Below are 115,343 nucleotides of genomic sequence, written 5' to 3' on the forward strand. Positions count from 1 at the left end.
TCCTTGCCGGTGCCCTCCGGTTTGTAGAGCCAGTTGCGCAGGTCGCGCTCCTGGGCGCGGGCGAGGCGCCGGACCTCGCTCGCGTTCTCCGCGTTGCGCTGTATCAGGGTGAGGGTGTGCAGTACCGAGTCGTGGACGTGCGCGGCGACCTCGGCCCGCTCCTGGGCGCGGATGCGCATCAGGCGCTCCTCGGAGAGGTCCTGGGTCATGCGCACGAGGTACGGGCCCGCCAGCAGCGCTATCCCGACGAGGACGGCGAGCGCGGCCTGCAGGACCGAGCCGAGGTGGGCGGCGGAGCCCTGCAGAACGAATATCCCGGAGACCCCCGCGGCGACGAGCAGGACACCGGCCGCGGAGCGGAGCAGGCTGATCGTGCGCTTGCGGCGGCCCACCTCCATCCAGCGGGCCCGGCGGGCGTTGTCCGCCTGGCGCCAGACCAGGGCGACGCCCGCGCCGACGAGGACGGTGGGCCAGAGGTAGGCCTTGGCGCCGCCGCTCAGGTCCACGTTCCCCACGAAGACCAGGGCCACCACGACCATCGCGAGCAGCGCGACGATCTGGCCCTTGTCGGGCTTGCGGGCCACGAGCCTGCGGCGGCCGTCGGGGGAGGTCTCGGTGGCGAGGGCGGGGGGCCTCTCGGCGTCCACGCCGCCGACGCCGAGGGGGACGAAGAACCAGAACGCCGCGTACAGCAAGGCTCCGAGGCCGTCCGCCATGAACAGGCCCGCGAAGACGAGCCGGACCCAGATCACGGGCAGGCCGAGATGCCCGGCGAGCCCCCGCGCCACGCCCCCGAGCCAGCGTCCGTCGCTGCTGCGGTAGAGCTTGCGCGGAGGCCGCGGGTCCTCGATGGTCAGAGCTGCGGCGTCCGGCATGCCATCGATGTTCACACGCCGGGGGCCACCGGGCATCAGGGTCGACCCCCGAGACTCCCCTGATCTTCGAATCCGGCCCCGACGGGCGGCTGTGGGACCGCTGCGCCGGGGCTGCGGCGCCTGGGCCGCCGTGCCTGGGCCGCCGTGCCTGGCCCGCGGTGCCTGGGCCGCGGTGCTCCGGCGCCGATGCTGTGCGAGCGTGGCTCGGACCACCACGCCCCGTCGCTCCGCACCCCCGGCGCAGCCCCGCCCAGCCCCCCGCCGCGAGGCTGTCCAAGCACCGGCACCCCACCGCTCCCCCGCCCGACGCCCCACCCCTCCCCGCCCGGCGTCGCACGGGTCTGGGGGGTGTCTCGGGGGACGAATTCAGGGTTCGGCCAGGGTTGTTTCGACTGCCGTTGCGGCGTCGCGGCCGTCACCATGGACGTATGAGCGATCAGCAGCACGCCGCGGAGCGTCCGGGGCCCGGGCCGGGCCCCGGACCCGGCGCGAGTGCGGCCACGGGTCCGAACAGCGGGCCGCAGGACTCCCCGCCGGCGGCGGACGCCCGGGCGGACACAGCCGCACCCACCGCACCCACCGCCGGTGAGGAGCCGCGTGCGCCCGAGGTTCCGCGCGGGTTCCGGCGCGACCGGCGGCACCGGATGCTGGGCGGTGTGTGCGCGGGGCTGGGGCGGCAGTGCGACATGGACCCGGTGATCTTCCGGGTCGTGCTCGCGGTGCTCTCCGCGACCGGCGGGCTCGGCCTCATCTTCTACGGCTTCGCCTGGCTCTTCGTCCCGTACGACGACGAGGAGGAGAACGAGGTGCGCAAGCTCCTCACCGGCCGCGTCGAAGGCCAGGCGCTGGCGGGCGTGCTGTTCGCCCTGGTCGGCTGCGGTGTCTTCCTCTCCATGCTGAACAACGCGAGCGTGCTCACCTTCGCGACGACGCTCTCGCTGCTCCTCGCGGGCGCCGGCTACTGGTCGCGGCAGCGCGGCACCGACGTCCCCGATCCGTCCCCCAGCTCCCGGGTGCGCTCGGGCAGGGGCGGGCCCATAGCCGCGCAGGCCGTCGCCGACGCTCCGCCCGAGGCGCAGGCACCGCCCGTGCCCGCCGCCTTCCCCTCCTGGTGGCGGGAGCCCATCGTCAAGGACGGGACGTACGAGGGCGGCACGGGCTATCTGTGGGGGCCCAAGGGCACATGGGACCGGGACATCGCGGCGGCGGTCACCATCGCGCACGGCGGCGGCTCCGACCGGGACATACGGACACGGAACGCCAAGCCGCGCGGCCCCCGCGGGATCGGCGGCCGGGTGTTCCTGCTCGCCCTGATCGCGGGCGCGCTCGGTACGCGTCTCACCTGGGACGACCACACACTCGGCACCAGCCTGCAGACCGGCCTGGCCTGTGCGCTCGCCGTGTTCGGCCTGGGCATCGCGGTCAGCTCGTTCCGCGGGCGTACGGGAGCGGGGTCGATCTTCCTCGCGATCGTCACGGCGGGGCTGCTGGCCTGCTCGGCGGCGCTGCCTGCGGACATCACGACCCACTGGGAGCGGGTGGACTGGACACCGGCGACGGCGGCGGCCGTACAGGAGCAGTACGACCTCGGCACGGGCGTCGGCACGCTCGACCTCAGCCGGATCGACCTCGGCAAGGGCCGCACCGTGACGACGAACGCCGAGGTGGGCATGGGGCAGCTCAAGGTCGTCGTACCGAAGGACGTGACGGTGAGGCTGAACATCGAAGTGGGCGTCGGGGACATCCAGTTGCCGGGTGAGGACAGACAGGACGTGGACGTGGCTCCCGGCAAGCACAAGGAACTGACGCTCACGCCCGCGGAGGGGAGCAAGGACGGCGGCACGCTCGACCTCACTCTCGAAGTCGGCCTGGGACAGGCGGAGGTGGCCCGTGCGACGTCATGAGTTCAAGCCGGGCAGGCTCATAGCGGGTCTCTTCCTGACCCTCACGGGTGTCGTCTACGCCGGCGACGCGGGCGGCCTCTGGGAGACCCCGTGGTTCGCGGTGATCCCGCTCGTCACGGGAGGCCTGTGCCTGGCCGCTGTGACGGGCAGCGTGTCCCACGGGATACGGCGTCGTCACCGCCGTGCGATGCCCGCGCCCGACACCACGCACGCCCCGGGCTGACCCCGGCCCCGGGCCCACACGCGGCGCACCCCGGGTCCCGGGCCGTGACCCGGCAGCCCGGCGCATCGGGCCGGTGCGTCGTCGGGCCGATCGGTGCCCCGCCCAGCACCCGGTAGGGCTACCGGTGCCTGCCTAGTAGGCGCCCGCCCTGCGCCGTCGGCGGGAGCGCAGGGACGCGTCCACCGAGTACACGCCCGCTCCGGCCAGTACCAGGGGCAGCCAGGCCATCAGATAGGGGAGGTCGTTGCCGTAGTAGTACGGGTCAGCCGCCCAGCTCATCGTCAGCCAGAGGCTGAGCGAGATCAGTGCCCCGCCGACCGCGGCGAGGCGGGCCAGCAGGCCGATCAGGGTGCCGATGCCCACCGCGAGCTCGCCGAGAGCGATGGCGTAGCCGAAGCCGACGGGGTTCTTGAGAGAGAGGTCGATCAGGGCGGGGATCGCCGAGGAGTCACGGACCGCGCGCATCATGTCGCCGATGGAGCCGGCGCCGGAGTCGGACATGAAGGCGCTGTCGGTGAGTTTGTCGAGCCCCGCGTAGATGAAGGTGACGCCGAGGAAGACGCGCAGGGGCAGCAGCGCGTACCGCGTCGCGGTGTCCCGCCAGTCCCCGCCGCCGCCGTCGTCCGAGTATCCGGAGTGCGTGTCCATGCGCATGCCGTGAGCCATAGCCCTCCGCCACCTCTCAACCGCCGAACGGTTCACCCCTCAACAAGACAATACGTACGGGGACGAGTCCTCGCTCAGGGGCGGACACATAAATTTTCACCACGTCCACCCGATCGTCCCCATTGATCCTGATCCCCATTGATCCTGGTCTCCGGAAGGGAGGGAGTCCCGCAGTGGCCCGAGCGCTCTCAGTCCGTCACGTCGATCTCCACGCGGTTCGTCTCCACGCCCGCCGCGGTGACGACCTGTACCTCCACCCGCCCCGGTTCCACGTCCGCGGGTACGGGGACGGTGAGGACCGCGTCGGAGGGGTTGCGGAAGCCGCCCGGCACCGGGACCAGCGGGACGTGGACGTGCACCGCGCCGATCCGTACCACCATCCGCGACAGCCGGTCGGCGCTCTGCGCGCCGGGCGGTACGAACCCGGCGCCCCGGATCTCGATGTCGTCGCCGGTCCTGATCGGCGCGTCCAGGTCCCCGGCCTCGCGCGAACGCACGACCGAGAGGATCACCGGCCGGCCGCCCTCGGCGTACTTCGCGGCGACGTACGTGGCGGCCGAGACCAGCACCATGACCGCGAGGCCCCACGGCAGGTCCGGCAGCTGTTCGGGACGCCGGGCCAGCCGTACCGCCGCGAAGACCAGCGCGACGGCGCCCAGCACCGCGTACTGCGTGTCCGCGAAGCTGCCGCGTCCGGAGTCGTCGGTCAGCAGGTCGGCGGCCCGGGGCCGGTCGGCCCGTACCTTCTGCAGCCGCTGTCCGAGGACGCGCAGCCCCACCACCCGCCGTACCAGCACGGCGATCGCGCACACGACGGCGAGGACGGTCACGATGCCCGCGCCCCGGGCGAGTTCGAGCCCCTCGATCAGGGAGTCCCGTTCGGTGTGCGAGGACGCCCCGGCCAGCCGCCCGGCCAGTACGAGCACGGCGTAGACGACGAACAGCACCCAGCCGGCGGCCACCACGCGGGAGGTGGAGAGCCGGTTGTCCTCACCGATGACCGGCGCCAGCACCCCGCCGCGCGCCCGGTGGAACCACGAGGCGGCGGTCAGCGCCACGGCCACGACGACCGCCGCGAGCAGCCCCGCGGTGCGCGCCGACGTCCAGCCCGCCCCGATCGCGGTGAGCGCCTGCACCAGCAGCAGGACGGCCACAAGGCCCCACACGGCCGCGACCGTTCGCCGCCAGACGAGTCCGAGCCAGACCTCCCCCTCGGCCCGGCCGCGCTCGGCGACGAGGTCGGCGGACTGGGTCAGCGCGTCCGACACCCACTGCCGCGAGGCGCCGGCCGAGTGCGCGACCGCGGCCGGCAGCCCGTGTCCCGACGCGAGTTCGTCCCGCTTGGAGAGGAACGCGGCGACGGCCCGCCGATGGCCCTCGCGCGCCCCGTGCGGGCAGTCCCCGCAGGCACAGCCGCCCTCGTGCCCGCCCCGACCGGGACCCCGGCCGGGGTCACGCCCCGTGCCCTGTCCCGTCTCCTGCACCGCCACGCCCGTTGCCGCCTTCCGTCCCGCTCCGTCGAACATTCCCCGGCCGCGCGCCCACCCACCGCGCACGCCCACCCACCGCACATCCGCCCACCGCACACCTGCGTGGCCGCACAACTGCCGTGTGACGAGAGCGCATTGTGCCGTACCGCACACACCCCGCGTCCGCCAGGTCCGGTCAGCGCGGGTGAACCGGCCACCCCCGTGTTGACCCGGCTGCGAGAATTTGCGTATGGCCGAGATCATCCAGCGCGACGGGACCTGGGCCTTCGACGGCAGCACGGTCCGGATCACCCCGGGACTGCACCGTTCCGTGCCGCTGTTCCGGCAGACGTACGGAGAGATCGCCGTGCCCCTCGAAGCGGTCGCGGGCGTCGTCTACGAGCCCGAACGCAAGCGTGGCCGGCTGCGGCTGAGGCTTCGCGAGGGCGCCGACCCGCTCCTCCAGGCGACCGGGGGCAGGCTGCCCGACGCGGCGGATCCGTACCGGCTGTCGGTGGACATCGACCGTTCGGGGGTCGCCGAGTACGTCGCGGAGGAGATCCGGCACGCCCTGCTCATCGAACAGATCCCCAAGGAACCGGCCGGGGCGTATCTCCTGCCGGGCCCGCCGGTGCCCGTCTCGGTCCGCTCCAGCGACGGCACGGTCTCCTTCGACGGCGCCAGGGTCCGTATCGACTGGAGCGACACCTCGGACCGGGTGAAGCGCGCGACGGGCCCGCGCATCATCGGCCTGCCGGATCTGGTGCAGGTGGAGTGGCTGCCCAACTCCGGTTACGAGGACGGCTTCCTGCGGTTCGTGACGGACGACTCGGTGTTCTCCAAACTGCCGCCGGAGAAGGACCCGTTCGCGCTCGACCTGTGGGGCAGCGCGCGCCGCGATCTGCTCACGGCACTCGTCGCCACCGCGGTCATGGCCCGTCTCCCGCACCCGTCCGCCCGGACGGCCGGCCGACACGGTCGGGGCGAGCTCGTACGGGGAGATCCGTCCCTGCTGCTCGCTGCCGCGCCCGGCGACTCCGTACCGCCCCAGGTGCCCCGGACTCCCCGCGCGCAGCAAGGACCCCAGGCGCGTCCATCGACGCCGGAGGGTATTCACGACGTACTCCTGCGCCGGCTGCGGGAGTTGGGCGAGTTGCATCGGGACGGCGTGCTCACCGACGAGGAGTTCGCGACGACGAAAGCGGCCGTGCTGCGCGACTTCCGGTGAGCCGCGGCATCCCCGGCGAGGCGGGTCCCATGGCGAGGCGCGTCCTCCCGCGCGGCATGTCCTGAGGCACGTCAGGACAGCAGGTCCGGCTCGCTGCGGCTGATGTCCTGCCACAGCGGCTGGTAGTTGATCCACGCCACCAGGTCCCCGCCGGTCTGTTCCCGTGTCGCGACCGCCTGCTTGTGGTCGATCAGCACCGGCCGTCCGGCCGCGCGGGCGGTGAGCTGCACCTGGCTGGAGCGTTCCATGGACAGGAACCACCAGGCCGCCGCGTCCACCGAGTCGCCGACCGTCAGCAGCCCGTGGTTGCGCAGCACGAGCGCCTTGAACGAGCCGAGCGCGGTGGCGATGCGCCGCCCCTCCTCGGCGTCCACGGCGACCCCCGAGTAGGCGTCGTACAGCGCGTGGTCCTCGTAGAACGCGCAGCTCTCCTGGGTGATCGGGTCGAGGAGATCGCCGAGCGCGGACAGGGCGCGGCCGTGCACCGAGTGGCAGTGGGCGACCGCGACGACGTCGGGCCGGGCCGCGTGCACCTGGGCGTGCACGGTGAACGCGGCCTGGTTCACGTGATAGCGGCCCTCCAGCACCTGCCCGTCCGCGTTGGCCATCACCAGGTCCCCGACGGTGACATGCTTGAAGGGCATTCCGAACGGGTTCACCCAGAAGCAGTCGCTGTACTCCGGGTCGCGCGCGGTGATGTGGCCGGAGACCCCGTCCTCGAAGCCGAGCCGTCCGAAGAGCCGCAGCGCGCCCGCGAGGCGTTCCTTGCGGTGCCGGCGCTCGTCGTCGAGCGACTCGTGCATGGGCGGCATCGCGAACCGCAGTCTGTCGGTGGGAAGGGGCAGGGGCGGTGTGGGCCCGTGCATATGTCCTCCAGCCCTGAGGGGCGGACTCCGTACGTGTTTACGGGCGGGAAGTTACCGGCGGTCTGCGCAGGAGAACAGAGATGTCGAAGAAGAGAGTGCACAACCGTTGTACGAGATCGCTGGTCTGCCTGACCGGAGCCATCACGCCCGTCGGGCACCCGAGCCGACGCCCCCTGGAGGGACCCCCCGTGCACAGCCTTCCCCACACGCTGTGCGGCCCGCGCCCCGCGACCGCATCCCCGTCCCGCCCATGACGAACATGAGGAACATCAAGAGCGCCAAGCGAACGCAGAGGACCAGGAACACCAAGAGACCCACGAGGGCCGATCGCCTGGTCACGGACATGCTCAGACAGGTCGCCACGCGTGACGTGGTCGTCCTGGACGACCGGGGCGGCTCCCCCCGCCGTCTCGCCGCACTGACGTACATCGCCGTGCAGTACGGCTTCCGGTACGAGCGGGCGAGCCGCGTCGGCCAGACGCTTCAGGTCCGGCTGGTGCGCGACTCCCGGCCCGAGGCCCGCGAGCGCAGTACGGCGGCTCTCGGCAGGCTGGCCGCGGGCCGCGCGCCCGGTATGCGTCCCGGCACGCTGAAACCCCTGCCGGACGTGGCGCCCACGGTGAACCTGCTGAAGACCCGTATCGAGTTCGACGCCCTGGACGACGACCTCGACTGGCGCCGCAAGGCCGTGTTCATGAGCGCCAGCGCGGCCTTCATGGCGCTGCTGCTGATCCCCGCGGGCTGGACGGCCTCGCTCGCCGCGGGCTTCATGATGGCCGCGGTGTTCGCGCTCCTCCTGCGCCTGGAGGTGGTACGCAAGGACCGGCTCGGTCGCCGTCTGCGGTCGGCGGGCCGCAACTCCCGCAGGACCGACCTGCGCAACTCGCTGCCGAAAAGGCGACACTAGATGTCGGGTATCGGCGCCACACTCGTCGTATGACTCACATGACCCGGACGGCCCGGTGACCCGGATGACTCGTACGACGTCGAACTGGGCGGCCTTCACCGCCGCGGAGCAGGATCTCGCCAGGACCGTCGAGGAACGGTTCGCGGCCTTCACGCACCACGTCCTGGCGACCCTCCGCAAGGACGGGTCGCCCCGCACGTCCGGTCTGGAGGTCCGCTTCCTGAACGGGGAGCTGTGGCTCGGCATGATGCCGGACTCGCGCAAGGCGCTGGACCTGCGCCGGGACCCGCGGTTCGCCCTGCAGGCGAACCCGGGGCCGGGCACGGACGCGGGCGGCGGAGACGTACGGATCGCGGGCCGCGCGATCGAGGTCGAGGATCCACGGGAGAAGGCCGGGTACGGCGAAGAGGTGAAACCGCCGGAGCCGTTCCACCTCTTCCGCACCGAACTGACGGAGGTCGTACGGACCTACGTCGAGAACGACACGTATCTGGTCGTCCAGATCTGGCAGCCCGGAGTGCCGGTGCGCACCCTCAGGCGGACCTGAGCCCCGAAGGGCCCGGGGCCGCTACTCCCACTCGATGGTGCCCGGCGGCTTCGACGTCACGTCGAGGACGACGCGGTTGACGTCCGCGACCTCGTTCGTGATGCGGGTCGAGATCTTCGCGAGGACGTCGTACGGAAGACGCGACCAGTCGGCGGTCATCGCGTCCTCGGAGGAGACGGGCCGCAGCACGATCGGATGGCCGTACGTGCGGCCGTCGCCCTGGACCCCGACGGAGCGGACGTCGGCGAGCAGCACGACCGGACACTGCCAGATGTCGCGGTCGAGACCGGCCGCCGTCAGCTCCTCACGGGCGATGGCGTCGGCCTCGCGGAGCAGGTCGAGCCGCTCCTTGTCGACCGCGCCGACGATGCGGATGCCGAGGCCGGGGCCGGGGAACGGCTGGCGCTGGACGATCTCGTCCGGCAGGCCGAGCTCCTGGCCGACCATCCGGACCTCGTCCTTGAAGAGCTGGCGCAGCGGTTCGATCAGCTGGAACTCAAGGTCTTCGGGGAGCCCGCCCACGTTGTGGTGGGACTTGATGTTGGCGGTGCCCGTACCGCCACCGGACTCGACCACGTCGGGGTAGAGCGTGCCCTGGACCAGGAAGGCCACCTCCGGGCCCTCGTCCGCGATGATCTCCGCCTGGGCCTGCTCGAAGACCCGGATGAACTCGCGGCCGATGATCTTCCGCTTCTCCTCGGGGTCCGAGACGCCCTTGAGGGCGGTGAGGAAGCGCTCCTCCGCGTCCACGACCTTCAGCTGTACGCCGGTCGCCGCCACGAAGTCCTTCTCGACCTGCTCGGTCTCGCCCTTGCGCATCAGACCGTGGTCGACGTACACGCAGGTCAGCTGGGTGCCGATGGCCTTCTGCACGAGGGCCGCGGCGACCGCGGAGTCCACGCCGCCGGAGAGGCCGCAGATGGCGCGCTTGTCGCCGACCTGCTCGCGGATCAGCGCGATCTGCTCCTCGATGACGTTGCCGGTGGTCCAGTCCGGGCTCAGGCCCGCGCCCCGGTACAGGAAGTGTTCGAGCACCTGCTGGCCGTGCGTGGAGTGCATGACCTCGGGGTGGTACTGGACCCCGTACAGCTTCTTCTCGTCGTTCTCGAAGGCCGCGACCGGGACGACGTCCGTGGAGCCGGTGACGGTGAAGCCCTCGGGGGCGGCGGAGCAGGCGTCGCCGTGCGACATCCACACCGACTGCTCGTCCGGGGTGCCCTCGAAGAGCGTCGAGCCGGACTTGCTGACGTGCAGCTGGGTACGGCCGTACTCGCGGGCGCCCGTGTTGTCGACCGTGCCGCCGAGGGTGGTCGCCATCAGCTGGAAGCCGTAGCACATGCCGAAGACGGGGACGCCGGCCTCGAAGAGCGCGCGGTCCAGGCGGGGGGCGCCTTCCGCGTACACCGACGAGGGGCCGCCGGAGAGGATGATCGCCGCGGGGTTCTTGGCGAGGATCTCGTCGACCGGCATGGTGCTCGGGACGATCTCGCTGTAGACCCGGGCCTCACGGACTCGGCGGGCGATGAGCTGGGCGTACTGCGCGCCGAAGTCGACGACCAGGACGGTGTCGGGGGTGGCGGCGGGGGACGCTTCTGGCACGGTTTGCCTTCCGGCGGTTTAGCGGGGCTGTGCGGTTGATTCTAACGGGGGTCCGGGGGCGGGGGGTCACGCCGGGTTTTTCCTCGCCCCCGCCGCCCCTTCCCTTCCCGTCCACGCATGGGGGCTGCGCCCCCTCGCCCCCCTTGTCCTCAAACGCCGGACGGGCTGAATGTGTCCGCCGGTCCGGCACCACTTCAGCCCGTCCGGCGTTTGAGGACCGGGGGTTCGGGGGCAGCGCCCCCGAGACAGGGACGGGAACGGGTAGGGACGTCTCAGGATGCGAACCGGGTTGGACCCAGCGGAGCGCGCAGGCATACTGCTCTCATGCTCACGCACCAGACCTTCGTCTTTACCTATGGCAACCGGCCCACCGGCTGCCATGGTCGTGCTGCTTGAGCAACTGACAAGCGACTTCCCAGGCGCCCCGGGCCGACAAGGCCCGGGGCGCCTGGCGTTTTCCGGACCTTGCCGCTCCGGGGCACCCCACTCCACGAGGAGCCCCAGACATGAGCGCAGCCACCCCCGCCGCAGCCCCCACGGACAAGACCGGCGCCCGCACCGAAGAGGCCGCCGACGTCATCACCGGCGCCCGCGACCGCATCGACGCCCTCGACGACCGCATCATCGGCCTGGTCCAGGAACGCATGGCCGTCTCGGCGGTCATCCAGGAGGCCCGGATCACCTCCGGTGGCCGCCGGGTGAACCTGTCGCGCGAGATGGAGGTCCTCGGCCACTACAGGGAGGCCCTGGGCAAGCCCGGCACCGCGCTCGCGATGACGCTCCTAGAACTGTGCCGGGGCCGCATCTGAGGGCCGGCGTCCGCGCCGACCGGAGCCCGCGGAACCGCGTACGCGCATCCCGTACGACATGCGCGTACGACGGACGTCCGGTGCACGCACGTACGCATGCCCTCTCACCCGTACGGCGCGTGACCGTCCCCCGGCGGGCTTCGTTCTCCCGATGTCCGTGCCAGCCAGGGGCGGGCCCGAAGAACCACGCGTGGCTCCGCTGGAACGGGAGGCGTACGGACGTGCGCCGTGGGACCCCGTTCCAGAGAAGTGACCGGACGGCAGGGGACAGCAGCCCGGTCACCCAAGAGAGGTCGGCTCCGGGGACGCCCGGAGCCGGCCGGCGGAATCTGCGCAAGGCCGGTCGAAACGGTTGCGTAGGCCGCGGCCCATCGAGCACGATGCCTAGAACACCCCGAGTCCTCAAGCGACATCCGTATTGCATCGCTCTACCGCCATTGGTCGAGACCACGCGCACTCCCCGAGTGCGCCGGGCGCAGACCGGTGGACAAGCCAATGAGCGGCGCTACCCCCCGGCGCCGCCTCCCCAGGCACCGGCGCTGCCCTGACGTCGGTGCTGACCACGAAGGGCCCCGCGGATCGTCCCGCGGGGCCCTTCGCCAGTCCCGGCCACCGGCTAGCGGGCTTTCTTCGCGGGTTTCGCGAGTTTCGCCAGCTGCGCCTCGACCAGCTCGGCCGGGACCTCGATCTTGTCCGCGTCCAGCATGTTCATGGAGCTGAAGGCCACCAGCGTCGTACCGTCGCGGACGACCGTGTACGCGGCGGGCACCTGCGCCCCCTCGATCGAGGCGACCAGCCTGAACGCGACGGACTCGTCACCCAGGTCCGGGTCGGCCGCCGGCTTGACGTTCTTGTAGTCGTAGTCGGCGTGCCGGTACGCCGTGCACTTCTCGGTCGCCGACCGCAGGCCGTCCATCACCTCGTCCGCCTCGCCGGACCGGTAGGAGAGAAGGGCGAACGTGATCACCGAGGCGTTCATCTCGTCCTTCGGCACGGCGCCGCGGCTGACTCCCGCCCGCGAGGCCGGGTCGGTGGAGAACAGGAACATGTCGGCGATCGGCTGGCACTTCGACGGGGTCGCCGGGACGGTCTGGCCCAGGAGGTCCGCCCCTTCCGACTCCTCGACCTCGAAGCCCTTGACGTCCCCCGTCGCGAGCGCGGCCTTCTTCAACTGCGCCTCGGTCAGGGGACCGTCGCCCTTCCGCGCGCCGCCGCCCGAGGAGTCCTGCGGGTCGCGTGTGCCCTGCGGGGCCCCGGTGCCCTGCGGGTCCTCGGCGTCCTGACTTCCCCCGGCGGGCGCCTTCGTCTCCTCGCCGCCCGTCGTCCGTCCGCTCGCCTTCGACGACGACTTCCCGTCCCGACCGTCGCCGCCTCCGCCCCCGCCGCAGGCCGCGACACAGCCGAGGACGGCGACGGCCGACGCGGCCACCAGAGGGCGCGCGATCTTCATCCTCGTCCTTGTCCTTGTCCTCACGTGCGCGGTCGTCATGCGGGCGGTCATCATGTGCGCGACACCGACCCGCACGACCCCTCACCGGAGTCGCCGTCACCTGCGCCACCGTCGTCGTCCCCGATGTCCCGGCTGCGGTCGTACGGGTCGACCGCGGGCCCGCTCGGGGGCGCGCCCGTCGGTCCGCCGGAGGCCAGCCGCGGGTGCAGGAAGCCGTCGTACACGCCGCACGCGGAGTTGGCGATGTCGTCGTCGTACCTGATGACCGCCAGCCTGCCCGGTGTGGCCTCGTACTTCGCGGGGTCGAGGAGCCGCAGGTCGATGACGCGGCGCACGATGGTGCGGGCCACCTCGCCGGAGTCCGGGTCGGCGGGGGCCAGCGCGTAGACGAAGGTGTAGTCGACGTGGATGTCCAGCGCCCCGTCCTTCCCGCCCTCGAACGTCGTACGGCCACGGGTCTTGACCACGTCACCGACGAGCCGTACCTCGTCCTGGTCGAAGCGGCTGAAGAAACGCAGCGGGTCGTGGCCCCTGCCGGGCTTGCGCAGCCAGGACCTCAGGTCGTCGACGAACTCGGGCTGCTTGGGGTCGAGCACCTCGCCGAGGACGGTCTCGGGGGTGTCGCCGAGCAGCGTCCCGCGGTCGACGTTCGCCCCGACGAGCAGGGTCCTGCTCTGTTCCAGGGCCCCGGCGACCTGCTCCTTCGAGAACGCGCCGACCGCTTTCGCCTCCGGCAGTACGATCCCGGCGGCGCCGTCGGCGTACCGCGCGGCCGGGGATCCGGCGAAGGGCTCGTCCAGGGTGGGCGATCCGGGCGCGGAACCCGGAGCCGCGGTCTCGGGCGCGGTCTCCGCGGGCAGCGGGGAGACCGCCGGACCCGAACCCGAGCCCATGACCGCGGCCGAGTCCGTGCCGAAGGGGTCGCCCGGCAGCAGGGACGGCTTCATGGCCACCACGGCGACCGCGAGGGCGAGCGGGATGCCGATGACCGTCCACACCCTGCGGCGCCGGGCCCTGCGCCCGTTCGCCCCCTGACCGACGGGGTCCGCGCGCCAGGCCGGGGGCAGTTCACCGCGGGCGTCCTGCTGGCGCAGCCGCTCGGTCACCATGCGGGCGCGCGCGGACGGCTCCTTGGGCGCCTGCGAGATCCGGATGTCCCGCTCGCTGTCCTGGACGAACCGTTCCCACACGTCGTCGGGTATGGACTCCCCGGACCCAGCGGACCCACCGGACCCGCCTGGCTCGCCGGACCCGCCTGGCTCGCCCGGCTCCTCCGGCGCCTTCCCGGACGGCTTCTCACTCACGACGCTCGCGCCTCTCCCCCATGGCCGACGTGCTGGTCGACGTACCGGTCGACGTGCTCGAACAGTCGACCGAGGGTCAGTTCTAAGGTGTGGGCACGGGAGTTCACAAGTCGAGCCCGCGTGTGACCCAGCCCACATAAGAATTCTGTGAGTTTGAGGACAACCCTTCACAGGAGTCACAGGTCTCACTTACGGAACCAACGGCCATACCCGTGTCCGCCACGCGGAGGCCTCCCGAATCTCGTGCCGTGACATCGCGGCGCACCGGACTTTCCGAGGTCTTCATGAAGCTTCGCCGTGTCATGGTCGCTGCGGCCACGACGGCTGTCATAGCCCCGCTCGCGCTGCTGTCGGCCCCGGCCGCTTATGCGACCGACCCCGCGCCCACCGGCACCGAGACCACCACGGCTCCCGTGACGCCGGGCGCGACGGAGACCGAGACCACCGAGACGACGACGCCTCCCGCGTCGCCCGAGACGACGCCGCCGGCCTCCACGCCCCCCGCGGACACGCCGACCTCGACCCCGCCGGCGACCAGCCCGGCGCCGAGCACCACCCCGCCCGGGGAGTCCGAGACCCCGGACCCCGAGCCGTCGGTGTGCGAGGACACCAAGGTCGACGTCAGCATCACCGGCCTGCCCGGCAAGATCGCCGTGGGCAGCGGCTGGCACGTGTTCTCGCTGAGCGTCCTCAACTCCTCCGACTCGACGCTCCAGGACCTGGACTTCCTCGCCGGCGCCTCCTCCGACGTGGACGGCACGGACCTCTTCAAGAGCAAGCAGGTCCAGCTCCAGGCCTGGAACCCGGACGACAAGGTCTGGGAGGACCTCGACGAAGAGGGTTACGCGGTCGGCTTCGTCGGCTACACCGACGAGCTCAAGCCCGACTACGAGGTGCTCGTCCCACTGCGTATCAACGTGAAGTCCACCGCTCCCGTCGGCGCGGGCTTCTCGCTCGGCGCGACGATCTACGGCGACGACGACGCGGAGTGCACCGGCTTCGGTGAGGTCGCGTACAAGTTCCAGATCGTCGCCGCGGGTACGGACACCGGTGGCACGAAGCCGCAGGAAGGCGGCAAGGCGCCGGTCAGCGACCAGAAGCCGGACAAGGCCGACACTCCGCAGGTGACCGGGAATCTCGCCGAGACCGGGTCCAGCTCCGCGCTGCCGACGATCGGGCTCGTCGGTGGGGTTGCGCTCGCCGCTGGGGTGGGGGCCGTTGTCGTTGCGCGGCGTCGCAAGGCTGGCTCCGACGCGTAGCGCTGCCGCTGGGCGTGGGGGATTTGACTGCGGGCCGGTGGGGGCCGGGCGCGCAGTTCCCCGCGCCCCTAGGGGCTGCGCCCCTTGAGGGCAACGCCCCGCGCGAGTCGCTGACGCGTCACGCATGACCGACTCGACTTGCTGTATGTGCGACCAGACGTAAGGACCTGCGCTCGGAGGGGGGCGCAGGTCCTTCGTCTTTGTCGGTTGCTTTTCTCTACTTCTTCGGTGGGATCGTCGGCATGCCGAGGAACGGGAGTTTCAGGGCGCCGAAGGCGTCCGCCGGGACCGCGGGGGTGAGCGGCTCGACCGCTTCGAGGCGCTCGTAGGCCGCGCCGGGCGCCGGACGCGGGTCCGTCTCACCCTTGTTGGGCCAGTACGACATCGCGCGCTCGGCCTGGGCGGTGATCGTCAGCGACGGGTTCACGCCCAGGTTCGCCGAGACCGCGGCGCCGTCGACGACGGAGATGCCCGGGTGCCCGTACAGCCGGTGGTAGGGGTCGATGACGCCCTCGTCGGCGGACGCGCCGATCGGGCAGCCGCCCAGGAAGTGGGCGGTCAGCGGGGTGCCCATCAGCTCGCCGACGTTGGAGCCGGGGAAACCGTTGATCTCGGCGGCTATCGCGGAGGCGCCCTCCGAAGCGGTCCTGATCTGCTTCGGGTTCGGGGCCCCGTGCCCCTGGCGGGCGGTCAGCAGGCCCTTGCCCGCGCCCTTCGGCTTGAGGTACGTGGTCAGGGAGTTGTCGAGGGACTGCATCACCAGGCCGATGATGGTCCGCTCCGACCAGCGGCGGTTGGAGAGGGAGCGCGCCACGAGAGTGGGGTGCTTCACCGCGTTGACGAGCCAGGCGAGCACCCTCGACGAGCCCTCCGTGTACGGAACCTGGAGGATCGACAGGCTGCCCATCGAGTTGGAGCCCTTGCCGTAGCGGACGGGCTCGATGTGCGTGTTGGCGTCCGGGTGGATCGAGGACGTGATGGCGACCCCGCGGGTGAAGTCGGCCCTCGCCTCGCCGGTGGCCTTGCGGTAGCGGCGGTCGCTGGTCTGCGCGCCGACCAGCGCCTCGGAGTTCGTACGGGTCAGCTCGCCCAGCCGCTTCGACAGGTACGGCAGCTGTCCGCCGTCCTTCATCCGGTGCAGCAGGGTCTGCGTACCGTACGTGCCGGCCGCGAGGACGACCCGGCGGGCCTTGAAGACCCGGCCCTCGCGCCCTGCGCCCTTGCGCCCGCGGTCCGTGGGGAGCGTCGAGACGGCGAAACCGCCCTGCGAGTCGTCCGTGACGGACACGACGGTCGTCAGGGGGTGGACGACCGCGCCCGCCTTCTCCGCGAGGTACAGGTAGTTCTCGTTGAGGGTGTTCTTCGCGCCGTGCCGGCAGCCCGTCATGCACTCGCCGCACTCGGCGCACGCGGTGCGGGCGGGGCCGGCGCCGCCGAAGTACGGGTCGTCGACCTGCTCCCCCGGCCGTGCCTTCACGGTCTTGTCGGCGTCCTCGCCGTCACCGAAGAAGACACCGACCGGCGCCATGTGGAAGGTGTCGCCCACGCCCATCCGCCCGGCCGCCGCCTTGAGATGGACGTCGGAGGGCGTCATGGTCGGGTTGAGCCGTACGCCGAGCATGCGCTGGGCCTGGTCGTAGTACGGCTTCAACTCCTCCTGCCAGTCGGTGATGTCCTTCCACTGCGGATCCTCGAAGAACGGCTTCGGCGGTACGTAGAGGGTGTTGGCGTAGTTGAGGGAGCCGCCGCCCACGCCCGCGCCCGCGAGCACCATGACGTTGCCGAGGAGGTGGATGCGCTGGAGGCCGTACATGCCGAGCTTCGGCGCCCAGAGGTAGTTCTTCAGGTCCCAGGAGTTCTTGGGCAGGGTGGCCCGGGTGAAGCGGCGGCCCGCTTCCAGGACACCTACGCGGTAGCCCTTCTCCGTCAGGCGGAGGGCGGTGACGGATCCGCCGAAGCCGGAGCCCACGACGATGACGTCGTAGTCGTACGTTTCCTGAGGCACGTGCTGTCTCCCCTTTGAGTGTGCCGTGCGGGTGCGTCGTGGCTGGGCGCGCGGTTCCCCGCGCCCCGGACGGGGCGCTCCTGGCGAGGCGCTCCTCACGAGGCGCTCCTAGCGGAACCGGAATGCCTTCATCAGTTTCAGGCTGCGGCTCATGAAAGCTGCGTACTTCTCGTCGTCCATGCCCAGGGACGGGGCCATCGGCAGCAGGCGCTGCTGGGCGACCGTCTGGGCCTCCGTGTACTTGAGGATGCCCTCGGAGCCGTGGCGGCGGCCGAGGCCGGAGTCCTTCATGCCGCCCATCGGCGACTGGACACTGCCGTACGCGGGCCCGTAGCCCTCGTTGATGTTGACCGTTCCGGTGCGCAGCCGGGCCGCGACCTTGGCGCCGCGACGGCCGTCCTTCGTCCAGACCGACGAGTTGAGGCCGTACGCCGTCGCGTTGGCGGAGGCGATCACCTCGTCCTCGTCCTCGAAGCGGTAGATCGAGACGACCGGGCCGAAGGTCTCCTCGCCGCAGACCGCCATCGGCGACTCGACGCCGTCGAGGATGGTCGGCTCGAAGAAGTACGGGCCGATGTCCGGGCGCGCGACACCGCCCGCGACGACGGTCGCGCCCTTGGCGACGGCCTCCTCGACGTGCCGGGTCACGGTCTCCAGCTGGCGTTCGCCGACCAGCGAGCCCATCTCGGCGCCGTACGCGAGGGACGTGCCGAGCCGCATCGCCCTGGTGCGGGCGGCGAACCGCTCCAGGAACGTGTCCGCGATCGACTCGTGGACGTACAGCCGCTCGATGCTGATGCACAGCTGCCCGGCCGACGAGAAGCAGGCGCGGACCGCGCCGGCCGCCGCCCGGTCGATGTCGGCGTCCTCCAGGACCAGCATGGCGTTCTTGCCGCCGAGTTCCAGGGACACGCCGACCAGCCGGGCCGCCGCGCCCTGGGCGACCTCGCGGCCGGTGCGGGTGGAGCCGGTGAAGGAGACGTAGTCGGCGTGCTTGACGACCTCCGGGCCGATGACCGGGCCCTCGCCGAGGACGACCTGGAAGACGTCGGCCGGCAGGCCCGCCTCGATCAGCAGGTCACGGGCCCACAGGGCGGTGAGGCAGGTCTCGGTGTCGGGCTTCATCACCACGGCGTTGCCCGCGACGAAGGCGGGCAGCGCGTCGCCGACGGAGAGTTCCAGCGGGTAGTTCCAGGGGGCGATCTGGCCGACCACGCCTCGCGGGTGGCGCAGCTCGGTGACCTTGGTGAGGGTCGGCATGGCGCCCGCGTGCCGCTTGGGGCGCAGGTAGAAGGGGGCGCGGCGGCCGTAGTGGCGGGCCGCGACGGCGACCGCCTGGACCTCCTCGTGGGCGTGCAGCCGGGCCTTGCCGGTCTCCAGCTGGATCAGGTCCAGCACCTCGGCCTGGCGGGCGAGCACGAGGTCGTGGAAGCGCAGGAGGACGGCCGCGCGCTCCTTGACGGGGATCTGGCCCCAGAGGAACTGGGCGGCGCGCGCCCGCTCGTAGGCCAGTTCCACGTCCTGCGGGGTGGACTCCGGCAGGTCGGCCAGCTTCTCGCCGGTGAACGGCGTGTGGTTGGCGGTGCGGCCCGAGCCGACCACGCCACGGGTGAGCTGGGCGATCAGCTCGGGCGTGACCACGTCAGCAGCCGTACGGGCGCCTTCGGGGGCGGGCGCGAGAGGGTTGGTACCGGTCTTTTCCGGGGCCTGTGCCGGGGCCTGCGAGTCCGTCATGAGCCGCAGGGTATGCCCGCCCGCGCTCTTTGGGTACCCGTCGGTAACAGGGTTTCACCGAGTACACACAAGGCGCCAGTGATCACTGGCAGTAAATGCCCTGATCAGGGTGTTGTCCGGTCCTCGATCTCAAGACGCTCCCGCGCCCCCTTGAACACCGCGGTGCCCCTCTTCTCGTCCGCCGTCCCCTTGGGCATGTCCACCCGAAGCTCGTACAGAAGGCTGTCGTCGGTGAGGATCATCAGCTCCATGACACGGGTCAGATCGCCCTCGGTGTCGTAGGTGGTGTCGGCGAGCACGGCCTCGAACCCGTGGAAGGACGTCCGCGTGTACTGCGTCCGCGACTCGCCGTAGCCCGCCCAGGTGTCGCCCTGGTGCCGCGCCCGGGCCATCGGCGAGCTCGGCGCCCTGTCCCACAGGGTGAGCCGGACCTGCACGACCTCGTCGTTGTCGAAGATCGCCATGCGCGGCTGGTCGTCGGCGCCGCCCTGCTCGTGGAAGCGCACGAACTGGCGGGGGAGGTGGAGGACCGCCTTCAGGTCCTTCTCGGGACGGGCGGTCCACACCTCGTCGGCCGTGGGCCCGGCCGCGGTCTCGGGGGAGGTCACCGACGAGTTCACCGGGGCCCTGTCCCCCGCGGCCCTGCCGCCGCCACCGCCGTCGCCGGTGAGCGAGGTACCGAGCCAGACGCCGCCCGCCAGGAGCAGGGCGCCGACGAGGGTGCCGCCGACGAGGCGGGGGGCGTGGCGGCGCCTCGGTGGCGGTTCCGGTTCCGGTTCCGGTTCCGGTGACGGTTTCGGTGATGGTTTCGGTTCCGGTCGTACGGCGTCGGGGTGGGCGGTGTCCGAGGCGGGGACCGGGACCGGGTCGTCACCTGGTTCTGCCGACGCCGCGGGCGCGTGTCCGAGCCGGACCGTTCCCGAGTCGTCCGCGAACTCGCGTAACGAGGAGACGTCCTGCGGGGCCGTCAGGTCGCCCCGCGGTACCGGCCAGCCCTCCGCCACCGCCTCCAGCGAGGCGGCGACCTCGTCGGCGTCCGGCCGCTGGTCCGGGTCCTTCGCCAGGAGCCGGACGATCAGCGGCCCGAGCGGTCCCGCGTGCTCGGGTTCCGGCGGCTCGGCGGACAGGATCGCGGCGAGGGTGGACTCCAGCGTCGTACGCCGGAACGGGGACCAGCCCTCGACGGCCGCGTACAGGCAGACGCCCAGGGACCACATGTCCGCGGCAGGGCCCGCGCCCCGGCCGGACATCCGCTCCGGCGCGATGAATTCGAGGGAGCCCACGAACTCCCCGCTCATGGTGAGGGATTCCTCGCCCTGGATGTGCGCGATGCCGAAGTCGGTGAGCACGACGCGGCCGTGCTGTCCGAGCAGGACGTTCACGGGTTTCACGTCGCGGTGCACGATGCCCTTGGCGTGCGCGGCCTTCAGGGCGCCCACCACGGACAGCCCGATCCGCGCCGACTCGGTGGGCGGGAGCGCGCCGCGCTGCAGCACCTCGTGGAGGGACTCGCCGCGGATCAGCTCCATCACGATCCAGGGCAGTCCGTCCTCCACGACCACGTCGTGGATCGCCACGGCGCCGGGATGCTCCACACGCGCCGCCGCCCGCGCCTCGCGCTGCAGCCGGTGGTACGCGCGCTGGTGGGCGGCGTCCCGCGGATCGCCGGGCAGCCGGGGCTCCTTGACCGCGACGTCCCGCCCCACGAGTTCGTCCGTGGCCCGCCACACGGTGCCCATGCCGCCCGAGCCGATGCGCTCGGTCAGCCGGTAACGGCCGCCGACCAGACGCCCCCCGTCATCGCTCATGTCCCATCAGTACCGCGCTGGGACGGAGCTTGTCGATGTTCGGCCCGTGTACGCGGTGGATCAACGGTGGGTCGACGACGGGGCACCGGTGGGTCAGGCCGTGGGAGGTGTCCGGTTCACGGGCAGGGGCTCCTCCCGGGGCAGGGCCCGGTGCTTGGGAAGCGCCGTACGCCCCACCGCCGCCGCGAGTTTGCGCAGCCGGCGCCAGTCCATGGGCGGCTTGGTCTCCGGTACGCCCGGCCGGTTCCCGGGGACGCGTACACGCAGGGCACCGGGCTCGATCCGGCACCGTACCGGCGTGGGCAGCATGAGGGCCTCGCCGTCCACGCCGACCTCGATCTCGGGGCGGTCGGCGTCCACCACCACCTCGCGGGCGGTCAGTACCGTGAGCCCGGTGGAGTGCCTGCCCAGCAGCAGCCCGGCAGCCTCGGCGGCGTTCTCGACCCGCACGCCGAGGACACCCAGCACACCGGACTCCAGCCGTTCGCGGTAGCCGAGGCCCGCCGGATCGTCCATGCGGTAGGGGTTGTTGCTCACCAGGAGGGCCTGGGGTCCGTCGACGACGGTCGCCGCCGTGGCGCCCGCCGCCCGAGGACCGGTGGCCCCGTCCGTCTCCTCCACACGGGCGGTCAGCCGCGGCCCCCGCTGGTGCGTGAGCAGTTCGGGCAGCAGCTCCAGCGTCGTACGGACCTTGTCATCGCGGTACTCGGGGCTCTGCACGACGACCGCGTACGCCCCGAACGAGGCGTTGTTGACGAAGGGGTACGTGTCCGCGAAGCCGAGGTCGACGTGGAGTTCGACGCCGTCTTCCGTGAGGGCGTCGAGGCTCGCCGCCGGGTCGTTGCGGTCGAGCCCGAGGTCCATGGCGAAGTGGTTGCGGGTTCCGGCGCACACGACGAGGAACGGTATGCCGTGCTCCGCGGCGACGGCGGCGACCAGCGCCTGCGTACCGTCGCCGCCCGCGACGCCGAGCAGGTCGGCGCCGTCCGCGACGGCCCCTTGGGCGAGTTCGGTCACGTCCTCGTGCCGTTCGGGGTCGAGGAGGTGGACCCGGGCGCCGAGTTTTTCGGCCTTCTCCTTCAGGCCGAACCGCTCGACCTTTCCGCCCCCTGAGCGCGGGTTCATGATGAGGAAGGGGCTGGTGGGGGCGGGAGTCCGGTGCTCCCGGACGCTCACCGTGTGGGACTTGGTGCTGCTGAGCGCGAACTTCCCGGCCCAGACGGCGAATCCCCACAGGGCCAGGGACACGATGACGACCCAGAGCAGGTTCTCCGCGGCGAAGAACCAGACGACCGCGGCGGGGGTCGTGACGGCCAGCGCCACGGCTGCCGCGCGGGACGGGCCCCGGAGGGTCAGCACCCACCACAGGGCGGCCACGGTGACGGCCGTGCCCAGCGCTCCCACCGCGACGAGGAGCAGGCTGGTGACTCCGCCGTAGCCGAGCGGCAGCAGGACCGCGAGGGCGGCGCCGGTCAGGGCGGCGCGGGCCGCCCAGCGCTGCCGGGCATGTGCCCGCCCGTCAAGATCCAGGCCCACGCCTGCCGCCTCTCTTCCACAACCCTGCGCAGTTCCCCGCGCCCCTGAAAACCAAAAAGACTGCGCAGTTCCCCGCGCCCCTGGGGGGCGAAAGACCGCGCCGTTCCCCGCGCCCCTCGGTGGGACGGGGCGAAGCCCCTCCCCGAGGGGCGCGGGGAACTGCGCGGGCAACCCCCACCGGCCTGCGGACGAACGTCGTCTTCAGGGGCGCGGGGAACTGCGCGAGCAACCCCCACCGACCCGCACCCGACGATCCACGATCCGCGATCGGCGATCCGCGATCGACGACCCGAGGCAGCAGTATGCCGCTACCGACGCCCCCTCGACGCCTCAACAGGGCATCCCCAGAGGTTCACAACCTGTCGACGTCCAGGTTCGCGATGGCCGTCGAGGCGACCGCCCGCCCCCGCTCGGTGAAATCACCCTTGCCCGGGTAACCGATCATGAGCTTGTACATGTCACCGGACGTCGTCTTGTAGTACAGGACCTGAAGCTCCCGCGGCCGCGGATTCTCCGTGTCCGTGCTGCGGTAGACCACCGTGTTCCGCGCGGCCTTGCGGTCCTTGTACTTGACGTCGTTGGGATCGCTCGTCGGCGCCGGGTCGGAGTCCATCCCGAGCCCGTACGCGCCGCTCTGCTTGTACGTGGCGTCGTCCTCGTACATCTCCGCCGACGCCGTCCCCGCGATCTCCCCCGAGGTGTCCTCGGCCTTCTTGTCCAGCGACAGGCTGATCCACAGCGTGCCGCTCAGGTCGGTGAACTGCACCCAGTGCTCGTCCTTGGGCGCGTCGGGCTTGGGCACGGTCTTCTGGTAGCCCTTCGGCACCGCCATCGTGACGCCCAGCGCCTTCACGTCGGTCTTCTTCCAGCCGTCCGGCAACGGCCCCGCGAACGGGTCCGCGACCACCAGGTACGCCGCCACCGCCGCCGCGACGACCACGGCCCCGAGGCCGATCCATCCCTTGCGGCCGACGCGCAGCGGCCTGCCACCGGGGGGCGCCCCCTCACCGGCGTGCGCCCCGTCGGGCCCCGGCCGCTGGACGATCTGGGTGGGCGCGAGCTGGGGCGGTCGCGCGGCCTCCTCCAGCAGGGCACGTACCCGCGCGGCGTCCGGGCGGCGGTTCGGGTCCTTGTCGAGGAGGCCGTTGATGACCTCGGCGAGCGGTCCCGTGGCCGCGTTGGGCGGGGCGGGCGTGGCGTTGAGGACGGACTGGAGCGTCGCGGGCGTGTTGCTGCGGCGGAACGGCGACACGCCCTCCGTGGCCGCGTACAGGACCACGCCCAGCGACCAGAGGTCGGAGGCCGGGCCCGGGCGCTGCCCCAGCACCCTCTCGGGCGCGATGAACTCGGGCGAGCCGACGAAGCCGCCCGTGTCGGTCAGATTCGTCTCGCCCTCTATCTGGGCGATGCCGAAGTCGGTGAGGACGACGCGGTCGCCCGTGCCGAGCAGGACGTTGTCCGGCTTGACGTCGCGGTGCAGGATGCCCGCCGCGTGCGCGGACTCCAGTGCGCCAAGCACCTCCAGGCCGATTCTCGCCGCCTCACGCGCGCCGAGCGTGCCCTCCTGGAGCGCGGCGCCGAGCGAGCGCCCCCGGACCAGTTCCATCACGATCCACGGCCGGCCGTCGACCACGGCGACGTCGTGGACGTTGACGACGGCCGGATGGTCGAGCCGGGCCGCGGCGCGCGCCTCGCGGCGCATCCGCTCGGAGACATTGGCTCGTTCACGTTCGGGAAGATGGTCGGGGATGCGCGGCTCCTTGACCGCGACCTCCCGGTCCACCGTCTCGTCCTTGGCCCGCCACACGGTCCCCATGCCACCGTGACCGAGCTTGTCGAGCAGCCGGTACCGGTCCGCGATGAGCCGGCCCGAGCCGGGGTCGTGCGGCGCCTGCTGCACGGGTTGCCCCTGCCGCACGGGGTGCGCCTGCGGTGCCGGGTGCGCCTGTTGCCGCGACACGGCCTCGGGCACAGTTGCGGGCGCGACCTCGGGCGCGACCTGCGCGGGTGTGGCGTACGGATTCCCGGGGTGGGGCACGGCGACCGGTGGATGTGGCGGTTGCAGACCGAAACTCGTCGGCTCGTCGGGTCCGTAAGGGGCTCCCCCGTTGCTGCTCATGGGGTCCATCCTTATCGCGGCAGGCGCCTCCGCTCCACCCTGGGTGCTTTCCAGTCACAGACCCGTGACGCACGACGCGCGCTTTACTCCGAACCACCGGATTTACGCCGAAATGCGGCTCATGAGCCCGTACGGGCCACGGTGTCCACCGCGACGTCGAAGTACTCCCGCGCCTCCCGCGCCTTGCCGACCGGCGACGACACCAGCACGTCGTACATCCGGCCGTCCTCCTCCCAGCACAGTTCGTAGATGTGCCGCGCGCCCTCCGCCGCGCTGAAGCCGTCCCAGGTGAACTCCCAGAGCGCGGCGGGGCGTCCGGAGCGGGTGGTCTCGGTGACGCGGCCGTCGCGGTAGCCGGGGTAGGTGTCGGTCCCCTTCTCGGCCGCGCGTTCCATCACCGCGAGCGGGCCGCCCGGTTCCGGCGCGGACACCTTGACGCCGATGCGGAAGGTCTTCCCGGCCGACATGTAGTAGACGCGCTCGCCCTGCGCCTCGCGCGTGAAGCCCACGGGGACGGCGAGCGAGAAGCCCGCCGCGTCGCGGACGAGCCGGTATCCCGTGGGTACCGTGCGACTGGCGGAGGCCGTGGGCCGAGGGCCGGTGGCGCTGTCACTCGGTGTGGGACCGGTGGCCGTACGGGACGAGGAGACCGAACCCCCCGGCGGCGTCGGCCCGTTGCCGCCGTCGCCCAGCAGCAGCGCGGCCGCCGACACGCCCGCCACGGCCATCGCCGCGACGAGAGCCGCCGCGATCAGCACGTTGCGCATCGACGAGGAGACGGCGAAGGGGGCTCGGAGCGGGTGCGGCACGGTAGGTTCCGGAACCGCGGACGCCGACGCCGAGGCCGAAGTGCCGTGATCACGCCCCGGCGCGCCCCGCCGCGAGGGCGTGCGGCCGGGCTGGGCCTGCGGCATACGGCCCGTGTCCAGGAAGACCCGTAACAGCCGCTCCGCCTCGACCGCGTCGAGCCGCCGCTCCGGATCGCGTTCGAGCAGGCCCCGTACGACGGGGAGCAGGGGCCCGGCGGCGGCGGGCGGAAGTATGTCGTCGACGACCACCGCGTGCAGCGTGCCGCCCAGCGAGTCGCGGCGGAAGGGCGATTCGCCGCTGAGGACCGTGCAGAGCAATGCGCCCAGCGACCACAGGTCGGACTCGGGCCCGGTCCTGAGGCCCGCCATCCGCTCGGGTGCGGTGTACTCGGGCGAGCCCACGAACGACCCGCTCTCGGTGAGCGTCGTCGAGCCCGCGACCTGCGCGACCCCGAAGTCGGTGAGGACGACGATGCCGCTCAGGGTGAGGAGGACGTTCGCGGGCTTCAGATCGCGGTGCAGAACCCCGGCGTCGTGCGCCTTGCGCAGCGCGCCGAGCAGGTCGATGCCCATCCGTGCCGCCTCGACCGGGCCGATGGGCCCGGACCGGGAGATGCGCTCGGCGAGCGATCCTCCTTCGAGGAGGTCCATGACGATGTACGGGCGTTCGTCCTGCTCGACGACGTCGTGCACGACGATGATGTGCGGGTGCCGCAGTTGCGCGATCGCGCGTGCCTCGCGCAGGGTGCGTTCACGCTGCAGCCGGGCCTCCGCCACCGAGAGCGAGGTGTCGACGGCGAGTTCCTTGACCGCGACCTGCCGGGCCAGCAACTGGTCCGTGGCCCGCCACACGACACCCATGCCACCGCGGCCGATTCTGGCTTCCAGGCGGTAACGCCCCGCGATGACCCGGGCGTTGTCCTCCGGTCTCTCCCCTTCGGTCGCCATGCGCCCCATCATGCCGCAACGGACGGAACCCTTCCGGGCCCGCCCAACGAAGGTTGGCCGACAACCGACGCTCCAGGGGGAACGCAGAACGACACAGCCTTTCGCCCCTAGGGGCACGGGGAACGACGCAATCTTTCGCCTTTGGGTGCGCGGGCAACGACGCAGCTTTCTGCCTCCAGGAGCGCAGGCAACGGCGCGGCCTTTCGCCTTTGGGGGCGCGGGGAACTGCGCAATCTTTCAGGGGCGCGGGGAACTGCGCGACCAGCCCCCACCGACCCGCAGCCGACGACCTCCCCGCAGGACACCCCACGGAACACCCCGCAGCGCACCCCGCCAGGGGCAGGCACACGCTAGGACTCCGGCGGCTCCCACCCACGCAACACCGTGTCGAACTGCGACCGAGCAGTCTCCCAGTCATCCGCGGGCGAGGACATGTAGATCACGTACTCGACCCCGTCACGGCCGAGATACGCCTGTTCGATGGCCCGCCGAGGCCCGGGAAACTCCGTGTCCTTGCCGAGCGCGGTCCAGGTGAAGTCCCACAGCGCCCCAGGACGGTCACGGAAGGTGTTGGACTCCAGACCGACCTGCTGATACTCGCTCAGCCGCCCCGATATCTGCTGTTCCAGATCGACGAGATGCCGGTACGGGGTGTCGAAGTCCGGCGAGTCGTCCACCGCGATACGGACGAAGTGCTCGCCCGCGTCGGGCGTGTAGTCGACCTGCGTGCCCTCGACCTGCCGCTTCCAGCCCTCGGGCAGGACGAGGCTGAATCCCTCGGGGTCGTCGACACGCTCCCAGCCGGCGGGCACGTCACCGGTCTGGGCCCCCTCGGTCTGCTTTCCGTCGTCGTCACCGTCCGAGGGGGACGGGGTCCTGGGGGCCGAGGAGTGGTTCGAGGACTTCGACGCGTCCTCGTCCCCCCAGCCGTCCACCATCAGCAGCGCCGCGACGCCACCGCCGCCGACGAGCGCCGCCGCCAGCACGACCGCGGCGACGGTACGGAACCGTCGCCGCCCGGGCCGGCCGACCACCGCCGGCTGGTTCGCGGTGGCGCCGGCCGGATCGGGCGCGGGCCTGCCATGACTGCCATAGGTGTCGCGGCCGTCCGGACCGCCGTAGGCACCCGGCGGATACGGGCCACCCCGGGACCCGTCGAAGCCGTGAGACCCGTGGGCGACGGCGTGGGTGGCGTCCTCGGACCCGGGAGCGGCGGCGGCCTGCGCGGGCCCGTACGCGCCCGGCAGTCCCTGGCCGTACGTTCCCCGCGGGTCCGGTGCGCCGTCCACGTGCTGCGTCGGCACATAGGCGTGCGCCGAGTCGGGCGCCCGCCCCTCCGCGGCCTCGGCGAGCATCTGCTCGGCCTCTTCGGGTCCGGGCCGCTCGGCGGGGTCCTTGCGCAGCAGGGCGGTGATGACGGAGGTGAGCGGGCCCGCGTTCTCCAGGGCCTCGGGCTCCTCGCCGACGACGGCCTGCATGGTCGTCAGCGGTGTCGTCCGCCGGAACGGCGACCTGCCCTCGACGGCCGTGTAGAGCGTCGCGCCGAGCGCCCACAGGTCGGCGGACGGTCCCGGGTCCTGACCGCGGATGCGTTCCGGCGCCAGATAGTCGACCGACCCGACGATCTCGCCGGTACGGGTGATCGTCGTGTCCCCCTCGACCTGGGCGATCCCGAAGTCGGTGAGCAGCACGCGCCGGTCGTGGGAGAGCAGTACGTTGCCGGGTTTGACGTCGCGGTGCAGTACGCCGGCGGAGTGCGCGGCCCGCAGGGCGCGCAGGACCCACAGCCCGACCCGGGCCGCCTCCCTGGGCTCGATGCGTCCCGCGTCCTTGACGGCGTCGGCGAGCGAGCCGCCCTCGACCAGCTCCATGACGATCCACGGGCGGCCGTCGTGCTCCAGTACGTCGTGCACGGTGACGACGGCCGAGTGGTTGATGCGCGCGGCGGCCCTGGCCTCGGCCCTGGTTCTGGCGAGGAGGACGGCCTGCTCGCTCTCGGACACGTAAAGAGCGGCCGTCAGCTCCTTGATCGCGACGGAGCGGTGCAGCACTTCGTCGCGCGCACGCCATACCCGGCCCATGCCGCCACTGCCGATGGAGTCGGCGAGCCGGTAGCGGCCTGCGAGAAGCAGGCCCTGCATCTGATTCACGTTTCCCCGCAATGCTCTTGACAGGGTCAGACTAAGGACCGGCACGCACCCAGGGAACCGGCGGGGTCCGACGGAGACAGCACTGTGACGGTTCCCACGGGTATGAACGGGCGGTTGCCGCCCGGTGATGGGACGTTGGCGCCGAACCGGTGTCACGGCCGCACAAGCCCCCTGGCTGCACGGTGTGATGACACCACATCAACCGGTGACCCGGCAGTGCATCAACGGACGGCCCGGTACGGCATCAAAGGGCGGCCCGGTACGGCATCACCCGGTGATCTGGTACGTCGACGACGCCTGCTCGTAGAGCCGTGTCACCTCGTCCCGCTCGGCCTCCGGACCGCGCAGTTGCACCACGTGGTACTTCCCGCCGTCGATGATCACGAGGTTCCGTACGTAGACCTCGCTCCCCGTGGAGTCCTGCCAGGTGAACTGCCCCTCGGCCATGGCCCGTCCGCCCACGTCGATCCGGCGCATCCCGCTGGACGTGGCCCAGGTCGAGTCGCGGAACGGCTGCAACTCGCGCTCGTCCTCACGCTGGTAGGACATCGGATCACTGCCGAACTCCTCGGTCGTGTCCCGTCCGGGCACGACCAGCAGCTCGAACTTGCCGTGCGAGTAGACGACCTGGCCGCGTCCGTTCTTGCCCGTCCGCTCCCAGCCGTTGGCGACCGCCACCCGGAATCCCTCGGAGTCCTTGCGCAGGGTGAAGCCCTGCGGAAGGTCGGGGCCGGTGGTCTGGGTCGTCGAGCTGGACGAACGCGTCGGGCTCGGACTGCTCTTGCCGCCCGGCGACTTCTCGCCCTGCGGACCGGAGCTCGCCTTCCCGTCCGACCCCGCGCCGGTGTCCCCGGAGTGACCGGGGGTGGGGGCGACGACATCCCCCGCGGAACCGGTGCGCTCCCCGCCGGAGCCGGTCTTGGGCATGAACGCCACCGCGTACGCGACGGCCGCGGCCATGGCGAGCAGGATCAGCAGAAGCAAGGTCCGGCCGAGCCTGCGGGGCTTGGCCTCCTTGCCCTGCTTGCCCCGCTTGTGCCGGCCGTGCGGGGTGGTCGCGGGCAGCCCCGCACGACGCCTGCGGACCAGCTCGCCCCGACGGCGTACGACAGGGAGCCGGGCGGGGTCCACCGGCGGTGCCGCTATGACGAACGTGCCCGCCTCCGGCTCGGGCGCCGACCGCACCAGCGAGCGCAGCCAGCCCCGCAGTTCCTCGAAGTCCAGTCGCTCGGTGGGGTCCTGGCGCAGCAGCGACTCCACGACCGGCCGCAGCGGACCGCACTCCTCCGCGAACGCGGGCGGCTCCGCGCACACCAGCTGCACCAGCTCGGCGGTGCTCTCCTCGGGGTAGGGCGCGTGGCCCTGTACGGCGCGGAAGAGCAGCGCGCCCAGCGCCCACAGGTCGGTCGCGGGCCCGATCGGCGCCGCCAGCTGCCAGTTCTCGTGCACGGGTCCGGCCTGCTCGGGCGCCCAGCGCTCGGTGACGGGTCCCACGACGGCCATCCGGGCCTGCCGGGCCCGCTCCGCCGCCAGCGCGGTCGCCGGGCCCCGCCGGGTGGCGGCAGCGGCGGAGGCGGGCTGACTCCACTGCGCGGGAGCCCCGCCCGTGCCGGGCTCCAGGCCTGCGCCCGTGCCGGGGGCCGCGGAGGTGTGGTCGGCCGACGGCGCGTATCCGGCGCCGTACGCGACAGCTTCCGTCCCCCGGCCGTCGGTCGTCCTACCGGTCCCACCAGCCCCACCGGTCCCACCGATCGCGCCGGTCCCGCCATCGCCGCCATGCCCGCCGGTGCGGCCGTCGGGGAGCGCGGGAGGCCGGATCTGCCCAGGGCTTCCCACGGCGGGGGCCCCGCCGCGCGGCGCCGCACCGTGCCACGCGCCCGGCGGCAGCCCCGCTCCGCCCACCCCGTACGGGTCGGCGATCTGTCCCGGCGGCGAGGTGTGCTCCGCCCCTTGTCCGGCTATCCGGCCCGAGATCGGCCCCGAGGCCTGACCGCCGGCCTCGGCATCGCTCCCACCGGGCAGCGACCGAGGAGCGGGCAACGCCGCGTTCCCGCCGCCCCGCTGCTCCTCCTGCACCCGGGCCGCCGCTCGCGCACCCGCGCGGTAGGCCGCGATGGCTCCGGCCCGCGCGGCCCGTACGTCTCCGCCGGCGTCCAGCGCCCGCTGCGCCATGTCGGAGGCGTGCGCCTGTGACTGCGACTGTGTCCGGCCCTGTGCCTGTGTCTGGGCTTGGGCATGTGTCTGGGCGTGCGCTTGCGGGACGGGCAGCGCGCCCGTGCCGCCGCCTCCGCGCACGGCCTCGACCGCTCCGCGGCCGCCGTCCAGCCCACGTGCTCCGGGCACCGCCTGTCCTACGGCGCGCCCCGGAGTACCGGACTGACCGAGCTGTCCGACCGCACCGCCGGGCCGGCCCACCTGCCCTGCCGAACCGCCCGCACCCCCCGGACCGGCCTGACCTGCATGTCCCGCGTGTCCTGCCTGCGCCGGCGGCCCATCCGGTGTTCCGGGCCCGCCCTGTCGGCCCGTGCCGCCGTCACCTTCGGGCGCCGGCACCGGGTCGTACCCGCACAGCGCCTCCTCCGCGGCCCCCGAGGCGAGGCCCGTGAGCATCACCCGGCCGTCGTCGCAGACGAGCACCGTGCGCGCGGTGATGTTCCGGTGCACCCAGCCGTGCGCGTGCAGCACCCGCAGGGCGGTCAGCACGTCGGAGGCCACCTCGGCGGCCCGGTACGGGCTCAGCGGGCCCTCGGCGAGCAGCGCCGCGAGCTGCCGCGCGGGCACCAGTTCGCTCACGATCCACAGCGAGCCGCCCTCGGCGAACACGTCGAAGACCTGGTCGAGCCGGGGATGGTCGGGTATCTGCGCCGCGGCCTGGGCGGCCTCGATGGCCCGCCGCACGGCCGGCTCGGTGGGCCGCCGTGTGGTGCGCGCGGACGGCCGCCGCACCCCGCCGTCGCGCACCCCGGTGTCCCGCGCCACGAACCCGTCGGGCAGCCCGTCCGCGTCGAGCACCTCCGCCTCGACGACCTCGGGCAGGGGCACCTGCCGGACCAGTACTTCCTGTCCGCTGTAGGTGTCCCAGGCCCGGGACTCGGCGAGCTCGTACTCGTCGGTGGGCGGGAGCGGCAAGCGGTAGCGGTCGGCGAGCACCCGTCCCGCATAGTCCTCCACGTTGCCTCCCCCGGCCGCCCGGTTGGTCAAATCCGTTCGCCATGCGTCCCGTTGTGGCTGCAGTTGTGGCTGCGTACGGTCCGCAACCACTCACGATACGTGCCGGAGGCAACCCGTCATGAGGAGATGCGAGATCTCAATTGACCCGTGACCCTCAGGACTTCGGTTCGAACGACTTTGTCAGCGTGCGCCACGTGTCCTTGCGAAGGTCGGTGTCCCATTTCGAGTCCTTCGCGGTGTACATGAGCGCGTATCCCTGGCTGTCATTGACGACGAAGCCGCGGTCTATGGACCGGTATTTCGTGCCACCGTCCACGTAGGTGAATTCCCAGTCCGCCGTGTTCCAGCCGCGGTAGTCCGCCTTCTCTATTCGGATCCGCTGATACTGCGACCGCTGCATGAACTGCTCCTGGTTCTTCCAGTCCGCCACCGGGTCGTCCTTGGGCGTCGTGGTCCAGCCGACCAGCAGCTTCTGTCCGTCGGGACCGGCGAACCGGGCGCCGGCCGCGCTCGTGGACTGGTATTTCCAGCCCTTGGGCAGGCCGATCGAGAAGCCCTGTCCGTCCTTGTGCGTCGACTCGACCCCGCTGCCCGAACCGCTCTCGGAGTCGTCTTCCGACCCGTCCGATCCGCTCGACTCCTCGGAAGCGCTCGCGCTCGGCGAACTCTCCTTCGTCGCGTTCCCTCCGGAGGAGTCCGCCTTGTCGTCGTCGTCCGAATCGGTGCCGCTGTTCTCGTCCTGTTTGGTGTCGCTTCCCGCGTTCGCGCCACTGGACGTCGACTTGTCGTCGCCGCCCTTGTTCCCGCCGGCGCCCGAGTCGTCGTCGCCACCCAGCGTGACGGCGAGGATCGTGCCGAGCACGGCCAGCGCCACGACGACGGCGATGATCACCAGCGTCCGCCGGGACACCACATCGGTGAGCGGCGCCCTGGACGTGGTGCCCCGCGAGTACGCGGGGCCGGAATCGCCCGGACTTCCGCCCACCGCACTGGAGTTCAGCCCCGAAGCGACAGCGTCCCGGTTCTTCGCGGAAGCGGGCACACCGGCGCCCGCGGCGGTACCGGCCGCGGCCCCGGACCTCGTACCGGAAGCGGCGCCCGATCCGGAGGGCGAGGAGGACGACGACGGCGCGGCGGCCGACGCGGCCCCCGCGGACGCCAGTGCCGCCGCGGCGGCGGCCTTCTTCTTGCCGCCGCCCGAAGTCCCCTTCCTGGAGGGGCCGGACGGCTTGTCCGAGGGCAGGTCCGGCAGCGGCACGACCTTCGTCGCCTCCGCCGGCTCCGGCTCGTCCTTGCGCTCGGGCGTGTTGATGATCTCGGTGAGCATCGCCCGCGCCCCGGCGTCGTCGAGACGCTGCTCGGGGTCCTTGACGAGGAGCCCGTAGATGACGTTCTCCAGCGGGCCCGCGTTCTTCGGCTGCTCCACCGGCTCCGTCATCACCGCGGTGAGCGTCGCGATGGCGGATCCCTTGTCGTACGGGGGCACGCCCTCCACCGCCGCGTACAACAGGCCGCCCAGCGACCACAGGTCGGCCGCGGGGCCCGGCTTGTGTCCGCGCGCCCGCTCCGGCGAGATGTACGAGGGCGCGCCGACCAGCATGCCGGTCGAGGTGATGGACGGGTCGCCCTCCACCTGGGCGATGCCGAAGTCCGTGAGGACGACCCGGCCGTCCTTGCCGATGAGCACGTTCGACGGTTTCACGTCGCGGTGCAGGATGCCCTCGCGGTGCGCCGCGCGCAGCACGTCGAGGATGGCGAGGCCGACCTCGGCCGCCCGCTTCGACGTGAGCAGCCCGTCCTCACGGATCACCTCGGCGAGGGACTTGCCCTCGACCAGTTCCATCACGATCCACGGGCGGTCGTCCTCGTCGACCACGTCGTAGACGGTCACCGCGCTGTTGTTCCGGATCCGCGCGATCGCCTTGGCCTCGCGGAAGGTCCGGGTGATCAGCCGGCGCTTCTCGTCCTCGTCGATGCGCGGCGGCAGCCGCAGTTCCTTCACGGCGACCGTGCGCCCGAGCGTCTCGTCCTCCGCACGCCACACGGTGCCCATGCCGCCGCGGCCGAGGACTCCTCCCAGCCGGTACCGCCCGGCGAGGAGACGTCCACCATCGTCCTGACGGGATGCTCCCGACTGCTCCGCCTCCGACATGCGTCCCCTCATGCAACCCGCCCTGACAGAGCCTCCATTGTCACCCACCCGGACACCGTCCGATGCCCCGGGTGCCCCTCCTGGAGGCAACGCTTCCCCGAACCGCCCCTCATCCGTTCCCCACCTGCCCCTCGGCCCGGCTCCTCCCCCGTCATGAGCTGCGACAAGGAGGAATTCCGATGCCACCGCAGAGGGTTCAGCCTTCTTCGACACCTCAACAGCGGGTACCCACTTCGCCCCGGCGAAAGCCACCACGAAATGCCCGGTCGCGGACACGGCCGCGCACAAGGCCGCATACACGGCCGCTTCCGGCGGCGGGCACCGGCGCGACACCGGCCCCTGCCCGCCGCCGAGTTGGACCCCGCAGCGGCTACGGCGACTCCAGCGGCACGATGTCCGGCGCTCCCAGCCGGGCCGCGTCCGCCGTCAGGTCGTCCGGCTGACGCTGCGACTCCCGTTCGGCCTCGACCCGCTTCTGGTAGTGCTCGATCTCGCGCTCGATCTGGTCCTTGTCCCAGCCGAGCACCGGCGCCATCAGTTCGGCGGCCTCCCGTGCGCTGCGCGTGCCCCGGTCGAAGGTCTCGATCGAGATGCGCGTGCGCCGCGTCAGCACGTCGTCCAGATGCCGTGCCCCCTCGTGCGAGGCCGCGTAGACGATCTCGGCGCGCAGGTAGTCGTCGGCCGCCGGCAGCGGATCGCCCAGTGTCTGGTCCGCGGCGATGAGGTCGAGGACCTCCTCGGCGAGTGATCCGTACCGGTTCAGCAGGTGCTCCACGCGCACCACGTGCAGGCCGGTCCGGGCGGCGATCCGCGCTCGCGCGTTCCACAGGGCCCGGTAGCCCTCGGCGCCGACCAGCGGGATGTCCTCCGTGACGCACTCGGCGACCCGCTGGTCGAGGCCGTGCACCGCCTCGTCCACCGCGTCCTTGGCCATCACCCGGTAGGTCGTGTACTTGCCGCCCGCGACGACCACGAGCCCGGGCGCCGGGTGCGCCACGGTGTGCTCGCGCGACAGCTTGCTCGTGGCCTCGGACTCGCCGGCGAGCAGCGGCCGCAGTCCCGCGTACACGCCCTGTACGTCGTCGCGGGTCAGCGGGACCGCCAGGACCGCGTTCACATGCTCCAGCACGTAGTCGATGTCGGCGCTGGACGCCGCCGGGTGCGCCTTGTCGAGGTCCCACTCGGTGTCCGTAGTGCCCACGATCCAGTGCCGGCCCCAGGGGATCACGAACAGCACGGACTTCTCGGTGCGCAGGATCAGCCCGCTCGACGAGGTGATCCGGTCCTTCGGTACGACCAGATGGATGCCCTTCGAAGCCCGGACGTGGAACTGGCCGCGCTCCCCGACCATCGCCTGGGTGTCGTCCGTCCACACGCCGGTGGCGTTCACGATCTGCTTGGCACGGATCTCGTACTCCCCGCCGCCCTCGACGTCCTGCACCTTGGCGCCGACGACCCGTTCGCCCTCGCGCAGGAAGCCGGTCACACGCGCGCGGTTGGCGACCTTCGCGCCGTACGCGGCGGCGGTGCGCACCAGGGTCGCCACATAGCGGGCGTCGTCCATCTGCGCGTCGTAGTACTGCAATGCCCCGACCAGGGCGTCCTTCTTCAGCGCGGGGGCGACGCGCAGCGCGTGCCGCCGTGAGAGGTGCCGGTGCACGGGCAGTCCGCGGCCGTGGCCGCGCGCCATCGACATCGCGTCGTAGAGGGCGACGCCCGATCCGGCGTAGACCCGCTCCCAGCCCTTGTGCTGCAGGGGATACAGGAACGGCACGGGTTTCACGAGATGCGGTGCGAGCCGTTCGAGCAGCAGCCCGCGCTCCTTCAGCGCCTCCCGTACGAGCGCGAAGTCGAGCATCTCCAGATAGCGCAGGCCGCCGTGGATCAGCTTGCTCGACCGGCTCGATGTGCCCGACGCCCAGTCACGCGCCTCGACCAGTCCGGTGGACAGGCCGCGGGTCACGGCGTCCAACGCGGTGCCCGCGCCCACCACGCCCGCTCCTACGACGAGCACGTCCAGTTCGTGCTCGGCCATCGCCGCGAGTGACCCGGCGCGCTCCGCCGGTCCCAGTGTCGCTGTCCGCACAGTTGCCTCCAGCTGTCTGTCGCGCCGGGCTCACCCGTACGGCGAGGCCCTGCTCACATCCCCCATGCCCAAATTCTGACCGTGATGCCCGCCATCGGCCACCACCGGCGGTCCGCCTGTGGATAACTCTCGGTGTCCGGCTCGGCGACTTCCGGAGAAACACAACCGAGCAATCCCGCAAATCGGTCATATTTACTCCTAGTCTGACATTGCGCTCGCCCGTTCTGTCCACAGGGCTTGCGCCCTCGCCCCACTCCGGCTACTGCCTCTCCGGCTACAGGGAAGGACGGCCCACCGCCATGCCCGCAGATCTCGCCGTCATCGGCCTCGGCCAGCTCGGCCTGCCCCTGGCCCGGGCCGCCGCCACCACCGGTATCCCCACCCTCGGCTACGAGTGCGGCGACCCGGCGCCGCTGGCCGCGGCCGACCTGCGCCGGATGCTGTCCACGGGATTCCGGCGGGCCACGGACCCGGCCGAGCTGGGCCGCGTACGCACCGCCGTCATCTGCGCTCCGACCCCGCGCGGCGCGGACGGGACACTCGACCTGGGGCAGGTGGCCTCCGCCGCCCGCACCCTGGCCGCGCATCTGCGCCCGCACACCACGGTGATCCTGGAGTCCCCCGTGTACCCGGGGACGACCGAGGAATTCCTCCGGCCGCTCCTGGAGGAGGGCTCGGGGCTCCGGGCGGGCCGCGACTTCCACCTCGCGTACTCACCCAGTCGGGTGGACCCGGGCAACCGCGACCACGGCCCCGCCAACACCCCGAAGGTCATCGGCGGGCTCACCCCGGCCTGCACGGAGTCGGCCGCCGCGTTCTACGGCCGGCTCACCGACAAGGTCGTACGCGCGCGTGGCCCCCGCGAGGCGGAGACCGTGCAGCTCCTGGAGACCAACTACCGGCACGTCAACATCGCCCTGGTCAACGAGATGGCCGTCCTCTGCCACGACCTCGGCGTCGACCTGTGGGACGTCATCCGCTGCGCCGAGACCAAGCCGTTCGGCTTCCAGGCCTTCCGCCCCGGCCCCGGTGTGGGCGGGCACGCCGTCCCGCGCGACCTGGCGGGCCCGCGGACCCGCTCCCTGCGCATGGTCGAACTGGCCCAGCAGGTCAACGACCACATGCCCCGGTACGTCATCCAGCGCGCGGCCACACTCCTCAACGAACACGGCAAGTCGGCCCGCGGCGCGCGCGTGCTGCTCCTCGGCGTCACCTACAAGGCCGACCACGCCGACCAGCAGGGCTCACCCGCCCAGGAGATCGCGACCCGCCTGATGGAACTGGGCGCCGCCGTCAGCTACCACGACCCGCACGTCCCGTCCTGGTCCATCCTCGACCGCCCGGTCCCCCGAGTGGACTCCCTCTACGAGGCAGCAGCCGACGCGGACCTGACGATCCTGCTCCAGCAACACCGCACCTACGACCTGCAAGGCCTCTCGGTAAAAGCCCAACTACTCCTGGACACCCGTGGAGCCACACCCACGGGGGCGGCGCACAGGTTGTGAAAGGGGGCGCGGGACACCTCCGAAGCCCCGGCCGCTGGTGGCGAACGACACCCACCGCCGGTACCGTACGGAAGTGGGTGGAGCCCACCGCAGGGGTCACTGCGGCAGGCTCCTAGATGGGTTACGGAGTGTCCGCCCCTAGTTGCATTGGGGGCGGCCGCTCACCATCCGAAAATCCGCAGAATCCACCTCCTCCGGCACTTCACCGTCCACAGACGGATCCGGTCCCAGCGGGTGGGCTTGCGGTGGCGGCCCATGGGCGGCCCCCTTCCACGACGCCACCCAGAGACCCGGTAGGCGGCTCGGCTGGAACTCGGGCCGGGCCCCGAGGGCCGGGGTCCGGAACGATGTCCTTGGAAGGGGGCGCCCACACAACTGGAGCGCCGAACACGGACGTTATCGCCTCGACACGGCCGTTTCCCGCCCATTCGGCGCAAAGGCAACCGTGCGCCCCCTGAACGCGAAACGCGCCCCACCAGGGCCGTTCGGATGCGCGGGCACGCGAAAGGGCCCGGTCACTCACCCTTGTGAGTGACCGGGCCCCTCGTCGTTCGTCGGCTCAGGCCGAGCGCGGCGTCGCGTCAGCGCTTGTGCTGCGAGTCCGCCACCGTGACCTCGACGCGCTGGAACTCCTTCAGTTCGCTGTAGCCGGTCGTGGCCATCGCGCGGCGCAGGGCGCCGAAGAAGTTCATGGAGCCGTCGGGGGTGTGCGAGGGGCCCAGCAGGACCTCCTCGATGGTGCCGACGGTGCCGAGGTCGACCTTCTTGCCGCGCGGCAGCTCCTCGTTGACGGCCTCCATGCCCCAGTGGTGGCCGCGGCCGGGCGCGTCCGTCGCGCGGGCGAGCGGGGAGCCCATCATCACCGAGTCGGCGCCGCAGGCGATCGCCTTGGGCAGGTCGCCGGACCAGCCGACCCCGCCGTCCGCGATCACGTGCACGTACCGGCCGCCGGACTCGTCCATGTAGTCGCGGCGGGCCGCGGCCACATCCGCGACGGCGGTGGCCATCGGGACCTGGATGCCGAGCACGTTGCGCGTGGTGTGCGCGGCGCCGCCGCCGAAGCCCACCAGGACACCGGCCGCGCCGGTACGCATCAGGTGCAGCGCCGCCGTGTACGTGGCGCAGCCGCCGACGATGACCGGGACGTCCAGCTCGTAGATGAACTGCTTCAGGTTCAGCGGCTCGGAGGCGCCGGAGACGTGCTCCGCCGAGACCGTCGTACCGCGGATGACGAAGATGTCGACGCCCGCGTCAACCACGGCCTTGGAGAACTGCGCGGTGCGCTGCGGCGAGAGCGCGGCGGCGGTGACCACGCCCGAGTCGCGCACCTCCTTGATGCGCAGCCCGATCAGCTCCTCCTTGATGGGAGCCGCGTAGATCTCCTGGAGGCGGCGGGTCGCGGTCTCCGCGTCCAGCTCCACGATCTCGTCGAGGAGCGACTGCGGGTCCTCGTGCCGCGTCCACAGGCCTTCGAGGTTGAGGACGCCGAGACCGCCCAGCTCCCCGATGCGGATGGCGGTCGCCGGGGAGACCACCGAGTCCATGGGAGCCGCCAGGAACGGCAGCTCGAAGCGGTAGGCGTCGATCTGCCAGGCGATCGAGACCTCCTTCGGGTCGCGCGTACGGCGGCTCGGGACGACGGCGATGTCGTCGAAGGCGTACGCCCGGCGGCCGCGCTTGCCGCGCCCGATCTCGATCTCAGTCACGTGTGTGGCCTTTCCCTCTTCGGTTCTGCGCGTTCCAGTATCCCCGACACATACGGCGAGGGCGGTCCCGGAGTCTCCGAGACCGCCCTCGAACGGGTTGCTGCTACTGGCCGCGGCTGTAGTTCGGTGCCTCGACCGTCATCTGGATGTCGTGCGGGTGGCTCTCCTTGAGGCCCGCCGACGTGATCCGTACGAAGCGGCCCTTGGTCTCCATCTCGTCGATGGACGCGGCACCCACATAGCCCATGGTCTGGCGCAGCCCGCCGACGAGCTGGTGCAGCACGTTCCCGAGGGGGCCGCGGTAGGGCACCTGGCCCTCGATGCCCTCGGGGACGAGCTTGTCGTCGGAGGCCACCTCCGCCTGGAAGTAGCGGTCCTTCGAGTACGACTTGCCCTGGCCGCGGGACTGCATGGCACCGAGCGAGCCCATGCCGCGGTACGACTTGAACTGCTTGCCGTTGATGAAGAGCAGCTCGCCGGGCGACTCCTCGCAGCCGGCGAGGAGGCTGCCGAGCATCACCGTGTCGGCGCCGGCGGCCAGCGCCTTGCCGATGTCTCCGGAGTACTGCAGTCCGCCGTCCCCGATCACCGGGACACCGGCGGCGCGGGCCGCGAGGGCGGCCTCGTAGATGGCGGTGACCTGCGGTACGCCGATACCGGCGACCACGCGGGTCGTACAGATGGAGCCGGGGCCCACGCCCACCTTGACGCCGTCCACACCGGCGTCGATCAGCGCCTGGGCGCCGTCGCGGGTGGCCACGTTGCCGCCGATCACGTCGACGCCGACGCTCGACTTGATCTTCGCCATCCAGTTGAGGGCGTTGCTGTTGTGCCCGTGCGAGGTGTCGACGATCAGGAAGTCCACCCCGGCCTCGGCGAGCGCCTGGGCCCGCTCAAGGGCCTCGGGGCTCGCGCCCACGGCGGCGCCCACGAGGAGGCGGCCCTCGGCGTCCTTCGCCGCGTTCGGGTACTTCTCGGCCTTGACGAAGTCCTTGACCGTGATGAGGCCCTTGAGGATGCCCGCGTCGTCGACCAGCGGAAGCTTCTCGATCTTGTGGCGGCGCAGCAGCTCCATGGCGTCGGTCCCGGAGATGCCGACCTTGCCGGTGACGAGCGGCATCGGGGTCATGACCTCGCGCACCTGACGGGAGCGGTCGGTCTCGAAGGCCATGTCGCGGTTGGTGACGATGCCGAGCAGCTTGCCGTTGCCGTCGGTGACGGGGACGCCGCTGATGCGGAACTTGGCGCACAGCGCGTCGGCCTCGCCGAGCGTCGCGTCCGGGTGCACCGTGATCGGGTCGGTGACCATGCCGGACTCGGAGCGCTTCACGAGGTCGACCTGGTTGACCTGGTCCTCGATGGAGAGGTTCCGGTGCAGTACGCCGACGCCGCCCTGGCGGGCCATGGCGATCGCCATCCGGGACTCGGTGACCTTGTCCATGGCCGCCGAGAGCAGCGGAATGTTCACGCGTACGTTGCGGGAGATACGGGACGAGGTGTCGACCGCGTTGGGCAGCACTTCCGATGCGCCCGGCAGCAGCAGCACGTCGTCGTAGGTCAGCCCGAGCGTCGCGAATTTCTCGGGCACTCCGTCGACGTTTGCAGTCATGACACCTTCCCCAAATGGCCTTGATCGGTGCGGATGTCCATGCTAACGGGAAGCATGGCTCTCTCATTCCACGGTCACGGCCGCCCCCGGGCCTCGTAGGTTCCTACGGGTCGGGCGGCCGCCCCGTTCAGCACGCTGCCGCACCCCGGCACCGGCCGGCGCACGAGGACGCGTACCGCCGGGTGGATCGGCCCCCGTCCCAAGCCGTACGCCGCACACCGCAACCGCACACCGCCGATAGCCGTGCATGCGGCGCGCCGGGCCCGGAGGGGAGGAACCGCCTACTGCTCGGCGAGGGCCCGCAGGCGGCTGAGCGCCCGGTGCTGGGCCACCCGGACCGCGCCGGGTGACATTCCCAACATCTGTCCGGTCTCCTCGGCCGTGAGGCCCACCGCGATCCGCAGCAGCAGAAGCTCCCGCTGGTTCTCGGGGAGGTTGGCCATCAGTTTCTTCGCCCACTCGGCGTCGCTGCTGAGGAGGGCGCGCTCCTCGGGGCCGAGCGAGTCGTCCGGCCGCTCGGGCATCTCGTCCGAGGGCACGGCCGTCGAACCGGGATGCCGCATCGCGGCCCGCTGCAGGTCGGCCACCTTGTGACCGGCGATGGCGAAGACAAAGGCCTCGAAGGGGCGCCCGGTGTCCTTGTAGCGCGGCAGTGCGAGCAGCACCGCCACGCAGACCTCCTGCGCCAGGTCCTCCACGAAGTGCCGCGCGTCACCCGGAAGTCGGGACAGCCGCGTACGGCAGTAGCGGATGGCGAGCGGGTGGACATGGGCGAGGAGGTCGTGTGTGGCCTGCTCGTCGCCCTCGACCGCGCGGTGGACGAGCGCACCAATCGCCCCATGGGCATTGGCAGCCTCGTCGTCACGCATCGGTCCATGGTGCCTTGGCGTCGTTCGTTCCGTGGCACCGCGTCCGTAGTTGTGCACCGAAGCGTTATGAGCAGGTGCGCCGGAACTCATCTCCTGCGCCCTCCCCTCCCGCTCGACCGACTTGTTCCCGAGGGACTCCACACCTCAAGGATGCGGCATCCGCCGGGAAACGGGGATCGGGTACCCGAACGGCGTCATCCGATCCCCTGTCGGGCCCGGCCCCGTCCGCCTTTCGGCGGACGGGGAAACCCGTACCCCCGCGGCGGTCCACCTAGCGGACCAGGCCCCATCGGAATCCGAGCGCCACCGCGTGCGCGCGGTCCGAGGCGCCGAGCTTCTTGAAGAGCCGGCGGGCGTGCGTCTTGACCGTGTCCTCGGAGAGGAACAGCTCACGGCCGATCTCCGCGTTGGACCGGCCGTGGCTCATGCCCTCCAGGACCTGGATCTCACGCGCGGTGAGCGTCGGCGCAGCGCCCATCTCGGCCGACCGCAGTCTGCGCGGCGCGAGCCGCCAGGTCGGGTCGGCGAGGGCCTGGGTGACGGTCGCCCGCAGCTCCGCGCGGGAGGCGTCCTTGTGGAGATAGCCGCGGGCACCGGCGGCGACCGCGAGTGCGACGCCGTCCAGGTCCTCGGCCACGGTGAGCATGATGATGCGCGCACCGGGGTCGGCGGACAGCAGCCGCCGGACCGTCTCCACGCCGCCCAGACCGGGCATGCGTACGTCCATCAGAATCAGGTCCGAACGGTCGGCACCCCAGCGGCGGAGGACTTCCTCGCCGTTGGCCGCCGTGGTCACGCGCTCTACGCCGGGCACGGTCGCCACCGCACGGCGGAGCGCCTCTCGGGCAAGCGGGGAGTCGTCGCAGACGAGGACGGATGTCATGGCCGTCCTCCGCAGCTGATGCGCGTCACCTTGGGCCTCCAGGCTGGTACGAAATCGTCACCTGTGCGGTCGACCGACTCGGACGCTTGCCCGAGCGTTTGTTCCTTCAACCGCCTCGCACACTCAACGACGGTCACTCGAAAGAGTTACGGGGCGGTGAGCCACGTTCGGCACTCTACGTGAGGGCGCGGACACGGTGGAGACACGTGCGGCAGACCCTCAAGGTTTCATCACAAGCTATGCCCCATTCAGCCGCTTTTCGTTCCATTTACTGGTGTCTGGGGCTAGATTCGCAATGAGTCATATTTTCATCTCCTTAGATCGTAGATGTACGGTGATGGGCACGTAACCGACCAAAACGGCTACAAGGGGACAAAGCAATGGCAGATTTCTCCCGCCTTCCCGGACCGAACGCGGATCTGTGGGACTGGCAGCTGCTCGCGGCGTGCCGCGGGGTCGACAGCTCGCTCTTCTTTCACCCCGAGGGCGAGCGCGGTGCGGCACGGAGCGCTCGTGAGAACTCGGCCAAAGAGGTCTGCATGAGGTGCCCGGTGCGGGCGGAGTGCGCCGCGCACGCGCTGGCGGTGCGCGAGCCGTACGGCGTGTGGGGCGGCCTGACCGAGGACGAGCGCGAGGAACTCATGGGACGGGCGCGCAACCGCCTGGTCTCGGCATCGAGCGGGGGCGACCCGTCACCCCACTGAAGGAACGTTTCTCCGGACCGACACGCGCGCGTGTGCCCCTTCTTCACGTCCCCCACGGCATACCCGGCGCCGCCTAGGGGTGTCTCGAAACACCCCCAGGACCAAGACCCCGCGAGACCGGGCCCGTGGAACCGGGTTCAGCGGGCGGCCGCTCCGGCCAGCTGGTCCAGCGTGGCCGCCACGGCGGGCACCTGGGCCAGATCCGGCAGCGTGAGCGCGACGATCTCCCGCCGCAGCGCGGGCTCCACCGTCACTGTGCGTGCACCTTTGGGGCGTACGGATTCGATGGCCAGTTCGGGCAGGACCGCGACCCCGAGGCCCGCCCCGACCAGACCGACCACCGCCGGATAGTCGTCGGTCGCGAAGTCGATGCGCGGGGTGAAGCCGGCGTTCGCGCAGACCTCGACCAGCTGGGTCCGGCAGCGCGGACAGCCGGCGATCCACGGCTCGTCGGCGAGGTCCCCGATGGCGACCGTGCCCGCCCGGGCCAACCGGTGCCCCTCGGGGACCAGACCGACGAGCCGGTCCGTGAGCAGCGGCCGGATCACCAGGTCGTCCCACTCCTCCGCGCCCGCGGGACCCGCCGCCGCGCCCTCGTACCGGAAGGCGAGTGTCACGTCGCAGTCGCCCTCGCGGAGCATCTCGACGGAGCGCGGCGGTTCGGCCTCCTCCAGGGAGACCCGGGTGCCGGGGTGGGCCGCGCGCAGGGCGGCGAGCGCGGTCGGTACGAGCGTGGAGCTTCCGCTGGGGAACGAGACCAGGCGCACCCGGCCCGCGCGCAGCCCCGCGATCGCGGCGACCTCCTCCTCGGCGGCGGTCAGCCCGGCGATGATGCCCGCCGCGTGCCGCACGAGGGCCTCGCCCGCCTGGGTCAGCCGCATCTCACGGCCGGTGCGGATGAGCAGCGGTGTGCCGACGGAGGCTTCGAGCGCCTTCATCTGCTGGCTGACGGCGGGCTGGGTGCAGCCCAGCTCGCGCCCCGCCGCCGAGAAGGAACCGGTGGCGGAGACGGCACGCAGGACGCGCAGATGACGGGCCTCGATCACCCTTCGAGCATAAGCGAATCTTGGATACGGCGAGGAATATCGCGTCGACGCTTTTGGCCCGGATCGCCTAGCGTGCCTTCATGAAGCTTCTGTCTCTGAATCTGGGGCGGCCGAAGGCCGTCGAGTACACGGACCAGGCCGAGGGCGTGACCGGCATCGACAAGCGGCCGGTGGACGGGCCGGTACGGGTCGCCGCGCCCGGGCCCAAGGGCGTCGGCGGGAGCGGTCTCGCCGGGGACGCCGTGTGCGAGCTGCGGCACCACGGCGGCGACGACCAGGCGGTGTACGCCTTCGCGCGCGAGGACCTCGACGACTGGGAACGCGAGCTGAGGCGCCCGCTGTCCAGCGGGATGTTCGGGGAGAACCTCACGACCGAGGGCATCGACGTGTCCGGGGCGAAGATCGGGGAGCGCTGGCGCATCGGCTCCGAGGTCGTGCTCGAAGTGACGTCCGGGCGGATCCCCTGCCTCACCTTCCAGGGCCACCTGGGCGAGAAGGGCTGGGTCAGGCGGTTCACGCGCAAGGGGGCGACCGGCGCGTATCTGCGGGTGATCGAGCCCGGGGAGATACGGGCGGGCGATCCGATCGAGATCGTGCACCGGCCGGACCACGAGGTCACCGCCGCCCTGCAGTTCCGCGCGGTCACGCTCGAACGGACGCTGCTGCCAAAGGTGCTGGCGGCCGGCGACGCCCTGCACCCGGAGGCACGGGAGACGGCGCTGAGGTACGTCGAGAAGTACGGCGGTCACTAACCTTGGGCCATGACAACGGCTTTGATTACGGGATCGACAGCGGGCATCGGTGCCGCCTTCGCACGGCGGCTGGCCGCCGACGGGCACAACCTCGTGCTGGTCGCGCGTGACACCAAGCGGCTCGGCGAGCAGGCGACGGAACTGCACGACCGGCACGGCATCGAGGCGGAGGTGCTGGCGGCGGACCTGGCGACGGACGAGGGCATCGAGGCGGTGGCCGCCCGTGTCTCGGACCGCAAACACGCGGTCGACCTGCTCGTCAACAACGCGGGCTTCGGCAACAAGGGCCTGTATCTGGACGTACCGATGGCGGACGAGCTGAGGATGCTCAAGGTGCACTGCGAGGCGGTGCTGCGGCTCACCTCGGCGGCGGCCGAGGCCATGCGGGAGCGCGGGCGCGGCGGTGTGGTCAACGTGGCGTCGATGGCCGCGTTCACGCCCCGCGGTACGTACGGGGCGTCGAAGGCGTGGGTCGTGCAGTTCACGCAGGGCGTGGCGAAGGACCTGGCGGGCAGCGGCGTCCGGCTGATGGCACTGTGCCCCGGCTTCGTGCGGACCGAGTTCCACGAGCGGGCCGGGATGGGCACGGACGACATCCCCGACTGGATGTGGCTGGACGCCGACAAGGTGGTCACGGCCGGTCTCGCCGACCTCGCGCGGGGCAAGTCCCTGTCCATTCCGGACGCGCGCTACAAGGTGCTGGCGGGCCTGGCGAAGGTGACGCCGCGGGGGCTGGCCGACGGGGTCAGCTCCAAGGCGGGCCGCAAGTACGGCCCGAAGTAGGCGCGTCGGTGCTGTTAGGCGTCAGGCGGAGACAGCACGAAGGCCCGGCCCCGCCGAAACGGGTACCGGGCCTTCATGCTGCGCCCGAAGGGGCGCGGGGTTCAGCTCAGCGACTAGTGCGAGTGGCCGTGGCCACCGTGAGCGGCCTCGGCCTCCTCCTCCGCCGGCTTCTCGACGACCAGGGTCTCGGTCGTGAGGAGCAGGGAGGCGATGGACGCCGCGTTCTCCAGGGCGGAGCGGGTGACCTTGACCGGGTCGATGACGCCGGCCTTGACCAGGTCGCCGTACTCGCCGGTCGCGGCGTTGAAGCCCTGGCCCTTGTCGAGGTCGGCGACCTTGGAGGTGATGACGTAACCCTCCAGGCCGGCGTTCTCGGCGATCCAGCGCAGCGGCTCGACGGCGGCCTTGCGGACGACGGCGACACCGGTCGCCTCGTCGCCGGCCTTGCCGAGGTTGCCTTCGAGGACCTTCACGGCGTGGACGAGCGCGGAGCCACCACCGGAGACGATGCCCTCCTCGACCGCGGCGCGGGTCGCGGAGATGGCGTCCTCCAGACGGTGCTTCTTCTCCTTCAGCTCCACCTCGGTGGCGGCGCCGACCTTGATGACGCACACGCCGCCGGCCAGCTTCGCGAGGCGCTCCTGGAGCTTCTCGCGGTCCCAGTCGGAGTCCGTGGACTCGATCTCGGCCTTGATCTGGTTGACACGGCCGGCCACGTCGGCGCCGTTGCCGCCGCCGTCGACGATGGTCGTGTCGTCCTTGGTGACGGTCACGCGGCGGGCGGTGCCCAGCACGTCCAGGCCGACCTGGTCGAGCTTGAGGCCGACCTCCTCGGCGATGACCGTGGCGCCGGTGAGCGTCGCGATGTCACCGAGCATGGCCTTGCGGCGGTCGCCGAAGCCGGGGGCCTTGACGGCCACCGCGTTGAAGGTGCCGCGGATCTTGTTCACGACCAGGGTCGACAGGGCTTCGCCCTCGACGTCCTCGGCGATGATCAGCAGCGGCTTCGACGCGTTGGTCTGGATGACCTTCTCAAGCAGGGGCAGCAGGTCCTGGATGGAGGAGACCTTGCCCTGGTGGATCAGGATGTACGGGTCGTCGAGGACGGCCTCCATACGCTCCTGGTCGGACACCATGTACGGGGACAGGTAGCCCTTGTCGAAGGCCATGCCCTCGGTGAAGTCCAGCTCCAGACCGAAGGTGTTGGACTCCTCGACGGTGATGACACCGTCCTTGCCGACCTTGTCCATCGCCTCGGCGATGAGCTCGCCGACCTGGCTGTCCTGGGCGGACAGACCGGCGACGGCCGCGATGTCGGACTTCTCGTCGATCGGGCGCGCGGTCGCGAGGAGCTCCTCGGAGACCGCGGCGACGGCCGCGTCGATGCCCTTCTTGAGGAGGGCGGGGGACGCGCCGGCGGCGACGTTCTTCAGGCCCTCGCGCACCAGCGCCTGGGCCAGCACGGTGGCGGTGGTCGTACCGTCACCCGCGATGTCGTTGGTCTTGGTCGCCACCTCCTTCACCAGCTGGGCGCCGAGGTTCTCGTACGGGTCGTCGAGCTCGACCTCGCGGGCGATGGTGACGCCGTCGTTGGTGATGGTGGGGGCGCCGAACTTCTTGTCGATGACGACGTTGCGGCCCTTGGGGCCGATCGTCACCTTCACGGTATCGGCAAGCTTGTTGACGCCGCGCTCAAGGGCGCGACGGGCGTCCTCGTCGAACTTCAGGATCTTCGCCATGGAGCTGATTCAGTCCTCTCAAAAAACGAACGGCGCCCCCGGCACCCGGCGCTTTTTTAGTACTCGTGTTCAGTACTCGCTGGGGCCAGGGGCGCAGTTCAAAGCAAACCTGGGTGAATTACTTCTCGATGATCGCGAGCACGTCGCGAGCCGAGAGGACGAGGTACTCCTCGCCGTTGTACTTCACTTCGGTGCCGCCGTACTTGCTGTAGAGCACGATGTCGCCGGTCTTCACGTCGAGCGGAAGACGCTCGCCGTTCTCGAAGCGGCCCGGGCCGACGGCCAGGACGACGCCCTCCTGGGGCTTCTCCTTCGCCGTGTCCGGAATGACCAGGCCAGAGGCGGTGGTCTGCTCGGCGTCGAGCGGCTGGACCACAATGCGGTCCTCAAGCGGCTTGATGGCAACCTTGGAGCTGGTGGTCGTCACGATCCGACCTCCCCCTTCGGAGATCTCACGGGGTTAACTGTCTGAGGTGGCGACCAGGTGGATCCGTCGTCGCGGGTGCCGGACCTGCCCGTCGCTATTGGCACTCTCCTGCGGTGAGTGCCAGAGCCGAGACTATGACTGCGATTAGCACTCGGTCAAGCGGAGTGCCAGTTACCTCCGGCGGTTGGCGGCATCCGGGCGGGTCGGAATCGGGGTTGCCGCAAGCGCCGGACGGGCTGGAGGGTTCTCGTCTGCGGCCCGGTGGGGGCGGGCCGCGCAGTTCCCCGCGCCCCTGAAAAGCGGGCTGCGCCCGACTTTTCCCGCCCCCTTCCCCTGCCCCCACCCCCTAGGGGCGCGGGGAACTGCGCAAAGGGGGGCGAGGGGGCGCAGCCCCCATGCAGTGACGGGGAGGGTAGGGGCGGCGGGGGCGGAGAAAGGTCCTCGGGGCCCCTACAGGTAGTCCTCCAGCCGCGCCACGGCGAACCCCTGCTCCTGAATGCGGCGCAGCATCCGGACGGTCGCCCCCGTCAACGCCCCACCCCCCTCAGGGCAATGCAGAATGTCCCCCGCCCGCAACCGCTCGGACTCCCGCCACAGAACGACCGCCGAGATACCGCAGTCCCCCGCCGCCCGCAGCGTGTCGCCGTCGTACTTCCCGTACGGCGGCCGGAACAGCCGCGGCCGGATCCCGAACCGCCGCTTCAGCTTCTCCTGCTGCCCGCAGATCTCCGCCCGCTGCCCCTCGTACGGCAGCCCCGGCAGATACGGATGATCGAGCGTATGGTTCTGCACGCTCGCACCGACCGCGCGCAGCCGGCCGAAGTGCGCGTACCCCGGCCCCACGACGCTGTCCGTGAGGAACACGCTCACCGGCAGCCGCAGTTCCCGCACCATGTCGACGAACCGCGGATCCCGCTCCGCGCCGTCGTCGAAGGTCAGGAAGACGACCTTGTCGCGGGTCGGGACGCGGTCCACCACGGGCGGCAGGCCGGGCCCCGCGGCCCGTAAGGCGGGCCGCCGGACGGACGGGCCGGGCGCACGGGCGAGCGGGGCGCTCAGCCCCCAGCGGCGGTACGCGTCCACGGGCGGCCCGTGCGTGCGTACCTTCTGCGCGGCCTTCTTGCCCAGCCGCTCGATGGGGTCCACGGACTGGGCGCAGCCCGCGAGACAGAGCACGCCGGCCAGAAGTGCGGCGGTGGCCCCCCGGCGCCTCACAGGTAGTCCTCCAGGCGCGCCACCGCGTACCCCTTGTCGGTGATCAGCTTCAGGAAGCGGCGGACCATGTCGGGCATCGTGCCCTCCCAGTCCTCCTTGCCGCGGAAATGGCTGAGAACGATGTCCCCGGGGCGCAGGTCGCGGTCCCACTCCCGGTACTCCCAGCGGTCGACGAAGACCTCCTCGTTCCAGAGGGGGGCCGCCTTGATGCCGCAGGCCTTGGCGGCCCGCAGGGTGTCCTCGTTGTAGTTGCCGAACGGCGGGCGGAAGAGCGTCGGCCGCTTTCCGTACCGCTTCTCGATCACGTCCTGCATCCCGCAGATCTCCCGCTTCTGCGCGGCGTACGACAGGCCCGGCATGAAGCGGTGGTGGAGGGTGTGGTTGTTCAGCGACACGCCTGCGGCCTGCATCTTCTTGAAGTACCCGTAGTCCTCCTTGACCAGGTAGTCACTGAGGAAGGCGGTGTACGGGATCTTCAGCTCGCTCATCATCCGCAGGAACGCCGGGTCCTTCTCGGCGCCGTCGTCGATGGTGAGGAAGACGACCTTGTCCTTGGTGGGGATCGTCGTGAAGACGGGCGGGAGTCCTTCGTGGTCGTCCACCTCGAAGCCGTCACGGGTGTCGATGTGCGGCTTCTTCGCCGGGGCGGGCGGTGCGGGCAGGGGGGCCTTGGGCAGGCCCCATCTCTTCACGGCTGCGGCGTGGGCGCGTTGCTCCTGGCGGAGTTTGGCGGCTGCCTGTTGGCCTGCGGCCGGCTTGATGTCCTTGGGTGCGGGGGCCGAGCAGGCGGTGGCCAGTGCGGTGGCTGCCAGCAGGGTCAGGGCCGTGCGAGCCGCTGCTCGGCGCGGACGGACGGTCGGCTGCGGGCCGGTGGGGGCGGGCCGCGCAGTTCCCCGCGCCCCTTTCGGGGCACTCGTACGGACCCCGTTTGCGGCGTTGATGTGGGATTGTCTTACAAGTCGCATGGGGCCGGATACTCCCAGGTCAAGCGGGCTTCGCCGGGTCGACACCGCCGTCGCGCGCGTGCCGTCCACCGACTGGCCCACAATGGGGCGGTGAACGACCTCGATCCGCCCGACTCCCCGCTCGCCTCCTTCGCCGCTCTGCGCACGTCCGAGGGGCGTGCCCTGCTGGACGAGGTGCGCGGTACCGAACCGGCCCAGGAACTGGCCGTGGCGACGCGGCTGCGGCGTGGGCATCCCGTCGGGCTCGTGTCGGCCGCGCTCGGGCAGGCGCGGCTGCGGCAGCGGGCCGTCGCGAAGTTCGGGGCGGCGGACGCGGCTCAGATGTTCTTCACGCCGAACGGGGTCGAGCAGTCGACCCGGGCGAGCGTCGCCGCGTACCGTGCCGCGCGGTTCAGGGACCTCGGGGTGCGGTCCGTGGCCGACCTGTGCTGCGGCATCGGCGGTGACGCGATCGCGCTCGCCCGCGCCGGGATCCGGGTCCTCGCCGTCGACCGGGACCCGCTGACCGCGGCCGTGGCCCGCGCGAACGCCGAGGCGCTCGGGCTGGCGGAGCTGATCGAGGTGCGCGAGGCCGATGTCACCGAGGTCGACACGGCCGGGTACGACGCCGTGTTCGTGGATCCGGGGCGCCGGGGCGGGCGCGGGCGGATCTTCGACCCCGAGGCGTACTCACCGCCGCTGTCGTGGGCCGTCCAGGCGGCCCTCAAGGCGCCTCTCGCCGCGCTGAAGATCGCCCCGGGCATTCCGCACGAGGCCGTCCCCGCCGAGGCCGGGGCGGAGTGGATCTCGGACGCCGGGGACGTGAAGGAGGCCGTGCTGTGGTTCGGCACCGGGCAGGCGGGCTCGGTCCGCGCGACCCTGCTGCCCGGCCCGCGCACCCTCGTCGGCCGCGGACTGCCCGATCCCGCGGTACGGCCCGTGGGACGTTTCCTGTACGAGCCCGACGGCGCCGTCATCCGCGCGCACCTGGTCGCCGAGGTGGCCGCGGATCTGGACGGCGGAGGGCTGGTCGACGAGACCATCGCCTACGTCACCGCGGACTCCGTGACGGCCACCCCGTACGCGACCGCCTACGAGATCACCGACCGGCTCCCCTTCGGCGTCAAGAAGCTCAAGGCGCTGCTGCGGCAGCGCGAGGTGGGCATCCTGACCGTGAAGAAGCGCGGCTCTGCGGTCGAGCCGGAGGAGCTGCGGCGCAAGGTGAAGCCGCAGGGGCCGCACTCCGCGACCGTGTTCCTGACGCGGGTGCAGGGCGCCCCGGCCATGCTCCTGGGGCACCCCGTCACCGCACCCGGCGACTAGGACCGGACGGGCCCTAGCCGTCCAGCTGCTCCAGCGTCGCGTTCGACGGGCCCCTGCGGGACTGCTCGTCGCGCGCCACGTCCTCGGCGGCGGACAGCACCCGTACCGAGTTCTGCCAGGTCAGCTTGGCGAGGTCCGGCTTCGACCAGCCGCGGTCCAGGAGCTCCGCGATCAGGTTCGGGTAGCCGGAGACGTCGCCGAGGCCATCGGGGGTGAACGCCGTGCCGTCGTAGTCGCCGCCGATGCCGAGGTGGTCGACGCCCGCCACCTCACGCATGTGGTCGAGGTGGTCGGCGACCGTCGGGACGGTCGCGACCGGGCGGGGGTGGGACTCCTCGAAGGCCTGGTGGACCTTCATCGCCTCGGCGGTCGAGTCGAGGTGGTGGAAGCCCTTCTCGCGCATGTTCTCGTCCGCGGCCTCCGTCCAGTCGACGGCGGCCTGGAGGACGAACTTCGGCACGAACGTCACCATCGCCACACCGCCGTTGGCGGGCAGCCGCTCCAGCACGTCGTCCGGGATGTTGCGCGGATGGTCGCAGATCGCGCGCGAGGACGAGTGGGAGAAGATCACCGGCGCGGTGGAGGTGTCCAGCGCGTCCCGCATGGTCGTGGCGGCCACATGGGAGAGGTCCACCAGCATGCCCAGGCGGTTCATCTCGCGGACGACCTCGTGGCCGAACGGCGACAGGCCGCCGACGACCGGCTCGTCGGTCGCCGAGTCCGCCCACGCGATGTTGTCGTTGTGGGTGAGGGTCATGTAGCGGACCCCCAGCTCGAACAGGCCGCGCAGCGTGGCGAGGGAGTTGTCGATCGAGTGGCCGCCCTCGGCGCCCATCAGCGAGGCGATCCGGCCCTCGGCGCGCGCCGCCTCCATGTCGGCGGCGGTCAGGGCGGCGCGCAGATCGGCGGGGTAGCGCTCGATCAGCTGCCGTACGCAGTCGATCTGTTCGAGGGTCGCCGTGACCGCGCCGGGCAGGTCCGAGCGCACGTAGACCGACCAGTACTGCGCGCCGACGCCGCCCGCGCGCAGCCGCGCCAGGTCGGTGTGCAGGTGCGCGCTCTGGTCGGCGGCGATGTCGCGGGCGCCGATGTCGTAGCGGACCTGCTCGCGCAGCGCCCAGGGAAGGTCGTTGTGGCCGTCGACCACGGGGAAGTCGGCGAGGAACGCGCGGGCGTCCTCCAGAGAAGGCAGAGAAGGCATGGTGGTCACGTCCGTCACTTTCCGAAGCCGAAGCCGCTGCCCGAGCCCGCGCCGCTGTCGACCTTGGAGCGCAGCCGCTTGCCCTTCTCTGTGGCCTGGTCGTTCAGCTCCTGCTGGAAGTCGCGCATCCTGGCGAGGAGTTCCTCGTCGTGCGTGGCCAGGATGCGGGCGGCGAGCAGGCCCGCGTTGCGCGCGCCGCCCACCGAGACCGTGGCGACCGGGACACCGGCGGGCATCTGGACGATCGACAGCAGCGAGTCCATGCCGTCGAGGTACTTCAGCGGGACCGGTACGCCGATCACGGGCAGCGGGCTGACCGAGGCGAGCATGCCGGGCAGATGGGCCGCGCCGCCCGCGCCGGCGATGATCGCTTTCAGGCCGCGGCCGGCCGCCTCCTCGCCGTACGCGATCATCTCGCGCGGCATCCGGTGGGCGGAGACCACGTCGACCTCGTACGCGATCTCGAACTCGTCGAGGGCCTTCGCGGCGGCCTCCATGACGGGCCAGTCGGAGTCCGACCCCATGACAATGCCTACGACAGGGCTCATTCGGTGATCGTTCCTCTGAGGTAGCCGGCTGCGTGACGGGCGCGCTCCAGCACGTCGTCGAGGTCGTCGCCGTAGGTGTTGACGTGGCCCACCTTGCGGCCGGGCTTCACGTCCTTTCCGTACATGTGGATCTTGAGCTGGGGGTCGCGCGCCATGCAGTGCAGGTACGCGGAGTACATGTCGGGGTAGTCGCCCCCCAGGACGTTCACCATGACCGTCCACTTCGCGCGCGGGCGCGGGTCGCCAAGGGGCAGGTCCAGGACCGCGCGGACGTGGTTGGCGAACTGGGAGGTGATCGCGCCGTCCTGGGTCCAGTGGCCGGAGTTGTGCGGGCGCATGGCCAGTTCGTTGACGAGGATGCGGCCGTCACGGGTCTCGAACAGCTCGACGGCGAGGTGGCCGACGACGCCGAGGTCCTTCGCGATGCGCAGGGCCAGTTCCTCGGCCTTCAGCGCCAGCTCCTCGGAGATGCCGGGCGCGGGCGCGATCACCGTGTCGCAGACCCCGTCGACCTGCTGGGACTCGACCACCGGGTACGCCACGGCCTGGCCGTGCGGCGACCGTACGACGTTGGCGGCCAGCTCGCGGGCGAAGTCGACCTTCTCCTCGGCGAGGACCGGGACGCCGGCCCGGAAGGGGTCCTCGGCGTCGGCCGCGGACCGCACGACCCACACGCCCTTGCCGTCGTAGCCGCCGCGGACGGTCTTGAGGACGACGGGGAAGCCGTCCCCCTCGGCCCCCTCCGGGAGCCCTTCCGCCGCGAACGCGGCCACGTCGGCCGGATCGCTCACGATCCGGTGCCGTGGGCACGGCACCCCGATCTCGACGAGCTTCGCGCGCATCACGCCCTTGTCCTGGGCGTGCACGAGCGCGTCGGGGCCGGGGCGCACGGGGATGCCGTCCGCCTCCAGTGCCCGCAGATGCTCGGTGGGTACGTGTTCGTGATCGAAAGTGATCACGTCGCAGCCCCGCGCGAAGGCCCGCAGCGTGCCGAGGTCGCGATAGTCGCCGACGACGACTTCGCTGACCACCTGCGCCGCAGAGTCCTGGGGGGTGTCACTGAGGAGCTTGAACCTGATGCCGAGCGGGATGCCAGCCTCGTGCGTCATACGAGCGAGCTGACCGCCGCCGACCATGCCGACTACCGGGAACGTCACACCCCCAGGGTATCGGCCGTTTCGAGCCACCCCTGTCGGGAGCACGATCATCGGACATTGTGCGGGTTCATCACATCCCGGCCACATCTTCGAGTCCGGGCCGGGCACCCGAGGGAACCGCTGGTTAGCATGGCGGAGTCGACGAAGGTTGACGAAAATGACGTATCCGACGAGACGGGGGCTGGGCGACACCATGGGCACAGCTGGTAAACGCGGGGCTCATGCCAGGCAGACCAGCGCTGTTCGCCTTCGGATCGAGCGCCTGACCAGGGAGATCGCCAAGTTCGGCGCGGTCGGCGGAGCCGGTCTCCTCGTCAATCTGATCGTATTCAACCTGGTGCGTCACACGACCGACCTGCAGGTCGTGCGGGCCAGTGTGATCGCCACGGTCGTCGCCATCGTCTCGAACTACATCGGTTTCCGCTACTTCACGTATCGCGATCGCGACAAAAGTGGCCGTACCAAGGAACTGACGCTGTTCGTACTGTTCAGCGCGGTCGGGCTCGTCATCGAGAACGGGTTCCTCTTCGCCGCGACGTACGGCCTGGGCTTCGACAGCCCGCTGGCGAGCAACGTCTTCAAGTTCGTCGGCATCGGCATCGCGACCCTCTTCCGCTTCTGGTCCTACCGCACGTGGGTCTTCCGCGTCGCCCCGTCCCACGACCCGGTGACCGACGCGGAATCGTTCCTGGAGAACCCGACCCCGTATCTGGAAGAAGACCGCCCGCCCCAGCCCGTCCGCCAGGTCCAACGGGTCCGCTGAGCCCTTCAAGGGGCGCGGGGAACGGCGCAATCTTTTGTCTTTGGCCTTTAGGGGCGCGGGGAACGGCGCGACCAGCCCAGACGGCGCCGCAGACACCCACAACGCACAACGCCCCCAGCGGAGCGCCTGGCGGAGCGCTACGCGCTACCGCACAGTGGGCTGGTCCCCGTCCCGCCTCTTCAGCGGCGTACGGGACAAGAACAACCCGAACACCGGCGGCTGAGCCTGAAGCATCTCCAGCCGCCCCCCGTCCGCCTCCGCGAGGTCACGCGCGACGGCGAGCCCGATCCCCGTGGAGTTGCGCCCACTGATCGCCCGCTCGAAGATCCGCGCCCCCAGGTCGGCCGGCACCCCCGCCCCCTCGTCGGTGACCTCGATCACGGCCTGGTTGCCGGTGACCCGCGTCCGCAGCGCGACCGTACCGCCGCCGTGCATCAGCGAGTTCTCGATCAGCGCGGCCAGCACCTGGGCCACGGCCCCCGGCGTCCCGACGGCCTGCAGATGGTGCTTGCCCGAGCTGACGATCGCGCGGCCCGCGTTGCGGTAGGCGGGGCGCCACTCGGCGAGCTGCTGCTTGATGACCTCGTCGAGGTCGAACGTGACGGCGGAGCCCGTACGCGGGTCGCGCGCGTTGGTCAGCAGCCGCTCCACCACGTCGGTGAGCCGCTCGACCTGCGCCAGCGCGATGGTCGCCTCCTCCTTGACCGTGCTCGGGTCGTCGGTGAGGGTGATCTCCTCCAGCCGCATGGACAGCGCGGTCAGCGGCGTACGCAGCTGGTGCGAGGCGTCGGCCGCGAGGCGCCGCTCGGCCGTCAGCATGCGGGCGATGCGCTCGGCCGAGCCGTCCAGCACATCGGCGACCCGGTCCAGCTCCGGCACCCCGTACCGCTTGTGGCGCGGGCGCGGGTCCCCCGAGCCGAGCCGTTCCGCGGTCTCCGCGAGGTCGGTCAGCGGGGAGGTGAGCCGGTTGGCCTGGCGCACCGCGAGGAGGACGGCGGCGATCACCGCGAGCAGGGCCACCGCGGCGATGATCAGCAGCGTGCGGCCGACCTCACGGGTGACCGCCGAGCGCGCCTCCTCGACCGTGACGGTCTCGCCCTCCTCGCCCGCGCGGGTGGAGGTGATGACGTCACCGGTGGGCGGTGTGCCGATGTGGATGCTGTCGCGGCCCGGGATCTCGATGCGCGCGTACCGGTCGCCCGTCACCTGGTCCTTGAGGACCCGGGCGTTGACCTGCTCGTCGCCGAGGATGCGGCTGTCGACGATGCTGACCAGCCGTACCGCCTCGGAGTCCACCCGTTCCTGGGCGCTGTTGCTGATCGTGCGGGTCTCGACGATGACGAGCGAGACCCCGAACACGGCGATCACCACCAGCACGACGGCCAGCGTGGAATTGATGAGACGGCGACGCACAGGTCCCTCCGGGCAACTGATGATCCGGGCTGGACCCGCGCCCCGTCAGGGGCGCGGGGAACTGCGCGACCAGCCACGCACGGCCCGCTGCCGCGCACCCACCGACGACACGACGGCGAGGGGGCGCGGCCGACAGCAACGGGCTAGCTCTTCTCGAAGCGGAAGCCCACTCCTCGTACCGTCGCGATGTACCGCGGATTGGCCGCGTCGTCACCCAGCTTCTTCCGCAGCCAGGAGATGTGCATGTCGAGCGTCTTGGTGGACGACCACCACGTGGTGTCCCAGACCTCGCGCATCAGCTGGTCGCGCGTGACGACCCGGCCGGCGTCCCTGACGAGCACCCGGAGCAGGTCGAACTCCTTCGCCGTCAGCTGCAGCTCCTCGTCGCCCATCCACGCCCGGTGCGACTCGACGTCGATCCGCACCCCGTGCGTGGCGGGCGGCTGCTGGGGCTCGGCCGCGCCGCGCCGCAGCAGGGCCCGTACGCGGGCCAGCAGTTCGGCGAGACGGAAGGGCTTGGTCACGTAGTCGTCGGCGCCCGCGTCCAGGCCAACGACGGTGTCCACCTCGTCGGCGCGCGCGGTCAGGATGAGGACCGGCACGGTCATCCCCTCGGCGCGCAGCCGCCGGGCGACCTCCAGTCCGTCCATACCGGGCAGCCCGAGGTCGAGCACGACCAGATCGATACCGCCCTGGATGCCCGCGTCGAGCGCGGTGGGTCCGTCCTCGCGTACCTCAACCTCGTACCCCTCTCGGCGCAGGGCGCGAGCCAGGGGTTCCGAGATGGACGCGTCGTCCTCGGCGAGCAGTACTCGGGTCATGAACTGATGGTAGTCCGCAACGGAGCGGCGCAGTGAGGGTGATCGACATCTGTGTCGGTCAGGACCCCCACGGACCGTGCGACCCTGGGGTTCAGGATGTAAACCTGTGAACGGCCTTCGATTCGGTCGCATGGTTCCATCCGAACCTGTGATCCATCTCTCAAGTCATGCCATATGCGGCATTGCTGGGACGTGGGGCCTTATGGTGACCAGACGCCTGTAGCAGCACACAGGGACCTTCGGCGGAAGCTTCACGCTGAAGGTCTCTTTTGTGTGCGGGCTGGTGTCTACCAGCCTTGAAAGGAATGACCTGTGGCCGGGCCCGGCGCGTGAGAACGCGCGACGGGCGTGGATCCCGGTGGTCGTCGTCCACCGCCGCGACCTCGTCGACCGAGGACGTGGCGGACTCCCCGTGGGCGTGGGGCGGGACGGCGGACCCGCCGGTGCCGGCCGCCTCCCCCACCGGGCGCGCAACCCCATTCCGCCCAAGCGGCCTCCGCTCCGGCGAAGTCCGCCCCGGCGGCGCGTCCCGACCAGCAAGGATCGACCATGGCGTCCAGCCTGACGAAGGACTCGGCCTCTCCGGGCACCCCCGGTTCCGGATACGAGCAGACCTTCTTCGGCCACCCCCGCGGACTGGCCACACTCTTCATGACCGAGATGTGGGAGAGGTTCTCCTACTACGGCATGCGGGCCCTGCTCCCGCTCTATCTGGTCGCCCCCGGCGGCCTGCACATGAGCGCGACCACCGCGACCGCGATCTACTCGGTGTACCTGTCGCTCGTGTACCTGCTCGCCCTCCCCGGCGGCTGGTTCGCGGACCGCGTGCTCGGCCCCCGCAAGACCGTCGCCGTCGCGGGACTGGTCATCATGCTGGGCCATCTGACGCTGGCCCTGCCCTCGTCCGGCACCTTCTTCGCGGGCCTCGGTCTGGTCGCGATCGGCTCGGGTCTGCTGAAGGCCAACATCTCGACGATGGTCGGCCACCTCTACAAGGGCCCGGACGACCCGCGCCGCGACGGCGGCTTCACCGTCTTCTACATCGGCATCAACCTGGGCGCCTTCGCCGCCCCGCTGGTGATCGGCACCGTCGGCGAGAAGGTGAACTGGCACCTGGGCTTCGCGCTCGCCGCGCTCGGCATGGCGCTGGGCCTGGCGCAGTTCCTGATGGGCCGCCGCCACCTCGACGCGCGTTCCGACGTCGTCCCGACGCCGATGTCCGCCGAGGAGAAGTCCTCGACCCTACGCAAGGGTCTGCTGTGGCTGGCCGTCGCCGCGGTCTTCTACGCCGCCGTCGGCCTCTCCGGCCACTACACGCTGAACTGGATCATGGTCCCGCTCGCTCTGATCGGCCTGATCATCCCGGTCTGGGTGATCGCCAGGATCAAGCGCGACAAGTCGCTGGACCAGGTCGAGCAGTCGCGGATGTCGGCGTACATCTGGTTCTTCGTCGCCGCGGCCGTCTTCTGGATGATCTACGACCAGGGCGGCTCCACGCTGTCGATCTTCGCCGAGTCGTCGGCCGAGAACAGCGTCTTCGGCTGGACCTTCCCGGTGTCCTGGTACCAGTCGGTCAACCCGGTCATGATCATGGCGCTCGCCCCGGTCTTCGCCTGGGCGTGGCTGGCGCTGAACCGGGCCGGCCGCGAGCCGAGCACGATCGTGAAGTTCGCGTCCGGTCTGGTCCTGGTCGGTGCCTCGTTCTTCCTCTTCCTGGCCCCGCTGTCGATCGCCGAGGGCGGTCACAAGGCCGCCGCGCTGTGGCTGGTCGCCATCTACTTCGTCCAGACCGTCGGTGAACTGGCCCTCTCCCCGGTCGGCCTCTCCGTCACCACGAAGATGGCCCCCGCGAAGTACGCCTCCCAGATGATGGGCGTCTGGTTCCTGGCCGTCACGGCCGGCGACGCGACGACCGCGCTGCTGTCCATCGCGGGCGTCGACCTGAACGGCATGGGGATCGTGGCCCTGGAGGCCACGCTCGCGGTGGTCGCGGGCGCGGCGATCTTCATGTACCGCAACAAGGTCAAGTCCTTGATGGGCAACGTGAACTAGCCGCTCCGCCAAAGACGAAAGATTGCGCCGTTCCCCGCGCCCCCAGATATCTGGGGGCGCGGGGAACGGCGCAATCTTTTAGGGGCGCGGGGAACTGCGCGGCCAGCCACAGCGGACCCGCAGCCGACCCACGCACCTCACCCCCGCCGCCCCCGGGGCATAAAGGTGAACACGGCGCCACCCAGCAGCACCGCCGTCCCCGCCACAAGCCCGAGCGCCCGCAACCCCCCACCGTCATCGCTACCGGTGTCAGCGAGCCCACCCCCGGAACCAGAGGCACTCCCCCCGGACCCGGATCCAGACGCACTGCCCCCGGCGGAGCCACTCCCCCCGGCCGCCCCACCAGGCTGCGCGGACGTGTCCAACGTCAAGGACACCGCGGTCTTCGTAGGCGTGCACGTGGTCGTCGTCCCGAGCGCCTTCACCGTCAGCACGCCCGGCGACAGCGTCGACTCCCCGTCCGCGCCCGGCTTGTACGTACCGGTCATGTCGGAGATCACCATGGGATCCCCGGACTTGATGGCCTCGGCGTTGGTCGGCCCCTCGACCGCCACCGTGCCCTTGTCGGCGCCGCCCAGCACGACCTCCATGGACGGCTTGACGGAGTCGGCCGGGATGTCGGCGGGGCTGTCCATCACGGACCCCTTGAACTGGACGGTGAGGTCGTAACTCCCGCCGTTCTTCTTGGCGTTGATCTGCACGGGCGAGGTCGCGTTCTTGTCCCCGATCGGTGTCTTGCACGCGTAGGGGATGTCGACGGCCTTGCCGGTGAAGTCGGTCTGTTCCTCACCACCGCCGGTGCTGCCGCCCGTGTCACCGCCCCCGGCGTCACCACCGGTGTCACCCCCGGTGTCGCCTCCGGTCGTGTCCCCCGGCGGCGTGGGTGTCGGACTCGTCGGATCGGGCGACTCGGGAGGCGGGTCCCCGTCCCCCGCGGTGACCTTGATCGTCGCGGCGGGCTGCACCGTCTCCGTGGGCGCGCACTTGGTGTCCGTGGACATGACGTTGATGGCGTACGCGTCCGGTGTCAGCGTCACCTCGCCGGCCGCCGTCAGTTTCAGTTTGCCCTTCATGTCGGACAGGATCATCGCCCCGCCCTTGGGGATCGCCGGGTTCTCGCGCGCCCCCTGCATCGCGACGGACGCGGTCTGCGCACCGGCCGCCTTGAGGGTGCCGGACGGCTGCACCGAGTCGGCGGGCAGGTCGATGAGGTCGGGGTTCTTGGACGCGGCCTGCGTGAACTTCCACACCACGTCGACCTCGTCGCCGACCTTCGCGGTGGCGGGCGCGCTGACCTCGACCTTGGTGGTGCCCTTGACCGTCGGCAGCCCGGAGACCGGAGGGGGTACGCAGTCGGTCGCGTAGGACACCTCGGCGGCCTGGGCGGGCGCCGCCGCCACCCCCAGCAGGACTCCCGCACCGCCGAGCATCATCGCGACTCCGGCCGCACTCGCTCGCCGGCCGCCTCCGGACTTCGTCGGTCTCGGCCGGACTCTCCGTTGCGTACTCACGTGTTTCCCTTCCTGGTGGGGGTCGTCGGGGTGTTCTCGTGCGGTGCGGAGAGCTGGTCGGCCTCGGCGGCCCCGGGATCGGTGTCCGGGGTGAACCAGGGCAGAGCGGACTGCGTACGGGCCCCCGTACGCGTACCTGTGCCGGAACCGGAACCGAGGCCGGAACCGGGACCGAGGTCTGAGCCGGATCCGGCCGGGTCGTGGTCGTCGGCGGAGTCCCTGGAGGCGGGCGAAGGACGCAACTTCGGCATCCGCAGGGTGACTTCGGGCAGCCGCAGCCCCCCGCGCCGCACGCCGTGCGCGCCCCGACCGGGCCGCACACTCCGTCCGCCTCTGCTGTCCCGGCCGCCCCGGCCGCTCCCGAAGCGTCCGGCGCGCTGGTTGGGCCCGCTCGGCCGTACCCGGTCCACCACGGCCATCCCGGTCCGGAACAGCGCGGCCGGTACGACGACGCAGACCAGGATCCAGAAGAGAGTCACGCCCCAGGGGCGGCCCACGCCCCACGGCTGCTCGGCGAGCACCTTGCCGCCGAACTTCAGGGAGACCGTGTAGTCGCCGTGCGCACCGGCCGTCAGCTCCACCGGCAGGGAGATCCGTGCCTTCTTGCCGGGGCCGATGGTGCCGCGCCACTGGTGTTCCTCCCACTGCGGGGCGAACACGCCGTGCGAGGTGCCGACCTGGAACACCGGGTTCTTCACGGCGGTGGTGCCGACGTTGCCGACGGTGAAGTCGAGCTTGCGGGACGGCGGCGCGCCGAACCAGGTGAGCAGACCGCTCGACCCGTCGAGCCGGGTGTCGGTGAGCACCGAGAGCCGCCCCGCGGTGTCCTCCTTGGGCAGCGGCTCGACCTCGTGTCCCGCGACCAGGAAGGGGGCGTCGGCCTCCGCCTTCGCGCCGGTGACGGTCGCGACATGGACCACGCAGGGGCACGGTACGGGAGGTTCGGTGACCGGCAGTTTCTTGCTGAACCGGCCCTTCGCGTCGGTGGTGACGGCACGTCCGTCCGCGTTGGCGCAGGAGTTGGTCCCGCCGATCACGCCCCGGTCGGTCGAGGACCGACCGCAGATGAGCATCATCAGCAGGGCGTTCGCCCGCCAGCCACTGCCGCTCACCGTGAGGGAACCGCCCGTCCCCGCCTGCGACTTGGAGAGCTTCACCTGCGGTTTCTCCGCCGCCGAGGCAGCACCTCCCACCAGCGGGAACAGCACGAGCGCGAGCGCCACGACCACCGCAGCCACGGCCGCCCGCCACCGACTCACCCCTTCAGCCGTGCCGCTCACATCACCGCTCCCGTCGACTCGACTTCCGTACGCGGCTCCCCGGCGGCCACGACCGGCCCAGGCCGCCCCGGCTGCCCCGACTGCCCCGGACGCCGTACGCGCCACACCCGCCGCACCCGTCGTACGAGCCACAGGGCGCCGCCCGTACACACCGCGAGCCCGGCCGCCGCGCCCGCGACCACCCCCGCCTTCGGTACGAACCACGCCTCCGCGGCGCCCTCGGCACGGGCCCCGCCCTCCGCCGTGACCGTCAGCTCGACGTCGACGCCGTCGAGGGCGGGCGGGTCGGGCCAGGGTTCGTCGAGCCGGACGCGGCGGCCGGGGAGCAGTTCGACGGGCAGGGTGCGCGGGGCCCTGTCGAGCACCGCGCCGAACAGCCCCTCGGCGCGTACGCCGAGCTTCGGGGTCAGCACGGTGGTGCCGCGGTTGACCAGTTCGTAGGAGATCCGGCCGTCGTGGATCCGCACGTGCTCGACCGTGAGCGCCGAGAGGGTCGGGCCGCCGACGCGCAGATGGACCCGTACGGCCGCGGTCCGGCCCCCGGCGCTCGCGAGGATCGCGCCGGGGTGGTCGCCGGGCGCGGTGTCCGCGGGGACGCTCACGGTGAAGGGCACCTCGGCGCGGGTGCGCGCGGGAATCCGTACCGTCCGTTCGGCGAAGGTGATCCAGGCGCCGGTGTCCTTGGCCCGCGCCCGTACGGAGGGCGTTCCGTCGCGGTCGTTGTCGGCGTCGGCGCCCCGGAGCCGTACCGTCAGGGGTTCTCCGCCGGGGTTGCGCACCGACACGGTGTCCTGGAGGACCGTGCCGGGCGCGCCCTCGGCGTAGAAGTACGGCCGGCCGTCCTGGATCCCGCCCGCCGAGGGCACGACGGACCAGTCGTCGTCGGCCACGGAGACCGGGGCGACGCCGAGCACGGTCACGGAGGCGAGGCAGAGGGCACGGACGGCGAACGGCATCGGCGGCTCCGTAGCAGAAGGGCTGGTGCGGGGCGGTTCAGCCGCGGGCCTGGTGGCGCCGGGTCAGCCACAGCACGCCGGCCGCGCCCGCCAGCAGGACGGTGCCGCCGAGTGTGCCGAGGGCGATCGCGGAGTCCTCGGGACCGGTCTGCGGCAGGTCCTCACCGCCGGCCGGGGCGTCCTGCGAGGAGCCGGTGGTGCCCGAGCCGCCCGTGGAGCCGCCGCCCGCCGCCGCGACGGTCAGGGTCAGCGAGGGCTTCGGGCTGTTGCCGGGCGTGCACGTGGTCGTCGTACCGAGGGCCTTGATGGTCAGCACGCCCGCGGTGAAGGTGACCTTGCCGCTGCCCTTCGGGGTGTACGTGCCGGTCAGATCGGTGATCTTGATGGGGGTGTTGGCGGGGATCGCGGCCGGGTTCGGCGGGCCCTTGACCGCCACGGTGCCGCTGTCGGCGCCGCCGAGTTTGATGACCGCGCTCGGGTTCATCGCGCCCTTGCCCAGTTCTACGGGGCTGGACGAGACGCCCTTCTCGAAGGTCATCGTGAGCCGGTAGCCGCTGCCGCTCTTGACACTCTTGATGTCGATGGGCGAGACGGCCGACTTGTCACCGATAGGGGTTTTGCACTGGTAGTTGACGTCCACCACGTCGGCCCGGGCTGCGGGGGCGGCCATCAGCACCGCCGAGCCGGCCAGGGCCGCGGCGGACGCGAGCGCTGCGGTTCGTTTCTGGTACGTCCGGTATGACACGGTCCCTCATTCCCGAAGGCGTTCCTGACACGGTTCCTGACGGAACATCAGATCGGCCGTCAAGGTACGCCCGGCCCCTTGCCGAGGGAAGACAAAATGCGCACCGGATCCGTGAGGATCCAATGCGCACGGGGTGAGCGACGGGGCCGGGGGTCAACTCGGGAAGGGCGTTCCAGGAGGGGCAGGTCCGAAGGACCGCCCCGTCAGGGGCGCGGGGAACTGCGCGACCAGCCCCCACCGGACCCGCACCCGAAAACACGCAGCCGACGCGGCCCACAGGGCACCGCACCGCACCTCACAAAGGGCAACGCCACGGCAAACGGCTACGCCGGCGCACCCAACTCCGCCCAGACCGTCTTCCCGGCAACCCCCTCCGCCCGGATCACACCCCAGTCCAGACACAGCCGCTGCACGATGAACATCCCGTGCCCACCGGGCCGCCCGGCCCGATGCGGCGTCCGCGGCGCGGGCTGACCGGCCCCACGGTCGGACACCTCGATCCGCAGCACCTTGTTCTCGCAGGAGATCCAGAGCTCGTCCGGACCCTCCGCATGCAGGCACGCGTTGGTGACGAGTTCGGAGACGACCAGCAGCACATCCTCCGCCGCGGCCCGCCGATCGGCGGTGGCCGCGGGCAGCCACCCCCACTCGTACAGCGCCTGCCGCGCGAAGTCACGGGCGAGCGGAACGACCCCGCTCTCGCCGTCGAAGCTCAGCCGGCGGGCATGACGCCCGGGGGGCGTACCGCCCGGAGACGCCCCGGAAGCGCCGCCGTCGCCCGATTCAGGGCCGCGGTCGCCCGGCGAGTAAGGCCGGGTGGTGCTCATCAGCGCTTCACCTCACCGATTCACCAGTTCACGATTCAAGACTCAGTTCTCAGCACATTCAGCACACGCGGCGCACTCGGAAAGCTCGGGACACTCGGGCTCCGGGAGTGGTCCGGGACTGCCGCGCACTTGCCGTTCGGTCCGTTGACATATTCAGGATGTCTCCTGCCCGACCGAACCGCCGGAACACCCACTTGTTCGGTACGGATGACGAGACTCCGCCATCCTGCGGACCACGTCGATCACACCGACCGCGTAGACCACGTCGATCACACCGAGGGCGACCTGGACACAACTGTGCCGCAGGACGACACCTCGGGGCGACTAGTCACCCCGATCGGCCGCGGGCCGGTCGGCGCCGCCCTCGCCCGCCGCCGCGGAACCGTCCACCGCGGAGCCGTCCGCCGCGGAGTCACCTGCCCCGCTCTTGTCGTCCAATGCCGCTTCCAGCGTGTCGTGCACGGTGAAGACGGCCTCCGCCCCGGTGATCTCGAAGACCCGGGCCACCACCGGCAGCATTCCTGCCAGGTGGACCCCGCCACCGGCGGCCTCGGCGCGCAGCCGAGCACCGAGAAGGACGTTCAGTCCGGTGGAGTCGCAGAACTCCAACCGTGAACAGTCCACGACGAGACGCACGAACCCGCGGTCGAGGCAGTCCTCGACCGGTTCGCGCAGAAGATCCGCCGTATGGTGATCCAGCTCACCCGCCGGGGTGACGACGGCACTAGTGCCCTCTTCTCGCACCTCGACCAGAAGCCGGCCCGACTGTGCGCTGCCGACCGTCCCGCGGTCCATGCCGTCTCTCTCTTCCGACCGATGTGGTTGTTCGTTGACGCACTCGAACCCTACGCCTTCCCTGCACACTCTGACACCCGAACAACCGCCAAGAATCGGACATTTCACCGCAAAACTCACTTGCGGGCGAGTCACGAAAGCGGGTAGGGCTAGTAGAGACAGTTTTCGACACGGCCGGCTTTGGAGGCGCCGCACACCGCAGTGCACGTATTGGCATCGGCAGCCATATGCCGAGAACGATGGAGGACATCATGTCACCCCGGCTCGACGCATCGCAGGCCCAGAGGGCGACGTCGACACGCCCTCTGGACGAACTGGAAGAAGAGTCCGCCGACGAGAACGCCGGCCTCGCCGGGCTTCCCGAGATCCCCCCGTTCGCGGAGGTGGGCCCGGTAGACGCGCGAGCGCTCTCCAAGACCCTCTTCGAGCGGCTTGAGTCGCTGGAGGAAGGCACCTCCGAGTACTCGTACGTCCGCAACACTCTGGTCGAACTCAACCTCGCCCTGGTCAAGTTCGCCGCCTCCCGGTTCCGCTCCCGCAGTGAGCCGATGGAAGACATCATCCAGGTCGGCACGATAGGCCTGATCAAGGCGATCGACCGCTTCGAACTCAGCCGCGGCGTCGAGTTCCCCACTTTCGCGATGCCGACCATCGTCGGCGAGATCAAGCGCTTCTTCCGTGACACGTCATGGTCCGTGCGCGTACCGCGAAGGCTGCAGGAGCTCCGCCTCGACCTGGCCAAGGCGGGCGACGAACTCGCACAGCAACTGGACCGCGCTCCGACGGTGGGAGAGCTGGCGGAGCGTCTGGGGCTGTCGAACGACGAGGTCGTCGAGGGCATGGCGGCGTCCAACGCCTACACGGCCAGCTCACTGGACGCCCAGCCCGAGGAGGACGACTCCGAGGGCGCGCTGGCGGACCGGATCGGTTACGAGGACCACGGGCTCGAAGGCATCGAGTACGTGGAGTCGCTGAAACCGCTGATCGCCGAACTTCCGCACCGCGACCGGCAGATCCTGTCGCTGCGCTTCGTCGCCAATCTGACTCAGTCGGAGATCGGCGAGGAACTGGGCATCTCGCAGATGCACGTGTCGCGACTGCTGTCGCGGACGCTGGTGCGTCTGCGAAGGGGTCTGACTGTCGAAGAGTGACACCTTCGCCGTAGCAGGACACGCGCGGGGCCGAGCCGGACAGACCGGCCCGGCCCCGCGCTTTCCGCTACCGGGCCGCCCACCCATCTCCTGGACCCGCCCCTCTTCGCGCCCTTCCTCGCGCACCTGCTCGGCAAGCGGGTGTCGCCAGAAGTACTGGATCGCCGTCATCACGTCCCTTCCGTTCGATCCGGTCAACGGGCTACACGGCGGCCAGGTCACACCACACGTACTTGCCTCGGTTGCCGTGTCTGAACAGGGGGTGCCAGCCCCAGGCGTCGGAGCACGCGTGGACCAGGGCAAGGCCTCTGCCGCCCTCGGCGTCGGCGAGGGCCGTCAACTCTCCGGGCGGCTCTGGCGGTTCGGGGTCCGTGTCCCACGCTCCGATCCGCAGGACCCCGACCGACCAGCAGACCCGGAGGGTCGCGGGCCCCTTCGTGTGGAGCACGGCGTTGGCGACCAACTCGGTCGCGAGGAGTTCGGCGACGTCGACGAGGCGGATCAGCCCGTGCATGGTGAGGATGAGGCGCAGGGTGCGGCGGCAGATCGTGACGCCGCGGGGGTCGTTGGGGATGGAGAGGGAGTACTCCCAGGGTTCAGCCTCGTTTTCGGGCATGCGGCAGCTCCAGGTGGGGGGGGCGGGGTGGATGCACGGGCGGTGGCAGGGCCGCAGCCGTCATGGCAGGACGGAGCGGTGCGCTTCCGCAGCGTGTTCGTTACGTCACCGAAGGTAGGGCATTAATTAATGCCGCTGCAACCGACTGCGTAACCTGCCACCCGTACGTGGCACACCGCAGAGCGGTCGACAATCGGAGGGCGTATGCCGCCAAGGAGTCATCCCACGGCACGCCAGGCTCGCCTGGGAACCGAACTGCGCAGGCTGCGCGAGGCTTCCGGCCTTAAAGCACGCGATGTTGCCGCGTTCCTCGACTCCACCTCGACGCAGATGAGCCAGATGGAGGCGGGCATCGCAGGCGTCAGCGCGGAGCGTATCCGGCGCCTTGCAGCCCACTACGCCTGCCCGGACGAAGCACTGATCGATGCGCTCGCAGCCATGGCAGGCGAGCGCACACGCGGGTGGTGGGACGAGTACCGGGGCGTTCTGCCCCAGGTGAACCTGGACGTGGCCGAGGCGGAGCACCATGCGACGTTCTTGCGAGAGGTCGTCATCACGCACATTCCCGGACTGCTGCAAACACCTGCCTACGCGCGGGCGATCTTCGGGTACATGCGTCCGGAACTGCCGGAGAGCGAGCTGGCGCCTCGGGTGGAGCACCGGATGAAGCGGCACGCCGTCATCGAGGGCGCCAGCCCGCCCCCGTACGAGACAATCATTCACGAGTTCGCGCTACGCGTCCGCGTGGCCGACCGCCAGGCCTCGGTCGCCCAACTCCGCCGCATCCTGGTCGAGATCGAGCAGGGGCACGCCACCGTACGTGTCATCCCGACCGATCAGGACCACTTCGCCGGAGCCGGAGCCTCGATGCTGTACTTGGGCGGTCCGCTGGCCCGCCTGGACACCGGGCTCAAGGACACCCCCGGCGGAACCATGTTCATCGACGCCGAAGCACAGCTGGAACGGCTCCGAACGCTCTTCCGTAAGGTGGAGAAGGCGTCCATGGAACCCACGGCGTCCCGGGACTTCATCCACCGCCTGACGAAGGAATTGTGAGGCACCCCATGAGCCACACCCTGCACTGGCAGAAGTCCACCTTCTCGGACGGCGGTGAGGGCAACACCTGCGTCGAGATCGCCGTCTCCCCTGGAACCGTTCACCTCCGCGAAAGCGACTCCCCCGGTGCCGAACTCAACACCACCGTCGGCCCGTTGGCCCACCTGATACTCGGGGTGAAGGCCGGCGCGGTCCGCACCACAACGTAATCAAGGAGTCGCGAACCGCATATGGACGAAGCCCTGCGCTGGCAGAAGTCGACCTACTCGGGGGGCGGCGAAGGCAACACCTGCGTCGAGATCGCCGTCTCCCCTGGCACCGTCCACCTCCGCGAGAGCGACAGCCCCACCACCGAACTCTGCACGTCCATGGGCCCGTTGGCCCACCTGATACGCAGGGTCAAGGCCGGCGGGGTCGGTGCCCTGATCTCAGCCGCGCCGACGACCGGGGCCCCGGACGGTCGCCGCCCACTCCGGCGTCGCTCGACAGCGCATGAGAGTAGAGAAGATCTGCTGCCCGAGAGCTACGTCCGGGCGGACCACCAGCTCGACGCCGAGGAAAGCACTCCGCCCAGCACGGGCTGACACGACGCCGGACGACTGCAGGTCAGACCGTACGGACTCCGCGCCTCCACACTTCCGAAACCAGCGGCACCCCCGGCCGGTACGCCAAGTGCACGTGGCTCGGGGCGTCCAGGAACGCCAAGTCGGCGTACGCGCCCGGAGCCACGCGGCCGACGTCGGTGCGGCGCAGAGCCCGCGCCCCGCCCGCCGTCGCCGACCAGAGCGCCTCGTCCGGCGTCATGCCCATGTCCCGTACCGCGAGCGCGATGCAGAACGGTACGGACGACGTGAAGGACGAGCCCGGGTTGCAGTCCGTCGACAGGGCGACCGTGACACCCGCATCGAGCAGGCGGCGGGCGTCCGGCCAATCGGCGCGCGTCGAGAACTCCGCGCCGGGCAGCAGCGTCGCCACCGTGTCGCCGCTCGCGAGCGCGTCCACGTCCGCGTCGGTGAGGTGCGTGCAGTGGTCGGCGCTGGCCGCGTCCAGCTCGACGGCCAACTGCACTCCGGGCCCGTACGAGAGCTGGTTGGCGTGGATGCGCGGGTGGAGCCCCTTCGCCCTGCCCGCCGTGAGGATCGCGCGGGCCTGGTCCCCGTCGAAGGCGCCCTTCTCGCAGAAGACGTCGATCCAACGCGCGTACGGGGCACACGCGTCGAGCATCTCGCCGGTGACGAGCGCGACGTACGCGGCGGGGTCGTCCGCGTAGTCCGGCGAGACGATGTGCGCGCCGAGGTAGGTGACCTCGTCGGTGTGCGCGGACGCGATGCGCAGGGCCCGCGCCTCGTCCTCGACCGTCAACCCGTAGCCGGACTTCGTCTCGAACGTGGTCGTGCCCTGGCGCAGAGCCTCGTCGAGGTAGTGGACGACGTTGCGCTCCAGCTCCTCGTCGCTCGCGGCGCGGGTGGCCGCGACGGTCGTGCGGATGCCGCCGGCGCTGTAGGCGCGGCCGGACATCCGGGCGTTGAACTCCTGCGTGCGATCGCCGGCGAAGACCAGGTGGGAGTGGGAGTCCACGAAGCCGGGGATCACCGCTCGGCCACCGGCGTCGACCCGATTGTCAGTGGCGGGTGCTTTTCTTGAGTCACCGGTCCACGCGATGCGGTCGCCGTCGATGACGACGGCCGCGTCCTGGATCAGACCGAGCGGAGATCCGTCACCGAGGGAGGAGTCGTTGGTGACCAGACTGGCGATGTTGGTGATGAGAGTCGTGCTGCCGGTATTGCTACCGCTGATGCTGCTCATGGCGTCCTTGAGGGCAGTCGGGGCAACAGGGGCCCGTTCGGGGCCGGAGTTCAGGCGCGCAGCGCTTCGATGGCGTCCGCCAGGGCCTGCGGCACGTCCGGGACGAGGGTGTGCACCCCGTCGCGTACGACGTGCCGGCCGCCCACGACGGTGTGCCGCACGTCCGCCGCTGTCGCTGCGAATACGGCCGTCTCGGCCCCGAGCCGCGGCAGCGTCCCCGCTGTCCTGACGGAGTCGAGCGCGACCGTCGTGAAGTCGGCGAGCGCACCCGCTTCGAGCGTGCCCGCGTCGGCCCAGCCGAGGGCCGCGTGACCGTCGGCGGAGGCGGCGCGCAGGAGCGCCGCCGCGGTCCAGTGACCTCGGGTACGGCTGCGCAGGCGTTCGTTCAGCTCCATCGCGCGCGCCTCTTCGAGCAGGTCGATGACGGCGTGGCTGTCGGAGCCGAGGGAGAGCGGGGAGCCGGCCTGTTGGAGGGCGACGGCCGGTCCGATGCCGTCGGCGAGGTCGCGCTCGGTGGTCGGGCACATGCATGTGCCGGTGCCCGAGCGGCCGAGCAGTGCGATGTCGTCGTCGGTGAGGTGGGTGTTGTGCACGCCCGTGGTGCGCGGGCCCAGCACCCCGTGGTCGGCGAGCAGCTGCGTGGGCGTACGGCCGTGGGCCGCCAGGCAGGCGTCGTTCTCGGCCGTCTGCTCGGACAGGTGCACATGGAGCGGGGCCTGCCGCTCCTCGGCCCACCGCGCCACCGTCGCCAACTGCCCGGCGGGCACGGCCCGTACGGAGTGGACGGCGGCCCCGATCCGCGCGTGATCCCGGTCCTTGAGAACTGAACAGCGTGTTGCCCAGGCTTCCGCGGTGCCGTCGGAGAAGCGGAGCTGGTGCCGGTTCGGGGGCTGTCCCCTGCGCGCGTCGACGAGGCCGGCGGCGAGGTAGACGGTGTCGAGGAGGGTGATGCGGATGCCCGCCTCGGCGGCGGCCTCGACGAGCGCCTCGCCCATGGCGTTCGGGTCGGCGTACGGGGTGCCGCCGGGCGCGTGGTGCACGTAGTGGAACTCGCCGACGGCCGTGACCCCGGCGAGCGCCATCTCCGCGTACACCGCGCGGGCGAGCGCGTGGTACGTGTCCGGGGTGAGCCGGTCCGCGACGGAGTACATGATCTCGCGCCAGGTCCAGAAGGTCCCGGAGCCGACCTGGACGGTGCCGCGCAGGGCCCGGTGGAAGGCGTGGCTGTGGGTGTTGGCGAGGCCGGGGAGGGTCAGGCCGCGCAGGATCTCCGCTCCGGGCGGTGGACTGTCGACGCCCGTGCGGACGGCGGCGATCCGGCCGTCCGTGTCCACGTCGAGGGCCACGCCCGGCTCCACGTAGGAGTCGAGCCAGGCGTGCTCCAGCCAGTACGTCGTGCCTCGCGCGCTCATGTGCGGCTCACTCACTTGCAGGCCAGCCCTTCCAGTACGTCGGCGAGTGCGGTCACCCCGGCCACGCAGTCGTCCTCGGCGGCGTGCTCGGCCGGCGAGTGCGAGACCCCCGTGGGGTTGCGTACGAACAGCATGGCGGTCGGGATCGAACCGGAGAGGATCCCGGCGTCGTGTCCCGCACCGGTCCCGAGGACGGGCACGTTCAGGTGCGCGGGGTCCTGGCCCGTTCCCCCGCCCAGGAGTCGGGCGATCTCGTCCCGCAGGGCGTGCTCGAACTCGACGACCGGGGTGAACGACTCCCGGACGACGTCGAGGTGGATGCCGTGCGCGTCGGCGTACTCGCGGGCGGCCTTCTCGATGCCGTGGACGACCGTGTCGAGGGTCGCCTGGTCGGCGGCGCGGGAGTCGAGCCAGCCGCGTACGAGGGAGGGGATGGCGTTGACGCCGTTCGGTTCGACGGAGATCTTGCCGAAGGTGGCCACCGCACCGGCGAGCCGGGCTTCCCGGCGGGCCGCGAGCACGGTCTCCGCGTACGACAGCATGGGGTCGCGGCGGTCCACGAGGCGGGTGGTGCCCGCGTGGTTGGCCTCGCCCCGGAAGTCGAACCGCCACCGTCCGTGCGGCCAGATGGCGCTGGCGACGCCGACCCGGTCGCCGGTCAGGTCCAGGGCGCGCCCCTGCTCGACGTGCAGTTCGACGAACGCGCCGATACGGCCCAGGCGTTCGGGGTCCGCGCCGATGGCGTCCGGGTCGTGGCCCGCGGCCTCCATCGCCTGCGGGAGGGTGATCCCGTCGGCGTCGGTGAGCCGGTGCGCCTGCTCGACGGTGAGTTCCCCGGCGGTGAGCCGCGAGCCCACGCAGGCGAGCCCGAAGCGGGCGCCTTCCTCGTCGCCGAAGTTCACGATGGCGAGGGGCTTGGTGAACCGCGCGTTCCGGCCGCGCAGTTCGTCCAGCGCGGCGAAGGAGGACACGACGCCGAGGGGCCCGTCGAAGGCACCGCCGTCGGGCACGGAGTCGAGGTGGGACCCGGTGACGACGGCGTCCCCCGCGAAGGGGTCGCCGAGCCAGGCCCACTGGTTCCCGTTCCGGTCCAGTTCGAGGGTGAGCCCACGCGCCTCGGCCTGCGCCCGGAACCAGGCACGGCAGTCGGTATCGGCCCCGGTCCAGGCGAACCGCCGATACCCCCCGGACCCGGCATGCCGCCCGATGGACTCCAGCTCCCCCCACATCTCAAGAAAGGAGGACCCCCTGGGCGCCTTCAGCCCGTCCGGCGCCTGCCGACCAGACCGCTCGGCCACTTCCAGCCCATCCGGCGCCTGCCGACCAGACCGCTCGGCCACTTCCAGCCCGTCCGGCTCCTGCCGACCAGACCGCTCGGGCACTTCCAGCCCGTCCGGCGTTTGAGGACGAGGCCGTTCAGGCCGATCGGGGGTCCGGGGGCGGAGCCCCTGGCCGGGCCCGGGGGCAGCGCCCCCGCCGGACAACGACCCGCTCACTCGCCCTCCCGCATGGGAACCCGCACGCCCCGCTCGTCGGCAACCGTCTCCGCGATGTCGTACCCGGCATCGACATGCCGAATGACCCCCATCCCGGGGTCGTTCGTCAGCACGCGGCGAATCTTCTCGCCCGCCAACCGCGTGCCGTCGGCCACCGACACCTGCCCCGCGTGGATGGAGCGCCCCATGCCCACACCGCCACCGTGGTGGATGGACACCCAGGACGCGCCGGAGGCCACGTTCACCATGGCGTTCAGCAGCGGCCAGTCGGCGATCGCGTCCGAGCCGTCGAGCATGGCCTCGGTCTCGCGGTACGGGGAGGCGACGGAACCGCAGTCGAGGTGGTCGCGGCCGATGGCCAGAGGGGCGGCCAGTTCGCCCGAGGCGACCATGTCGTTGAAGCGCTCGCCCGCCTTGTCCCGCTCGCCGTACCCGAGCCAGCAGATGCGGGCGGGCAGGCCCTGGAAGTGGACACGCTCGCCGGCCAGCTTGATCCAGCGGTGCAGGGACTCGTTCTCCGGGAAGAGGTCGAGGATCGCCTTGTCCGTCTTGTGGATGTCGGACGCCTCACCGGACAGGGCGGCCCAGCGGAAGGGGCCCTTGCCCTCGGAGAACAGCGGCCGGATGTAGGCGGGCACGAAGCCGGGGAAGGCGAACGCCCGCTCGTATCCGGCGAGTTGGGCCTCGCCCCGGATGGAGTTGCCGTAGTCGAAGACCTCGGCGCCGGCGTCCATGAAGCCCACCATGGCCTCCACGTGCCGCGCCATGGACTCACGGGCCCGGGTGGTGAAACCGGCCGGGTCCTTCGCGGCGTACGCGGCCATGTCGTCGAACTCGACGCCCACGGGCAGATAGGCCAGCGGGTCGTGGGCCGAGGTCTGGTCGGTCACGATGTCGATCGGGGCGCCCTCGGCGAGCATCCGCGGCAGCAGTTCGGCGGCGTTGCCGAGCAGGCCGATGGAGAGCGGGCGGCGGGCGTCCCGGGCCTCCACGGCGAGCTGGAGGGCGTGCTCCAGGGAGTCGGCGCGTACGTCCAGGTACCGGTGCTCGATACGGCGCTCGATGGCGCGCGGGTCGACGTCGATACAGATCGCGACGCCGTCGTTCATGGTCACGGCGAGCGGCTGGGCGCCGCCCATGCCGCCGAGGCCGGCCGTCAGGGTGATGGTCCCGGCGAGCGTCCCGCCGAATTTCTTCGCGGCGACGGCGGAGAAGGTCTCGTAGGTGCCCTGGAGGATGCCCTGCGTGCCGATGTAGATCCACGATCCGGCGGTCATCTGGCCGTACATGGTGAGGCCGAGGGCTTCGAGGCGGCGGAACTCCTCCCAGTTCGCCCAGTCGCCGACCAGGTTGGAGTTGGCGATGAGGACGCGCGGCGCCCACTCGTGGGTCTGCATGACGCCGACGGGGCGGCCGGACTGGACGAGCATCGTCTCGTCCTGCTTCAGCGTCCGCAGCGTACGGACCATGGCGTCGTAGGAGCGCCAGTCGCGGGCGGCCTTGCCGGTGCCGCCGTAGACGACGAGCTTGTCGGGGTGCTCGGCGACCTCGGGGTCGAGGTTGTTCTGCAGCATCCGCAGAGCGGCTTCCTGCTGCCATCCCAGGGCACTCAGTTCCGTTCCGCGCGGTGCTCGGACGGGGCGGGGTCCTGACATGGTCTGCCTCCTGGCGACGGGTGAGTACTCCGGGTGGTGCCGTTCATCCAGCGGTACAGCGGATATTCATATCCTGAGCTCCTGAATAGAACTAGTCAATACCCTCGCGGGCCAGCGGGGGCACCGCACGGGTGTTTGGCTGGGCCCATGGCTGCATACACAGGTGAGCGGACGGACGGGGCCACGCGGCGCGACGAGGCCGTTCGCGCCGCCGTGGAACAGGGACTCGTAAGCCCCTCCACGCCCCTCGTCGCGCTCCTCGACACCACCGGAATCCGGTCCTCCGTAACGGCCCTGCGGGCGGCCTTCGACGCGGTGACCGCACCGGGTACGCCCGTGCTGCACGCGTTCGCGGTGAAGGCGACCCCGCTCGTCCCCGTGCTGCGGCTGCTGCACGGGGAGGGCATCGGCATGGAGGTCGCGAGTCCGGGCGAGCTGGCCCTCGCCCGCGCGGCCGGGGTGCCCCCGTCCCGTACGGTCCTCGACTCGCCCGCGAAGACCCCCTCGGAGCTGCGGGAGGCACTCGCGCTGGGGATCGCGGTCAACGCGGACAACCCCCAGGAGCTGGCGCGGATCGACGCGCTGGTCGGGTCGGCGTCGACCCGCTCGCCTCTGGGGCTGCGGGTGAACCCGCAGGTCGGCGGGGGTTCGATCGGGGCGCTGTCCACGGCGACGGCGACCTCGAAGTTCGGCGTCGCGCTGCGGGACGAGGGGGCGCGCGAGTGGGTCGTGCGGGCGTACCTGGACCGGCCGTGGCTGACCCGGCTGCACACGCACTCCGGGTCGCAGGGGATGCCGCTGGAGCTGATGGCACGCGGGGTGGCCGAGGCGTACGGGCTCGCGGAGGAGATCAACGAACGGGCCGGGCGACGGCAGATCGACACGCTCGACATCGGCGGCGGGCTGCCGGTGAACTTCGGCTCGGACGTCCACACCCCGACGTACGAGGAGTACGCACGGCTCCTCGCGTCGAGTGTGCCGGGGCTGTTCGACGGGCGGTACGGGCTGGTCACGGAGTTCGGGCGGTCGCTGCTCGCCAAGCACGGCGTGGTGCTGGCGCGCGTCGAGTACGCGAAGTCGGCGGGCGGCCGGGCCATCGCGGTGACGCACGCGGGGGTCCAGGTGGCGGCCCGCACGGTGTACGCGCCCGGGTCCTGGCCGCTGCGGGTGGCCGCGTACGACGCCAAGGGGCGGCCCAAGACGGGGCCCGAGGTGGTCCAGGACGTGGCGGGGCCCGCCTGCTTCGCGGGCGACCTGCTGGCGGAGGGCCGGTCGATGCCGCTGCTCGAACAGGGCGACTACGCGGCGGCGCTGGACACGGGGGCGTACTACTTCGCGCACCACTACGGGTACAACTCGCTCGCGCGGCCCGCCGTGCACGGTTTCGGTCCGGACGGGGCCGGCGGGGTGCGGTTCGCGACGGTCCGCGCGGCGCAGACGCTCGACGAACTCGTGGCGGAGTCGGGAGGGGCGCACACGGAGGCGTTGACCCGCGCGAACCCGGCGTGACCGGATCGAATCCGCGAACCGGGAAAAGGCAGAAGGTCTGATTGTCTTCAGGGCAATCGACCCACACTAGCCAGCAACTGGCATGTTCCACAGGAAAATGCCCTATCTCTCACCCGTCACGCACACGTTGCGTAGCTTCTGCGTCACTCAGCTGAACCGACGGGCGGGAGGGAAGCACCGTGCCCGGAATCGACGAGTGCCTGCTGGAGGCCATGAGGCTACCCGGAGCCCGGGGAGCCTCGGTGGTCGACTGGACCAGCGGACTGGCTCTGGGCACGGTCGGGGACTCACCGAACGGGGATCACGAGGCCACCGCGGCCGAGGCGGCGGAACTCGCCCGGCTCGCCGCGGAGCACAAGGCCTTCGCACCCGAGGAAGGAGCCGACTGGTCCGGCGGGCAGCCGCCGGTGGAGGACCTCATCGTCAGCAACAGGGACAGCTATCACGTCCTGCGTTTCGTCCGGACGACCTTCGACAGCAGTGTGTTCCTGCATCTGTGGCTGGGACGTTCGGACGGCAATCTCGCCCTGGCCCGAATACGCCTGGGCGAGATGGCGGAACGGCTGGTGGTGGGGTGACCACGATGGAAGCAGGCCCCCTGCCGGGACTGGGCAGACCCGACCCCGACCCGCTCGGCCCACTCGTCCCGCCCGTCCACCCGGACGGCGCGGACGGTGCGGACGGGCCGGCCTCGGTCCCGCCCGTGCTCAGTCCCATGCTCAGCCGGCTCGCGGAGGAGCGCGCCACCGGCGTACTGACACGGGATCGCGGAGTGCTGTACCTGGTCGAGGGCCAGGTGGTGCACGCCGAGAGCCCCGCGACCCCCGGGCTGGACATCCTGCTCACCAGCCGTGGGGCACTGGGTTCCGACGGCTGGTGGGAGGCGGTCTCGGAGGCGGGCGCCGAACGCCGTGTCGGACGGTTCCTGGTGGACAGCGGGCGGCTGGCCGCGGGCGCCCTGGAGCTGTGCCATCTGGGGGCGCTGTACGACGCCGCGTTCTTCACGCTCGGCGCGAGCAGCGGCCCGGCGCGGTTCCGGTACGGGGTCGCGCACTGGATCGGCCCCGTACGGCCGGTGACCGTGGGCGCGGTGGAGCGCGAGACACTGCGGCGCCGCGCGCTGCTGCACCGCATCTGGCCGGATCCGGACACGGACACCGCGGAACTCGTCCGGACCGCCCGTGCCGTCGACGTGGTCCTCCCACCGCGTCAGCGCACGGTTCTCGACCAGGTCGACGGGGCGCGCACGGTCTCGGACATCTCACGGGTCCTCGGCCGGCCGGGGTTCCACACGCTGGTCGACGTCCGCCGGCTGGCGGCCGCCGGGATCGTGACGACCCGCGCGCGCACCGTCGAGTGCCGGGCACCGGAGACCGCCGCACCCCCCGTGTCCCCCATGTCCCCCGTCTCCACTGCGACCGCCCAGGCGGCGCAGGCCGCGCAGGCGTCGGCGGATCCCGACGTGGCCCTGCTGCGCCGGCTCAGAGACGCATTGGAGGCCTTGTGATCCGCGCGCTCCGACAGCGTGCCGAGAGGAGACAACTGATGGCGGCGGAGGCCGAAGTCCTCGACGAACTGCACCGGTTACGGGCCCGGGTGCCCCAGCTGACGGGCGCGCTCGCGGCCAGCGTCGACGGCCTGGTACTGGCCCAGGACACTCCGGGCGTGGAGCCGGAGGGGCTGGCCGCCCTCACCGCCGCCGCACTGGGGGTCGCCCTCCGCGTGGCGGACGCGACCGGACGGGGCGACTTCCGCGAACTTCTGCTGCGCGGCGAGCACGGCTATGTGGCGACCTACGCGGCGGGACCCTCCGCCGTACTGACGCTGCTGGCGGGCGACCGGGCGAACGTCGGCCGGCTGCACCTCGAAGGGCGCCGCTCCGGCACCCGGATCGGCGAACTCGTCGAGGCCGCAGCCGAAGCCCAGCCGGCCCCGGCGGCCCGGCCCGCCCCGAAGGCCGCCCTCACCCCACGCAACAGAACCGCGCGCACAGCGCGCACGGTCCCCGGGCCGACCGGTGAGAGCCGTTGAACCCGGCCACACCGCACCGACCCGGACCGATCAGAACCGACCTGAACTGACCCGAACCGAAAGGACCGGCACCACCATGACGAACACCGAGACCGCGTTGAAAGAGACCCTGGCCTCCATCGAGGGCGCGACCGGAGCCGCTCTCGTCGACTACACCACCGGTATGGCGCTGGGCACGATCGGCGGCAGCAAGAGCTTCGACCTCACCGTCGCCGCGGCCGGCAACACCGACGTCGTCCGCGCCAAGATCCGCACCATGGAGCACCTGGGCCTGAAGGGCGAGATCGAGGACATCCTGATCACGCTGTCCGACCAGTACCACCTGATCCGGCTGATCAAGGGCCGGGGCGGCAACGGACTCTTCCTCTACCTGGTGCTCGACGCCAAACGCGCCAACCTGGCCATGGCCAGGCACCAGTTGAAGAAGATCGAGAGCGATCTGGAGGTCTGAGGGATCAGACCAGCACCCCGGCCCGACGCCGCGCCCCACCGGGCGCGGCGTCGCCCGCGGCGATCCCGGTGGCCCGGTAGCCCTTGACGCGCTGGCCCGCCGGAACGCCCGCACCGCGGCCGAGCCAGTCGACCCGCACCCACAGGAGCGACTCGGCGGCCCGTTCGAGCCGGCCGATCCAGGCGGCCTTGAGACGCAGGCCCGCTCCGGCGCCCGCGAGCAGCATCCCGCCCGCGGCCGGCACGGTGAACGCCGAGCCCAGGGCCACGGCGAAGGCGAGGAGCGCCCACCAGCGGTGCCCCCGGCGCCAGTTGCGTACGGTCACCGCCCGGTCCTGCAGCACGTCGTGCTTGCTCGCGCGGTCGGCGCCGCGGGCGAGTGCCACGTACCGTTTGCGGTGCGTCAGCAGGACGACGACCGCCGTGATCAGGAAGAGCGCGGCTCCGGCCAGCACCCCGATCCGCCGTCCCGTGATTCCGGGCACCAGTACGCCCACTCCCGCCGCGACGATCCCGAGCCAGCCCAGCGGTGCCGCTCCGGCCCGTACGACGACGGCCACCCGAGCAAGTCCCTGCCCTCCGCGCGCCACGATCCGCCTCCTCACCAGACGCCTGTGTGTGGCGGGCAGATTAGCGGCCGAACGTGAGACGCATCTGAGAGAACACCAAAAAATCGGCCGGTCGCCGGTACTCCGCCCGCGAGGTGCCGCTACTCGACGAACAGGCTCCGCGCCGCGGCCCGCGCGTCGAACTCCTCCAGGCGTGCCTGGGCGTCCGGCAGTCCGTCGCACATCGCCTCCAGCAGGACCCGCCCGAGCAGCATCGGCGCGCAGACCGTGTCGAAGGCGAGGCCGGTTCCGACGGCGGCGGGCAGCAGCAGGTCGGACACCTTGGCGACCGGCGCGAACGCGGAGTCCGCGACGGTGACGACGGTCAGCCCAGCCTCCTTCGCGTAGGCGAGGGTGTCGACGACCTCGCGCGGGTGGCGGGGCAGCGCGAAGCACAGCAGGGTGCTGGCTCCGGCCCGTACCGCCGCGTCGATGCGGTCGTGGACCATCGTGCCGCCCTCGTGCAGCAGCCGGACATCCGGGTGGACCTTGGCCGCGAAGTAGGCGAAGCCGTACGCCTGGGACGCGGCGGCCCGCAGTCCGAGCACCGGCAGGGGGCGGGAGGCGGCGAGGAGCCGGCCGGCCCGTTCGACGGGGCGCGGGTCGGCCAGCACGGAGGCGAGATGGCGGAGGTTCTCGATCTCGGCCTCGACGGCCTGCTGGTACTCGTTGTACGAGCCGGTGTCGGGGGCGGGTTCGGCCGGTGCGACCTCCCGCAGGTGTCTGCGCAGCGCCGGGTAGCCGTCGAAGCCGAGAGCGACGGCGAAGCGGGTGACGGAGGGCTGGCTGACCCCGGCGAGTTCGGCCAGTTCCACGCTCGACAGGAACGGCACGTCGGCGGCCCGGCGCACCATGCTGTGCGCGATGCGCCGCTGGGTGGGCGTCAGCCGGTGCCCCTCGAAGAGGGCCTGCAGCCGCCCGGCGGGCGCGTCGCTCACGCCCGCGCCCGCCCCGTCCCCGCCACCGCTCGCGTCCCCGCCACCGCTCGCGTCCCCGCCACCGCTCGCGCCCGCGCTCCGGTCGTCCGCGCTCGCACCGCTCGTGTCGTCGGCGCCGTTCGCCTCGCTCGTACCGCCGCTGTCCGGGCCAGTTTCCATGTCCCTGTCCATGCCCATATTCACGCTCGTGTTCCCGTCCACGCTCATGCCGTGCCCCCACTCCAGATGTCCGTGAACCGGTCGAGCAGCGCGGCCGCCGCCGTCACGTCGTCCGTGAGCGGCCGGTCGGTCGCGTCCGCGTCGAGCACCGACTCGGCGATCTCCAGTGCCCTGCCCACCGGCAGCTCCGGGTCGGGGCGCAGGCCGCGCTGGCGCAGCGCCCGTACGGCGGCGACGAGTTCGCAGCCGACCACGAGACGGTACGCGCTGCACGCGCGCAGGGTCTGGCGAGCGGCGAGCGAGGCGAAACTCGCCTGTTCCTCGACGCCCCGGGAGAGTACAGCGTGGCCGAGCGAGGCGGGCGCGGAGAAGGCCCGCAGGTCACCGAGGGCGGCCCCGGCGGCGTACTCCAGGATCATCACGCCGGAGGAGGCGGGCTCGTGGTCGGCGAGGAAGGGGCGCAGCCGGGTGTAGGCGGGTTCGTTGAGGGTCGACAGGCGTGAGGTCGACAGGCGGGCGACCTGGGTGAGGGAGAGCCTGAAGTGGTCGAGGGCGAGGGCGAGCTGGGCCTGGTAGAAGCCTCCGTGGTGGTAGGCGGCCATGTCGGCGGCGCAGATCAGCGGGTTCTCGGCGGCCGCGTTGATCTCGACGGCGAGGACCTCCTCCAGCGCGTCGGCGGCGTCGTGCGCGGGGCCGTGGATCTGGGGCACGCACCGGAAGCCGTACGGGTCCTGGATCCGTCCGAGCGGCGGGGTCGGCCGGTCGGGGGCGCCGATCATCTCCCGCATCCGCCGGGCCACTTCGGTCGACCCGCGGTGCGGCCGGGCGGCGTGGACGGGCGCCGCGTAGGCCTCGTACGAGCCGTCCACCGCGACCAGTGACAGCGCGGCGACGACCTGGGTGGCCCCGATGAGTCCGCGCAGTTCGTGCAGGGCGAGCGCCGACTGGCCGAGGGTGAGGGCGTTGCTGCTGATGAGCGCGAGGGCGTCGTTGTTGTCGAGCGGCTGCGGCTCGGGCGCGCCCGCCTGCTCGACGACACCGGTGCCCGCCCTCGCGGACAGGCCGGCCCCCTCGCCGTCGCGCCAGGGGTGCTCGCCCGCCAGCGCGAGGCCCACCTGGGCCAGGGCCGCGATGTCGCCGGTGCCGACCGAGCCGAACTCGTTCACGACGGGATGGGCGCCGCTCTCCAGCGCCTCGCACAGCGCGGTGACGACGGTGGGGCGCAGACCGGCACCGCCCGCGAGGAGCTGGTTGGCCCGCACGGCGAGCATCGCCCGGACCTCACGGGCGGGCAGTTCGGCGCCGATGGCCCCGGCGTGGCTGCGCAGCAGACGCAGACCGTGTTCGGCGGCGGCCTCGGTGGGCACGTCCTCGTTCCGGTTGGCGCCGACTCCGGTGGAGCGGCCGTACACGCGGCCGGTGGCGGCGATGCGCCGGGCCGCGTCCCAGGACTCCTCGACACGCTTCATCGCGTCGGTGCCGGGGACGGGCCGCGCGGACCCGTCGGCGAGGCGTACGACGTCGGCGACGCCTGTGCTGTAACCGTCCAGCACCACGAGGCCGTACGTTCCCGCACTCGGCGTGTCCACATCCCGAGACGACATAGAGCGCAAACTCCCCTCAAACCGGGCATTCGGTCTTGCCTGTCGATCACAAGAAACCAGCGATCAACACCACACCGTTGACAAGCTATTCAAGTAGAGAGAACTCTGCATGACTATATGCAGCCGGGCAAGGGACACCTCATGATCCAGTTCGACGCGGTCCACAAGCGTTTCCCGAATGGCACCACCGCGGTCCACGACCTCTCCCTGGAGATGCCGGAAGGGGGCGTGACCGTCCTCGTGGGGTCTTCCGGTTGCGGCAAGACGACCACCCTCCGGATGATCAACCGGATGGTCGACCCCACCTCGGGCACCATCCGCGTCGGCGGCCGTGACGTGCTGGAACAGGACGCCGCCGACCTGCGCCGCTCCATCGGTTACGTCATCCAGCAGTCGGGCCTCTTCCCGCACCGCACGGTCCTCGACAACATCGCGACCGTGCCGCTGCTCCTCGGCTGGGGCCGCCGCAAGGCGCGGTCGCGGGCCGCGGAGCTCCTGGAGACGGTCGGCCTGAGCGCCGAGGCCGGCAAGCGCTACCCGCACCAGCTCTCCGGCGGCCAGCAGCAGCGCGTCGGCGTGGCCCGCGCGCTCGCCGCCGACCCGCCGGTGCTCCTGATGGACGAACCGTTCGGCGCGGTCGACCCGGTCGTGCGCACCCAGCTCCAGGACGAGCTGCTCCGGCTCCAGAAGGAGCTGAACAAGACGATCGTCTTCGTCACGCACGACATCGACGAGGCGGTACGGCTCGGCGACCGGATAGCCGTCTTCCGCACCGGCGGCCATCTCGTCCAGTGCGCCACCCCGGCCGAACTGCTGGCCCGCCCCGCGGACGACTTCGTCGCGGACTTCCTGGGCGCCGAACGCGGCCTGAAACTCCTGTCGCTGACCTCGCTCAAGGGCATCCCGCAGGCCCCGGCCCCCGAGGGCGGCACCTGGGAACTGGTCCTGGACGGCGCCCGCAAACCCCTGCACTGGCGCACCGGACCCACCGGCGCCGGCAGCGCGCCCAGCGACAGCGGGACCACCGAACTCCCCGTACGCCCCCTGCGCGACACCGACTCCCTGCTCGCCGCCCTCAACGAGTCCATCGCCTCCCCGGCCGGACTCGTGGCCCGGGTCGACGCCGACGGCGCTCTCACCGGCGTGACCTCGCGCGACGAGATCCACCGGCACGCGGGACTGGCCCACGCGGAAGCCCTGGTGGCGTGATGACCATCGACTGGTCGTGGATCGGCGACCACACCGACGACCTCACCACCCTCACGCTCTCCCATCTCCAGGCGGCCCTGTCGGCCGTCCTCCTCGGCCTGCTGATCTCCCTGCCGCTGGCCGTGGTCGCCCACCGGATCCGGCCCCTGCGCGGGGTGCTCCTGGGCCTGTCGAACGTCCTGTTCACGATCCCGTCGATCGCGGTCTTCGTCCTGCTCCTGCCGGTCTCGGGACTGACCCGCACCACCACGGTCGTCGGACTGACGATCTACACCCTCGTCGTCCTCCTGCGGAACACGGTCGAGGGCCTCGACTCGGTCCCCGCGAAGACGAAGGAGGCCGCGAAGGCCATGGGGACGCGCCCGCTGCGCACCCTGCTCACCGTCGAACTCCCCCTCGCGCTCCCGGTGATCATGGCGGGCGTCCGGATCGCCACGGTCATGTCGATCTCGCTGGTCTCCGTGGCCACGTACATCGGCGACGGCGGTCTCGGCCAGCTCTTCACCGACGGTTTCCAGCGCAACTTCCCGACGCCGGTGATCGTGGGGGTCGTCCTGACGCTCCTGCTGGCGCTGGTCGCGGACTCCCTGCTGGTCGCCGTCCAGTACGTACTCACCCCGTGGAAGAGGCGGCGAGCCTGACATGTACGAACTCTTCAAGAACCTCGGCGACTGGCTGGTCAGCGGCGAGCAGTGGACCGGGCCCGACGGCATCGGGCACCGTCTCGCCGAGCACCTCCAGTACTCGCTGCTCGCCACCCTCGTGGCGACCGCGATCGCCCTGCCGCTGGGCCTGCTGATCGGGCACACCGGCCGGGGCGCGTTCCTCGCCATCAACCTCGTGTCCTTCGGGCGCGCCCTGCCGACCGTCGGCCTGGTCGTGCTCGTCTTCCTCGCCAGCGGCCTGTCGATGTGGCCGGTGTACGTGGCGCTGGTGGCCCTCGCGGTGCCGTCGATCGTGACCAACACGTACGCGGGGATGACGGCCGTCGATCCGGACGTGAAGGACGCGGCTCGGGGGCAGGGGATGCGCTGGCACCAGGTCCTCTTCCAGGTGGAGCTGCCCCTAGCGCTGCCGCTGATCATGACGGGGCTGCGGCTGGCGCTGATCCAGGTGGTGGCCACGGCGACGATCGCGGCGTACGTGTCCTTCGGCGGGCTGGGGCGGTACGTGTTCGACGGGCTCGCTCAGCGGGATCTTGTGCAGGTGCTGGGCGGGGCGGTGCTTGTCGCCCTTGTCGCCGTCGTTCTCGATCTCGCGCTGAGTGGGGTGCAGCGGGTGTTGTTCCGGCATCGGCCCGCGTAGGGCGTTGCCCTGCGCCGATGCCTTGGCTGCCGCCGGCCGTCGCGCTGGATCTGCGGGTCCGTCGTGGCTGGTCGCGCAGTTCCCCGCGCCCCTGAAGAACTGGCCGTCGTACTGAGTCTGCGGGCCGCATGTGGCTGGTCGCGCAGTTCCTCGCGCCCCTTGAAAGAACCGGGCGCGCCCCCGATCTTCGTAACTCCCCCAGGAGCTTTTCCCATGACCTCCATGAACCGACGCACCCTCCTCGGTGGGCTGTTCGCCGCCGCCTCCGTTCCCGTTCTTGCCGCCTGCGGCAGTGGGATCACCTCTCTCGACGGTGACGGGGGTGGTGGCGGCGGTGGCGGGTCCAGCAAGGACGGGATCACCATCGGGACCGCCAACTTCACCGAGAACCAGGTGCTCGGCTTCCTCTACGCGGCCGTCCTGGAAGCCGCCGGAGTGAAGACGAAGGTCCGTCCGAACCTCGGCACCCGCGAGATCCTCATCCCCGCGCTCAAGGGCGGCGACATCGACCTGCTCCCCGAGTACCAGGGCGCCCTCCTGCACTACCTCTCCCCCAAGTCCCGGGCCACGGAGGAGGGCGAGATGCAGAACGCCCTCGCGATGGCCCTGCCCGCCGGGCTCCAGGTGCTGCCGTACGGCAGGGCCGAGGACTCGGACGCGTTCGTCGTCACGCGGGAGACCGCCGACAGGTACGGCCTGTCCTCCCTCGCCGACCTGAAGAAGCAGAACGGCAAGCTCGTCATCGGCGCCGCGCCCGAGGTGAAGAAACGCGAGGTGGGCGCGGTGGGCCTGAAGAGCCGTTACGGGGTCGAGTTCAAGGAGTTCAAGTCCCTGGACTCCTCGGGACCGCTGGTGAAGGGCGCCCTGAAGAAGGGCGACGTGGACGTGGCGAACCTCTTCACCACCGACACCGACATCGTGGCCAACGACTGGGTCGTCCTCACGGACCCGGAGAACCTGATACCCGGCCAGCACATCGTCCCCCTGGTCGCCGACCGCAGGGCCGACTCGACGGTCCGCAAGGCCCTCGCCGAACTCGGCAACGTCCTCACCACGGCCGATCTGACCGAGCTGAACCGCAAGGTCGACAAGGACAAGAAGGACCCGGAGGACGTGGCGAACGCGTACGCGAAGGAGAAGGGGCTCACCGACTAGGCCCGGTGGCAGGGGCGGTGGGGACGGGCCCAGCGCGGACAGGGGGGCTAACCCCCGTGCCAAGCCCGCCCCGGCTCCCTACCTTGGAACGCATGACCGGAATGGAAGCCCGCGACGCCGAACTCAAGAAGGAACTCGACGCCACCTTGCACGCACGCAAGGAACTGGGCGCCGAATACGAGTCCGCGCTGGTCGACTCGTTCCTGGAGAAGGTCGAACAGCGCCTCGACGGCGCGGTCGACCGCCGGGTGCGTCGCCAGCTCGCGGAACAGCAGATGGTGGTGGCCCGGGACGCGCGTTCCCCGCAGGGGTCCTCGGACTCCTGGGGCGAGCGCTTCGGATTCGGGATCGTCTCCCTCGTCCTCGCGGTCCCCCTGTCCGCCATCGGCGGCGGCGTGGCCCATCTGCCCGGCCTGCTGGTCGCCTGGGCGGGCATCGTCGGCGTCAACGTGGTCCAGGCCGCGCGCTTCTCACCGAATTTCTTCGGGCGGCGCCGGACCAAGTCGGACTCGGACTGGGACGGGTGACGGACGGACGACACGGGGAGCAGGACAGCACGGGGAACGGCGCGACACGAGAAGCGGAGCTGCGAGAGACAGAGCGGCACGGGAACGCCGAAGGGCCCGGTACCTGAACAGGTACCGGGCCCTTCGTGAAGCTTGCGCGGGGGCCGCCGCACCCCCGTTGCCGGGGGGCGGGACGACGGCGGTCCCCGCGAGGGACGCGAGCCGGGTCAGGGCCGAGCTGCGCGTCCGTGGCGTCCATGGAGGTCCGGGAGCCGCTCCGGAGGTCCTTGGCGCCGTTTTGGTGCCGGCCGGGGCGGGGAGCCGCTCCCGCCCTTGCCGACATCCACCAATGTGCCGTACCCGTGTTAAGCGTGTGCTGCGTGGACGTGACGCGCTCGTACCACTTCCACGAAGTTCCGCCGTGACCGCTCACACCGGAAGTCCCGCTCCGGCGTGCGCGGTTCACCGGACGTTCTACTGCCGGCCACCCTTGGCGAGGAAAGACAGCAGGTCCTGGCGGCTGACGACCCCGGTGGGCCTGCCCTCCACCAGAACGATCGCGGCGTCGGCCGCGCCGAGCACGGTCATCAGGTCGCCCACCGGCTCACCGGAGCCGACCTGCGGCAGCGGCGCCGACATGTGCTTCTCCAGCGGATCGGTGAGGGAGGCCCGCTGGGTGAACAGCGCGTCGAGCAGTTCCCGTTCGACGACGGAGCCCACGACCTCGGCGGCCATCACGTCCGGGTGTCCGGCGCCCGGCTTCACGATGGGCATCTGCGAGACGCCGTACTCGCGCAGCACCTCGATCGCCTCGCCGACCGTCTCGTCGGGGTGCATGTGGACGAGCTGCGGCATCGCGCCGTGCACCTTGTCGCTCAGGACGTCGGCGACGCGGGCGCTGGGGCCCTCGTCCTCCAGGAAGCCGTAGTCGGCCATCCACTCGTCGTTGAAGATCTTGCTGAGGTATCCGCGCCCGCTGTCGGGGAGCAGGACGACCACGACATCGTCCGGACCGAGCCGCTCGGCCACCCGCAGCGCCGCCACGACGGCCATGCCGCAGGAGCCGCCGACGAGCAGGCCCTCCTCCTTGGCGAGGCGCCGGGTCATCTGGAAGGAGTCCTTGTCGGACACGGCGACGATCTCGTCGGCGACGGTCCGGTCGTACGCGGTCGGCCAGAAGTCCTCGCCGACGCCCTCGACGAGATACGGGCGCCCGGAGCCGCCGGAGTAGACCGACCCCTCCGGGTCCGCGCCGACGACCTGGACCTTGCCATCGCTGGCGTCCTTCAGATAGCGGCCGGTGCCGGAGATGGTGCCGCCGGTGCCCACGCCCGTGACGAAGTGAGTGATCCGCCCCTCCGTCTGCGTCCACAGCTCAGGGCCGGTGGAGTGATAGTGCGAGGCGGGATTGTCGGCGTTCGAGTACTGGTCGGGCTTCCAGGCTCCGGGCGTCTCCCGCACCAGCCGGTCGGAGACGTTGTAGTAGGAGTCGGGGTGCTCGGGGTCGACCGCGGTGGGGCAGACGACGACCTCGGCCCCGTACGCGCGCAGCACGTTGATCTTGTCGGTGCTCACCTTGTCGGGGCACACGAAGATGCACTTGTAGCCCTTCGTCTGGGCCACGATGGCAAGGCCCACACCCGTGTTGCCGCTGGTCGGCTCGACGATCGTGCCACCCGGCTGGAGCGCGCCGCTCTTCTCCGCGGCCTCGATCATGCGCAGGGCGATGCGGTCCTTCACGGAGCCGCCGGGGTTGAAGTACTCGACCTTCGCGAGGACGGTCGCCTGGATGCCGGCGGTCACGCTGTTGAGCCTCACCAGCGGGGTGTTGCCGACGAGACTGATCATCGAGTCGTGGAATTGCACCGTTGTCTCCGGAGCTGAAAAAGAAATGGTCGGGGTGGTTCCGTCAGCCTAAGCCCCTCCTGGGCGTTCACACCGCGTTGAGATTGACCGACGGTCTGTACGGGGCAAGGAGTGGGTGTACGGCTAAGAGGAGGTGGCGGCTTCGCATGTCGAGCTTGTCGAGGGCGAGGGTGGCACGGCGGATCGCGGCGGGCGCGGCGTACGGCGGCGGCGGGATCGGGCTGCTGGGCGCGGCGACGGTCGGAGTGGTGCTGGCCGAGGTGCAGCTGGCGAAACGGCAGGTGGGCCACGGGCGCAGTCCGCACCCACCGAGCGCGGACGGCCTGTACGGGTACGCGTACGCCGGTGGGGAGGAACCGCTGCGCCTGACGATGCTCGGTGACTCGACCGCGGCGGGGCAGGGGGTGCACCGGGCCCGGCAGACACCGGGCGCGCTGCTGGCGTCCGGGCTCGCGGCGGTGGCGGAACGGCCGGTGCGGTTGCGGAACGTGGCCCTGCCCGGCGCCCAGTCGGACGACCTGGACCGCCAGGTCCGGCTGGTCCTCGCCGATCCGGACGGGTTGCCCGAGGTGTGCGTGATCATGGTCGGCGCGAACGACGTGACGCACCGGATGCCGGCGACGAGGTCGGTCCGCCATCTGTCGGCCGCGGTACGGCGCCTGCGTACGGCCGGTGCGGAGGTGATCGTCGGCACCTGCCCCGACCTGGGCACGATCGAGCCGGTCCACCGGCCGCTGCGGTGGTTCGCGCGGCGGGCCTCGCGTCAGCTGGCGGCGGCGCAGACGATCGGCACGGTCGAGCAGGGCGGGCGGACGGTGTCGCTGGGCGACCTGCTGGGGCCGGAGTTCGCGGAGAACCCGCGCGAGCTGTTCGGGCCCGACAGCTACCACCCCTCGGCGGAGGGGTACGCGACGGCGGCGATGGCGGTGCTGCCGACGGTGTGCGCGGCGCTGGGGCTGTGGCCGGCGGAGGAGGAGCGTCCTGACGTGTCCCGTCGGGAGGGGTTCCTTCCCGTGGCGCGAGCGGCGGCGGAGGCGGCGTCGGAGCCGGGTACGGAGGTGGCCGCGGCGATGCCTACGGGGCCGCGCGGTCCCTGGGCCCTCCTGAAGCGCCGCCGCCGCCGACGCGTCCCGGCGTCGGACCCGGCCCCGACGTCCCCCTGACCCTCACCGCATGGGGGCTGCGCCCCCTCGCCCCCCATTGCGCAGTTCCCCGCGCCCCTAGGTACCTGGGGCCGCCCCCCTCCCGACGAAGGGCAGGGGGCGAAGGGCAGGGGGCGAAGGGCAGGGGGCGAAGGGCAGGGGCGCAGCCCCGCCCTTCAGGGGCGCGGGGAACTGCGCGGCCCGCCCCCACCGGACCCGCACCCGAATGCGGGGGTCTGGGGGCGCAGCCCCCGGGGCTGGAACCCGCAGCGAGGAAAAAGCAAGCGCTTGGAAAGTGCGGCCCGTGTCACACACCCACACCCGTGACCTCACCCATACGGACGGGTAGCTTCCCAAGCAGGTCCGCCCAACTCCCCCGCGACGCCAATGGAGCCGTAGATGCCCGAAGCCGTGATCGTCTCGACCGCCCGCTCCCCCATCGGCCGCGCATTCAAGGGCTCCCTCAAGGACCTGCGCCCCGACGACCTCACCGCCACCATCATCCAGGCGGCCCTCGCCAAGGTCCCTGAGCTCGATCCGAAGGACATCGAGGACCTGATGCTCGGCTGCGGCCTCCCCGGCGGCGAGCAGGGCAACAACCTCGGCCGCATCGTGGCCGTGCAGATGGGCATGGACCACCTCCCCGGCTGCACGATCACCCGTTACTGTTCCTCCTCGCTCCAGACGACCCGCATGGCCCTGCACGCCATCAAGGCGGGCGAGGGCGACGTCTTCATCTCGGCGGGCGTCGAGCTGGTGTCGCGCTTCACGAAGGGCAACTCCGACAGCCTCCCGGACACCCACAACCCGCTGTTCGCGGACGCGGAGGCCCGCACCGCCGAGGTCGCCGCCAGCGAGGGCGCGTCCTGGCACGACCCGCGCGAGGACGGCCTGGTCCCGGACGCGTACATCGCGATGGGCCAGACCGCGGAGAACCTCGCCCGGATCAAGGGCGTCACCCGCCAGGACATGGACGAGTTCGGTGTCCGCTCGCAGAACCTCGCCGAGGAAGCCATCAAGAACGGCTTCTGGGAACGCGAGATCACCCCGGTGACCACCCCGGACGGCACGGTCGTCAGCAAGGACGACGGCCCCCGCGCCGGCGTCACGCTGGACGGCGTCGCGGGCCTCAAGCCCGTCTTCCGCCCCGACGGCCTGGTCACGGCGGCCAACTGCTGCCCGCTGAACGACGGCGCCGCCGCCCTCGTGATCATGTCGGACACGAAGGCCCGCGACCTCGGTCTGACCCCGCTGGCCCGGATCGTGTCGACCGGCGTCACCGGCCTGTCCCCCGAGATCATGGGCCTGGGCCCGGTGGAGGCGTCGAAGCAGGCCCTCTCCCGTGCCGGTCTGACGGTCGACGACATCGACCTGTTCGAGATCAACGAGGCGTTCGCCGCCCAGGTGATCCCGTCCTACCGCGACCTGGAGATCCCGCTGGAGAAGCTGAACGTGAACGGCGGCGCGATCGCGGTCGGCCACCCCTTCGGCATGACCGGCGCCCGCATCACCGGCACGCTCATCAATTCCCTCCAGTTCCACGACAAGCAGTTCGGCCTGGAGACGATGTGCGTGGGCGGCGGCCAGGGCATGGCGATGGTCATCGAGCGCCTGAGCTGACGGGTAAGCACGCTCGCCGTAACCGCAGTTGAACGCAGGGTGAACGAAACGACCCCGGGTCCCGCATTCACCGGGGCTCTGGGTCGTTTTGTGATCGAATCTCCCCCAGGATGTGACCTAACTCCCTTCGGGGAGGGATTTATGCAGGTCAGAGCTGGTCCGCAAGTAAACGTCAGGGCTAAAGTCCTGTCCCTTTCGTGACGTTGTGCACTGACAGCTGGTTAGTCCACCCTTCAAGCTGATGTAGGAAGTCGGGGGTCGACTTTGAACCGGGAGTACGTCAGTGAGCACCACGTTTCTCGCTCTGCTGCTCGCCACAGCCACCACCACGGCCGTGGGCGTCGCCGTTCTGCGCACCCTGCTGGCCCTGCGCCGGCAGGTGGCGGCCCTGCACACCGAACTCGCCAGAAGCCGCTCCGCGGCCCTGGGCGGCCTCGTACCGGCCGCCCGCGGCTCCGCCGACGCGGAGGAGATACGCGCCGCCGTGGCCGAGGCCCTCGCCGAGGAGCGCGAGCGTGAGCTCGCCGAGGCGCGCGCGTTCTGGGCCGCCCAGGAGGCGCGTGACGCCGGTGACGCGCCGACGCTGCTGGGTCTGCCCGACAGCGAGCTGTTCCTGCCGCGCCAGTCGGACTTCATAGGTCTCGAACACCTGGAGCCGGTGACCGAACCGGCCGCCGACGCCGACGAGTTCTCCGGCGACTCCGCCGAGCTGGCCGCGGCCCGCCGCCGCCACCCCTCGCACCCGGACTTCGTCCCGGTCCAGTCGCCGATGGTGAACGACCACGAACGCACGGTGTCCTGCCTTGAGGAACTGGCCGACTCCCGTACGGAGCTGGCGGACGTCCGCCCCGGCCCCCTCGGCACGCTCGACGTGTACGTCTTCGCCGACGGCACCACCCTGTGCATGACCCCCGGCCACCGCGAGACCGCCGAACGCCTCGCGGAGTCCCTGCGCACCGGCAACCCGCCGGTCCTGCTCGGCGGCTCGGGAGTCTCGGGCGCCTACGCGCTCACCTTCGAGTGCGGCCAGGAGAACGTCTACGTGCTCGCGGACCGAGTCATAGCCTCGCTGTGACCCACCGCGCGGCCCTCCGCGCGACCACCCGCATCAGACGGCTCGCGTCAGACGGCCCGCCCCAGTCGGCCCGCGTCAGACGCCCGCCCTCTTCTGCGCCTCCTCCACGAGCACCAGCGCCTCCGCCAGTTCCGCCTCGGTCCTCAGTACGAGCGCGAGGTCGTGAACGGCCACCGTGATCTGGTCAGCCGACGCGAACATGCCCGCGTCCGGCATCTCCCGGGGAGCCTGCTCGGGCTCCTCAAGCCGCTGGGCACGCAGCGCCAACTCCCTGGCCAGGCCCAGTGCCTCGGCCGCGGCCCCCCGTTGCAGCCGGCTCTGCGGCGCGGCCCGCAACCGGTCGGCGAAGTGGTCCACGGCACGGGTCAGCGGCGTCGTATCAAGCACGCCGCGAGACTACGCGTCGCAACCGGACTGTTGCCAATGACCGAACCCTCAGGCACGGTGGCGTGAAGGACCGGCTTACATCCCCTTTGCGTCCGGAGGCGCCGATGTCCCAAGTCTTCTCCGCGGAGACCCATCGCAATCTGCTCGCCCGCATCCCCCACTGCACCGGTCGTGAGATCTCCGACTGGCTGCGCACCGTCGACGAAGGCCCCGCTCTCCACCGCTTCGAGGAGAAGGTCAGCTGGCTCCGTGCCGAGCACGACCTCGCGTACGGCCACGCGAAGGCGATCATCCACGAGTACGACCTGAGGAGGGCCGCGCGCAATTTCCGCTGAGCGCGCCCTCGCTGCTCCGGCACCGAGAAAGAACGAAGGGCCCCGCGAACCGAGGTTCGCGGGGCCCTTCGTCGTGTGCTGTCAGAGCTAATCGTTGCCGCTGAAGATCGCGACCAGTCGCAGCATCTCCAGGTAGATCCAGACGAGGCTCATGGTCAGACCGAACGCGGCGAGCCAGGACTCGTCACGCGGCGCGCCGTAGGCGATACCGTCCTCGATCTGCTTGAAGTCGAGCGTCAGGAAGAACGCGCCCAGGACGATCGCCAGGATGCCGACGATCGCGCCCAGCGGGCCCATGCTGCGCAGCCCGCCGTCGTCGGCGACACCGAAGACGACCAGCAGCAGGTTGACCGCCATGACCAGCACGAAGGCGATCGCGATGGCCATACCGATGCGCGCGTACCGCGCGGTGACGCGGATCCAGCCCGCCCGGTAGATCAGCAGCGTGGCGCCGGACACGGCCAGCGTGCCGAGCACGGCCTGGAAGGGCGCGCCGGACCAGCGGCTGTTGTACATCTCGCTGATCACGCCGAGGAAAACGCCCTCGAACGCGGCGTACGCCAGGATCAGCGGGGGCGAGGCCTTGCGCTTGAAGGCCTGGACCAGCGCGAAGACCATCGCGATGAGCGCCGAGCCGATGGCCAGGCCGAAGCTGGTCGACGTGACCGGCAGGAGGACCCAGGCGAGAACGGCACCGACGGTGACGGTACCGAGGGTCAGGGCCGTCCGTGCGACGACGTCGTCCATCGTCATGCGGCCGGCGGCGGGCGGGGCCTGCGGCGGTGCGCCGTGCTGCAGGTCCTGCTGTGCGTACGGGTTCTGAGCGTAAGGATTCTGCGCGTACGGGTTGCCGCTCTGCGAGGCGCCGGGGGCACCCTGTGCGTACGGGTTCCCCTGCGTACCGACAGCGGGGCCCCCGGCCTGCGGCGCCGCGTTGAAGCCCGCGTAGCCGTTGTCGCGGCTGAACCCCCGTCGCGAGAAGACCGGGTTGCTGCTCCTCATTTCACTCCTCCATGGCCACCTTGCGCGGCCTTGGCTCAAGAGTAATGGGTAGGCAAAAGAATGCATCCAGTGCCTGAGAGGATCTTTCCCCTCTTGTGACCGGGAACACCGGCTCTCACCCCGGCATTCCCCGCACCCGTATAACGCCGGTGCGTACTGATCCGGTTCCCCGGCCGGTGGTCGTTCACTCCAGGGCGAAGCCCGTGTACCCCTCGGCGAGGTCCTGCTCGGCGGCCCGCGCGGAGGCGAGCCGGTCCAGCCGGGCCAGCTGGATCCGGTCCTCGAAGGGCGTCGCCCCGGGCGGGCGGTGCAGCAGCGTCGTCATCTCGTACGAGAACCGCTCGGCCTGCCACACGCGCCGCAGGCAGGTCTGCGAATAGGCGTCGAGCAGCGCGTCGGATCCGGTCTCCGCGCGGTGGGCCAGTGCCCGCGCGAACGTCACGACGTCACCGACCGCGAGGTTCAGGCCCTTGGCGCCGGTCGGCGGCACGATGTGGGCGGCGTCCCCGGCCAGGAAGAGCCGCCCGTGGCGCATCGGCTCGTGGACATGGCTGCGCATCGGGGTGACGGACTTGGCCGTGATGGGTCCCCGCGCCAGCCGCCAGTCGTCGTCCGTCTCGAAGCGGCGCTCCAGTTCGTCCCAGATCTCCCCGTCGCTCCACGAGTCGGCGTCCGTGCCCTCGGGCACCTGGAGGTAGAGCCGGGAGACGACGGGCGAGCGCATGGACAGCAGAGCGAAACCGCGGTCGTGCCGGGCGTAGACGAGCTCGTCGTGCGAGGGGGGCACGTCGGCGAGGATCCCCAGCCACCCGAAGGGGTACGTCCGCTCGAAGACCTGGGTGAGCTCCTCGGGGATCGCCTTGCGGGCCACGCCCCAGGAGCCGTCGCACCCGACGACGTACTCGCACTCCAGGACGTCCTCGCGCCCCTCGTGCCGGAAGCGCACCCGGGGACCGTCCGTGTCGGCCCCCTCCACGGCCAGCGCCTCCGCCTCGAAGAGCAGCGGGCCGCCCTCCTTGAGCTGCAGCGCGATGAGGTCCTTGCACACCTCTGTCTGGGCGTAGACCATCACGGACCGCCCGCCGGTGAGGGCGGGGAAGTCGATCCGGTGGCGCCTGCGCGCGAACCGCAGCTCGATGCCGTCGTGGCGCAGGCCCTCGCGGTCCATGCGGGCACCGGCGCCGGCGGCCCGCAGCACGTCCACGGTCCCCTGCTCCAGGATTCCGGCGCGCTGGCGCTGCTCCACGTACCCGCGGTCGCGGCTCTCCAGTACCACGGAGTCGATCCCCGCGTTGTGCAGCAGCCTCGCCAGCAGCAGGCCGGCCGGTCCGGCCCCGATGATCCCGACGGTGGTACGCATCGACACGCCCCTTCGCGCTCCGACGACTCCCGTGAGCGCCGTCAGCGTAGTTCGCCGCCGTCCACCGCCGTGAGCCTTTGTTCGCTAGGTGAAGTTTTATTCACCGTTTTCCGTTCACGAGAGTCTCCGACGGGCGCAAGCCGCTGTCAACGGTCGAGTGGTGAAGTCTTCAATGAAGGATGCACCCTTCGTCGGGATACGCCGGGAAGGGCGGGGAAGGCCGAGGAAGGGTGAAAGTGTCGGTGGTGCCCGGAACCGGACTTGAACCGGTACGCCCGTTAAGGGCAGCGAGGTTTAAGCTCGCCGTGTCTGCATTCCACCATCCGGGCAGGCCATGGACTCCGCTTCGAGTGTCCCGAGCCTATCGGGACAGATCCCCCGAACAGCGGTGGGGCGACCCGATGTTGTCTTATTTTATTGGCGTCTGAGGGTGCATCAGCCCACGGTATGCGCCATCCGCACATGCCACGTGCCTTTCGACGTACGCGGGACGGCGCCCGGGGAATGACGTGATTTCACCGCCCGAACGAGCGGAACCTGACGAACCGTCGCCATTTTGCTCCGGGGCCGCTCCCGAGCGGCTCCCGGACGGCTCCCGGTTTCGTCCCGGTGTCGTCTCGGGGGCGGGTGTCATCCCCAGGTATGACCCGGCGTCGCGGGGTCCCTCCCGAGTCCCCCCTCGGAACCGGAACAGGGGGTGACTACATGGCGGCGCCCGGCGCCGACGATGGAACGGTCGTCCACTCGTCGTCGTACCGACAAGGAGCACCCTTCCGTGACCACCACTCCCCTCGCCGAACGGTCCACCGCGGTGGCCGCCCGTGCCACGGAACTGTCGAAGGTCTACGGACAGGGGGAGACCCAGGTGGTCGCCCTGGACCGGGTCTCCGTCGACTTCCGGCAGGCCGAGTTCACCGCGATCATGGGTCCCTCCGGCTCCGGCAAGTCCACGCTGATGCACTGCGTGGCGGGGCTGGACAACTTCTCCTCCGGCTCGGTCCGCATCGGTGAGACCGAACTGGGCTCCCTCAAGGACAAGCAGCTGACGAAGCTGCGCCGGGACAAGATCGGCTTCATCTTCCAGGCGTTCAACCTGCTGCCGACCCTCACCGCGCTGGAGAACATCACGCTCCCCATGGACATCGCCGGCCGCAAGCCGGACAAGGAGTGGCTGCACAAGGTGATCGAGATGGTGGGTCTGGCCGACCGGCTCTCCCACCGCCCCTCGGAACTGTCCGGCGGGCAGCAGCAGCGTGTGGCCGTGGCGCGTGCGCTGGCGTCCCGCCCGGACATCATCTTCGGCGACGAGCCGACGGGGAACCTGGACTCGCGCTCGGGTGCGGAGGTGCTGGGCTTCCTGCGCAACTCCGTGCGGGAGCTGGGGCAGACGGTCGTGATGGTCACCCATGACCCGGTGGCGGCGGCGTACGCGGACCGGGTGATCTTCCTCGCCGACGGGCGGGTGGTGGACGAGGTGCACGCGCCCACGGCTGACGCGGTGCTGGACCGCATGAAGCGCTTCGACGCGAAGGGCCGCACCAGTTGACTGGCCGGCCCCCAACTGCCCCCGCTTGAGGCCGACTGCCCTCGCGGGCCGGATGGGGGGCGAGCCGAGCAGTTCCCCGCGGGCCGGTGGGGGCTGGCCGCGCAGTTCCCCGCGCCCCTAAAGGGGCACGCCCCGCCCCAGCGGCGCGGCGAACACCGCACCAAGTCCCCCCACCGGCCTGCCTTTAGGGGCGCGGAGAACTGCGCGAGCAACCCCCACCGGCCCGTTTTTAGGGGCGCGGGGAACTGCGCGACAAGCCCCCACCGGCCCGCACCCGACGCACCACCCCGACCCGCTACCCCCCAGGGGCGCGGGGAACTGCGCAAAAGCGCCCACCGGGCCGCACCCCGGCAGCCGACCCCCGTCCGCCCACCCACCCCACCTGGACTGAGAAGACATGCTCCGTACCGCCCTGCGCAACGTGCTAGCGCACAAGGCCAGGCTCCTGATGACCGTGCTCGCCGTAATGCTGGGCGTGGCGTTCGTCTCCGGCACCCTGGTCTTCACCAACACCATCTCGGACGCGTACCAGAAGAGTTCGGCGAAGGGCTTCGACCAGGTCGACGTGGCCGTCGAGCCGGACTACCCGGACGACGGCCGCGACGACCTCGGCAAGGACCCCGAGCTGACCCAGGCGATGCTGGACAAGGCCGCGAAGGCCCCCGGCGCCGAGTCCGCCATAGGCGTGGTCACCGGCTTCACCGCCATCGCCGGCAAGGACGGCAAGCTCATCGGCGGCGGCTTCCAGTCGCAGGGCGGCAACTACTGGGGCGACAAGGACCCCCGCTACCCCCTGAAGAGCGGCAAGGCCCCGTCCGGCAAGGACGAGGTGGCCATCGACGCCGAGACGGCGAAGCGCGCCGGCTACAAGGTCGGCGACACCGTACGGCTCTCGGTGGACGGCCCGGTCCTCACCCCCACCGTCACCGCGATCTTCACCACGGACGACGGCAACGTCGCCGCCGGCGGCAGCCTCGCCCTCTTCGACACGGCCACCGCGCAGCAGCTCTTCCACAAGACCGGCGCGTACGGCGAGATCGATGTGAAGGCGGCCCCGGGCACCAGCCAGGCCGCGCTCCAGGCAAGCCTCGAAAAGGTCCTGCCGCAGGACCTCACCTCCACCACGACCGGCCAGAAGCTCGCCGACGACCAGGCCGAGATGATCGAGGCCGAGATGAGCGGCCTCAAGACGGGCCTGCTGGTCTTCGCCGGCATCGCACTGTTCGTCGGCACGTTCATCATCGCCAACACCTTCACCATGCTGGTCGCCCAGCGCACCAAGGAGCTGGCGCTGCTGCGCGCGGTGGGCGCCTCCCGCAAGCAGGTCACCCGCTCGGTGCTGCTCGAAGCGTTCCTGGTCGGCACGGTCGCCGCCGTCACGGGCCTGCTCGCCGGTATCGGCATCGGCGCGGGCCTGCGCGCCCTGATGGGCACGCTGGACGCCGCGGTCCCGGCCGGGCCGCTGGTCATCAGTCCCGGCACGGTCGTCACGTCGTTCGCCGTCGGCATCCTGATCACGATGCTGGCCGCCTGGCTGCCGGGCCGCCGCGCCGCGAGGATCCCGCCGGTCGCGGCGATGAGCAGCGTGCACGCCACGGCGACCACCAAGTCGCTGGTGCTGCGCAACACCCTCGGTGCCCTGTTCGCGGCGGCGGGCGTCACCGTCGTCCTCTACGCCACGACGATGGACGGCACGGACGGCCAGGCCCCGATGGGCTTCGGCGCGGCGCTGCTGATCATCGGTGTCTTCATCCTCACGCCTCTCCTCTCCCGCCCGCTGATCGCGGGCGCGGCCCCGGTCCTGCGGATCTTCGGCGTCTCGGGCAAGCTGGCCCGCCAGAACTCCGTACGCAACCCGCGCCGCACCGCCGCCACCGCCTCGGCCCTGATGATCGGGCTGACCCTCATCACCGGTATGACGGTGATGGCGGGCAGCCTGCAGAGGGGCATCGACAAGATGGCGACGTCCGCGCTGAAGGCGGACTACGTGGTCTCGATGGCGAACTTCAACGACCTCTCCCCGGACGTCGAGAAGAAGCTCGCGAAGACCGACGGCGTCACCACCATCAGCGCCCTGCGCGACGCGCCCGCGCGCATCGACGGCGACACCGAGTACGTGACCGGTGTGAAGGGCTCCGCGATCGGCGAACTGACCGATCTGAAGGTGGACAACGGCTCCTTCAAGGTGAGCAGGACCCAGGCGGTGGTGGACGACGACACCGCCGCGGACCACGGCTGGAAGGCCGGTTCGACGTTCTCGGTCTCGTACGAGGACGGCAAGAAGCAGCAGTTGACGGTCGCCGGTGTCTACGAGGGCAACGAGATGATCCGGGGCATCATGGTCGACATCGCGACCCTCGCCCCGAACCAGGCGAACCCCGGCGACGCGCAGGTCATGCTGAAGACCGCCGGCGGCACGTCCGACGCGACCAAGGACAAGCTGGAGAAGGCGCTCGGCAACAACCCGGCCGTCAAGGTCCAGGACAAGCAGGACGTCTCGAACGAGATCGCGCAGATGTTCACGCTGATGCTGAACATGCTCTACGGCCTGCTCGCGATGGCCGTCCTCGTCGCCGTCCTCGGCGTGATCAACACCCTCGCCATGTCCGTCTTCGAGCGTTCGCAGGAGATCGGCATGCTCCGCGCGATCGGCCTCGACCGCAAGGGGATCAAGCGGATGGTCCGTCTGGAGTCCCTGGTCATCTCCCTCTTCGGCGGGGTGCTCGGGGTGGGCCTGGGCGTGTTCTTCGGCTGGGCCGCCGGTGAACTGGCGGGCGCCAAGATGCCGACGTACGAACTGGTGCTGCCCTGGGACCGGATGGCCGTCTTCCTGCTCCTGGCCGCGGTGGTCGGCGTCCTGGCCGCCCTCTGGCCGGCCCGGCGGGCCGCGCGCCTGAACATGCTGTCGGCGATCAAGGCCGAATAGTCACCCACGAAGCACGACACGCACGACACGGGTGGGCCCCGTTCCGACACCACGGAACGGGGCCCACCGGCGTGAACGGACCGCTCAGTTCCAGGTACGCGCCCGCAAGGGCATGCCCGACTCCCCCGAGCCCGGTGTCCGCACCGCCAGCACCTGGTTGACGCCGATGCGGTTGCGTTCGAAGGCGAGCGCCGAGGCGGCCATGTAGAGGCGCCAGACGCGGGCCCGGCCGGGGCTGGTGAGCTTGACGGCCCGGGGCCAGTCGGCCTCCAGGTTGGCCACCCAGCGGCGCAGGGTGAGCGCGTAGTGCTCCCGGATCGATTCGACGTCACGTACCTCGAACCCGGCGCCCTCCAGCTGGGTCACGGTCTCGCCGATCGGCGCGAGCTCCCCGTCGGGGAAGACGTACGCGTCGATGAACTCGTCGATCTCGTACGCCGCTTCGTCGCGCCACGGCCGGCGCCCGATCTGGTGGTTCAGCAGCCGTCCGCCCGGCTTGAGGAGGGCGAACAGATCCCGCGCGTACTCCAGATACCGTTCGCTGCCGACGTGTTCGGCCATCCCGATGGAGGAGATGGCGTCGTACGGACCGTCGCCGACGTCACGGTAGTCCTGGACGCGGATCTCGACCCGGTCGGTGAGCCCTTCCTCCGCGACGCGCTTACGGGCGTACGCGGCCTGCTCCTGGGACAGCGTCACGCCGACCACGCTCACGCCGTACTCACGGGCCGCGTGGATGGCCATCGAGCCCCAGCCGCAGCCGACGTCGAGCAGTCGCATGCCCGGCTTCAGCTCCAGCTTGCGGGCGATCAGCCCGAGCTTGTCGCGCTGGGCGTCCTCCAGAGTGCCGTCCGGGGACTCCCAGTAGGCGCACGAGTAGACCATGGACGGGCCGAGGACGATCTCGTAGAAGTCGTTGCCGACGTCGTAGTGGTGGCTGATGGCCTGCCGGTCGCTGCGCTTGGTGTGCAGATGCGAGAGCTGGGACCGTCTGCGCACCTCCTCGCGGGGCGGGGCGGGCGGCAGGGGCGAGCCCGCCATGCGGATGAGCCCGCGCACGGCGGACCGTACGTCGGGGTCCCGCAGGGACTGGGCCAGGGTCCTGGCGTCCTCCCCGCGCTCCCAGACCATCTCGGCCACCGCGTCCAGTACGGCGTACAGGTCGCCGTCCACCGTGAGGTCACCGGCGACCCAGGCCCTCGCCAGGCCCAATTCCCCCGGCTTCCACAGGAGTCGGCGCAGCGCCCGCCGGTTCCGTACGACGAGCACCGGCGTGCCCGGCGGTCCCGCTTCCGAACCGTCCCAGGCACGAATCCGCACCGGGAGCGGGGCTCCCAGCAGCTGTTCCATCAGCGCCTTGAGCCGAAGCGCCGCGTCCTGCATGACGCACACCTCCGTGACGAGGAATTCCACAAACTCCAACACCACGTAAACACCAACGGGGCCGGAGCGCAGTCCCGCGAAAGCGTCATGTTCGAGCAAAATACATGCAGGCACCACGTACTAACCGGGTGGTGCCTGGACCCCTGGGGGCTGCGCCCCCAGACCCCCGTCGCGCTTGCGCGCTCGTCCTCAAACGCCGGACGGGCTGAAAGATGCGCGGCCGCCGGGCAACATCTCAGCCCGTCCGGCGTTTGAGGACAAAGGGGGGCGAGGGGGCGCAGCCCCCATGCGGGGACGGTGGGGGTCCCCCCGGTCGAGCGAAGCCGAGACTGGGGGAGGGTAGGGGCGGCGGGGGCGAGAACAAACGCCGAAGGGGCCTCCCGCACCACGGATGGCGGGAGGCCCCTTCGGGGCCGGCAGGTGAGACGGTGACCGAAGGTCAGGAGGCCTTCGCCTTCTCCTCGGTCTTCGCGACAGCGGCAGGCGCCGGCGCCGGCTTCGCAGCCTCGTAGAACTCCTCGCGAGGAGTCTCCATCGCACCGAGGGAGACGACCTCACGCTTGAGGAACACGGCCAGCGTCCAGTCCGCGAAGACCCGGATCTTCCGGTTCCAGGTCGGCATGGCCAGCCCGTGGTACCCACGGTGCATGTACCAGGCCAGCCGCCCCTTGAGCTTGATCTTCATCTTGCCCACGACGATGAACGCGACGCCCTTGTGCAGCCCGAGCCCGGCGACCGCACCCTTGTTGGCGTGGCTGTACTCCTTCTGCGGGAAGCCCCGCATACCGGAGATCACGTTGTCGCCGAGGACCCGCGCCTGCCGCAGCGCGTGCTGCGCGTTCGGCGGGCACCAGGCGTTCTCGTTGCCGGCCTTGCGGCCGACGAGGTCCGGCACCTGGGCGTTGTCGCCGGCGGACCAGATGTAGTCCGTGCCCTGCACCTGGAGGGTGGTCCCGGTGTCCACGTGACCACGGGGGCCGAGCGGCAGGCCGAAGCGGGAGAGCACCGGGTTGGGCTTGACGCCGGCCGTCCACACGATCGTGCTGGAGTCGACCTCAAGGCCGTTCTTCAGGACCACGTGGCCGTCGACGCAGGAGTCCATGGAGGTGGAGAGGTAGACCTCGACCCCACGTCCTTCGAGGTGCTCCTTGCCGTACTGGCCGAGCTTGGGGCCGACCTCGGGAAGGATCTTGTCCGCGGCGTCGACGAGGATGAAGCGCATGTCCTCGCGCGAGACGTTGTTGTAGTACTTGGCCGCGTCCCGGGCCATGTCCTCGACCTCGCCGATGGTCTCCGCGCCCGCGAAGCCACCGCCGACGAAGACGAAGGTCAGCGCCTTGCGGCGGACATCCTCGTCGGTCGTGGAGTCGGCCTTGTCGAGCTGCTCAAGGACGTGGTTGCGCAGGCCGATGGCCTCCTCGATGCCCTTCATGCCGATGCCCTGCTCGGCGAGGCCGGGGATCGGGAAGGTGCGGGAGACCGCGCCCATCGCGATGACGAGGTAGTCGAAGGGCAGCTCGTACGCCTCGCCCACGAGGGGGGCGATCGTGGCGACCTTGCGGTTCTGGTCGATGGTCGTGACCCGGCCGGTGAGCACTTCCGCCTTGGGCAGCACGCGTCGCAGCGGGACGACGACGTGCCGAGGCGAGATGCTGCCTGCGGCTGCTTCGGGGAGGAAGGGCTGGTAGGTCATGTACGACCGGGGGTCGACGACCGTGACGGTCGCCTCGCCGTAGCGCATCTTCTTGAGGATGCGCCGAGCTGCGTACAGGCCTACGTACCCACCGCCTACTACGAGGATCCTGGGACGCTCCGTGGTGCTCATGCCATCGAGTATCCACCTGTCCCAGGGGGGTCGCTCGTGCGCCCCTTCACAAGCTTCTTCACACCCTCTGCTACACTGCGCGGCCCACGTGACCCAGGTCATGTCCTGACAGGGGAACCAGCGCATGCCGCGACCCGTTGTCAATGCCGCCTGAGCTGCCACTTGGGCCCATTCGCACCCCTGGACCAGCCCTCCCCTTCACACGATCGCAGCACCCGCGAAACAGCCCGTTGATCATGCGTTGGGGGCTGTCGGGGGCCCCGGAGTACCCGGAGGGAGCAAAACCTCCCTCAACAGGGCCGATTCTCTTGTGAAGAACTTCACGAAGTTTCTCGCGGGGCTGTCGGCAAGGTCGTTCCCAAGGCCTCTTCAGGGCCCTCAAGTGCGCTCATACGTTGTCGTGTCCGCTCAGCCGAGGCCGCTGAGGCAGGGCTGAAGGGGCCTTGCCCCGGGCCCGGTTCAGGCCAGGGACCACGCGATGCCGTCGAGGATGTCGTGCTCGCTCACGACGACCTCCCGCGCACCGGTCCGCTCCATGATCGCGAGGAGTACGAGGGCGCCGGCGCCGATGACGTCGACGCGGCCCGGATGCATCGAGGGGATCTCCGCGCGCTCGGCGTGCGTGGCGGCGAGCAGCCGCTCGGTGATCTCCCGGACCCGGTCCACGGAGACGCGGGAGTGGTGGATGGCCTCGGAGTCGTACTCCGCGAGCCCCAGGGCGATCGCCGCGACGGTGGTGACGGACCCGGCGAGCCCGACCAGCGTGCGGGCCTCGCGCAGGGGCACGGACTCCTCGGCGAGGTCGAGGGCGGCCTCGATGTCGGCGCGGATCGCCCGGACCTGCTCCTCGGCCGGCGGGTCGGTGACCTCGCCGTCCCGGACCAGGTGCCGTTCCGTCATGCGTACGCAGCCGATGTCCACCGAGCGCGCGCCCCGCACGTGGTCGTCGCCGACGACGAACTCGGTGGAGCCGCCGCCGATGTCGACGACGAGGTAGGGCTTGGCGAGGTCGTCACGGCCCGTCAGTTCCTTCGTGGCGCCCGTGAACGAGAACTCGGCCTCCTGGGCGCCGGAGATGACCTCCGGCTCAACGCCCAGGATGTCGAGGACACCGCGCACGAAGTCGTCGCGGTTCTCGGCGTCGCGGGAGGCGGAGGTCGCCACGAAGCGCAGGCGCTCGGCGCCGTGCTCCTTGATGACCTCGGCGTACTCGCGGCAGGCCGCGAAGGTGCGCTCCAGGGCCTCGGGAGCGAGGCGGCCGGTGCGGTCGACGCCCTGTCCGAGACGGACGATCGTCATGCGGCGGTCGAGGTCGACGAGTTCGCCGGTGTCGGGGTCCGCGTCCGCGACGAGGAGGCGGATGGAGTTGGTGCCGCAGTCGACGGCGGCGACGCGAGTCTTGATGGTGATCTCCTGTAACCAGTCGTTCGTCCCGCTCAGGGGCTCCGCCCCCGAACCCCCGCTTGCGCAGTTCCCCGCGCCCCTTAAAAAGACTGCGCCGTTCCCCGCGCCCCCAAAAGACTGCGCAGTTCCCCGCGCCCCTTAAAAGACTGCGCCGTTCCCCGCGCCCCTGAATGCCCAGGGGGCCGGGGCGCAGCCCCGCCCTTCAGGGGCGCGGGGAACTGCGCGATCAGCCCCCACCGGCCCGGCGGCCGACGACGCACCCCGAACCCCCCGGTTCACCCCGCCGTCGGCACGACGCACGCCCCCTTGCGCCACCACTCCGGCAGCATCGCGATCGCCTCGTCCCCCAGGGGGTTCACCCCCGGCCCGGCGGCCAGCGAGTGCGCGACCAGCACGTGCAGGCACTTCACCCGGTCCGGCATCCCGCCCGCGCTGGGAAATCCTTCGAGCACGTCGATGGAGTCACGGCGCGCGATGTAGTCCTCGTGCGCGGCCCGGTACGCCTTGGCCAGCTCGGGATCCGTGGCGAGACGGTCCGTCATCTCCTTCATGACGCCGTTCGCCTCCAGCGTGCCGATGGCGGAGGCCGCACGCGGGCACGTCAGGTAGTACGTCGTCGGGAACGGCGTCCCGTCGGGAAGCCGGGGCGCCGTCTCGACGACGTCCGGCTGCCCGCACGGGCAGCGGTGCGCGATCGCGCGCAGCCCGCGCGGCGGCCGCCCGAGCTGCTGCTTGAATGCCTCGACGTCGGCGTCGGTGGGCTCGGTGCGCGAAGTGGGCGGCGGGGGCGTTTCCATGCCTTGGCTCTGTGTCCTTCTGGTTCAGTTCACTGGTCGGAGGCGTCGGCCTTGTCGACGCCGTCCCAGACGTTGGCGTACCAGGCCCGGTCGGCGGCCGTCCGGTCCGTACGCGTCTTCTTCGCCGCGTCGGGGTCGATCACGATGAAGCCGGTCTCGCCCGGCATCACGTAGTGCAGCCGTTCCCGGATGCGCTGCTCGGCGTACGCGTCGTCCTGCCAGCGCGCCTTCAGGTCCCGCAGTTCCTCGACGCGCTCGCGGGCCTGCTCGCGCTCGCGCTGCAGATCGGCGACCTCGGCGCGCTGGGAGACGTACTGCCTTATGGGGTAGGCGAGGGCCACGACGAGCGAGCAGAGCACGAGGGCGAGCAGCGCCGCACGGCCGGTCAGCCGGGAGCGGCGCGCCTGGCGTTTGGTCTGGGAGCGGTAGACACGGGCGGCGGTCTGCTCACCGAGCGCCCGCAGCCTGGTCGCGGTGGAGAACCGGTCACGGTCCTTCACAGCCATCTGTCCCGCCTCCCCGATACGTACGTACGTCCCCGCACACGGTACGGGACCGGGTACGGGGACGTACGTACGACGCTGCCTACGAGGGCGTTCAGCCCTTGAAGCGGGGGAAGGCCGAGCGGCCCGCGTACACCGCGGCGTCGTCGAGGATCTCCTCGATGCGCAGCAGCTGGTTGTACTTGGCGACGCGGTCCGAGCGGGCCGGGGCGCCGGTCTTGATCTGGCCGCAGTTCACCGCGACGGCGAGGTCGGCGATGGTGACGTCCTCGGTCTCGCCGGAGCGGTGGGACATCATGCACTTGAAGCCGTTGCGCTGGGCCATCTCGACGGCGTCGAGGGTCTCGGTCAGCGAACCGATCTGGTTGACCTTGACCAGCAGGGCGTTGGCGGAGCCCTCCTCGATGCCGCGGGCGAGGCGCTCGGGGTTGGTGACGAAGAGGTCGTCGCCGACGATCTGGACCTTGGAGCCCAGCTTCTCGGTGATGACGTTCCAGCCGGCCCAGTCGTCCTCGTACAGCGGGTCCTCGATGGAGACCAGCGGGTACGCGGAGACGAGCTCCTCGTAGTACTCGGTCATCTCGGCGGCCGAGCGGGACTTGCCCTCGAACTCGTACTTGCCGTCCTTGTAGAACTCGGACGCGGCGACGTCGAGCGCGAGGGCGACCTGCTCGCCGGGGGTGTAGCCGGCTTCCTTGATGGCCTCGACGATGAGGTCGAGTGCCTCGCGGTTGGAGCCGAGGTTCGGGGCGAAGCCGCCCTCGTCGCCGAGGCCGGTGGACAGGCCGCGGCTCTTCAGGACCTTCTTGAGGGTGTGGTAGACCTCGGCGCCCCAGCGCACGGCCTCGGAGAAGGACTCCGCGCCGATCGGGGCGATCATGAACTCCTGGATGTCGACGTTCGAGTCGGCGTGCGACCCGCCGTTCAGGATGTTCATCATCGGGACGGGCAGCAGGTGCGCGTTCGGTCCGCCGAGGTAGCGGAAGAGCGGCAGGTCGCTGGCCTCGGAGGCGGCGTGCGCGACGGCGAGGGAGACGCCGAGGATGGCGTTGGCGCCGAGCGAGCCCTTGTTGTCGGTGGCGTCCAGGTCGATCATCGCCTGGTCGATGAGGCGCTGCTCGGTGGCGTCGTAGCCGACGAGCTCCGGACCGATCTGCTCGATGACGGCGAGGACGGCCTTCTCGACACCCTTGCCGAGGTAGCGGTTGGGGTCTCCGTCACGGAGCTCGACTGCTTCGAAGGCACCGGTGGAGGCGCCGGACGGAACGGCGGCACGACCCGTGCTGCCGTCGTCGAGGCCGACCTCGACCTCGACCGTGGGGTTGCCTCGGGAGTCCAGGATTTCCCGGGCTACGACGACGTCGATGGACGGCACGAGCATCTCCTTCTGGGATGTGACACAAGCTGTGCCGGGCCGGAGGCCCGGTTGCGCGCAGGCCTGGTGGCCCCGCGGGATGAGCCTAACCGGCTGCCGGGGATCGGCCAGCCCTCGACCGCCCCCTGGACAGAACCGAGAGGAAATTGTTTCCGAACGGAACAAAGACACGGACGAAAAGATCGGGCACAAAAAAGCCCCGCCCCGGTGCGTACGGGGGAACACGCACCGGAGCGGGGAGCCCGTGGGGGACGGGGGTGACCCTCACGAGACCTCCACTATGAAGGACACGGATGTGAGGGCGCTGTGGTTCAGTCGCGATTCGGATGTGGACCGGACGTCCGGTCGAGGCCGAGCGGCCAGTGCCTCGACCGGAGGTGATGTCCACAACCGCCCACGTGGGGACGCGAGCGCCGGCGGCGGGCCGGCCGTGGTGCGGCCGCCGTCAGCTGAGGTGCAGCTGCTGACCCGGGAAGATGAAGTCGGCGTCGTCGACGATGTCGTCGTTGAGCTTGTACAGCTTCGCCCAGCCGCCCTTGACGTTCTTCTTGTCGGCGATCTCGCTGAGGGTGTCGCCCTTGACGACCTTGTACTCGCCGTCGCCCTTCTTGACCTTCTTGCCGGTCGGGGTCTCGACGGTCTTCTTCGTCGCGGGACGCTCCTGCGAACGCGAGGCGCGCTCCTCGGAGGACTGCGAGTTCTGCTGCGGCTGCGTGGTGCTCTGGTTGGAGCCGCTGGAGTCGCCGGAGCCCGACGGGGCGGTGGAGCCACCGGTCGAGGCGCCGGACAGGCCCACGCCGCAGCTCGGCCAGGCACCCTTGCCCTGGCTCGCGAGCACCTTCTCGGCGACGGCTATCTGCTGGGACTTGGACGCCTGGTCGGCGGTGGAGGCGTACGAGCTGCCGCCGTACGCGGCCCAGGTGGAGGACGAGAACTGCAGGCCGCCGTAGTAGCCGTTGCCGGTGTTGATCGACCAGTTGCCGCCGGACTCACACTGGGCGACGGCGTCCCACTCGGACGCGGTGGCGGCGGAGGCTCCCGTGGCGCCCATCAGCGGGACGGCGACGGCGGCGGTGGTGACACCGGCCAGCGTGGCGATGCGGGTGGCCTTGGACGGGCGACGGTGCTTGCCCTTGCTCGAAAGCAGCATGAAGTGATCCCCTCACCGACGCCTGCGAGGTGAGCTGTCGGGTTCGGGCCGAGTGAGTTGCCCGGCCGCGCGACACTGCTGTCACGCGGCTTAACCCCAAGCCGTGCCCGGCCATGACGACCGGGTCCGGCACTTACCTGGGTCCCCCGCTCCTGCCTACGGCGCTTTACGCGACGACTGTTCCCGTACGGCCGTTGGCAGGATTCGGCGTGCGACCGTCGGGGCTCACCAATGGCGAGCGGTCACGACCGTAAACACGGGCCGCGCCGAAATTCAAAGACGATCAGGGGTGTTGAGATCCATGTCTCAATTCGCCAAATCGGACATTCAACGCGAACTACCGCTGCTTTTCGCCCGATTCGGCGCCTTGATCACTACTTGCTCGGTGCCGGTCAGCCGTCGACCGCGAGGCGCTGACCGGGGATGATGAAGTCCGGGTCGGAGCCGATGCTGTCCTTGTTCGCGGCATAGAGCTCGCTCCACCCGCCGTCGATGCCAAGGGAGTCGGCGATGCTGGAGAGACTGTCCCCGGAACGGACCGCGTACGAGCCCTCGTCGGCGAGGACGCGCGAGGTGCTGTCGCTGCGCGAGGCGTGCCGGCCGGCGTAGTCGTCCGCGCGGGGGGCCATGTCGACCTCTTCGGCGCTGCCGCCCCGGTGACGGCCGGAGCTGTCCGCGGCCGCGTCGGCCGAAGCGTCGTCGTTCTGGGACGACTTGTCCGAGTCGTCACCCTTCGCCTTGGTGTCCGCGGACGAGCTGTCCGTTCTCTGTGACTCCGAGGCGGAGTCGTCGGACTTCGAGCCGCTGTCCGTGGACGAGTCGGACTTCGCGCTGTCGCTCTCCTTCGTCGCGTCCGCGTCGGCCGACGGGGTCGCGGAGTCCTCGGCGAGGCCCGTGTCGACGCCGGCGGAGTCGGAGTCCTGCGTCAGACCGGCGACGAGACCGCAGGTCACCCAGGCGCCCGTCCCCTGGTCCGCGAGGATCTTCTCGGCGACGGCTATCTGCTGCGAACGGCTGGCCTGGTCGGCGCTCGGGGCGTAGTCGAGGCCACCGTTCTGCTCCCAGGTCTCCTGGCTCATCTGGAGTCCGCCGTAGAGCCCGTTGCCCGTGTCGGCGCTCCAGGAGCCACCGCTCTCGCACTCGGCGACCGCGTCCCAGGTCGTACCGCTGGCGGCACTCGCGCCGCTCGCACCGAGCAGGGGGATCGCGATGGCCGATCCGGCCACGCCGGCGGCGACGAGGAGCGCCGGAGCCTGACGGGGGCGCCGATGACGGCCGTTCCCGGAGAGCATGCGATTGCCTTTCGCGTGACAGCAAGGAATACGCACGGACACAGCGGAAAGCCGTGCTCGTGACTGCTGCGACGGGCGGACCTGCCGCATTGATGGGTGAAGGTAGCGGCACTCGAACTCTTGTCACAAGTCGGTGCAGCGTAGATAACGTGAAGATCACAGAGTTGACGGAGTCTCACCTTCCGTCGCCTTCGGTGCTACCGCCGTCGGCACTTCCGTCAAGACTTCGCGACCGGGGTGAACTCCACCGGAAGCGTGCGCAATCCACGCATGATGAGCCCGCCGCGCCACCTCAAATCGGCTGAATCCCCCGCGAGTTGCAGGTCGGGCAGCCGGGTCAGCAGCGTGGCCAGCGCGGTCTGGCCCTCCAGCCGGGCGAGGGGCGCGCCGAGGCAGTAGTGGATGCCGTGGCCGTAACCGAGGTGTTGGTTGTCACGGCGGGAGAGGTCGAGCGTGTCCGGGTTCTCGAACCGGTCGGGGTCGCGGTCGGCCGCCGCGAGCACGACGAGCACGGGGTCACCGGCGGCGATGTCCTGCCCGCCGACGCTGAGCGGTTCGGTGGCGAACCGCCAGGTGGCCAGCTCCACGGGCCCGTCGTAGCGGAGCAGTTCCTCCACGCCGGTCGCGAGCAGATCCGTGCGGCCGGCCGCTAGGGAGTCCTGCAGCCGCCGCCGTTGGCCGGGATGGGTGAGCAGGGCGTAGGTGCCGTTCCCGATGAGGTTCACGGTTGTCTCGAAACCGGCGAACAGGAGGATGAAGGCCATCGCCGCGGCCTCGTTCTCGCTGAGGTGCTCGCCGTGGTCGGAGGCCCGGATGAGGCCGGAGATCAGGTCCTCGCCCGGGGCGGGTACGTCGGTGAGTTCCTGGCGCTTGCGGTGGATCAGCTCGGCGAGGTAGCCGCGCATCTTCTTGACCGACCGGGCGACACCGCCCCTGGGGCCGCCGCCGTGCCGGATCATCATCCCGGCCCAGTCGCGGAAGTCGTCCTGGTCCTCGCGCGGGACGCCGAGGAGGTCGCAGATGGCGTAGATGGGGAGCGGGAAGGCGAAGTCGTGGATGAGGTCCGCCTCCCCCTTCTCGGCGAACCCGTCGATCAGCCGGTCCGTCAGCTCCTGGACCCGGGAGCCGAATTCGGCCACCCGCCGGGGCGTGAACGCCTTGCTGACGAGCCGCCGCAGCCGGGTGTGGTCCGGCGGGTCGATGTTGAGCAGGTGCGTCATCAGCTCGGCCTTGCGCTCGCCCGGAATGCCGGTCTTGCCCTTCGCGTGTGCGGGCTCGTCGTGATGGGCGGGGTTCTTGCTCAGCCGGCAGTCGGCGAGGGCCTGCTTGGCATCCGCGTAACGGGTGACGAGCCATGCCTCCACCCCGCTGGGCAGCTTCGTCCGATGCACGGGAGCGTGCTCACGGAGCCAGGCGTACGCCGGGTAGGGATCGGTGGCGAACTCCCAGCTGAAGAGTTCGGGGACGGGCTGCCCCGTGGTCGGCGCGGGCGGCTGTGCAGGCGTTTCGGTCACTCCTCGACGGTATCGGGAGGGGCGGTCCGGGCCCGCCCGGCGTCCTGACGGCTCACGCCCGCGCTCCCCCGCCGGTCGCGAATGCGACCGCCTTACGCCTTTGACGCCAGGCTGTCCCGAAATGTTCTCCCTCTTGACTGTCCGGCTCTCCGGCTATCTACATTCGCGGGCGTGGACCCCGAGATACTCCGGACCAGTTTCGCGGTCGTCGAAAGACGGGCCGAGTTCGCGCTCAGGTACTTCTACTCGCATCTCTTCTGGCACCACCCCGATGTCCGCGCCCTGTTCCCGCTGGACTCCCCCGAGGACAAGGAACGCCAGCGGGACCGGCTGTTCACCGCCCTGGCGCTCGTCGTCGCCCGCCTGGAGGGGCCGGGACTGCACGACTACCTGCGGGAGCTGGGGCGCGACCACCGCAAGTACCTGGCGCGCCCCGAGCACTACACGGCCGTGGGAGACAGCCTGCTCGCCGCGTTCGCCGCCGTGTCCGGGTCGGCGTGGAACGCGGAGGTGGAGAAGGCCTGGGGCGAGGCGTACGCGCTGGTCACGGAGGCCATGCTGGAGGGCGCGGGCGAGTCGGAGAGCCAGGGGCAGCCGTCCTGGTGGGACGCCGAGGTCGTCGGCCGCACCGGGCTGCCCGGGAGCACCGGGGGCGGGGACGATCTCGCCGTGCTGACGCTCCGTCCGGACCGGCCCCTGCCCCATCTGCCGGGCCAGTACGTGAGCGTCGGCAGTCCGCGGGCCCCGGGCGTCTGGCGTCCGTACTCCGTCGCCAACGCGCCCCGCTGCGACGGCACGCTCGATCTGCACGTCAGCCTCGTCCCGGGCGGCGCCCTGTCGCCCGAACTGGTCCGCCGCACCCGGGAGGGCGACGTCCTGCGACTCGGCGCGCCGGGTGGCCGGCTGACCCTCCGTACACCCGTGGAGCGGCCCCTCACCTTCATCGCGGCCGGTACCGGGTGGGCGCCGGTGAAGGCGCTGCTGGAGCAACTGGGGCGGGCGCCCTGCGCGTACGACGAGGCCCGGCTCTTCGTCGTCGCCCGCGATGTCGCGTACCTCTACGACCGGGCCGTGCTCGACGGGCTGCGTACGCGGCTGCCCTGGCTGGACGTCACCGTGGTCACGCCCGCGCCGGGGCGGCCGAAGGCCCAGGCCACGGAGCGGCTGCTGACGGCGCTGGGGAACCGGGCGAACTGGGCGCGGCACGATGTGTATCTGGCGGGGCCGCCGGGGCTTGTCGCGGGGATCTCCTCCGTGCTTCCCGGGCTCGGGGCGGAGCCGGGGCGGGTCTTTTGTGACGAACTCCCGACCACCGGGCCGGAACGGGACCCGGACGGGTGTCGGGCCCTTGGGCCCGGAGCGTGGCTGCTGCGGCGGCCCCAGCCGCGGTGACGCTCCGCTGGGGGTGGTGGTGTGTTGTCTGCGGGTCCGGTGGGGGCTGGTCGCGCAGTTCCCCGCGCCCCTTTGGGGCGCTGACCTGGAGGGGGTTGGAAAGGGACTGTCAGGACTCTGTTGCTCGTATGGCGTCCCGGTAGGAGCGGGCCGCTGCTCTGAGGGCTGCTTCCGGGTCCACGCCGGACTTCTCCGCCTGGGCTGCCAGGGCCAGGAGTTCGTAGCCGATGCCCTCGCCCTGGGGCAGGGGGGTGTCCAGGCCGGCCGTGCGCGCGCGGGAGGCCAGTTTCGCGGCCAGCGCGAGGGCGGGCTGGCCCAGCGGGACGCCCTCCGTGACCGACGTCCGCTGCTTCTCCTCGGCCTTGGTGCGCAGCCAGTGCTCCTTGACCTCCTCGGGTGTGGAGGCGGTCTCGTCGCCGAACACGTGCGGGTGGCGGTGGATCAGCTTGGTGACGATGCCGGCCGCGACGTCGTCGATGGAGAAGGGCTCCGAGCCGTCCTCCGGGCTGCCCTCCTCGGCGATCCGGGAGTGGAAGACGACCTGGAGCAGGACGTCGCCGAGCTCCTCGCGCAGCTCGTGCCGGTCGCCCTCCTCGATCGCCTCGACGAGTTCGTACGCCTCCTCGATGCCGTACTTGGCGAGGCCCTTGTGGGTCTGCTGCGAGGACCAGGGGCATTCGAGGCGGATGCGGTCCATCACCTGGACGAGGTCGAGGAGGCGGGCGCCCGGGAGGTCGTACGAGGCGGGGAGCAGTTCGAGGTCGGGCATCGGGACGCGTCCCGTGCCGGCCAGCCGGGCCAGGCCGTCGGTCAGGCGCGGTTCGCCCTCGCCGGTGGCGACGACGGTGACCGTGCGCCCTCCGGCGCAGGCGTCGACGAGCTCCTGGGCGCCGGGCGCGGCTTCCTCGACCCGGATGCCCGCCTCGCGCAGATACGGCAGCTGCGGGTGGGCGCCGTCCGCGCACAGGACACGGTCGGCGCCGTGCAGCGCCTGCCAGGCGGGCCAGGACAGGAGTCCGGGCGCGACACGGTGGCTGGTGGTGAGCAGGACGATGCGCCCGGGGCTGGATGCGTTCACCCCCCGAACGTAACCCACGCCACCGACATCGAGGTCACGCCCTGTGGACGGGGTGGATCCGGGACGGCTACGCCGTCTTCTGGCTCGCCGCCGCCGTGATGTCGCGCACCCACGGGAGTTTGGCGTCGACGCGGCTGCTCTTCTCGACGTCCCAGCTGCCGTACCGGGGGTTCAGGTCGACGTCCAGCTTCTTGGAGGCCTCGGACAGCGCCTTCCAGAAGGCCGGCTGGCTGGTGTCCGTGCCGAGCGCGGCGGCGAGCTTCTGGGCCTCGATCTGGACGCGGAGGTTGTCGTCGAGCCGCTCCGGCGGCACTCCGTACTGCTGGAGCCAGCTCACTTCCAGGGCCTTCGCGCCGCCGGCCTGCTGTTCCAGGCCGGTGCGGGCCTCCTGGATCTCCTTGCGGGAGACGCTCACGCCCGCGTCGTCGGCGGCCCGGTGCAGCACCCGGTCGAGGACCATGCCGTGCAGGGTGTCGCGGGTGAGGCCGCCGGACTTGGAGATGGCCTGCTCGTACTGCGCCTCGCCGGTGGTGGCGGCCCGCTGCGCGGTCCGTACCTCGTTCACCCGGTTCTCCAGCTGGGAGACCGTGATGCGGTCGTCGCCGACGACGGCCGCGGCACCGGGATGCGCGTCGCTGCCACAGGCGGTCAGGAGGGGGGCCGCGACGGTGAGCGCGGCGGTGAGGAGGAACGCGGTGCGACGGCGGCGGTGCAAGGAAAACCTCCTGTAGGAGATTGTGCGACGGTGCACAAAGTCTTGCGGTGATCGATGTTAGGCAGGGGACCGGCTCTCGGCCACCCATTCGACTCAACGATTCGCCAGGACTTCGGGCACCGTCCCACGCGCGCGTGGTTCAGCCGCGGACCTGTCCCAGCCACTGGAGGGTCCGGCCGATGTCGCCGACGAGCGGATGGCCGGGGCCCCGCAGCCGTTCGACGTCGTACTGGAGCCGGGCCAGCGTGTCGTGGGCGGCGGCCCGGTCGCCGAGGGCGAGGAGCAGATGGCCGATGCGGCGGCGCACCTCGAAGGAGAGTTCGGCGTCCTGGGCGACGTACTGGTTCTCGTAGTACGGCAGCAGCGCGCGGTACTCGGCGAGGGCCGCCGCCGGTTCGCCGAGCTGTTCGAGGCACTGGGCGGCCTCGTAGCGGAAGCGCAGGGACTGCGGGTCGGCCTGGCCCGCCTCGGTGGCCCGTTCGTCGGCGAGGCGGCGCAGTTCGGGCAGGGCGCGGCGGTACTGGCCGTCGTCCATCAGCGTGGCCGCGTACTGCTTGCGCAGGGTGCGCACGACCGGTGAGTGCTCGCCGTGCTGGGCGGCCGCGGCGGGGAGGATCTGGCCGAGGATGTCGACGGCCTGGGTGATGCGGCCCTCGCCGAGGAGCCGCTTGACCTCGTCGACGGCCCCCGCGACATCGGGTTTCTCGACGGCGGGCGCGGCCTGCGGCTGCGGAGCCGGGGTGCGGGCGCGGTCCGGCCAGGGGGCGTGCGGACGCAGAAAGGGGCGGGTGGGGTCGAGCGGTCCGCCGGACGGGATCCCGCGCGCGGGGAGCAGCGGCAACAACTGCTCGTACGTCTCCTGCGCGGAGTCCGGGCGGTGCTGCGGGTCCTTGGAGAGCAGCCGCAGGACGAGGGCTTCGAGCGCCTCGGGCACCTCGGGGCGCAGCCGGCGGACCGGCAGGGGCGGCTCGTAGAGGTGGCGGTGCAGCACGCCGAGGGCCGTCGATCCCGAGAACGGCACGTCCCCGCTGAGGAGTTCGTGCAGCAGCACCCCGAGCGCGTACAGATCGGTGTACGGGCCGACCGCGCCGCCCATCGCCTGCTCGGGGGCCATGTAGGCGGGCGATCCGATGGGCGAGCCGGTGTGCGTGAGGCGGGTGGTGTCGGTGTCCATCACGGACGCAACGCCGAGGTCGAGGACGGTGACCGTGCCGTCCTGCTTGATCATCACGTTCCGCGGTTTGAGGTCGCGGTGGACGATCGGCACGGCGTGCACGGCGGAGAGCACGGCGCACAGTTGCGCGGCGACCGAGACGGCCCACTGCCAGGGGTAGGGGTCGTGCTCGGCGAGGTGGTCGGAGAGGTCGGCCCCGTCGACGTACTGCATGACGAGGAACAGCTCCTCGCCCTCGCTGCCCGCGTCGTGGACCGTGACCAGGCCGGGGTGGTCGACCTGTGCGGTGACGCGGCACTCGCGCACGAAGCGGCGGCGCAGTTCGTCGGCCTCCTGGCCGGCGACCTTGTCGGGCCGCAGCAGTTTGACGGCGACGCGCCGGTCCAGACGCTGGTCGTAGGCCGTCCACACCTGGCCCATGCCGCCCTGTCCGATGAGCGTGGACAGTTCGTAGCGGCCGGTGATCACCCGTCCCGACGCCACGGTCACCTGCCGTCCTCGTGCTTGCGGAGGTAGTCGCTCAGCTCGTCGAGCTCGGCGCGCACCTGGTCGATACGGGCGGGCGCGGGGCGCTGCGGCGGCGGGGCCGGGGTCGGCGTGGCGGACGGGGGCCCGGGT

At 71.2% G+C, this 115,343-nt stretch carries 96 protein-coding genes, 1 tRNA gene, 1 pseudogene and 1 riboswitch (2 of these 99 cut by a window edge); of the genes and pseudogenes, 35 read left to right on the plus strand and 63 right to left on the minus strand.

Annotated features, from left to right (window positions below; genetic code table 11):
* Positions 1–875 carry the 5' portion of an ATP-binding protein gene (locus J8N05_RS01980; RefSeq protein ID WP_210880765.1) on the minus strand. The gene continues 409 nt to the left of window position 1, outside the view, so 875 of the gene's 1,284 nt are visible here — the first part of the coding sequence; its start codon is at positions 873–875; its stop codon lies beyond the left edge, outside the window.
* Positions 876–1,303: 428 nt separating this feature from the next.
* Here J8N05_RS01980 and J8N05_RS01985 point away from each other — a divergent pair, with 428 nt between their 5' ends.
* Both J8N05_RS01985 and J8N05_RS01990 read left to right on the plus strand, forming a co-directional pair.
* A complete protein-coding gene (locus J8N05_RS01985; protein ID WP_210880766.1) occupies positions 1,304–2,779 on the plus strand; it encodes a PspC domain-containing protein in 1,476 nt (491 codons plus the stop codon).
* Positions 2,766–3,002, plus strand: coding sequence for a hypothetical protein (locus tag J8N05_RS01990; RefSeq protein WP_210880767.1), 237 nt, complete (start codon positions 2,766–2,768; stop codon positions 3,000–3,002). Before J8N05_RS01985 ends, J8N05_RS01990 begins: the two co-directional genes overlap by 14 nt.
* Before the next feature lie 132 nt (positions 3,003–3,134).
* Here the strand turns inward: J8N05_RS01990 and J8N05_RS01995 are convergent, their stop codons facing one another.
* Positions 3,135–3,668 (minus strand): DoxX family protein, encoded by a 534-nt coding sequence (locus J8N05_RS01995; protein WP_210880768.1) that lies wholly within the window; start codon positions 3,666–3,668, stop codon positions 3,135–3,137.
* A gap of 188 nt (positions 3,669–3,856) precedes the next feature.
* Entirely contained in the window at positions 3,857–5,158 is a 1,302-nt protein-coding gene (locus tag J8N05_RS02000; RefSeq protein WP_210880769.1) for a hypothetical protein, read from the minus strand.
* Between the two features lie 229 nt (positions 5,159–5,387).
* Between J8N05_RS02000 and J8N05_RS02005 the strand changes: the two genes are divergently transcribed.
* Entirely contained in the window at positions 5,388–6,365 is a 978-nt protein-coding gene (locus tag J8N05_RS02005) for a DUF4429 domain-containing protein (RefSeq protein WP_210880770.1), read from the plus strand.
* Between the two features lie 71 nt (positions 6,366–6,436).
* Here J8N05_RS02005 and J8N05_RS02010 read toward each other — a convergent pair whose 3' ends face one another.
* Entirely contained in the window at positions 6,437–7,231 is a 795-nt protein-coding gene (locus J8N05_RS02010; RefSeq protein ID WP_210880771.1) for a class II aldolase/adducin family protein, read from the minus strand.
* Positions 7,232–7,481: 250 nt separating this feature from the next.
* On the opposite strand from J8N05_RS02010, the gene J8N05_RS02015 reads away from it, so the two are divergent.
* Together J8N05_RS02015 and J8N05_RS02020 are read left to right on the plus strand one after the other, a co-directional pair.
* Entirely contained in the window at positions 7,482–8,138 is a 657-nt protein-coding gene (locus J8N05_RS02015; protein ID WP_210880772.1) for a hypothetical protein, read from the plus strand.
* A 64-nt stretch (positions 8,139–8,202) separates the two neighbouring features.
* Positions 8,203–8,685: a pyridoxamine 5'-phosphate oxidase family protein gene (locus tag J8N05_RS02020; protein WP_210880773.1), complete on the plus strand. Its 483-nt coding sequence runs from the start codon at positions 8,203–8,205 to the stop codon at positions 8,683–8,685.
* Positions 8,686–8,706: 21 nt separating this feature from the next.
* Here the strand turns inward: J8N05_RS02020 and guaA are convergent, their stop codons facing one another.
* The gene (guaA, locus tag J8N05_RS02025; RefSeq protein WP_210880774.1) at positions 8,707–10,284 is read right to left on the minus strand and encodes a glutamine-hydrolyzing GMP synthase; all 1,578 of its coding nucleotides are present in this window, start codon (positions 10,282–10,284) and stop codon (positions 8,707–8,709) included.
* A 506-nt stretch (positions 10,285–10,790) separates the two neighbouring features.
* Here guaA and J8N05_RS02030 point away from each other — a divergent pair.
* Positions 10,791–11,093, plus strand: a complete 303-nt coding sequence (locus J8N05_RS02030) for a chorismate mutase (RefSeq protein ID WP_210880775.1) — start codon at positions 10,791–10,793, stop codon at positions 11,091–11,093.
* A gap of 616 nt (positions 11,094–11,709) precedes the next feature.
* On the opposite strand, the gene J8N05_RS02035 is transcribed toward J8N05_RS02030, so the two are convergent.
* Both J8N05_RS02035 and J8N05_RS02040 read right to left on the minus strand, forming a co-directional pair.
* Entirely contained in the window at positions 11,710–12,543 is an 834-nt protein-coding gene (locus J8N05_RS02035) for a hypothetical protein (RefSeq protein ID WP_210880776.1), read from the minus strand.
* Between the two features lie 50 nt (positions 12,544–12,593).
* A complete protein-coding gene (locus J8N05_RS02040; protein WP_308286784.1) occupies positions 12,594–13,847 on the minus strand; it encodes a hypothetical protein in 1,254 nt (417 codons plus the stop codon).
* A 284-nt stretch (positions 13,848–14,131) separates the two neighbouring features.
* Here J8N05_RS02040 and J8N05_RS02045 point away from each other — a divergent pair, with 284 nt between their 5' ends.
* Positions 14,132–15,106, plus strand: a complete 975-nt coding sequence (locus J8N05_RS02045) for an LAETG motif-containing sortase-dependent surface protein (RefSeq protein ID WP_210880777.1) — start codon at positions 14,132–14,134, stop codon at positions 15,104–15,106.
* Between the two features lie 217 nt (positions 15,107–15,323).
* Here the strand turns inward: J8N05_RS02045 and J8N05_RS02050 are convergent, their stop codons facing one another.
* From J8N05_RS02050 to J8N05_RS02095, 10 genes are all read right to left on the minus strand, one after another.
* On the minus strand, positions 15,324–17,111 hold the full coding sequence (locus J8N05_RS02050; protein WP_210880778.1) for a GMC oxidoreductase: 1,788 nt from the start codon (positions 17,109–17,111) through the stop codon (positions 15,324–15,326).
* 108 nt (positions 17,112–17,219) lie between these two features.
* Positions 17,220–18,845, minus strand: a complete 1,626-nt coding sequence (locus J8N05_RS02055) for a succinic semialdehyde dehydrogenase (RefSeq protein ID WP_210880779.1) — start codon at positions 18,843–18,845, stop codon at positions 17,220–17,222.
* Positions 18,846–18,949: 104 nt separating this feature from the next.
* A complete protein-coding gene (locus J8N05_RS02060; RefSeq protein WP_210880780.1) occupies positions 18,950–20,653 on the minus strand; it encodes a serine/threonine-protein kinase in 1,704 nt (567 codons plus the stop codon).
* Positions 20,654–20,746: 93 nt separating this feature from the next.
* Positions 20,747–22,189, minus strand: a complete 1,443-nt coding sequence (locus J8N05_RS02065) for a diacylglycerol/lipid kinase family protein (protein WP_210880781.1) — start codon at positions 22,187–22,189, stop codon at positions 20,747–20,749.
* A 352-nt stretch (positions 22,190–22,541) separates the two neighbouring features.
* Positions 22,542–24,308: a serine/threonine-protein kinase gene (locus J8N05_RS02070; protein WP_210880782.1), complete on the minus strand. Its 1,767-nt coding sequence runs from the start codon at positions 24,306–24,308 to the stop codon at positions 22,542–22,544.
* Positions 24,309–24,427: 119 nt separating this feature from the next.
* Positions 24,428–26,065, minus strand: a complete 1,638-nt coding sequence (locus J8N05_RS02075; RefSeq protein WP_210880783.1) for a serine/threonine-protein kinase — start codon at positions 26,063–26,065, stop codon at positions 24,428–24,430.
* A 350-nt stretch (positions 26,066–26,415) separates the two neighbouring features.
* The gene (locus J8N05_RS02080; RefSeq protein WP_210880784.1) at positions 26,416–28,206 is read right to left on the minus strand and encodes a serine/threonine-protein kinase; all 1,791 of its coding nucleotides are present in this window, start codon (positions 28,204–28,206) and stop codon (positions 26,416–26,418) included.
* A 276-nt stretch (positions 28,207–28,482) separates the two neighbouring features.
* A complete protein-coding gene (locus tag J8N05_RS02085; protein ID WP_210880785.1) occupies positions 28,483–31,386 on the minus strand; it encodes a protein kinase domain-containing protein in 2,904 nt (967 codons plus the stop codon).
* Positions 31,387–31,540: 154 nt separating this feature from the next.
* The gene (locus tag J8N05_RS02090; RefSeq protein WP_210880786.1) at positions 31,541–33,538 is read right to left on the minus strand and encodes a serine/threonine-protein kinase; all 1,998 of its coding nucleotides are present in this window, start codon (positions 33,536–33,538) and stop codon (positions 31,541–31,543) included.
* A 370-nt stretch (positions 33,539–33,908) separates the two neighbouring features.
* The gene (locus J8N05_RS02095; protein WP_210880787.1) at positions 33,909–35,624 is read right to left on the minus strand and encodes a glycerol-3-phosphate dehydrogenase/oxidase; all 1,716 of its coding nucleotides are present in this window, start codon (positions 35,622–35,624) and stop codon (positions 33,909–33,911) included.
* 299 nt (positions 35,625–35,923) lie between these two features.
* Between J8N05_RS02095 and J8N05_RS02100 the strand changes: the two genes are divergently transcribed.
* On the plus strand, positions 35,924–37,129 hold the full coding sequence (locus tag J8N05_RS02100; RefSeq protein ID WP_107015690.1) for a nucleotide sugar dehydrogenase: 1,206 nt from the start codon (positions 35,924–35,926) through the stop codon (positions 37,127–37,129).
* A 581-nt stretch (positions 37,130–37,710) separates the two neighbouring features.
* Here J8N05_RS02100 and J8N05_RS02105 read toward each other — a convergent pair.
* From J8N05_RS02105 to J8N05_RS02120, 4 genes are all read right to left on the minus strand, one after another.
* Positions 37,711–38,835 carry a GuaB3 family IMP dehydrogenase-related protein gene (locus J8N05_RS02105; protein ID WP_107015689.1) on the minus strand — a complete coding sequence of 375 codons (1,125 nt, stop codon included), beginning with the start codon at positions 38,833–38,835 and terminating at the stop codon, positions 37,711–37,713.
* A 103-nt stretch (positions 38,836–38,938) separates the two neighbouring features.
* A complete protein-coding gene (gene guaB, locus J8N05_RS02110) occupies positions 38,939–40,444 on the minus strand; it encodes an IMP dehydrogenase (protein WP_189769698.1) in 1,506 nt (501 codons plus the stop codon).
* 281 nt (positions 40,445–40,725) lie between these two features.
* Positions 40,726–41,313, minus strand: a complete 588-nt coding sequence (locus J8N05_RS02115) for a sigma-70 family RNA polymerase sigma factor (RefSeq protein WP_107015687.1) — start codon at positions 41,311–41,313, stop codon at positions 40,726–40,728.
* Positions 41,314–41,584: 271 nt separating this feature from the next.
* Positions 41,585–42,196, minus strand: a complete 612-nt coding sequence (locus J8N05_RS02120; RefSeq protein WP_003948568.1) for a response regulator transcription factor — start codon at positions 42,194–42,196, stop codon at positions 41,585–41,587.
* A gap of 380 nt (positions 42,197–42,576) precedes the next feature.
* On the opposite strand from J8N05_RS02120, the gene J8N05_RS02125 reads away from it, so the two are divergent.
* Entirely contained in the window at positions 42,577–42,900 is a 324-nt protein-coding gene (locus tag J8N05_RS02125) for a WhiB family transcriptional regulator (protein WP_210880788.1), read from the plus strand.
* Between the two features lie 137 nt (positions 42,901–43,037).
* On the opposite strand, the gene J8N05_RS02130 is transcribed toward J8N05_RS02125, so the two are convergent.
* Entirely contained in the window at positions 43,038–43,946 is a 909-nt protein-coding gene (locus J8N05_RS02130) for a LysR family transcriptional regulator (RefSeq protein WP_210880789.1), read from the minus strand.
* A gap of 80 nt (positions 43,947–44,026) precedes the next feature.
* On the opposite strand from J8N05_RS02130, the gene J8N05_RS02135 reads away from it, so the two are divergent.
* A complete protein-coding gene (locus tag J8N05_RS02135) occupies positions 44,027–44,698 on the plus strand; it encodes an MOSC domain-containing protein (protein ID WP_210880790.1) in 672 nt (223 codons plus the stop codon).
* 9 nt (positions 44,699–44,707) lie between these two features.
* A complete protein-coding gene (locus tag J8N05_RS02140) occupies positions 44,708–45,481 on the plus strand; it encodes an SDR family NAD(P)-dependent oxidoreductase (protein ID WP_210880791.1) in 774 nt (257 codons plus the stop codon).
* Positions 45,482–45,594: 113 nt separating this feature from the next.
* Here J8N05_RS02140 and groL read toward each other — a convergent pair whose 3' ends face one another.
* The 4 genes from groL to J8N05_RS02160 all read right to left on the minus strand — a co-directional run bounded on the left by groL (position 45,595) and on the right by J8N05_RS02160 (position 49,827).
* Complete coding sequence (gene groL / locus J8N05_RS02145) at positions 45,595–47,220, minus strand: chaperonin GroEL (protein WP_210880792.1); 1,626 nt, start codon at positions 47,218–47,220, stop codon at positions 45,595–45,597.
* 118 nt (positions 47,221–47,338) lie between these two features.
* Positions 47,339–47,647 carry a co-chaperone GroES gene (groES, locus tag J8N05_RS02150; RefSeq protein WP_003998759.1) on the minus strand — a complete coding sequence of 103 codons (309 nt, stop codon included), beginning with the start codon at positions 47,645–47,647 and terminating at the stop codon, positions 47,339–47,341.
* A 450-nt stretch (positions 47,648–48,097) separates the two neighbouring features.
* Positions 48,098–48,862 (minus strand): polysaccharide deacetylase family protein, encoded by a 765-nt coding sequence (locus tag J8N05_RS02155; RefSeq protein ID WP_210880793.1) that lies wholly within the window; start codon positions 48,860–48,862, stop codon positions 48,098–48,100.
* Complete coding sequence (locus J8N05_RS02160) at positions 48,859–49,827, minus strand: polysaccharide deacetylase family protein (protein ID WP_210880794.1); 969 nt, start codon at positions 49,825–49,827, stop codon at positions 48,859–48,861. The genes J8N05_RS02155 and J8N05_RS02160 overlap by 4 nt, the downstream gene beginning before the upstream one ends.
* A gap of 90 nt (positions 49,828–49,917) precedes the next feature.
* On the opposite strand from J8N05_RS02160, the gene J8N05_RS02165 reads away from it, so the two are divergent.
* On the plus strand, positions 49,918–51,129 hold the full coding sequence (locus tag J8N05_RS02165; RefSeq protein ID WP_247706117.1) for a class I SAM-dependent methyltransferase: 1,212 nt from the start codon (positions 49,918–49,920) through the stop codon (positions 51,127–51,129).
* Between the two features lie 13 nt (positions 51,130–51,142).
* Here J8N05_RS02165 and J8N05_RS02170 read toward each other — a convergent pair whose 3' ends face one another.
* Genes J8N05_RS02170 through J8N05_RS02180 form a run of 3 tightly spaced genes read right to left on the minus strand, consistent with a single transcriptional unit; the run spans position 51,143 to position 54,035 of the window.
* Positions 51,143–52,330 (minus strand): dipeptidase, encoded by a 1,188-nt coding sequence (locus J8N05_RS02170; protein WP_210889963.1) that lies wholly within the window; start codon positions 52,328–52,330, stop codon positions 51,143–51,145.
* Positions 52,331–52,344: 14 nt separating this feature from the next.
* Positions 52,345–52,878 carry a 5-(carboxyamino)imidazole ribonucleotide mutase gene (purE, locus tag J8N05_RS02175; RefSeq protein ID WP_210880796.1) on the minus strand — a complete coding sequence of 178 codons (534 nt, stop codon included), beginning with the start codon at positions 52,876–52,878 and terminating at the stop codon, positions 52,345–52,347.
* A complete protein-coding gene (locus tag J8N05_RS02180) occupies positions 52,875–54,035 on the minus strand; it encodes a 5-(carboxyamino)imidazole ribonucleotide synthase (RefSeq protein ID WP_210880797.1) in 1,161 nt (386 codons plus the stop codon). The genes purE and J8N05_RS02180 overlap by 4 nt, the downstream gene beginning before the upstream one ends.
* A 193-nt stretch (positions 54,036–54,228) precedes the next feature.
* Between J8N05_RS02180 and J8N05_RS02185 the strand changes: the two genes are divergently transcribed.
* Positions 54,229–54,798 (plus strand): GtrA family protein, encoded by a 570-nt coding sequence (locus J8N05_RS02185; protein WP_210889964.1) that lies wholly within the window; start codon positions 54,229–54,231, stop codon positions 54,796–54,798.
* Between the two features lie 144 nt (positions 54,799–54,942).
* Here the strand turns inward: J8N05_RS02185 and J8N05_RS02190 are convergent, their stop codons facing one another.
* Complete coding sequence (locus J8N05_RS02190; protein ID WP_210880798.1) at positions 54,943–56,211, minus strand: ATP-binding protein; 1,269 nt, start codon at positions 56,209–56,211, stop codon at positions 54,943–54,945.
* A gap of 143 nt (positions 56,212–56,354) precedes the next feature.
* A complete protein-coding gene (locus J8N05_RS02195) occupies positions 56,355–57,032 on the minus strand; it encodes a response regulator transcription factor (RefSeq protein ID WP_107015675.1) in 678 nt (225 codons plus the stop codon).
* 549 nt (positions 57,033–57,581) lie between these two features.
* Here J8N05_RS02195 and J8N05_RS02200 point away from each other — a divergent pair.
* Positions 57,582–59,084, plus strand: a complete 1,503-nt coding sequence (locus J8N05_RS02200) for an oligopeptide:H+ symporter (protein WP_210880799.1) — start codon at positions 57,582–57,584, stop codon at positions 59,082–59,084.
* A 137-nt stretch (positions 59,085–59,221) separates the two neighbouring features.
* Here the strand turns inward: J8N05_RS02200 and J8N05_RS02205 are convergent, their stop codons facing one another.
* The 6 genes and pseudogenes from J8N05_RS02205 to J8N05_RS02230 all read right to left on the minus strand — a co-directional run.
* Positions 59,222–60,514 (minus strand): hypothetical protein, encoded by a 1,293-nt coding sequence (locus tag J8N05_RS02205; RefSeq protein WP_210889965.1) that lies wholly within the window; start codon positions 60,512–60,514, stop codon positions 59,222–59,224.
* A gap of 77 nt (positions 60,515–60,591) precedes the next feature.
* A complete protein-coding gene (locus J8N05_RS02210) occupies positions 60,592–61,875 on the minus strand; it encodes a hypothetical protein (RefSeq protein WP_407699880.1) in 1,284 nt (427 codons plus the stop codon).
* A complete protein-coding gene (locus J8N05_RS02215; protein WP_210880800.1) occupies positions 61,872–62,831 on the minus strand; it encodes a COG1470 family protein in 960 nt (319 codons plus the stop codon). The genes J8N05_RS02210 and J8N05_RS02215 overlap by 4 nt, the downstream gene beginning before the upstream one ends.
* A 37-nt stretch (positions 62,832–62,868) precedes the next feature.
* The gene (locus J8N05_RS02220; RefSeq protein WP_210880801.1) at positions 62,869–63,576 is read right to left on the minus strand and encodes an LPXTG cell wall anchor domain-containing protein; all 708 of its coding nucleotides are present in this window, start codon (positions 63,574–63,576) and stop codon (positions 62,869–62,871) included.
* Between the two features lie 323 nt (positions 63,577–63,899).
* Positions 63,900–64,403, minus strand: coding sequence for an ATP-binding protein (locus J8N05_RS02225; protein WP_210880802.1), 504 nt, complete (start codon positions 64,401–64,403; stop codon positions 63,900–63,902).
* A gap of 423 nt (positions 64,404–64,826) precedes the next feature.
* A pseudogene (locus J8N05_RS02230) lies at positions 64,827–65,198 on the minus strand (STAS domain-containing protein); the annotation flags it as partial.
* Between the two features lie 251 nt (positions 65,199–65,449).
* On the opposite strand from J8N05_RS02230, the gene J8N05_RS02235 reads away from it, so the two are divergent.
* The gene (locus tag J8N05_RS02235) at positions 65,450–66,349 is read left to right on the plus strand and encodes an RNA polymerase sigma factor SigF (RefSeq protein ID WP_210880803.1); all 900 of its coding nucleotides are present in this window, start codon (positions 65,450–65,452) and stop codon (positions 66,347–66,349) included.
* Positions 66,350–66,551: 202 nt separating this feature from the next.
* On the opposite strand, the gene J8N05_RS02240 is transcribed toward J8N05_RS02235, so the two are convergent.
* Positions 66,552–66,965: an ATP-binding protein gene (locus tag J8N05_RS02240; RefSeq protein ID WP_210880804.1), complete on the minus strand. Its 414-nt coding sequence runs from the start codon at positions 66,963–66,965 to the stop codon at positions 66,552–66,554.
* A gap of 204 nt (positions 66,966–67,169) precedes the next feature.
* On the opposite strand from J8N05_RS02240, the gene J8N05_RS02245 reads away from it, so the two are divergent.
* The 3 genes from J8N05_RS02245 to J8N05_RS02255 are packed head-to-tail and all read left to right on the plus strand — an operon-like array spanning position 67,170 to position 68,605.
* Complete coding sequence (locus J8N05_RS02245) at positions 67,170–68,021, plus strand: helix-turn-helix domain-containing protein (protein WP_210880805.1); 852 nt, start codon at positions 67,170–67,172, stop codon at positions 68,019–68,021.
* Between the two features lie 8 nt (positions 68,022–68,029).
* The gene (locus J8N05_RS02250) at positions 68,030–68,230 is read left to right on the plus strand and encodes a DUF397 domain-containing protein (protein ID WP_210880806.1); all 201 of its coding nucleotides are present in this window, start codon (positions 68,030–68,032) and stop codon (positions 68,228–68,230) included.
* A 21-nt stretch (positions 68,231–68,251) separates the two neighbouring features.
* Entirely contained in the window at positions 68,252–68,605 is a 354-nt protein-coding gene (locus tag J8N05_RS02255) for a DUF397 domain-containing protein (protein WP_210880807.1), read from the plus strand.
* A 22-nt stretch (positions 68,606–68,627) separates the two neighbouring features.
* Here J8N05_RS02255 and hutI read toward each other — a convergent pair whose 3' ends face one another.
* The 4 genes from hutI to hutU all read right to left on the minus strand — a co-directional run bounded on the left by hutI (position 68,628) and on the right by hutU (position 74,390).
* Positions 68,628–69,827 (minus strand): imidazolonepropionase, encoded by a 1,200-nt coding sequence (hutI, locus tag J8N05_RS02260; protein WP_210880808.1) that lies wholly within the window; start codon positions 69,825–69,827, stop codon positions 68,628–68,630.
* Positions 69,828–69,877: 50 nt separating this feature from the next.
* Entirely contained in the window at positions 69,878–71,239 is a 1,362-nt protein-coding gene (locus J8N05_RS02265; protein ID WP_210880809.1) for a formimidoylglutamate deiminase, read from the minus strand.
* A gap of 11 nt (positions 71,240–71,250) precedes the next feature.
* Complete coding sequence (locus J8N05_RS02270; RefSeq protein WP_210889967.1) at positions 71,251–72,468, minus strand: allantoate amidohydrolase; 1,218 nt, start codon at positions 72,466–72,468, stop codon at positions 71,251–71,253.
* A 263-nt stretch (positions 72,469–72,731) separates the two neighbouring features.
* Positions 72,732–74,390 (minus strand): urocanate hydratase, encoded by a 1,659-nt coding sequence (gene hutU / locus J8N05_RS02275; RefSeq protein WP_210880810.1) that lies wholly within the window; start codon positions 74,388–74,390, stop codon positions 72,732–72,734.
* Positions 74,391–74,537: 147 nt separating this feature from the next.
* Between hutU and J8N05_RS02280 the strand changes: the two genes are divergently transcribed.
* The 5 genes from J8N05_RS02280 (at position 74,538) to J8N05_RS02300 (ending at position 78,381) form a co-directional block, all read left to right on the plus strand.
* Entirely contained in the window at positions 74,538–75,899 is a 1,362-nt protein-coding gene (locus tag J8N05_RS02280; RefSeq protein WP_210880811.1) for a type III PLP-dependent enzyme domain-containing protein, read from the plus strand.
* A gap of 179 nt (positions 75,900–76,078) precedes the next feature.
* On the plus strand, positions 76,079–76,477 hold the full coding sequence (locus J8N05_RS02285; RefSeq protein WP_210880812.1) for a hypothetical protein: 399 nt from the start codon (positions 76,079–76,081) through the stop codon (positions 76,475–76,477).
* 137 nt (positions 76,478–76,614) lie between these two features.
* Complete coding sequence (locus tag J8N05_RS02290) at positions 76,615–77,406, plus strand: transcriptional regulator (RefSeq protein ID WP_210889968.1); 792 nt, start codon at positions 76,615–76,617, stop codon at positions 77,404–77,406.
* A 38-nt stretch (positions 77,407–77,444) separates the two neighbouring features.
* Positions 77,445–77,930 carry a roadblock/LC7 domain-containing protein gene (locus tag J8N05_RS02295; RefSeq protein ID WP_210880813.1) on the plus strand — a complete coding sequence of 162 codons (486 nt, stop codon included), beginning with the start codon at positions 77,445–77,447 and terminating at the stop codon, positions 77,928–77,930.
* Positions 77,931–78,006: 76 nt separating this feature from the next.
* A complete protein-coding gene (locus J8N05_RS02300) occupies positions 78,007–78,381 on the plus strand; it encodes a roadblock/LC7 domain-containing protein (RefSeq protein ID WP_107015660.1) in 375 nt (124 codons plus the stop codon).
* A gap of 4 nt (positions 78,382–78,385) precedes the next feature.
* Here the strand turns inward: J8N05_RS02300 and J8N05_RS02305 are convergent, their stop codons facing one another.
* The 3 genes from J8N05_RS02305 to J8N05_RS02315 form a co-directional block, all read right to left on the minus strand.
* Positions 78,386–78,970 (minus strand): hypothetical protein, encoded by a 585-nt coding sequence (locus tag J8N05_RS02305; protein ID WP_210880814.1) that lies wholly within the window; start codon positions 78,968–78,970, stop codon positions 78,386–78,388.
* A gap of 119 nt (positions 78,971–79,089) precedes the next feature.
* On the minus strand, positions 79,090–80,085 hold the full coding sequence (locus tag J8N05_RS02310; protein ID WP_247706120.1) for a MurR/RpiR family transcriptional regulator: 996 nt from the start codon (positions 80,083–80,085) through the stop codon (positions 79,090–79,092).
* Between the two features lie 44 nt (positions 80,086–80,129).
* Positions 80,130–81,689, minus strand: a complete 1,560-nt coding sequence (locus J8N05_RS02315) for an aromatic amino acid ammonia-lyase (protein WP_210880815.1) — start codon at positions 81,687–81,689, stop codon at positions 80,130–80,132.
* A 141-nt stretch (positions 81,690–81,830) separates the two neighbouring features.
* Between J8N05_RS02315 and J8N05_RS02320 the strand changes: the two genes are divergently transcribed.
* The 5 genes from J8N05_RS02320 to J8N05_RS02340 all read left to right on the plus strand — a co-directional run bounded on the left by J8N05_RS02320 (position 81,831) and on the right by J8N05_RS02340 (position 85,885).
* Complete coding sequence (locus J8N05_RS02320) at positions 81,831–82,898, plus strand: ABC transporter ATP-binding protein (protein ID WP_247706121.1); 1,068 nt, start codon at positions 81,831–81,833, stop codon at positions 82,896–82,898.
* Complete coding sequence (locus J8N05_RS02325; RefSeq protein WP_210880817.1) at positions 82,898–83,539, plus strand: ABC transporter permease; 642 nt, start codon at positions 82,898–82,900, stop codon at positions 83,537–83,539. The genes J8N05_RS02320 and J8N05_RS02325 overlap by 1 nt, the downstream gene beginning before the upstream one ends.
* A 1-nt stretch (position 83,540) precedes the next feature.
* Positions 83,541–84,203 (plus strand): ABC transporter permease, encoded by a 663-nt coding sequence (locus tag J8N05_RS02330; RefSeq protein WP_210880818.1) that lies wholly within the window; start codon positions 83,541–83,543, stop codon positions 84,201–84,203.
* A 222-nt stretch (positions 84,204–84,425) separates the two neighbouring features.
* Positions 84,426–85,358 carry an ABC transporter substrate-binding protein gene (locus tag J8N05_RS02335; RefSeq protein ID WP_210889970.1) on the plus strand — a complete coding sequence of 311 codons (933 nt, stop codon included), beginning with the start codon at positions 84,426–84,428 and terminating at the stop codon, positions 85,356–85,358.
* Between the two features lie 92 nt (positions 85,359–85,450).
* The gene (locus J8N05_RS02340) at positions 85,451–85,885 is read left to right on the plus strand and encodes a hypothetical protein (protein ID WP_210880819.1); all 435 of its coding nucleotides are present in this window, start codon (positions 85,451–85,453) and stop codon (positions 85,883–85,885) included.
* 453 nt (positions 85,886–86,338) lie between these two features.
* Here the strand turns inward: J8N05_RS02340 and J8N05_RS02345 are convergent, their stop codons facing one another.
* Positions 86,339–87,730 (minus strand): cystathionine beta-synthase, encoded by a 1,392-nt coding sequence (locus J8N05_RS02345; protein ID WP_210880820.1) that lies wholly within the window; start codon positions 87,728–87,730, stop codon positions 86,339–86,341.
* A gap of 146 nt (positions 87,731–87,876) precedes the next feature.
* On the opposite strand from J8N05_RS02345, the gene J8N05_RS02350 reads away from it, so the two are divergent.
* From J8N05_RS02350 to J8N05_RS02360, 3 genes are all read left to right on the plus strand, one after another.
* Positions 87,877–88,893 carry an SGNH/GDSL hydrolase family protein gene (locus tag J8N05_RS02350; protein ID WP_199854656.1) on the plus strand — a complete coding sequence of 339 codons (1,017 nt, stop codon included), beginning with the start codon at positions 87,877–87,879 and terminating at the stop codon, positions 88,891–88,893.
* A gap of 378 nt (positions 88,894–89,271) precedes the next feature.
* Entirely contained in the window at positions 89,272–90,492 is a 1,221-nt protein-coding gene (locus J8N05_RS02355) for an acetyl-CoA C-acetyltransferase (protein ID WP_210880821.1), read from the plus strand.
* A gap of 283 nt (positions 90,493–90,775) precedes the next feature.
* On the plus strand, positions 90,776–91,567 hold the full coding sequence (locus J8N05_RS02360) for a hypothetical protein (protein WP_210880822.1): 792 nt from the start codon (positions 90,776–90,778) through the stop codon (positions 91,565–91,567).
* A gap of 75 nt (positions 91,568–91,642) precedes the next feature.
* On the opposite strand, the gene J8N05_RS02365 is transcribed toward J8N05_RS02360, so the two are convergent.
* Positions 91,643–91,954, minus strand: a complete 312-nt coding sequence (locus J8N05_RS02365; RefSeq protein ID WP_210880823.1) for a hypothetical protein — start codon at positions 91,952–91,954, stop codon at positions 91,643–91,645.
* Positions 91,955–92,058: 104 nt separating this feature from the next.
* Between J8N05_RS02365 and J8N05_RS02370 the strand changes: the two genes are divergently transcribed.
* Complete coding sequence (locus J8N05_RS02370; RefSeq protein ID WP_210880824.1) at positions 92,059–92,289, plus strand: DUF4287 domain-containing protein; 231 nt, start codon at positions 92,059–92,061, stop codon at positions 92,287–92,289.
* An 87-nt stretch (positions 92,290–92,376) separates the two neighbouring features.
* Here the strand turns inward: J8N05_RS02370 and J8N05_RS02375 are convergent, their stop codons facing one another.
* The 3 genes from J8N05_RS02375 to J8N05_RS02385 all read right to left on the minus strand — a co-directional run bounded on the left by J8N05_RS02375 (position 92,377) and on the right by J8N05_RS02385 (position 94,980).
* Positions 92,377–93,291 carry a Bax inhibitor-1/YccA family protein gene (locus tag J8N05_RS02375; protein ID WP_210880825.1) on the minus strand — a complete coding sequence of 305 codons (915 nt, stop codon included), beginning with the start codon at positions 93,289–93,291 and terminating at the stop codon, positions 92,377–92,379.
* A 184-nt stretch (positions 93,292–93,475) separates the two neighbouring features.
* On the minus strand, positions 93,476–94,651 hold the full coding sequence (locus J8N05_RS02380) for a 4-hydroxybenzoate 3-monooxygenase (RefSeq protein WP_210880826.1): 1,176 nt from the start codon (positions 94,649–94,651) through the stop codon (positions 93,476–93,478).
* Positions 94,652–94,894: 243 nt separating this feature from the next.
* A tRNA-Leu gene (locus tag J8N05_RS02385) sits at positions 94,895–94,980 on the minus strand.
* A gap of 446 nt (positions 94,981–95,426) precedes the next feature.
* Here J8N05_RS02385 and J8N05_RS02390 point away from each other — a divergent pair.
* Together J8N05_RS02390 and J8N05_RS02395 are read left to right on the plus strand one after the other, a co-directional pair.
* Positions 95,427–96,197, plus strand: coding sequence for an ABC transporter ATP-binding protein (locus J8N05_RS02390; protein WP_210880827.1), 771 nt, complete (start codon positions 95,427–95,429; stop codon positions 96,195–96,197).
* A gap of 397 nt (positions 96,198–96,594) precedes the next feature.
* Positions 96,595–99,123, plus strand: coding sequence for an ABC transporter permease (locus J8N05_RS02395; RefSeq protein ID WP_210880828.1), 2,529 nt, complete (start codon positions 96,595–96,597; stop codon positions 99,121–99,123).
* Between the two features lie 84 nt (positions 99,124–99,207).
* On the opposite strand, the gene J8N05_RS02400 is transcribed toward J8N05_RS02395, so the two are convergent.
* The 9 genes from J8N05_RS02400 to J8N05_RS02440 all read right to left on the minus strand — a co-directional run bounded on the left by J8N05_RS02400 (position 99,208) and on the right by J8N05_RS02440 (position 110,366).
* Entirely contained in the window at positions 99,208–100,506 is a 1,299-nt protein-coding gene (locus J8N05_RS02400; protein ID WP_210880829.1) for an SAM-dependent methyltransferase, read from the minus strand.
* A gap of 439 nt (positions 100,507–100,945) precedes the next feature.
* Positions 100,946–102,331 (minus strand): NAD(P)/FAD-dependent oxidoreductase, encoded by a 1,386-nt coding sequence (locus J8N05_RS02405; RefSeq protein WP_210880830.1) that lies wholly within the window; start codon positions 102,329–102,331, stop codon positions 100,946–100,948.
* 459 nt (positions 102,332–102,790) lie between these two features.
* Positions 102,791–103,735 (minus strand): Ppx/GppA phosphatase family protein, encoded by a 945-nt coding sequence (locus J8N05_RS02410; protein ID WP_210889971.1) that lies wholly within the window; start codon positions 103,733–103,735, stop codon positions 102,791–102,793.
* 275 nt (positions 103,736–104,010) lie between these two features.
* A complete protein-coding gene (locus J8N05_RS02415; protein ID WP_210880831.1) occupies positions 104,011–104,532 on the minus strand; it encodes a DUF501 domain-containing protein in 522 nt (173 codons plus the stop codon).
* Positions 104,533–104,561: 29 nt separating this feature from the next.
* Positions 104,562–105,038, minus strand: coding sequence for an FtsB family cell division protein (locus tag J8N05_RS02420; protein WP_210880832.1), 477 nt, complete (start codon positions 105,036–105,038; stop codon positions 104,562–104,564).
* Between the two features lie 91 nt (positions 105,039–105,129).
* The gene (eno, locus tag J8N05_RS02425) at positions 105,130–106,416 is read right to left on the minus strand and encodes a phosphopyruvate hydratase (RefSeq protein ID WP_189769778.1); all 1,287 of its coding nucleotides are present in this window, start codon (positions 106,414–106,416) and stop codon (positions 105,130–105,132) included.
* 439 nt (positions 106,417–106,855) lie between these two features.
* Positions 106,856–107,560: a LysM peptidoglycan-binding domain-containing protein gene (locus tag J8N05_RS02430; RefSeq protein WP_210880833.1), complete on the minus strand. Its 705-nt coding sequence runs from the start codon at positions 107,558–107,560 to the stop codon at positions 106,856–106,858.
* Positions 107,561–107,564: 4 nt separating this feature from the next.
* A riboswitch (cyclic di-AMP (ydaO/yuaA leader) is annotated at positions 107,565–107,734 on the minus strand.
* Positions 107,735–107,952: 218 nt separating this feature from the next.
* Positions 107,953–108,852 (minus strand): LysM peptidoglycan-binding domain-containing protein, encoded by a 900-nt coding sequence (locus J8N05_RS02435; protein WP_210880834.1) that lies wholly within the window; start codon positions 108,850–108,852, stop codon positions 107,953–107,955.
* Between the two features lie 218 nt (positions 108,853–109,070).
* Positions 109,071–110,366, minus strand: a complete 1,296-nt coding sequence (locus J8N05_RS02440; RefSeq protein WP_210880835.1) for a cytochrome P450 family protein — start codon at positions 110,364–110,366, stop codon at positions 109,071–109,073.
* 171 nt (positions 110,367–110,537) lie between these two features.
* On the opposite strand from J8N05_RS02440, the gene J8N05_RS02445 reads away from it, so the two are divergent.
* Positions 110,538–111,758: a globin domain-containing protein gene (locus J8N05_RS02445; protein ID WP_210880836.1), complete on the plus strand. Its 1,221-nt coding sequence runs from the start codon at positions 110,538–110,540 to the stop codon at positions 111,756–111,758.
* A gap of 109 nt (positions 111,759–111,867) precedes the next feature.
* Here J8N05_RS02445 and J8N05_RS02450 read toward each other — a convergent pair whose 3' ends face one another.
* From J8N05_RS02450 to J8N05_RS02465, 4 genes are all read right to left on the minus strand, one after another.
* The gene (locus J8N05_RS02450; protein WP_383940389.1) at positions 111,868–112,854 is read right to left on the minus strand and encodes a nucleoside triphosphate pyrophosphohydrolase; all 987 of its coding nucleotides are present in this window, start codon (positions 112,852–112,854) and stop codon (positions 111,868–111,870) included.
* Between the two features lie 49 nt (positions 112,855–112,903).
* On the minus strand, positions 112,904–113,551 hold the full coding sequence (locus J8N05_RS02455) for a SurA N-terminal domain-containing protein (RefSeq protein ID WP_210880838.1): 648 nt from the start codon (positions 113,549–113,551) through the stop codon (positions 112,904–112,906).
* 139 nt (positions 113,552–113,690) lie between these two features.
* Positions 113,691–115,172 carry a serine/threonine-protein kinase gene (locus J8N05_RS02460; RefSeq protein ID WP_282108185.1) on the minus strand — a complete coding sequence of 494 codons (1,482 nt, stop codon included), beginning with the start codon at positions 115,170–115,172 and terminating at the stop codon, positions 113,691–113,693.
* A 38-nt stretch (positions 115,173–115,210) separates the two neighbouring features.
* Positions 115,211–115,343 carry the 3' end of a hypothetical protein gene (locus J8N05_RS02465; protein ID WP_210880840.1) on the minus strand. The gene runs 467 nt beyond the window's last position, so 133 of the gene's 600 nt are visible here — the last part of the coding sequence; the start codon falls outside the window, past its right edge; its stop codon occupies positions 115,211–115,213.

Origin of the sequence: Streptomyces liliiviolaceus (assembly GCF_018070025.1) — a bacterium.
Lineage (GTDB): Bacteria > Actinomycetota > Actinomycetes > Streptomycetales > Streptomycetaceae > Streptomyces > Streptomyces liliiviolaceus.

Coding starts and splice junctions, on each gene's coding strand:
- J8N05_RS02225 (WP_210880802.1), bottom strand. CDS start 64,403: ATGAGCACCACCCGGCCTTACTCGCCGGGCGACCGCGGCCCTGAATCG.
- hutI (WP_210880808.1), bottom strand. CDS start 69,827: ATGAGCAGCATCAGCGGTAGCAATACCGGCAGCACGACTCTCATCACC.
- J8N05_RS02070 (WP_210880782.1), bottom strand. CDS start 24,308: ATGAGCAGCAACGGGGGAGCCCCTTACGGACCCGACGAGCCGACGAGT.
- J8N05_RS02405 (WP_210880830.1), bottom strand. CDS start 102,331: ATGAGCACCACGGAGCGTCCCAGGATCCTCGTAGTAGGCGGTGGGTAC.
- groL (WP_210880792.1), bottom strand. CDS start 47,220: ATGGCGAAGATCCTGAAGTTCGACGAGGACGCCCGTCGCGCCCTTGAG.
- J8N05_RS02380 (WP_210880826.1), bottom strand. CDS start 94,651: ATGCGTACCACCGTCGGGATCATCGGGGCCGGACCGGCCGGCCTGCTG.
- J8N05_RS02100 (WP_107015690.1), top strand. CDS start 35,924: ATGCCCGCAGATCTCGCCGTCATCGGCCTCGGCCAGCTCGGCCTGCCC.
- J8N05_RS02255 (WP_210880807.1), top strand. CDS start 68,252: ATGGACGAAGCCCTGCGCTGGCAGAAGTCGACCTACTCGGGGGGCGGC.
- J8N05_RS02315 (WP_210880815.1), bottom strand. CDS start 81,689: ATGTCGTCTCGGGATGTGGACACGCCGAGTGCGGGAACGTACGGCCTC.
- J8N05_RS02350 (WP_199854656.1), top strand. CDS start 87,877: ATGTCGAGCTTGTCGAGGGCGAGGGTGGCACGGCGGATCGCGGCGGGC.
- J8N05_RS02420 (WP_210880832.1), bottom strand. CDS start 105,038: ATGGCTGTGAAGGACCGTGACCGGTTCTCCACCGCGACCAGGCTGCGG.
- J8N05_RS02340 (WP_210880819.1), top strand. CDS start 85,451: ATGACCGGAATGGAAGCCCGCGACGCCGAACTCAAGAAGGAACTCGAC.
- J8N05_RS02030 (WP_210880775.1), top strand. CDS start 10,791: ATGAGCGCAGCCACCCCCGCCGCAGCCCCCACGGACAAGACCGGCGCC.
- J8N05_RS02055 (WP_210880779.1), bottom strand. CDS start 18,845: ATGACGGACTCGCAGGCCCCGGCACAGGCCCCGGAAAAGACCGGTACC.
- J8N05_RS02005 (WP_210880770.1), top strand. CDS start 5,388: ATGGCCGAGATCATCCAGCGCGACGGGACCTGGGCCTTCGACGGCAGC.
- eno (WP_189769778.1), bottom strand. CDS start 106,416: ATGCTCGTGCCGTCCATCGACGTCGTCGTAGCCCGGGAAATCCTGGAC.
- J8N05_RS02035 (WP_210880776.1), bottom strand. CDS start 12,543: ATGAAGATCGCGCGCCCTCTGGTGGCCGCGTCGGCCGTCGCCGTCCTC.
- J8N05_RS01995 (WP_210880768.1), bottom strand. CDS start 3,668: ATGGCTCACGGCATGCGCATGGACACGCACTCCGGATACTCGGACGAC.
- J8N05_RS02395 (WP_210880828.1), top strand. CDS start 96,595: ATGCTCCGTACCGCCCTGCGCAACGTGCTAGCGCACAAGGCCAGGCTC.
- J8N05_RS02090 (WP_210880786.1), bottom strand. CDS start 33,538: ATGTCGGAGGCGGAGCAGTCGGGAGCATCCCGTCAGGACGATGGTGGA.
- J8N05_RS02205 (WP_210889965.1), bottom strand. CDS start 60,514: ATGCTCGGCGGTGCGGGAGTCCTGCTGGGGGTGGCGGCGGCGCCCGCC.
- J8N05_RS02245 (WP_210880805.1), top strand. CDS start 67,170: ATGCCGCCAAGGAGTCATCCCACGGCACGCCAGGCTCGCCTGGGAACC.
- J8N05_RS02140 (WP_210880791.1), top strand. CDS start 44,708: ATGACAACGGCTTTGATTACGGGATCGACAGCGGGCATCGGTGCCGCC.
- J8N05_RS02325 (WP_210880817.1), top strand. CDS start 82,898: ATGACCATCGACTGGTCGTGGATCGGCGACCACACCGACGACCTCACC.
- J8N05_RS02235 (WP_210880803.1), top strand. CDS start 65,450: ATGTCACCCCGGCTCGACGCATCGCAGGCCCAGAGGGCGACGTCGACA.
- J8N05_RS02265 (WP_210880809.1), bottom strand. CDS start 71,239: ATGAGCGCGCGAGGCACGACGTACTGGCTGGAGCACGCCTGGCTCGAC.
- J8N05_RS02435 (WP_210880834.1), bottom strand. CDS start 108,852: ATGCTCTCCGGGAACGGCCGTCATCGGCGCCCCCGTCAGGCTCCGGCG.
- J8N05_RS02270 (WP_210889967.1), bottom strand. CDS start 72,468: ATGTGGGGGGAGCTGGAGTCCATCGGGCGGCATGCCGGGTCCGGGGGG.
- purE (WP_210880796.1), bottom strand. CDS start 52,878: ATGAGCCCTGTCGTAGGCATTGTCATGGGGTCGGACTCCGACTGGCCC.
- J8N05_RS02375 (WP_210880825.1), bottom strand. CDS start 93,291: ATGAGGAGCAGCAACCCGGTCTTCTCGCGACGGGGGTTCAGCCGCGAC.
- J8N05_RS02280 (WP_210880811.1), top strand. CDS start 74,538: ATGGCTGCATACACAGGTGAGCGGACGGACGGGGCCACGCGGCGCGAC.
- J8N05_RS02430 (WP_210880833.1), bottom strand. CDS start 107,560: ATGCTGCTTTCGAGCAAGGGCAAGCACCGTCGCCCGTCCAAGGCCACC.
- guaB (WP_189769698.1), bottom strand. CDS start 40,444: ATGACTGCAAACGTCGACGGAGTGCCCGAGAAATTCGCGACGCTCGGG.
- J8N05_RS02300 (WP_107015660.1), top strand. CDS start 78,007: ATGACGAACACCGAGACCGCGTTGAAAGAGACCCTGGCCTCCATCGAG.
- J8N05_RS01985 (WP_210880766.1), top strand. CDS start 1,304: ATGAGCGATCAGCAGCACGCCGCGGAGCGTCCGGGGCCCGGGCCGGGC.
- J8N05_RS02240 (WP_210880804.1), bottom strand. CDS start 66,965: ATGCCCGAAAACGAGGCTGAACCCTGGGAGTACTCCCTCTCCATCCCC.
- J8N05_RS02075 (WP_210880783.1), bottom strand. CDS start 26,065: ATGGCGACCGAAGGGGAGAGACCGGAGGACAACGCCCGGGTCATCGCG.
- J8N05_RS02370 (WP_210880824.1), top strand. CDS start 92,059: ATGTCCCAAGTCTTCTCCGCGGAGACCCATCGCAATCTGCTCGCCCGC.
- J8N05_RS02320 (WP_247706121.1), top strand. CDS start 81,831: ATGATCCAGTTCGACGCGGTCCACAAGCGTTTCCCGAATGGCACCACC.
- J8N05_RS02170 (WP_210889963.1), bottom strand. CDS start 52,330: ATGCCTTCTCTGCCTTCTCTGGAGGACGCCCGCGCGTTCCTCGCCGAC.
- J8N05_RS02010 (WP_210880771.1), bottom strand. CDS start 7,231: ATGCACGGGCCCACACCGCCCCTGCCCCTTCCCACCGACAGACTGCGG.
- J8N05_RS02215 (WP_210880800.1), bottom strand. CDS start 62,831: ATGCCGTTCGCCGTCCGTGCCCTCTGCCTCGCCTCCGTGACCGTGCTC.
- J8N05_RS02355 (WP_210880821.1), top strand. CDS start 89,272: ATGCCCGAAGCCGTGATCGTCTCGACCGCCCGCTCCCCCATCGGCCGC.
- J8N05_RS02135 (WP_210880790.1), top strand. CDS start 44,027: ATGAAGCTTCTGTCTCTGAATCTGGGGCGGCCGAAGGCCGTCGAGTAC.
- J8N05_RS02335 (WP_210889970.1), top strand. CDS start 84,426: ATGAACCGACGCACCCTCCTCGGTGGGCTGTTCGCCGCCGCCTCCGTT.
- J8N05_RS02330 (WP_210880818.1), top strand. CDS start 83,541: ATGTACGAACTCTTCAAGAACCTCGGCGACTGGCTGGTCAGCGGCGAG.
- J8N05_RS02195 (WP_107015675.1), bottom strand. CDS start 57,032: ATGACCCGAGTACTGCTCGCCGAGGACGACGCGTCCATCTCGGAACCC.
- J8N05_RS02415 (WP_210880831.1), bottom strand. CDS start 104,532: ATGGAAACGCCCCCGCCGCCCACTTCGCGCACCGAGCCCACCGACGCC.
- J8N05_RS02200 (WP_210880799.1), top strand. CDS start 57,582: ATGGCGTCCAGCCTGACGAAGGACTCGGCCTCTCCGGGCACCCCCGGT.
- J8N05_RS02185 (WP_210889964.1), top strand. CDS start 54,229: ATGGGCACAGCTGGTAAACGCGGGGCTCATGCCAGGCAGACCAGCGCT.
- J8N05_RS02250 (WP_210880806.1), top strand. CDS start 68,030: ATGAGCCACACCCTGCACTGGCAGAAGTCCACCTTCTCGGACGGCGGT.
- J8N05_RS02020 (WP_210880773.1), top strand. CDS start 8,203: ATGACTCGTACGACGTCGAACTGGGCGGCCTTCACCGCCGCGGAGCAG.
- J8N05_RS02290 (WP_210889968.1), top strand. CDS start 76,615: ATGCTCAGCCGGCTCGCGGAGGAGCGCGCCACCGGCGTACTGACACGG.
- J8N05_RS02120 (WP_003948568.1), bottom strand. CDS start 42,196: ATGACATCCGTCCTCGTCTGCGACGACTCCCCGCTTGCCCGAGAGGCG.
- J8N05_RS02295 (WP_210880813.1), top strand. CDS start 77,445: ATGGCGGCGGAGGCCGAAGTCCTCGACGAACTGCACCGGTTACGGGCC.
- J8N05_RS02080 (WP_210880784.1), bottom strand. CDS start 28,206: ATGCAGGGCCTGCTTCTCGCAGGCCGCTACCGGCTCGCCGACTCCATC.
- J8N05_RS02160 (WP_210880794.1), bottom strand. CDS start 49,827: ATGCGACTTGTAAGACAATCCCACATCAACGCCGCAAACGGGGTCCGT.
- J8N05_RS02060 (WP_210880780.1), bottom strand. CDS start 20,653: ATGAGCGATGACGGGGGGCGTCTGGTCGGCGGCCGTTACCGGCTGACC.
- J8N05_RS02400 (WP_210880829.1), bottom strand. CDS start 100,506: ATGCAGGACGCGGCGCTTCGGCTCAAGGCGCTGATGGAACAGCTGCTG.
- J8N05_RS02125 (WP_210880788.1), top strand. CDS start 42,577: ATGGCAGATTTCTCCCGCCTTCCCGGACCGAACGCGGATCTGTGGGAC.
- J8N05_RS02015 (WP_210880772.1), top strand. CDS start 7,482: ATGACGAACATGAGGAACATCAAGAGCGCCAAGCGAACGCAGAGGACC.
- hutU (WP_210880810.1), bottom strand. CDS start 74,390: ATGTCAGGACCCCGCCCCGTCCGAGCACCGCGCGGAACGGAACTGAGT.
- J8N05_RS02045 (WP_210880777.1), top strand. CDS start 14,132: ATGAAGCTTCGCCGTGTCATGGTCGCTGCGGCCACGACGGCTGTCATA.
- J8N05_RS02115 (WP_107015687.1), bottom strand. CDS start 41,313: ATGCGTGACGACGAGGCTGCCAATGCCCATGGGGCGATTGGTGCGCTC.
- J8N05_RS02310 (WP_247706120.1), bottom strand. CDS start 80,085: ATGGAAACTGGCCCGGACAGCGGCGGTACGAGCGAGGCGAACGGCGCC.